We start from the raw sequence: 115,343 nt of genomic DNA on the forward strand, positions 1-115,343 counted from the left end.
ATAACATGGCCTTCGGAAGGAGCCAGCCGCCCGGCCATAATTTGCAGCAGCGTGGATTTCCCGGCGCCATTGTTGCCGATGAGGTTCACGTGCTGGCCGGTTTCAACGGAACAGTTAAGATGCTCAAAAAGCAGGGTTCCGTCATTATGATAGTAGGTAATATCGTGGAGGATAATACTCATGATAACAGGAGATTTAAGTAATAAAAAATGTAACCGGGGGCGAAGCGGCCCGAAGAGATCAGTATCCGTGATGGATCATTAAAAGATAAAACGCATGTTGACTAAGTTTATCCAGGCGCAAGCGCTCCTGGTGGGCTTTTTGTGCCCGTTATTCAAGAAGATGATGAATAAATTACTTAGTAAGTTTCACTGGAGTATTGTTTAAGTGAGGTGCAAAGATAAGAATTTCCTGAAATTGTACATACCTTTCCTTTATCCGGATACTGGAATTACCGGTCCCCGGGTTAGTTTTGTTTCCAACGCTGCCCGCTATGGAATATCCACAAGATACCATCGAAATGTTGCTGCAAAAGTTCAGGCCGGTGATGGGCCCGGACTATGAGAAATACCGGAATCACGTGTACCGCGTTTTCTCCAACTGCCTGTTACTGGACGAAGAAAAAACAAATGCGTTCAAATATTCGGTAGCGGCTGTTTTCCACGACATCGGCATCTGGACTGATCACACTTTCGACTACCGTTCCCCGTCCATCGCGCAGGTCCGTATCTACCTCGCTGAAACACCCAATCATGCACTGGCAGACGAAATCTCGGCAATGATCTACTGGCATCATAAAATAAGCCCGTACAAAGGCGATCATGAACAATGTGTGGAAGTATTCCGGAAAGCGGACTGGATGGACGTTTCGTTGGGTGTATTGTCTTTTGGCGCCGACCAGGCCCAGATGGCGGCAAACAGGAATAAATTCCCCAACCGGGGTTTTCATTTATTTCTTTTAAAACAATCGCTGAAGAACTTCGTCAGACATCCCCTCAACCCGCTTCCTATTTTTAAAAAATAATTACCGGCTTAAGTAATCCGCTGAAGAAAAGCATTCAGATCATCGTCTTTCTCCAGCCCCAGCTTCTGTTTGATCCTGTAGCGGCTCATCCGTACGCTTTTGGCTTCGATGTGCATCAGTTGTGCAATTTGGCGGGTATCCATCTTCAGGTAGAGGTACGCGCAGAGTTTGAGGTCCAGGAGGGTGAGCTTTCGTTGCGCCCTTTCGCTGACCAGGTAGAAAAAATCGGGGTGTACCTGTTGTATCTGTAATTTGGCGTGTTCGAAGTCGCTGTCCAGCACCATTTCTTCTTTTAGTATCTTCTGCATGTTCACGGGGTCGCCACCGGCCAATTTATCTTTGATGTTCAGCAGGGTCTGGTTTTTATGCTCCAGTTGCAACACATTGGCCATCACCTCTTTTTTCAGTTGTTGCTGTTGTGTTTCCAGCAGTTGTTGTTCTACCTTCAGCCTGGCTTGTTCTTCTTTTTCCAGTTTGATCTGCAATTCTGATTCCTGTCTTTCCAGTTGCAGCTGTTTCTCCCGCTGGGCGGCATAGCGGATCTTATAACGATAGGCGCGGATCATAAACAATAAGCCCAGCACCGCAGCCAGGGCGATAGATCCGTACAGGTAATTTTGCAGCCGGCGGCTCTTTTCCCGCTCCCTGAGTATCCGCATTTCGTTCGTATGTTTCTCCGTTTCATACTGGATCTCCAGCTTCTGTGCGTTGAGGGCCTGCTTATGGTTGAAGTTCTTGTTATTATATTCCGTTACTTCTTCCTGGTATTCCAGCGCTTTTCGGTAATCTCCTTTTTGCGCATAAAAATAGGACAGCGCCTGCACCACGTTGATCATCGTGTAATAATAGGGCGGGTCCTGCGTTTTCATCACTTCGTAAGCCTCCAGCAGATAATTCCCGGCCTGATCGCGGTTTCCCGCCCGGCTGGCATATTCGCTCAGGATGCCCAGGCTGCTGCCTACCACCTCCTGGCAGTTCGGCACTCCTTTTAATACTTCACTTGCTTTTGTTGCATACTGAATACCTTTTGCCTCGGCCGCCCGGTCCGTTTCGGGGTAATATTTCAGGTAGCTGCTCGCCAGGTTGATGCAGGTAATGGCGTAAGTGAAGCCTGCCACCTGCCCCGGGTATTGATGATAGAGCATTTCGGCCTTTTTGAGGTAAAACAGGATACTGTCTGGTGACCGTGAGCCCCTGGCGCTATTATAATTATAATCATGCGCTACGGACAGCGCCATGTAACAATTGCTCAACAGGTTATAATCTTTCGTGCGGAGGGCGTTTTCAGTGGCTTTCCGGGCGTAGTTGTTCACCCGGGCTTCGTTGTTCCAGTCAGAATACACCACGTAGAGCTGGTAATAGACCTTGGCAGCGAGATACGGGTCCTCCGCTTTTTCCAGTTCTTTGAGCGCCTGGTTGCAATACCTTACCACATCCTCCCCGTTGTCCAGCATTTTGAAAAGCAGCACCTGGGAATAATAACCATAGGCCATGGCAAGCGGGTCATTCGCCTGTTTGGCCAGCGCCAGGGCGGAATCGCTTACCGGCTTCAGGGAGCCGAACTCCTTTGCGGAGATCCGGATGTTCACCAGCAGGGTGTATGCTTTGGCAGCATAGGTATAATCCCGCCGCCCCAGGGCAATGGCCGCGCTTTGTGACGCCAGGGCCTCCGCCGCCTTGTAGTTTTTATTGATCCTGTAAATTTCCCCCAGCTGGTTCAATAAAGGGAGCTTTTCTTCCTCCGTCCGCCCACCATGATCGATCACCGCCTGCAAGCTGTCCGAAAGGGTCGTTTGACCGATACCGCGCAAAGGCATTGCCATCCAAATGCATATAACCAGGATACGGAGACTGGGCTTCATGCCGCCAAATTACAATAAATCAGCAGGATATCGTTTCATACTTGATTGATATACAACATGTATAATTATATTTAAAACAAGTGCTTCACAGAACCTGTAGACAGATTGTAGACGCCGTTTTGAAAAAAAGTAGATGCTCTGTAGGATACCTGTATTTGGAAACAACCGCCGGGCGGATGGAAATTTGTACAAATTCAGAACCCATGACCGAGTACACTTATTTCATCCCCGAAGGCGGCAAATTCCACCTCAAAACAAAATGGTCCACCGCGGCCATACGGGCAGTGTTCTGCCTGGCGATAGCCGCCGGCATATATGCCATTGTACCGCCTGAAAAGGAGATCGGGGCCTGGGGAGCCGGCTTTTTTGTGGTGTTTGCCCTAGTGAACCTGCTGAAAGCCACCAAAAAACTCACGATCGACCCGGCTGCCAGGACCGTCATCCACAAAAACAATGCGCTGAGCCCGGAAGTGACCTATCATTTTGATGATTTTGTACGGTTTTATGTGCTTACCGGCAGTTATGTTTTCAAATTCATCACCCTGGACAGTACCGCCTTCCTTGTATTCGACCAGGATGGCCGGGAAAAACAGGTGCCGGTGGTAGTCGGCCTGTTCAGCACCCGCCCCGCGCAAAACGCCGTGAATGAAGTAAGCGGGATCATGGGAATAGAAGCTGCCTGAAACCCCGGCCATGGAAAAATATCAACTGACCATAACACCCTCCGAACTGAGCATTCGGCCCTATTTCGGGTACCTGCCGAAAATAAGGCTGTTCGCCATCCTCTTTATCCTGACCTTCAGCGCCGCGCCTTTCCTCCGAAACCTGTTAATCTTAACCTCAGATGTTTTGAAAATCGTGTACGTCCTGGGCAGTATCCTGCTCTTGTACGCCGTGTACGACTACCTGTTCCACGCAAGCGTGCGGTTCCTGTTCGATAAAAGAACGAGGTCCATTTATAAGGTCAATGGGATTGCTTTTAAAAAACGATTGATGGCTTTTGATGAAATGACGGTGCTCACCGGTTCGGAATATGGCCTGAATACTTACGCCATCGGGCGGAAGAAAAAACAATTCGTAAAAAACTATTCCATCAGCGGCCCTTTCGGCAACAGTAAAAAAGACCGGGCCAGGGAAGAGGAATACGTTGAAAAAATATTGAACCCTATCCTTGAATTCATTAAAAGTTAAACGGAAACCATGAAAACACTACGTTACATCCCGGTTATGCTGCTGCTTGGCTTCATGACCATTCTTGCCTGCAAAATGCCCGCTTCGCCGGAAAAGTATTTTGATGCGGCAGCCCTGAATGCCAATGCCGTCGCGCATTTCGGCAGCGATTATTTTATTACCGCCCTGGGATACGGGAAAAGACCAGCAGGCACAGGGCCGGGGGAATTCAGTTACGAGCAGCAGGTAGGCTTCGCTATCCAACGGGTTCAAAAATACATGGAAAATGTAGAAGGCCTGATGGCAACCAACGACTCCAAAGCCTTGCTGGACGCGTCCAAAGATCTGTTCAGTTTTACGCTGGAAAGTTATAACAAGGACCATCTGCCCATCGCCCGGCTGATAGACCGCAAGGCGCCTGAGGAAGAAGTAGCCAAAGCCATGGAAGCGCTGGATAAAAAGTCGTACGAAACGTTCCTGGTCAAATACGACAAACTCTACAACATCGGGACACAGTACGCCAAAGAACACGGCATCCGGCTGGCGGAAGGGCCCAAATTTAACCCATAAACCACATCATATGTTTCGAGCACTTGGTTTATTCTGGGGGATCTACATGTTCTTTTTCGCCGTCCCCTTCCCGATGATCCTGTATTACAACATCAAAAGCGAATCGGACATCGCCGGGCTTGCTGACCAAAATCCCTGGTTGGCACTGGGCATCCTTGCGTTGTCCCTCGTTTTGTGGGGGATTGTGCTGACGGGCTTCTTCCGCACATGGGTATTATCCAGCTTTATAGCGAAAAGGAATGTAGATAGACTGCTGAAACATGGCATAGAAAGGGAGGCAAAGATCTTATCCGCGGAAAAGGTCTCCAAAGAAGGCGCCACGTACAGCACCTACCATCTCAGTCTTTCTTTTAAAAACCTTGTCAACACCGAGATCGTACAAAAAACCGCGGTGAACGACGCAAGGCCGCATGAGCACCGCTTCGAAGCAGGCAAAAGGGTGAACATCCTGATCGACGGGGACATGAAATCTATTCCTTACCTGATCTTTTCCGGCTCGGAAGCCGGCATCCACATACCTATCATCAGCCTGATCATACTCGGCTGGCTGGCGGTGGCCGCGGTCGTTGCCGGGTATTATGTTTTTTCTTATACCCTGGAAAGTTACGGGATGGGATGGCGGTTTATCGGTTTCCTGCATCCGCTGACGCTTTGCCCCCTCATCCTGCTGGGGTACCGGCTGCTGGGGAAACTCCTTTCCAATTTCACCGGGGAGCCGGAAGATGTGGCCCTTATCAAATTCAAAGGTGTAAGGACCAACGCAAAACTCCTCAGCGCCAACCAAACCGGGACATACATCAACGAACAGCCCATGGTCCGCTTTGAACTGGAGTTTACAGATGAGCGCCAGCAAAAACACAAAACCAGCCTGAAAAAGATCGTCGACCTGCTTCACCTGGATATCACGCGGCAGGAAACCATTGATATTTTTTACCTGAAAAACAATCCTCAGCAGGTTGCCTTCGCCCGCGACCTGGAGGATATAAGCTGATATGATGAAACAACTGACCGTTCTAATTTTTTGCAGTTGCCTGTTCCTTGCCTGCAACCAGGTATCGAGATCTGTGCAGGAAACCTTTCACCCTACGGACACGCCCGTCCTGGCCAAACCGGCCGTCACTACTATCCCTACGCCTATACAGTTCCCCACCAACCAGGCGCAGACGGTCACCAGCGCCACTATCACCATCGAAACACACACGAGCACTACCACGCATACCCACCGGCATACAGAGGGCAAAAATGTCCGTTTTCTCACTGATGGAAACAGGTTAAACAAAGCAGAGGAAGCCCTGAAAAAACTGCCGCAATACGCCGGCAAAGAGATATTCATTTATTCTTCCATCCACTTTTACAAGGACGGAAGTATCCACGCCCTGCTCCGGCACCCCGAAAACCCTGACTATATCGACAAATACATCTACCGGAACGGCGCCTGGTCCGCCCCGAAGCCCGAGCAGGTAACCAACAAAGACCGCATCCGTACCCGGCTGATCTCCCTCGACAGGATCCGCTTTAGCAATGCCGCCAAAGTAGCCCGGGCCCTGCAGGAAAAAACACGGGAAGTGGAAGGCGCCAAACCGGTGACGAGCGTCTATATCTCCATCTGGGATAATGGTATGCGCTGGTTCCCCTCCACGATCAACGGGAGCCGCGACCGGTATTCCCTGCAATTCAGCGAGGACGGGGAGTTAAAGAAGTTTGAGCTGGAATAAATGCCAATATTTGCCTGGAAATGCACCTTTTTGCCATGCTAACGATCCGGCAAAGCCGCTACCAGGCTCATTAAAGAAGCGACACTGATAGTATTTTGCCATCATAGATAAAAATAGCCCCGCAGTTGCTGCATCATACCGGGAACTCTATATGGTGGCTATAGGAGAGATACAGGGTAGGCGGAGTTGAGGTGGAGATGAGGCGGACTTGATCCGGAATTGATCCGGTTAATATTCTACCAGGAGCAGGCCAATCCCTTTACCCGCTTGAATTTCATATTGTAAGACCTCCCAGCCTTAATGATTGTTCCCTGCCAATAAAACAATTAGGATTATCCTTCCCGGTCGCGTTTCGCAAAATGGAGGGTGGATATGCGGTGAAGCTGGTCTTTGAAAAGTTGTTGGTGATGTTCGGCTTTCATTTCCTTCAGGCAGTTGCTGCAAAGGCAGTCTGCATAGCGAGCGGAAATATAATCGCGGTCTTCCTGGCTCAGGTTCACAGCTGTGCACTGGCATATCAGGATAGAGCCAACCTTACATTCAAACCCGGCATTACACCGGGGGCAATATTTCCGTTCGTGTTCGCACATATGATAACTAATTTACCAAGTAACCGGCAAATTGCCGCAAAAAATATTCTCCCGTTCGTAAGAATTTAATAGCGGGTAATATCACATACTCCTTGATACATCTTTCTGTAATGCGCCAAAATCACAGGCTGCTGCTTTAATATCTTATAGTGGGACAACATTGGATTCGGCGCCTGGTTTTGGTATAAATTGGCTGAAGTATTCCCTCAGCTCCGGATGGTACGCATATATATACACACCTTTAATCGCCCGGTGCATAACAATTCGATATATGTTAATTATGTATTCCTTTAATTCTTCCGGGTCAGTAACTCCTCTTTTACCTTCAGTATCACAGTAATTGTCCCTGATGATAACCATCTCATTCTTTTCCTTATCGTAAGTTATTTCTCTTCCAAAAATAATCCCTGCATAGTTCAGATCATAACCCTGTGTGGTATGAATACAACCTATTTCATCGGGGGCATTTTCAGAATTTATCCAGTCAGCTGTTATCGAATTCCATCTGTACCATTCATTCTCCAGGAAAATATCAAATAACTCCGGATTCTTCTTGGAACGCCATTCCCATGAATATCCCGCAACCATTCTCGACAACCCTGTTTCACTATCACGTTGCTGTATTTCTCTCCGCATTTGGGTTACAGAATCGAACAACAGACATTCATATTTCCTGGACCTATATTTTTCAGTTCCGGGAGGCAACGCGCAATCAAGCAGCATTGTTGAAAATTTGATGTATCGCTCTCCGCCCAAAACCCGCATTTGTTTTTTCAGGCTTTGCACCTCGGTACTTTCAATGGATTTAAGTTCTTTAAAATCGTTGGATCTCACATCGGAAGGTTTTATGGTCTGTTTCTCATCATAAAACATGATCAGTTTATCACTCTTCAATTTGACCCAATCCAACTCCGTATGTTTGTCTCTATCGAAGTTCAATACTCTACTGGTATTATTAAAAGCTCCAATATAAGAACCCAGGTTTCGCCCACGGCGCAACCTGTGGGCTTCATCCACAAGTATTATATCGTAGTGCACTTTTTTTACTTCCGCGGGGCTTATTACCATCGAAGGTCTTAAACCCTTCACTTTGCGGAAAACTTTCATGACCGTTTCGCGAAAAGAAGTCATCGGTATAACCAATGCCAGTTTCGGATTTTCATATTTGTTTTTAAGTGCGCGGACTAATTCAATAAACAAAGGCTCCTCATTACCAAAATAACGGTAATTAAATTCACCCATATCCGTCATCAATAACTTAAAAAGGTGAATAGCCAGTAAGGATTTACCAGTCCCTGCACCTCCTTCCGCAATGATTGTTTTTGTATTTGAATTTAACAGAGCCTCCATTATATGGAACAAGCCTCTGTACTGCTCACTGTTGAGGGACCTAAACGGGGAGTATTTAAATAAATCAGAATTGTCAATATAAGATATCGCTTGAAATGCAATCCGTCCGGGCTCCGGCTCAGATCTTAGTTTTTCCCAAATGTCATTGAATAGTTGCCAGTATATATCTGATTTCTGGTAATAGTTGTGCTTGGACAAGCCGATATTTGAATTAAGTAATTTCCAGCTTTTTGTTAATTCTTCTTCGCCAGCTGGGTATTCGTCAGCAGAGATATATTTAATAAGGTTGGATTCAATATCCAGCGTCGCTGATTTATTAAAACTGTCACTGAATATGATATGAATGGTTGACATCTCCTTTTTATCGGCCGTCCTGAGATGGGTCACCATTCTGGTATAAAAATCGGATGTCTCGCCCACATATAAACTTTTTTTTGCACTATTGCTTAGAATGTAAATGATTGGCCAATTGTCTTTCAGGTAATAGATGCTATCAATTGTGTCCAGCAATTGGTCATCAAAAGCATATCGGTGTATCGAAAATTTCAGACCCGGGCTCATAGGTCGTTATATTTTCGGGCCGTTCCCTTCGCCTTATCAACCGGGTATTTCTCTCCATTCTTTGATATCTTTTCCAGCATTATTTCCTTAATATCAAAACCATACTTATTGGCCATCAGAAAAGAGTAAGCCAGGACATCCGCCAACTCTTCTTTTACTTTCTCCAATTTTGCTTCTCCGGCTTCTTTCCAGAGAAATAATTCCAGCAGTTCCCCAGCTTCAACATTAATTGCCAGTGCCAAATCTTTGGGATTGTGAAATTGATCCCAATCACGATCATTCCTGAACTTTACCAGCTCATTTATTATTATATCAATATCGGACATAAGATGGATGTATGAATTATTAAAATGCCTGACCAGCTATTAAATTTATAATATTTTTATCATTTCCGGGGGAGAAAGCTCACAGCCAGGCATAGTATTTTGTCTGCTGTACATATACAACAGACAAAATGAAAACATTGATGTAGTGGAGGCGAAGAGTATTTTCTGTGCTGAATTTATATTAACAAACAAATTTGTATGCACAAAAAAAGAAAATCACGGACAGCTGGTATGTGATTGCCTTGCGCTATCATCTCCCCCAACTGATCTCCACCCGGATACCATCCGGGCTGTTATCGAATTGCAGGAAACAGGTTTTGGAAGAAACATCCCAGGAAACGGATGCGGGTGTTATTTTTTCGCCGCCCGGCCCGGTGAGTATCGTCTCGCGTGGCTCCGACGGCAGCAGGATGCGCATCGCATTTACCGTTCTTGCAGGACTTTTAACAACAAACCGGTAAGAGCCGGGTTTCCTTTCTTCTTCATAAACCCTTGAGGCAGCGGCCAGCACCTGCGGCACGGCCGGCTGTTTCACCCTTGCCACGTTCAGCAAAAGCGCCTGCCTTCCCGGCTCTACAGATTTACTGGCCAACACGGGCAGCGTGGGATCAAAAAGATCGATCACAGGACCCTTAACAACAAAAGGTTCCTTCTCCGCGCTTTCATCCATCACCGCCACCACATCGTACATGCCCCTTGAGACATGAAGACTGTTGCTGACCAGGAGTTTACCTGCTTTCGCATTTTCTTCATACGCTTTCCGGACCAGCTCCACATAAGCCTTTGCTCCGCCTTCGTTCATTACAAACTCTTTGGGATGCTGCCGTATGACATATACAAACCCTTTCCCCACACGCGACTCCGGTTGCGCAGGATTGATGCCTAACAGGCGGAACAGGTGCTCAGACGGCGCTTTAAAATGATTGCCTTTCGTATTCCACCACTCCTGTACGGTCTGGTACGGATCATCGTCCCGGCCGCAATAAATGAGCACACCACCGTTCTTCACCCAGGCGGCCAGGTGCTGGTGCACATCCGGCGACATCGGCTTCATGTTCGAGTAGCTCATCACCAGTACTTTGATGTCTTTCAGCGTTGCTTTATAGGACAGGTTTTCCATGTGTACGGTCTGCACAGGCACGCCCAGTTTTACAAGCGGCAGCGTCTGGCCATAGAAATTGGAAAACTGCGGATCTTCAAAACCCTGGTGCGTCGGGAAACGCTGAAACATCATGGAATTTCCCATCAGCACACCAATCCCGTTCACGCCGGACACCTTGTTTTCAGACACCGGCATACTGTTCAGCGCATTGACCATGATCTGCATCTGGGTAGAATAATATTTCGGGATCAGGATGCTGGAATCGCTGTTGGGCAATTTGTAGGGTCGCGTGTAGATCCGCTCCGGCCAGGGCATCACCTCATAATCCGCCACTGTCGGGTATAGCAGCTTGGCGGTGAAAGTAGCTTCGTAATTCCGTTTATAGTCACCCCAGTCGCGGGGCCAGTCTTCTATCGGGTCTGTAAGCAGGAATATCTTCCGGCCGGTGGGTGCCGTCATGGAAATCATGGAGCCGTATTCCAGGAATGCGTTCTCAAATACCCGTTCTTTCCGGAGGCCGTTGTAAAACGTAGGCTCACGGGAAGTGCCCGTCCATACCTGCGCAATATAGCCGTCGATGCTGGGAAGCGAAGCCAGGCTGGCCTCCGGGCTCACGATCTGCCAGGAGGAATAATTCACCAGCGAATGCGTGGGGATATACACCTTCACATCCATTCCTTTCTGCTTCCCATACGCCTTCGCGTACTCCGATACTTCCTTGATGGCGTTGTAATAAAGATGATACTTCAGTTTGCTGGACAGGTAAGTGTTTTCAGGCGAGGTGTGCTGCGGCCTCCAGGGAAAGCCGTAATAACGCTGCCATTCCTGTTTAAAAACCTCCCCGTATCCCGCCCGCATCCAAAACTCCGGCTCTTCCAGGTGGATGTAGCTGATGCCCGCATCGATCACTTTTTTCACAACGCCTTCCTTCATGTAGGCGATAAAGGTACTTTCCGGCACCACGTATGGCACGTTCCGGCCATGCCAGATGGTATCGCCGTCCCGCTCTACCTGGCCGATGCCGAAATGGTTCTTTCCATCCCATTTTCCGGTAAAGTAGTCCTCGTACGATCCCCACGCGATGCCGGTCATAAAGTGGGTCTGGTAGCCGCGGTCCCTCCACGATTGCACGCGCTGTCCGAACGTCATGCCGCGGCGGTCACCCGCTCCGTAAACAATAGCGATATCCGAACGGACATCAATTTCAGGGGTCCACGCACTGCTGGTCTGAAAGGCCGTCTTTTGCTGCGCCGTTGCGGCGCAGGTAAGGCTCAGGATGCAAACAATAGCTATAATCCTTTTCATCAGGGTATATTGATGGTTTTGATGGTGGTGTAGTTATAATATTTCAGGCCATAGTCCACCCGTGCACCCACCCGCAGGTAAAAGGCACGGGAACCGGGTATCCTGTCTTTTGTGGTGAGGGTAACGGTCTGTCCCAGCTGATCGTTCCCCGTGGTGCCATCGTAGTTCACCTGCGTGGAGTATTTGTTGTCATAATTGTTATTGCCAACGTAGGAAACAGGATTCACAAAAAGAAATACGTCCGTCACATTCGCATGGAACGCGGTATTGGCGGTGCCGCGGATAAACCGCGCCTGTACCGTAATAGTAGCATCGGTGCTGTTATACACCGGTTCTCCCACCCATTCCACTTTCAGGAAAGGCTCTACTTCAAAATCCACATTGGTGTTCCCCGAAATATCCATGGTCTTGCGGTTGTCCACCGTTACCTGGCCGGAACCATCATATTGCACGAGCGGCACAAAGGGGCCTTCCACGGAAACGCGGTAATTCCCTTTGAAGATCTTCGTATTACGGAAAGTCCCGTCCTGCATGGTGAAGAAATAATACGGCGTAGGCGTGCTGCTCCAGCTCAGCTCTTCCAGCACGAGGCGGATGCCCCTGTCCCCCGCTTCTGATTGCAGGTTGCTTTTTGTGCCTGCGTCTTTCACGTTACCGGCGAGCGTTTCAGACGGTTCTGGATAATCGTCGAATTCTTTGTTGCAGGCGCTGGCCAGCAGTATCAGTATAAATAAGCCTAAATAGCAGATCAACTTTTTCATGACATTGGTTTTTACAACATTAATAGCCTGGGTTCTGGATCAGGTTCTGGCTTTTGGATATTTCAGAACCGGGAATTTCCTGGTAATACCAGCGCGTATCGAACGTATAACGGGAGTTCCTTTCGTCCGGCCTGGCGTCAAAGAAATATTTACCGGCCTGGGCCGCATAGAATGGCATCAGTGTTCGGTAAATAGTGCCGTTCTGTTCCCTGTCAAGGATGCGCCATCTTTTGAGGTCCCACCATATTTTGTTTTCAAACCCCAGCTCTTTCCTTCTTTCATTGCGGACGATATTAATATTATTAAGCGCGGCCACGGATGCCAGCAGATCGGCGCCTGCTCTTTCGCGTATCCGGTTGATAAGGGTGAAAGCTTCCTGCTGGTAACCCGCCCCGGTTTGCCCTGCCGCATACAGTTCATAAGCGGCTTCTGCGCGGTTCAGCAACACTTCGGCATACCGCATTTCAATCCAGGTCTGATCCGAACGGTTCTCCAGCACTTCGGAAGTAGGCCTTTCGGGATCGAGGTATTTCCGTACCGAAAAGCCGGATACGGAACAGGTGCCATCCGCGGTAAAGACGCCGCTCAGTCCGGCGGGGTTTTTCTTCGACCCGTCAGGGAGCGTGTAAGGCGTTTGTTGTGCATTGGCTGAAGACACGATATTGGCGGAAGGATAAGGCGAGGTGGAACCTTCAGGCAATAAACGGCTGATACCGCCCGTTACACTGCCGGTATAAATACCACGGTATATTTCAATGCTCTGGTTTTTGAACATATCTCCCGGAACGATCACCGTAGCGCGCAACCGTGGCTCCGCGTTTGCGAAAAGGTCCAGCGTGTTGTCGTAAAGGATGTATTTACCGCCGGCATCCAGTGTCTGAAGCGTGCCATCGGGTTTCTTCGGGATACCGTCGAACAGCTCCACGAAATTCAGCGTGGGATTCACTTCCGCGGAATACCCATTCCCTCCCATCAGCTGGCGCGGAACGTTGTAGGCATCATAACCATGAACGGTTTCGGGGTATTGATAATCTTTCACCAATATATTCTCCGGGCTGGTTTCATCAAAAAACAGGTCGATGTAATTCTGCATCTGCGCCTGTTTATCGCTTGCCGCCCAGCTTTTCAGGTAGAGGCTGTAATGACCGTCCAGCAGACCGGCCGCATCGTAGGCTGCTTTAAAATAATCATTTGCCCTGGTAGCCGGGATGCCGCAAAGCCGGTTCTGACTACCGTCGAACAGTTGTACCTGGTTGTATTTCGCGATAGAGCCCGCATACAACATGGCGCGTGATTTAAATGCGGCGGCAGTGTATTTGTTTGCCCGCCCTATCTCGCTGGAAGGTTTCATGTTTTCGTATGCGAAATCAAGATCATCGGCGATAAAGTCGTACACTGCTTCTTCGGAGGCTCTCGGGATCTTCAGTTCGTCGATACTCTGGTCCGGGTAATTCAGCACTTTATCCACGATCGGCACACCGCCGTATCTTTTCGCGAGCGCCATGTAGGTCATTGCGCGGATGAAGCGGGCTTCTCCCAGCCAATGATTCACATCCGCCTCCGGGAAACTTCCGGCATAGGAAGGCATCGTTTGCAGGAAATAATTCGCCTCGCGGATCAGCGGGTAGGCACGCTCCCAGAAGTTGAACTGCTCCGCGGTAGCGCCGTTCAGATCGCGGCTCAGCGCCTCGCCGGTGTTCGCGGGGGTAGGATTGATGATCCAGAAGTGATTGGTGCCCCTGGTGGGTGAATAACGGAAATCTTCCATCGGCAACTCGCTGTAGCAGCGGGCCATATAGATCCTTATGCCGCCTTCCGTGGTAAATACGTCTTTGTCCTGGATCACGTTCATCGGCGGAATGTCCAGGTCGGTGCAGGAAACCTGGCCGATAATGCAGACAATGACTAACAGGAATATCTTGCGTTTCATAACATTAAAATTTAACGTTCAGGCCTACGGAAAAAGTCCGGTTGAGCGGATACAAATAGCTGTACAGGGTGGCCGGATGTTCCGGGTCCACGTATTTGATATCCGTGATCGTGATCAGGTTGTAGCCGTTTATAAAAGCTCTCACGCCATGCAGCCCGATCCTTTGCGCCAGTTTTTCAGGAAGCGAATACCCTATCTCGGCGCTTTTCAGGCGCACATACGAGGCATCTTGCACGTTGAAGCCGGAGTTCTCATCCGGTACGGTGCCGGTATAGCCGTACTTCCCGGGTATCCAGCGGATATTCGGATCGTAAGGATCAGCCTTCGGATCTTCCGGGTGCCACCTGTCCAGGAACAGGGCCAGGCCGCTGCCGCCGCCCCAGAGGGATTCGCGCAGCTGCTCGTTGTATCCTATGTTCACCAGGCTGGCGCCCTGTATAAGCAGGTTCAGGTCTATCCCCCTCCAGGAGCCGCCCAGCGTAAGACCGTAGTTGACCATCGGGATGCCGTTGTACGCAATGGGATGCACATCCAGGTCGCTGATCATGCCGTCGCCATTCCAGTCTTCGTAGGAATAATCGCCGGGAAGGGTGCCTCTTCCCACGAAGGTTTTGCTGCTGAGAATGTCATCCCAGGAACCGAAACGGCCGCCCGCACCAAGACCCCAGCGGGCATTGTTAAAACGGTTGTTGGAATTCTGCCGCCAGTTTTCATAAGAGTTGCCTGCGGCTGAACGTTCCACATAACGGTTGCGAGTGCGGGTATAAGAGTAAATCGCTTTGGCGTAGTATACGAATTCCCCGATCTTGTTCCCGTGGTTCACTTCCACTTCTATCCCCTGTGAGCGGTTGCTGTTGAGGTTTTCCTGCGGCAGGGCGGCCCCCACCACACCCGGCAGGCTTTGCGCGCGCGTGGTGAGCAGGCCGGTGCCATTGCGGCGGAATACATCCACCGTTACACCGAGCAATCCCCGCCATGCATCGATGTCTATACCGATGTTCGCCGTTTTGGCCACGAACCAGGTGATATACGGATTGGGAATGCCTTTGCTTTCCAGTGAGTTGATAAACTCCCGGTCGAAGATATGCCCGGGTGGCAACTCGTTGTTGTTGCCGGCGGCAGGATACAGATAACCGGTGATGAACTGGTAGGCGATAGCGCCATCGTCCCCCAGCTCTCCGTAGGAAGCGCGGATCTTCAGGTTGTTGATCATGCGCAGCGCCGGGGAATTTTTCCAGAAGCCCTCCTCCGAAATCCTCCAGCCCACAGACGCACCAGGGAAAAAACCGAAACGTTTATCTTCCGGGAACTTAGAGGATCCATCACGGCGGAAGCTGGCTTCCAGCAGGTATTTCGACTTGTATGCATAATTCAGCCTGCCCACCAGTGCGCGGTTTGCATTGCGGTACAGGTCATTCAGGGAGGAAGACATATTGCCTTGCTGGTTTGTGCTGTTACCGGCCATCAGCTGGTCTACCGCGAGGGAAAGCTCTCGCTGGGCGTAGAAGTTATCGCCGGAGCGCACGTAGTTTTCATACAATAGCAGCGCGCTTACATCATGCACGGAATTAAACTTATGGTCGTAAGTAGCGGACAGCTGGAAGAGCGTGTTCGGCCTTTCGAAATATTCCCGCCGCAGGTTGGACGGCGATTGCTGCGCCCTGGCGGTGTATACGTCTGAGGCCCCGTCGTAGGTATATTGATTGTATTGTTGTTGGTAAAGTTTATTCGTATAGCTGTTGTAATCATAACTATACATTCCTTTAAACTTCAGCCCGTTGAGGAACGGCGCCTGGTAGGTGGCCGATACTGAAGACTGGAACCAGCGGTTCATAAATACTTTATATCCTGAAATATTCTTGTCGGACATCGCTACCGGATTCGTTCCATCCACGGGCGTATGCGCGAGATATTCGGGGTTATTGTTCGCATACACCGGTTCCAGCGGATTCTGCCGCCAGAATGAGCGGATGATCCACCAGGAGTCCTGGTAGGGTTGGTTTTTCTGATCAAGAATACCGGTGACATTCAGCTCCACGGAAAGATCTTTGGTCACTTTGCCGGTGATGTTGGAGCGTACATTGTAACGTTTGTAATTCAGATCTCCCGTCCTGAGGAAACCCTGCTGCTCCATGTATCCGAGGCTCACGTAATAACTGATGTCTTCACTGCCGCCGGAAGCGTTGAGGTTGTGCTGCATTTGCGGCACCACGTTTTTGATCACGGGCGAATACCAGTCGGTGCTTTGTTTGGAGCCATTACGGTAAGCCTCAAAATCTGCGTCGGTGTATGCCAGGCGACCGCCGTTCACGTTATGCATCAGTTTTTCGTTCACGAGGGTCATGTAGCCGATGGCGTCCAGGGAGCGCGGCAGGCCGGAGGGCGTCTGCCAGGTATAGGTTCCGTTGTAGGTAAGCTGACGGCCTGTTTTTCCGCGCTTGGTGGTCACCAGCACCACGCCGTTCGCCGCACGCACGCCGTACACAGCCGCGGAGGCGTCTTTCAGCACGGAAATATTTTCAATATCGTTCGGATCGAGGCGGGCGATATTGTCACGCGGAATACCGTCTATGATCATGAGCGGCGCACCCAGCCCGCGGATATCGAAGTTGTTGTCAAAAGACCCGGGCTCGCTGCTGTTCTGCACGATGCGGAGGCCGGGCACTTTACCCGTCAGCATATTCAGCACGCTTTCATTTTTTGTGGTGTTGATCTCCGCACTGTTCACCGATGCCACGGAACCCGTAAGGGTCGCTTTTTTCTGTACACCATACCCCACCACCACGAGGGTGGTCAACGCTTTGTTTTCCACCGCCAGCTTCGCATCCACGGTGCTTCTTTTCTGGATAGGCACTTCCTGGCTGATATAGCCGATGAAAGAGAACACCAACGTTTCATCGCCAACGGGTACGGACAATACATAACTACCGTCGTCGCGCGTGGCAGTGCCCTTGGAAGTGCCTTTCACCGCGACGTTCACACCGGGCAGCGGTTCGTTGTTTTCCCCCACCACCTTTCCTTTCACCGTAAAAGCGCTTTGGACCGTACTGCTACGGGGCTTTATCACAATGGTATTTTCCCGGATGGTATAATCCAGCGGCTGGCCCGCGAAGCAGAGCTTCAGTACTTCTTCCACCGTGGCGTCTTTCACCGAAATGCTGACCGGCCGGGCCGCCGCCAGCTGTGCATCGTTGTACAGCAGCTTATAGCCGCCCTGTTTTTTTAATTCCTGCAACACTTCTTCAACCGAAGCGTCTTTGACCCTCAGCGTGATCAACTGTGCAAATGCCGATGCCTGCACCTGCAGAAATGCGATAATACATAACGCGAAAGTCAGTTTCCCATAAATGAGGAGTTTGAATGTGTGGAACCGTTGCATAGCATACGTTTTGGCTGTGTGGTTTACAATAAATGGTATATCTGTCAATGTTAGCGGGACACCTGGATGGTGCCATCTTTCAGTTCGAAACGAATACTTTCTGTCAGCTCAAGCATCTGGAGTACGCCGGATACATTGCTGTACCGGGATATGGTGCCGGAAAAAGTGGTGCCGGGCATGCCGGCCGCGTACACGGGTTTTACATCATACCAGCGGGAGAGCTTTCGCATGATGCCCTGGATGTCTTCATTGTCAAAAATAAAAAGGCCGTTTTTCCAGGCTACTGCTTCTTCCACGTTGGCCGTGCGGGTGGTGATGGTATTGCCGATGAGCGCCTGCATACCGGGCTTGAGAAGGTGCCGGCCAGACGGGTTGCTGACCGCTACGCTGCCTTCCAGGAGGGTCACTTTACTTTTTGTTTCATCAGGATACGCCATCACATTAAAATGCGTACCCAGTACTTCTACCGAATTGCCGTTAAAAGCAACCTTAAATGGCCGGGCTTTGTCCGGCGCCACTTCAAAATAAGCCTCACCGGTAATTTCCACCTGCCGGTCCTGCCCGGTGAATAACGAAGGGAATTTCAGGGAGCTGGCGGCATTGAGCCATACACCCGTGCCGTCGGAAAGGGTGATCCTGAATTGGCCTCCCACAGGGGTGGACAGCGTATGCATCTGCACCTCTTCCGGGCTGGAGCCGGTGCTGTAGGCCAGGGCGCTGCTATCCAGCTTCACGGCCTGTATGCCTCCCTGGCTGAAAAGTATGCCGTTCGCGCTGCTGTCCAGCACAATACGCTGGCCGTTGCCAAGCGTCAGCACAGCACGGTTGCCGCCGGGAGGCCGGTCGTTTTCATGTTGCGTTATAAAAGAAGGGGAAGGAACAGTTGAAGATGATCTTGCCAGCCACCATGCCAATGCGGCTATGAGCAGTACGGCGGCGGCAGCGGCGGCCACCCTGAGCATACGTATCCGCCCGGATTTCCTCCAGCCGATCTTCCGCTCAATGGCGTCCAGTATTTTTTTCTCGTGAAGATCGGCGCTTTCAGCCAGTGCCGGCGGCACTTCCAGCGGCAGCCCGTCATCATACGCCAGCCATGCAGCCAGTTCGGCGGACTCTTCAGGAGAGATCGTGCCTTGCAGCTGTTTTTGAGCCAGGTAGCGGTAACGTTCGTTCGTGGAATGATCTTGCATCAGCAAAGAGTTTCTGATACAAGGTCAATTGAAAGGAAGGTTTCCCTGAACGGGAATGAAAATATTTTTCCGGAATTTCAAAAGAAGGTCATCAGCATCCGGGAAATAAGTTGCCCGAGGCCGGTCCGTAAAACTCTAAGCGCGCGGCTGATATGGGTTTCCACTGTTTTTTCCGAAACGTTCATATACCGGGCGATCTCCCGCTGGCTGTAGCCTTCTCCACGGAGCCGGTAAGCGATCCGGCATTTTTCCGGGAGCCCGGCTACTATTTTCTCCAGCCATTCCCGCAGCTCTTCAAATCCAAGCCATTCTTCCGTGGAGCGGTCCGCGGCGGAGAGACTACGGGCGGTATCGCGAAGATAGATCTGAGCTTTTCTTTGCCTGGCAAGGAAATTCAGGATACGGTACCTGACGGCCACCACCAGGTAACCAGCCAGTTCCTGCCGTACCTCCAGCGTTTCACGGCGCTGCCACAGGTCCACAAATACGTCCTGCACAATGCTTTCGGCTTCGGAAAGGTCCTCCAGCTTTTTCCCCGCTATGTAAAGTAATTTATCCCAGTACCTTTTATAAATCTCCCGGAAGGCATGATCCTCCCCGTTCCGCAAAAGTTGCAACAGCTCTTCATCACCGTAGAATTGTAAATTGATGTTTGCCATCAACGTAAGTATTAGATTTCGGTTTAATGGAATTGAGCCAGGTTAAAGCTACCTTACCACAAACTTAGTGCTAAATCGTTGATGCAGGGATTAAATATTTTTTTGAGTGATACGGTTGAAACGGATCTTATTCATTTTCAGCTATGGTAGCCGCCGGATCCTGATATCCCTGAACCATACCTTATCGCCATGGTCCTGGAGTGATATATGTCCGGACCGGCGCTTCCCATATTGCGGCATAACGGCAAACTTGCTTTTACCGACCAGTTTTTGCCATTCGTCGCTGCCGATCTGGTAATCCTGTACCTTTTTCCCGTTCAGCCAGTGCTGTATGTGGCCGTTCTTTACTTTCAGCCTGAAGCTGTTCCATTCCCCAGCGGGTTTTACCGCATTGACCAGCGGCGCCATCAGGTCATAGTTTGCCCCGGCCTTGTGCGTCCCTTCCGCTCCTTTTTTTGCATCCGGGTGACGGTCATCGTCCAGTATCTGTACTTCCGGGCCGGTTTCGAATACGTTTTTGTACAATGAATCTTCCGAGACATGGAAAAGTACACCGCTGTTCCCTCCTTCTGTTATTTTCCAATCCAATCGCAGATCAAAGTTTTCGTATTCCTCTTTGGTCACGATGTAGCCGCCGCCTTTTTTCGTGAGCGCCAGCGCCCCGTCTTCGATCTTCCATTCTTCGGGGAAATAATCTTTTTTATAGCCGCGCCAGTGCGCCGTGGATGTTCCATCGAACAACCTGATCCATTTGTGCCCGGATGAAAAACTCCACAGCGGCACCAGCGTGGCTATAAAACATAATATTTTGAGCATCCGCATTTGTTATGATTTCAGATGTAAATGAACAGAGGCCTTTATTTCAGCTTCGTCTGTTATCTCCCCGTTTATCCGCAGCCAGTTGCCAAAATGGGCTACTTTGCAGAAATAATACCCGGGTTTGTCTATCACGGGAAAAGCAGCACCCTCCCTGATCCAGTTAATGCCATCCGGCGATATTTCCACGTACGCGTTTACTTTAGCGTCTTTACCGTTCAGCTCTTCCACGATCAGGAAAAAGATCGCTTCTCCTGCCCATCCCGCTTCCATCGGATGTGAACTGACTGTGCCTTTAAAATGTTTCCTGCGTTCTACCGCAGATGCCTGAAAATGTCTCATATCAACTATCGATCTCTTGTTAAAAATTATTCAGCGGAAATAACCACCGAGTCCGCATAAAAAAACACGCGCCTGTCCATATCGTTTTCCACCCACATGCTGGGGTTAAACAAACCTTTGATCCTTGCATACGGAGCCGTGAGCGTGGGTTTCGTACCCCTGAGGTCAAATATCCTGTCGCCGGACTGCAATTCCACATACTCTCTTTTTTCCGTATCTATCAATAACCGCAGGTAGCTCCAGTTGATCTTATCATCGCTTTCGTTGTAACACAGGTCCTGGTAACCGTTGGGAATCCATTCAAAACCGTCAGTGGAGCCGTCCGGGTGACGGTTGCCGTACCACATCGCATCGATGCCCATTTTGCACCAGTCGTCTTCCACACCATACGCCCATTGTACGTCAGTTACATCTTTTGCCTGGAATATCTGCCAGCGGCGGACCATTTCACCGTTCACCGCATTCACATAACGCGCACCGATAAAATACCGGTACTCGTCATCCTGGATATCGAAGAAGATCCCGAATGCGCGCATCGCCTGTTCGCTCAGGCCCTGACGGTCCTGCTCGGGCGTGTAAGCGTACCACATTTCGTATTGCCGCAGCCCCCTGGGGAGATGTGTGGTGAGCCGTTTGATGCCATGAGAGAGGCTGCCGGGGGCCGGCGCTTCCGTGTAGGGGTTGGCCACGGGGCGCGTGGACAATTTCAGGGAATAGATCCCATCCATGGAGCCGTGCGTGCCCGCCAGCCTGAAACTCGCGCTGCTGAGCATCAGCGGGCCCCATTGCGTTTTGTCCACGTGGCTGTACCGGAGTGTATTAAAATCCTTCCCCACATAATTAGGATGCAGATCCATCCATCCGTTCAGCCCACTGTCAAAATCATCATAACATATGATCTTCTTTAACGGCTGATATTTGCCTAAACCTGCGTCCAGCGCAATCACTTGTTCCATATATTTATTTTTCTTTTTCTTTTAGATGATCGTTGATGGAATAATACGTCAGCCCCTGAAGCCCTCTTCTGCCGGGGAATATGCAGCTGGCGATATAACCGATGATATAACAGCTCAGGAACCCGATAGCGCTGTACAGCCAGAAACTAAGCGGGGTCATCGTTTTCACCAGGTACAGTATCAGCCCGCTGCTGACCGCGCCTATCAGCGCGCCGGTGGCATTCGCTTTCCGGGTGAAAATGCCCAGCATAAACAAAGCGGTGGAAGCACCGATAAAGAGGCCGGTGATCTCCTGGAATACGTCCAGTATGGAATTGACATCCATAAACACCAATACCAATGAAAGCCCCGTGGCAAAAGCACCAAGAATCACCGTTGCGATTTTGGCAACCCTGGCCGTTTGTTTCTGGGTGATATTCTTTTTGAACCTGCCGTAAAAATCCGTTGTAAAAATGGTAGCCACACTATGTATGGAACCTTCCAGCGTGGACATAGACGCGGCAAAGATCGCCGCGATGATCAGCCCGCTAAGCCCTACGGGAGCACGTTGCGCGATGAACATCGGCAAAATCCCATCAGAAGCTATACCGGGGTTGAGCTGATCAGGATGCTGTTTGTAATAAATGTACAGCGCCGTACCCAGGCCGTACACGACCAGGGCCCAGGGGATCGAAACCGCTACATCCGCCCATACGCTGCGTTGCGCCTGTTTGAGGCTGCTGGTGGTCATATACCGTTGCACCACCGCCTGGTCGCTGGTGAGATTGCCCAAACGGATAAATATATTCCCGACAAGGATCACCAGCAGCGAAGAAGATGCAAAATCCCAGTTCGCCTCTCCCAGGCTGAATTTGTGATCAGCGATGCCTTGTGTGAAAAAATCGCCCAGCCCGCCTTTTAAACCGGCAATAGCCAACACAATACACACAATAGCGCCGCCAAACAACAATATAGCCTGCGCCACTTCTATCCAGATCACCGCTTCAATGCCGCCAACGACGGTATACGCGGTGCTCAGCACTCCCATGATCAGGATACAGGTGATAGTATCCAGCGGGGTAACCGCTGAAAGCGCCAGCGACGGCAGATAAAGCACCAGCCCCATACGCGCCAGCTGAAACAGTACAAACACCGATGCCGCAAATAGCCGCGCGCCGGAATTAAAACGTTCTTCGAGATAATGATAAGCACTCGCAACATTGATCTTCCTGATAAACGGGATGTATGCGCGCGTCACGACGGGTACCGCGATAAACCAGGTGAATACCCCGGCGAAATATGCCCAGTTCACGGCATACGCCTTTGCCGGAATACTCATAAATCCAATGGCGCTTACCTGTGTAGCCATAATGCTGATGCCCGCCGCCCAATATGGAATGTTTTTACTGCCAAGCAGATAATCGCCTGAGCTTTGTTTTTTCTTTGAAAAATAAAAACTCATCAGGCCCAGCCCCACGAGGTAAAGCACCAGCGTGCTGTAATCGATCCAGCCGAATTTGCTTTTCTGCTGGGAGGCTTGCAGCGTAGCAGCCTGTATCTGGCTGGTGCGTACGCCCGGGCGAAGTTCCCCACCGGCGAGCAGCAGCCGGCTGTTCCAGCGGACTACGGCAGCGCCCGCCACTCCCGCGGGCATGTGGCTGAATGTCGTCCAGGTATTGGTGATGGTGTGGTACGCCAGCACCTCTTTTGTCATGTGGTAATTTCCCTGCAGCTCAACAGCTCTCTCCGCATCGTGCCCGTCCGATCCACTGAAAAGAAGGATATGCGTTTGCCCGATCGGAATCAAAGAGCTATAAAATGCCGCTCTCGGCAATGCTTCGACAGGTTTCCATTTATTCCGCCGCGTATCGTAGGAGAAAGCGTCTTTCAGATATCCGGCCGCTCCTTTGCCACCGAAGAAATACAAGCAGTCGTACTCCCCGTTGCTCTGGGCGGTCATGGCCGCGCCGAATCTTGCAGCACCGGGCCATGCTGGCAGTGATTGCCATTGCCTGTTGCTTTCCGGCGAAAGATCCAGCCGCCAGAAAAGCTGCTGTGGATTATTATTTCCATCCTGGCCGCCCGCGATATAAATGTGATGGCCAATCCTCGCCGCAGACAGAGAAGCAAGTGCCATGGGAAGCCGGGGAAATATTGTGTCAATACCGACGCTGCCCGATGATGGAGTCCATTTCAGGAAAAACACCCTGTCCGATGTAGTTTTGCCATCTGTTCCGCCCAGTACCAGCAAACCGCCGTCCAGGCTCACTACCGCGGCATTAGCTACAGGTGCGGGCAATCGGCCTGCTTCTATCCATTCTTTTGTGTTTTCGTCTTTCGCTACATAAATACGGTCGTAGACAACCTTTTGCCCGCCTTCCAGGATAGGCCTGTCAAAATTATTGCCGCCGGCAATGATCAACGCCCCGTTGCTGACGCCCGCGATGGCGTGGCTAAGCCCTTCTTTTACCGGCAGATCGCCGGATTTGTCCCAGGATAACCCCTGCGCAGTTGCCTTTGCGGGGATTATCATACATGGGACCACACACAGGACTAATAAATATTTCTTCAGATATCTCTGCATATTACTTTGAATTTTCAAGCAGCCACTTTAAGCTGAACCGTACGAGTGAAACTGTGTCCGGCATGTGTTTTGCACCACCATGACCGTATAAACAGATGATGCTTTTATCCGGCAGCACAGCCAGGTCCGAATACGTGGCACTTCCTTCCTGGAGCAATTTGCTCACGGGCCAGGTCTCACCTTCATCTTTACTTAAACGGATAGTCAGGTCCCGCCTCTTGCCTGGATTGGCAGGTTGGGAAACAAGAATGATGTTTGGTTTTAATGAATAACGCGTCAGGCCGATATCGCAGACGGTGCCGGCAAGACCTTTGTCGTACACGATGGGAGACGACCAGCTGAGGCCTTTGTCTTTACTGATCACCCTCGCCTGGAACGAGCCGTTCTGCGAAGTATGCGTACGCCCGATCAGCATGATATCACCATTCTTTTTCTCTACGATCTGCGATTCATTAAATTCCCCGACAGGAGCATCTCCGCCCAGCTTCCACGTTTTCCCGTGATCATCGCTGTAAATGCAGTTCACACCGTACTTCCGCTCCGCCGCGGCAAAGGAAATGGATTTCCGGTGCCACACCGGAACAACCAGCCGTTTGTTTTTCAGCTGAATGCCATGACCCGGGCCTGGCAAATGAAATGTCCATCCGTGCTGATTCCCGTCGAAAAGGCGGGTGATCTCCGTAGCACCAGACCAGGATTCGCCATCGTCTTTACTGGTCATGTAAAAGACCTGTGTGCTGTCGTTCCGGTGGTTCAGGGCGTAAAAAAGAAACAGCTCGTTTGTTTTATTGTCCTGCACAATCGTCGGGTTGGTCCAGGACTGGCCGTTTTCACTTTTCATGAGGGTCTTTGAGGAGAAGGTATTACCGCCATCCGTACTGCGTTTTAGAGCAATATGATGGGCGCCGTCGTCCGCGCTTTCGGTGATCCGCGCTTCCGCAAATGCCAGTATCGTACCCTTCGTGGTGACTGCCAGGCCGTAAACGAAATGAGCCAGTATATTATCCTCATTTGCTTTCCACAGCACCGTCCTGCGCACGGAATCCTGTCCTTTTGCGAACAGTGCGCACAGCAGCAGGATTGTTGTGAGTATCTTTTTGATATTTACCATTCCGGGTTTTGTTTAATCTTTGGATTGAGTTTGACTTCATTGGCAGGTATAGGGAAAAGCAGGTGTTTATCGCTCACGGGGTACGTCGGATGGATCGCTTTGATAGTCTGTACCAAACGTTTTGTTCTCACCAGGTCAAACCAGCGATGTCCTTCAAATCCCAGCTCCAGCACTCTTTCATTCAGCACCGCATCGCGGAACGATTCTTTTGAGAGGCCTTCCAGGTCCGCGGGTATGGCCGATGGATTTACACCATCCCTGTTCCTCGCCCTTGCCCTGATAGCATTGATCATGGTATATGCATCGGCTGTGGGGCCGGAAATTTCATTCAATGCCTCCGCCCTCATCAGGTACACATCCGCCATTCTCAATACTACAAAATTGCCGGAGAAAGCAGCCGCATCGCGGGTGCTAGCGTTTTTATTGATGTACTTCCTCGCGGGGCTGGGATAAGGCACGGCAAGCTGCTGCCAGGTAATGGTGTTCCCGTTTTTATCCGGTCCGGATGTATAAAACGTACATTGTTTGCGGTAATCGCCGTCCGGGTATTTATTAAAATAATCCACTTCAGCAGCGATGGAGCCGCCATCGGATGCGGCCTGTCCGGGAACCACAAACATTCCTCTCGGTAATGAGAACGCACCCAAAATGCTGTGCTCTCCGGAAGAGATCAGTACGCGGTCACCCTGCCATTCGAACAAAGATTCCCTGTTAAATTCATCTTCCGCACCGGTCGCTTTTTCATAGTCCGGCAACAATGTATGCTGCGGCATAACAATCACCTCGCTGCACAGGTCCGCACATTTCTGGTAATCACCCGCCTGTGCCGCAACGGACGAAGCCCTTGTAAGATACACTTTAGCGAGCAACGCTTTGGCGGCGCCTTTCCTGGCGCGGCCGTTCTGGTTAGTTGGCGCAAGGCGCTCGGCAGCGTAGTTAAGGTCTTCAATGATCTGGCCATACACATCAGCAGCAGGCGATCTTGCAATGTCCACTTCGCTGAGAGAAGTCACCTCAATCGTAACCAGCGGCAGATCGCCCCACAACCTTACACCATAAAAATAATTCATTGCACGCAGGAACCGGGCTTCGGCCAGGTATTGCGACTTCAGGGAATCATTCATTGTTATCCCGGCTACACGGTTTATAACAATATTGGTGGCGTTGATCGCCGCATACATATTATTCCAGACCCTGGACACATCGTCGTTGTCCGACACGTAACTGAATTCATCCAACGGCTTCTGCGCGGTGAGCGTGGGGGCCAGCGCTTCGTCCGAGGCATACCAGGTGAGGTACTGAAGCCTTCTTGCAATAAAAGTTTCACTATTGCTGCCTAGCGCATCGTAAGCGCCTGTAAGGGCAATGAATGCGTCCTCCGCTGTTTTGTAATAGTTCTCAGGCGCCAGGAAGCTCTGTGGTTCCTCTTCCAGGAATTTACTACAGGATGTGAACAACACACCCGCCAGTATACAAAGAAAAATATGTTTCATGATTGGATCCGTTTTTTGTTTAAAACTTCAGGTTGACACCGAACATCAGCGTAGTAGCTGTAGGATAATCCCCGCCGCCGTCGGGGTCATACCCGATGTAATCCGTACTTGTCAAAAGATTCTGCCCGGACACATACACGCTCGACCCCGCCAGCTTCGGCAACAGCGAGGAAGGGAAAGTATAACTGAGCTGCACATTGCGCACTTTCAGGTAAGACGCGCTCATCAGCTGGTAAGTAGACGTGAGCACATTACTGTATCCCGCCCTCGGGATATTACTTTGCGTGTTTTTATCAGACCATCTGTCCTGGAGCTTCACGGATTTATTACCGGAATCTGAAGGATCGGTCAGACCGGTATTTTCCACCCTGTCCGCACCTGCCGCGCCCTGGAGGAATACTGTCAGGGAGAAATTTTTATATCCGAAGGAACTGTTGAACCCGTAAATGAATTCAGGGAGGGAATTACCCATCACGATCCTGTCATCCGCATTCAGAAAACCATCCTGGTTTACATCCCTGTATCTTGCATCTCCTGGTTTTACATTCGTCTGTGCGGTCTGCGCGTCGATTTCGGCCTGGTTGTGGAACACGCCTTCATACACATAACCCAGGTAATTGCCCGGAGGGTAACCTACGAACAAAGTAGTAGAGGTAGCGCGGCCCAGGGAGGTCACCTCCGCTTTGTTTCGCGCGAAATTCAGATCGGCCGTCCAGGTGAAATCACCGGTGAAAATATCTCCGCCAATGTTTGCCTCAAAACCTTTATTCTGCAACCCTCCCGTATTGTACAACGCACTGCTGTAACCGGAGTAAGCCGGCAGATCCACTGTGAACAACAGGTCGCGGGTATCTTTTTTATAATAATCCGCGGTCAGCCGCAAACGGTTATCAAAGAACGCAAGATCCAGCCCGATATCCCATTGCGCTGTTTTTTCCCACTTCAGTTCACCATTGGCCAGCCTCGTATGGCGGGCTGCGGGCACCAGTTTATTGTCGAAGATATAGGTATTGGAAGTGGTAAGCGTAGCAAGCGATTGGTAGCTGCCGATCTCCTGGTTACCCGTAAGTCCGTAGCTGCCCCTGATCTTCAGATCGGAAAGGAATTTCAGGTCTTTCATAAACGGCTCTTCAGACAAGCGGTACCCCGCAGCCACGGAGGGAAAATATCCCCATTTGTTTGCCGCGCCGAATTTTGAGGAACCGTCCGCCCGGAAGGATGCGGTAAGCAGGTATTTGTCATTGTACTGGTAATTCACCCTTCCGAGGAACGATGCCATAGCCCATTCGTTCGCCGAAGAGTTGATGATCGTGGAGCCGGTGGCGCTGCCGATGGAATTCACGCCGAGCCTGTCGTCCGCAAAGCCTGAAGGTTCCGTGGTAGTGCTGAAATCCTGTTCTTTTTGCCAGGAAAAACCGCCCAGTACTTCCAGGTTATGTTTTTCCCGGAAGACCTTTGTGTATCTCACCGTATTTTCATTCAGCACATTGGTCACTTTTCTTTCACCGATCATGCCCAACCCGTTCAGCAAACCGCCGATGTAGGTAGTGGCTTTGGGATAGTACTCCTGGTTGTTCCTGTTGATGAGATTGACGCCCAGCAATGATTTGAAAGTGAGATTTTCCAGCGGCTTATATTCCAGCGATACATTCCCGAGAAAATTATCGCCCTGCAGTTTGTTTTTGATGGTCATTAATGAAGCTACGGGACTTTCCGCCTTTGCGGCATTGTACCAGTAATCTACGTATTCCCCGTTTTCGTCAAACACGGGAACAGTGGGTGAAGTAGCATATATTTTTTCACCGACGGACCGCACATTCCCGCTGCCGGCACCGCTGGTCGGCACCGATTTATTGATGGTGCGGGAAAAAGAAAGTGATTGGGAAAATTTGACTTTTTCGCTGAGCCTGGCATCCGCGTTTACCCGGAAAGAATAACGTTTCAGGTTTGAATTGATCACGATACCGTCCTGGTTAAAATAGTTGCCGGAGACAAAATATTTCAGGTTGCCTTTTGCGCTTGACAGCGAAACCTGGTGATTCTGAATGGCGGCGGACCGGAACAGTTCATCCTGCCAGTCCGTGCCTTTACCAATGGCTGCGGGGTCCGCAAAAGGAGCAGGCAGGTTCCGCGTCCTTGCCCAGTCGTTCAGGTATTCCGCATGCTGCTGGCCGTCCATCAGGTCCAGTTTATTGGCAACGGTCTGTACGCCATAATATCCGTTGTAATCGACCGTCATTTTATTACCTGATCCCCGTTTGGTGGTAATGATAATCACGCCGTTCGAGCCTCTTGAGCCATAAATAGCCGTTGCAGAAGCGTCTTTCAGCACCTGTATGGATTCAATGTCATTCGGGTTGAGCGAGGCGAGCGCGTTGGTTGGGGTAAATGTCCCGTAGGAAGTGCCCGACGGGTCTTTGCTGTTGTTGTACACGGGCACATCGTCGATCACAAAAAGCGGCTCGTTGCCCGCGTTCAGCGAGCTGGCGCCCCTGATCCGGATGTTCAGCCTGCCCCCCGGCGCGCCTGAAGCCTGCGACACATCCACGCCCGCGGCCCTCCCCTGTATCAGCTGGTCTACGCTCACGGCCGGCTGGTTTTTGATCGTGGCCGCCGAAATGGAAGCGATAGAGCCGGTAATGTCTTTCCGCTGCTGTGTGCCGTATCCCACTACCACTACTTCCTGTACGGAAGATGATATGATATCCATCAGGATCTCTATTTCCGATCGTCCCCCGATGCTGATTTCCGTTGTTTTGTACCCGACGTAAGAAACGATCAGCGTACCGTTGGCATCTGAAACGCTGATCTTATAATTTCCCGCGGAATCCGATTTGGCGGCATTGCCTGTTCCTTTTTCGAGGAGGCTTGCCCCCGCGAGCTTTTCACCGTTTTGTGCGGCGATGGTGCCCGTGATAACCCGTTTTTTTTCCTGCGCGCCTGTGGAAAACGCGAGCAGTACGCAAAGCGTAAGTAACGTGGAGAAGATTCTCTTTTTCATGTCTTGATGTTTTTACTGTTGTGATCTGGCGGCCATCATTTTGTCTGTTTCCTGGAGGCTGAAGCGTGTGCTGACCACCGAATTTTTATTTTCTCCGGGGCGATATTTGATATAGGTGGTGGCTACAAACGTCTGGTCCGGCAGCAACTCGATGCCGCTGTATCCGCAATCCCAGGTTTTATAGCTGTGTAATAATTTGATGCGGTACTGGCCGGGTTGTTTGTTGATGATATCCTCGTATGTTCCAACCCAGGCCACATAGGCGTTTTTGGTGGGACTGTTTTTTCCCGTATCCCTGAAAACCACTACCAGTCTCCCATCCGCGCTATACTTCGCTTTATGACGGTCTCCCCATAATGCTTCCGGTAATGGCGCCGGCACAGACCAGGTGGCACCTTCATCGTTGCTCACCATGTAGAGGGATACTTTTTTTTCATTCTCTCTAATCATACACAGCAGCTGTTTCCCGGAGGGTGATCGGACAATCTCCGGCTCGCAGGGCTTCAGGCCGGCGGTATCCAGAATAGTGCGCATCGGCTCCCAGGTGAGGCCGCCGTCGCTGGAGACGCTTTGTGCGAGGATGCACGATTTTTGCTCCACCATTTCCCCGGGCCTTCTCCTATTGGTCATGCCCAGTAACTTTTTGCCGCCTTCAATGGGAATGATGGTGCAGAATGGCATCCCGACAGGCCCCAGCCCATTGCCTTTCATGGTGCTCCAGTTCCTGCCGTCAAAGATGGCCTGCTGCATATTTTTATCCGGGCCGCTGCCGGCAAATACGATGAGGTGCTGTTTCCCCGTGGGATCGGGCAGCAGGTAAATGGCGGGGCAATTCGCGGCGGTGATCCAGTTGGAGGGAACAGGCTGATTGTTCCAGGTGCGGCCGCCATCGTCGCTTCTTTTGAGCGGGCCGCATTTGCCGCCGTGGCCATAGGTCCATACGCAGTAGATGGTTTTCCCGTCCGGCATCAGTGCGGTGGTAGGCTGCCCGTTATAAATATCTTTTGTACCCTGCGCAACGATAACATGGCGGGCGGTATCAGCGGATAAATCCAGGACAGGCAAAAACTCCTTATCAATAAGTGAAGGCAATAGGAGTCTTGTAAGCAGTAAATACATGCTTATACTCATAACTGTGGAGGATTGAGTTGAATGAAGTGGAATTGTTATTTGTACTATATGTACTACATATAGACAAAATAAAAGAGAATTTTTAAGTTTTCCTAATTTTTGAGGAAAATTCTGGCAGGGAAAAGATAGAATGGCGGGACCCGAAGGTATTCAAACACGCGGGAAGGCAGGCCATGCCCATATTCACGGGGCGGACAGGCATGAAAACAAATGCTGAAAACCGCTGGTTATTATAACAGGCAGCGCTTATTAAGCAACAATTATATAACGGAATAAAACCTGTGTGATTATTTCAACCGGTCGAAGTGAGGTTTGAGATGTTCGTACATGCCTTTTTTGAAATCCTCTTTGGTGCCGTTCTTCAGGATATCCACCAGCCCGCGGTGGTCCACTTTGCCGCTATAGGGTTTATTCACAAGGGTGATAACGTAGGCGAATATCGGGAGCAGCATGATCTGGAACCGTTTGAGCGTACTATTGCCGGTCATTTCGTAGAGTTTGCCGTGAAAGGCAATTTCGTTCTTTACGAGGAAGGATTTGTCTTTATTGATCTCGCTGTTGGCGATCTTTTCCAGTTCATCTATATCCCCTTCGGTCATGCGGGCGTACAGAAGGTCCGCAAGCCCCATTTCCAGGACAAGGCGCAGTTCAAAAATATCCCGGAGGGTGATATCGTCGATCAGCAGCGGATCAAGCACGCGTTCGAAAGCCAGGAGGATATCCGGACTGGCAAGGACTGCTCCTTTCCGTTTACGGGTTTCGATCATTCCCAGCATCCGGAGCCGGCTAAGGGCTTCTCTTACCACATTGCGGCTAACCCCCAGCGCTTCCGCCAGATCTGTTTCTTTGGGCAGCGGGTCTCCAGGTTTGAGAGACATTTTTTTCAGATATTGCCTGAGCTTCACTTCCACATCGTCTGCCATCGTATTGGCCTTTACGCGCCCCAGGTTTTTGCTCAGATCATTTATAAACTCTTCATTCATCTTGCCCGATTAACTTTGCTATTATGTACTACAAATATAGTAAGGTTCTTTTGCTAAAATGATCAACAAGTATAAATAATTATAAATCAATAATATACATACATATTATACCTTCTCCCGCCGATATGTTACGCCAGGTAAGTTAAGAAAAGTAGCCGCAATCACGCTTTTTCTCCATTTTTGACCCTTTCTTAAACTATAAAGGCCTCCTTTCGGAAGCCTTTATATACGGATTAAATGCATCTATTTATTATAGGGAGTAACCAACAGTTTATATTTCCCATCCGTCAGCAACTTCTTTTGGAAGGAAATTTCCAATTGCTTTTTTTCTCCTTTAAATAAGGTGAAGTAGTTATCGTTCATGATCGCCGGCAATACACGCTCATTATTATCAGTCCTCACCAGTTGCACATGTATGGCAAATGCCGGGGAGGAAGCAGGGTTGGTAATAGAAGCCGTTATATAAGAACTGTCTCCGCGCTGCGCGATCGTCGATGTTACTTTCAAGCGGGCGGCGGGCAGTTTTTCAAGCGCGGTATAATCCGCCATGCGGCTGCTTCTCCAATAAAAATTCTCCGATTGCAGCGTGCCATTGGCATCTTTCAGTAGCAGGCGGATAAACTGCACATCGGACAATGCATTGCTCCGTTTACCATACACTTCAAAATCATATAGCGAATATCCCCATTCGGTGGCGCGTTTGCGCCCCAGCATACGCACGTAGCGGGCTGTTATCGGTTTGAAAGTGATGGTTTCAAGCCCGCCCTTGCCGGCATCACTTATATGTACATCCTTCCACGACAGCGCATCATCCGATACCTGAAGGTTGTAAGCGCGCGCATAGGCTGTCTCCCAATGCAGCAGTACACTGCTGATCTCCTGGCTGGCGCCAAGGTCCACATACACCCATTCATTGTCTGAATAACGGCTGCTCCAGCGTGATCCCGTGCTGCCATCCGCTACTGCCCCTGCCTCACCGCCTTCGGGTGAAAACGAAGAGGCAACCGCCTGTTTTTTAAACGCAAGGTTGTCAATATTAAAATTCAGGTCAAAACAACCGGTAGCCGTATTGGAAGCGGCACTCACCGTTACTTTTTTGCCAAAAGCCCTGGCAGGCGTTCCATCCAGTTTGTACACGACCGCTTCGGCCTGCAGCCCGCTAAGATCCCGCAACGTGGTATTGATCACCTTTACCGAGTTATCCGCGGCACTCCATTGTATATGCAGCGGCTCGCAGGCTTTTTTCACACCCCAGTAAGCGCCGGTGAGATCGTAATAATAATCGTAGGTCTGCCATACCAGGCTCGGATAAGCGGATTGGCTCATCCAGGTCATGATGCCGGATGCATCGTTCCACATGTGATGCAGCCAGCCTTCGTACATGGCCTGGTTGGTCTGGATGTTCACCAGCTGGGCTTTCCGGCAGTAGTCTTCAATGCCCGTTGCCGTACCGTAACTTTTATTGACCGCATCGTCATAGCGGTCCGGGCCGGCGTTAGCTGCGGAAGGGCCGAAGAAATGAAGGTCCCACATCTTGTTGCGCGGCCACCAGCTGCTGTCTGGTATGAATTTTTTGAAACTCTCAAAGGACGTGAACACGGCTGTGCCTATTTCTGTACGCAGCCCCCAGCCTGGCGTACCGCCAAAACCTCCGGGGTATTTTGTAAAATACCATGCGGGAACAAAGTTCGTCCAAGGGCCGCTGCCCGTTAATCCATCGGAATGCGAGTTCGCCTGGTAAAGACGGTCGTTGCCATCGTAGGTACTTACGTTTTCCTTCAGCCAGCCATTCAGCGGCGGCAGAGGATACCCTTCGTTGTCGCCGCACCATACGGCGATGCTGGGATGATTACGCAGTCGTTTGATCTTTTCCACCGCGTTCCGGTTAAACGCAAATACATCCTTCGGCAGGTTGGGATGGGAGTTCAGCCAGAAGTCATCCCATACGAGGATGCCGTATTTATCGCAGGCATTGTAAAACTCTTCGTCTGTGGTGCTGCCGATCCAGTTGCGGATCATGTTAAAGTTCATTTCCTTATGCAGCTTCAGCTTTGTATCATATTCGCTTCCGCGGCAGCGCAGCATGTATTCGGACATTCCCCAGTTACCGCCTTTGACGAAGATGCGTTTACCATTGATATGAATGTGCAGTACACCGCCCAGTGTATCGTAGCTGTATTGTTTTACACCAAAAGTGATCGTTTTGCTGTCTGATACATTTTCCCCGGAAACGAATTGCAGATCGCAGGTATACAACGGCTGACCGCCATAACCATTGGGCCACCACAGCTGCGGATGCTCGATTTCAGGATGGAACGAAACGTGTTCAGACTGCCCCGCGGCTATTTTTATTTTCTTCGTGAATTGGATATTCCCCGGCTGGATCGTACCGGATACAGTACCCTCCTTTGTTTCACCGGAATGATTATCCAGTTCCATGCTGATGCTCAGTTTTGCCCGCGAGGTATCCGGCAGCGCCGTACGTATCCAGGGATCGGTGATGGTCACCGGTCCGGAGCTGCCCAGGTACACGTCATCCGTAATCCCCATATTGAGGCCGGGCACATAGGGCATCCAATCCCAGCTGGCGCTTGAAATGTAAGTGGGGCTTGAATAATTCACGATCGGCGTACCAGGCCAGCTCACAAGCAGGGCCAGTACATTCGGTTTACCTTCCCGTAAAATACCGCTTACATCAAACTTGCCCCGGTCCATAAAACCATCCAGCAACCCAAGACGCTGGCCGTTCAGGAACACTTCGGCTTTGCGGTTCACGCCTTCAAAATTAAGCCATTGTTTTTCCCGCGTTTTACCGGCGGGTAGCGTAAACACTACCCTGTACCAGAAATCACGGTCGTATTTTGTTTTATCAACCTTGTAAATGTTATCGCCAAAATTGGGATCTTTCTCCTGTCCCGCTTCTACAAACGACCCGAACACCGTGCCCGGCACAATGCCTTTTACCCAGTTGCTATCGTCAAACCCCACATCATGCAACGCAGGTTGTGAATGTACTTCCGCTGCCGCCTTTATTTTCCAATGCACATCCTCATTGCTGCTGTTTAAACTGATCGTCCTGTCCTGCGCCTTTGCTGCCAGGCCTGTTATGATCAACAAACCCAGCAAACCTTTTCCTTTCTTTTTGAACATGTTTATTAATTATTTCCAGTTGAATACGCGTACAAAATACGGCCGGTAACGGTCTGCACTGCCGGGTTTGTTGAAGTTGCTGGCAAAATCCACGGGGTTGATGTTATAGGAAATCACCAGTTCCCCTTCCCTGCTCAGCGCATGATGCACGAATGCATTGTAGCTGATAAAATCGCCGCTGTACTTGTCGGGAATATGGTAGAGCGTGCGTTTGTTTGTCCACGGCCCTACCGGACTGTTCGCCTCCTGGATATAAATATCCAGCCCAAAGATGTTTTGTTGTGATACGAGATAATATTTCCCGTCCTTATAAAACACGTTCGGCTGTGTAATGTCATTGCAGACGTTATATTTCACCGGCGTGGCGCTCCATCCGTTCTCCCCGTAATATTCCCATGCCCCGTTCAGATCGTTGCCCGCCGCGCGGGCCACGTACATAAATGAAGTGAGATAACCGTTTTCGGTGCTGTACATATAAGTATACCCATCCGGCGCTTTCATGCTGCCCGCGCTATAGTTGCTGGACAGGTCCTTGTCTTTGACAAGCTGGCTGAGCTGCATGGACGGCAGGTCAAAAATGGCCAGGTCTGTGCTCACATGCGCAAAATCCCAGGTACCGTTGCCGGTTTTCCTGACATGGCTGAGCAGCATCTGGAACTTCCCATTATGCACCTGCCCGGCTCCGGGCCAGTACCAGTCCTGGTCTTCAGGTGCATTGCCATATTTGATCCAGGTTTCGCTTTGGTTTCCTGAACCGGGGTTCAGCTGGAAAAAACTTTGAAGGGAAGTATCCAGTTGCAGATGTGCGGCGTTGCGGCGCATCACGTTGTTCGTCCTGTTGCGGTCCGTGCTTACCTGCCCGAAAAAACTATCCTGGAATGACCATATGATGCGGCCGTCAGGCAGCAGTACGGAATAACAGCCGTCTCCGCCGTTCCAGTGCTGGTAACGGGTGAGGTAGTCATTATAATCCAGGTCGCTGTATACCGTCACGCGCGGGTCCCACCTGCCATTGCCCTGCAACAGTTCCAGGCGCGGGCCCGTAGCCAGTTCATTCCTTTTCAGTATACGCACGTACCAGTTCTTAACGATCCCGGCTTCGGACGTGACCCGGTAGGTATAACGGTTGCCTTTGGAGGCAAAATCAACTTTCACACCCCGCGCAGGTAATACGGTAGCCCCTTTGGAAACGGTTACCAACGGGCTGACGGCGCCCAGGTCCAGGTCGTCTTCCGCATATACCGTAATGGCAGCGGAGTCTGTACCGTTTACGATCTCTGTTTCCCCGGACTGGCCTTCGGCAAGCCTGAAGGAAATAATAGCGCGCTCCTGGCTCATGTAGCCGTCCAGCGGGTTCTTCATACAGGATGTGAGAATGCCGCCGGCTATCAATAACAATATCATTTTGTGCATGATGTCTATTTAAAACCGATCTGGATACCCAGGTTCACTACACGCTGGTTGATGTAGGCATCGCCCGCCGTGTTGCTACCCACTTCAGGGTCCTGCTGGTATTTATCGTAGTTGGTCCAGGTGAAAAGATTATACGCGCTCAGGTAAAGCCTCGCATTGTTGATACGTTTGGGCAGCCAGCGGCTCGGCATCTGGTAACCCATGTCCACCGTTTTCAGGCGTACATACCTTGCATCTATCAGCCAGAAGTCGGACATGTAGGTGCGCGCGCTGTTTACAGTGGTCGGGTTGCTGGTGAGTCGCGGAAATTGTGCGTTGGCTGCATTCTCCGGCGTCCATCTCTCCTGGTGAATGGGCTGGAACTGGCTCTGGAAGGTTTCGATACCCGTGCCCACTACGCTGAAGCTGTAACCAAAGGAACCCTGGAACAGCAGGTTGATGCTGAAACCTTTGTAATTGACTCCGAGCGTAAGCCCCAGTACAGTGCTTGCAAGGTTCGGTTTGCCGATCGGCCCCTGGTCGTTGTTGTCAATTACACCGTCGCCGTTGATGTCTTTGTATTTGAGATCGCCCGGCTGTATAGGATATTCGGTAAGCGGCGTGGCAGGTTTGTCATGCGCATTGGCCTGTATCTTCGCCACATCGTCCGGCGTGTAATAACCAAGGAAAGTGTAGCCGAACGGCTGATCGATCGGCAGGCCCGTTTGCCGCAGCCATGGATAGGCCGGCTGAGCTTCGTCCCTGAACAGCACTTTGTTCTTGAAGTACTGGAATACGAGGCTTGTATTGAAGTTCACACTGCGAATGCTTCCTCGGTAGTTCACCTGCCCGTCAAAACCGGTATTGCTGGTTTTTGCCACGTTGGTGGGACTGAAACCTACACCCAGCATATTGGGCACGGAACCTTTGCGCACCAGCTGATCATACCGGATATCATGAAAATAATCCACGGTAAAAGAGAGTTTATCCTTAAACAGGTTCACGTCGATCCCTACGTCCGCCTTTTTTGCTTTTTCCCATGTCACGTCCAGGTTTCCTAAATCGCCTTCGTAGATGGAACCATTCGAGGTGTGGCTTTCCCCGAAAGAATAACCGCCGCCGTTCTCATACTGCTGACGGAAAAGGTACCGGTTGCCCGAGGTCACATCCGAACCTACCACACCATACGAGCCACGCAGTTTCAACAGGCTCACGAAACTGACATTATCCTTAAAAAACGGCTCCTGCGATATACTCCAGCCGATGCCCACCGCGGGGAAAAATCCATTTCTTTTCTTCGCCTGGAATCGGTCTGAACCATTGTAGGCGCCGTTGAAGTCGATCAGGTATTTCTGTTTGAAATTATAACCGGCTTTGAAAGAAAAACCCCTGAAGTTCGCCGGGATGTCCGACTTGAAGGAATAACTCTGCCGGTTGTACAGCGCCAGCGCGTTCAGGGCATGATCACCGAAAGTGCGGTCGTAGCTCAGGAACGCCTGTGTGTTGATATTGCGGCTGTAAAGATCCGTATTCCCCGTTACACGATAGGATTGCAGGCGGTAATTTCCACGCGGGTCCAGCGTATACGACTGATCCACGGGATTATAATAAAATGAAGGCGGTTCCGCTTCGCGGAACAGATTTCTTGAATATTGCTCAATACCCGCATAGGCCACGCGCCCGGTCAGGGAAAGACCTTTGGTCAGAAAATCGAGTTGCTGCGTGGCGCCGAACAGTACGTTGAAGTCTGTTCTTTTGCTGCGGCTGTAACCGCCGTTGGCCAGCCTGGCGTTGAGCGTGGGCAGCGCGTCTTTTGTATCCGCGGCGTAGGCGTAGCTGCCATTCGGGTTCATCAGCGGCGCTGAGTAAGGATGTATCTTTTCAAAATTATATACTTCAGACACCACGTTGGCCGAGCGCGGCTGGTTGATATCGCCAAAGCGGGTGGTAAGGTCCAGCCGGAGCGTCAGCGTTTTGGTGGCGCGCATATCGAGGTTGGAGCGGAAGTTGTACCTGCGGAAAAAATAGTTGGTGTTCACCTCATTCCTCGGATCGGAAAAGTCTTTCACCAGGCCGTTTTGCGTAAGAAAACCGCCGGAAACAAAATATTTCACTGCTTCGGTACCCCCTGATATATCTACATTGCTATTGACCTGGTAGGCGTGTTTTTTAAATACGGCATCGTACCAGTTGATGTTCGGATGGCCGAAAGGGTCTTCCCCGTTCTGGAACAGCTCAAGATCGCGGTCTGTAAACCTCAGCGGCAATCCATCGTTTTTGTAGGCTTCGTTGACCAGCACCGCTGTGTTGTAAGAGTCGAGGAACTGCGGCGTTTTCACCGGCGACTGCTGGCCGGATTCCACGCGGAGGTTCACCTGCGGGCGTCCGCTTTTACCACGGCGGGTAGCCACTACCAATACGCCGTTCGCGCCTTTGATACCATAAATCGCCGTGGTGGAGGCATCTTTCAGGATGGAAATGCTTTCAATCTCATTCACGTTGATCTGCTGCAACTGATCGTAGGAATATTCGATATCGTCCACGATGATAAGCGGTCTGTTACCATCCACATTCAGCGAGCTCACACCGCGGATAAAGAAATCCGAAGCATCCCTTCCCGGCTGGCCGGACCGCTGCTGCGATACAAAGCCGGGGAGTTTGCCCATCAGCGCGTTCTGCACGTTAGCCGTTGGTACGTTCCTGATCTCCGCGCCGGTAATGGCGCTTACCGCACCTGTACTGGTAATACGTTTGGCCGCATTAAACCCTACGATCACCACTTCATCGAGGCCCTGTGTGGAGGCCTGCAACACCACGTCTATAGTAGATTGGCCGGCTACATCGATCTCCTGGCTGGTGAAGCCGATCAGTTTTACGATCACGGTATTGGAAGTGCCTTTCAGCGTCAGTTTAAACTTGCCGTCCGGATCGGCGATCACCCCGTTGGTGGGCAATCCTTTTTCCGAAATGGCAGCGCCGGGCAGCACACCGTTCAGGTCTTTTACAGTGCCGCTGATAATTTTTTGCTGGGCCGCCAACGATAAAGGCAGGGCGGCTATCAGCAGGAAGAACAGTATAATATTTTTCATCTTCTTCAGTTATAATTCATGAAAGGAATGAGGATCACCAGCCCGGGTTCTGGCGCATGTTATCGTTCTTCACCACTTCGTCGTACGGGATAGGATAGAAGTACATTTTTGGCGCTGAAAACACGGGTTTGAACACCTCTACTACATTATAGTTAAAAGCAGGTCCTTCCTTGATGATACTCATGCCGTGCAGTGCTCTGCCATACACCTGTTGCGCAATCTTCCAGCGGCGGATATCCCAGAAACGGTGTTCTTCAAAAGCCAGCTCTATCCTCCGTTCATTCCGGATAATGGCGCGCATTTCTTCCGGGGTCATGTTTTCCTTCAGACCATACATCCCGTCGGCTCCGGCTGCAATGCCCGCGCGGGCGCGCAGGTCTTTCAGCACCTGGAATACTTCGCCGGTGGCGCCGTTGTATTCGTTTTCGGCTTCGGCAAAATTGAGCAGCACTTCCGTGTAACGCAGGAAGATCCAGTCATGGCTGGTATTGCTGTACTGGGTGGCGTTTTCAAAGTTCCCCATGAACTTGCGCATGTAATACGAAGTTTTAGTGCCGGGCTCCGCGCCACCGGGCCTGTGCTGGCCACCTTCAAAGGTTTGCAATTCTACATTCAGCCAGCGCGCGCCATTGTAAAGGATACTCATGGTCAGGCGCGGATCGCGGCGGGCGTAGGGCTCATTGGAATTGTAGCCTGAAGCGGGATCGGTGATCGGCAGGCCTGTGTTGGTCGGGAAGGCGTCTACCAGTTCCTGCGTGGGATTGGTGCGGCCGCGCGCTACCTGGGCAAAACCTACCGGCCCGTTGGTGTTTTCAATATCCGTATTATTACCTCCCTGGCGGAAGAAGAGGATTTCACTATTGTTCTGGGTAATAAATACGTCCTTGAAATTGGGCATCAAAGAGAAAGTATGCTCGTCGATCAGTTCGCGCGCGGCGTCAGCGGCCAGTTTCCAGCGTTCTTTGTCATAACTGGCATAACCGGTAAGCGGATTATTTGCGTCGATATTCTGCCCGTTGTACAATGGACTGGCGGCATACAACAATACACGGGCTTTTAACGCCAGGGCAGACCCCCTCGTGGCGCGGTGGCTGTTCAGCTCCGGCGCTGCCACAGGATTGGGGCGCAGGCTGTCTTTGATCGCATCGCATTCCGCAACGATATAATTCACACAATCCGCGAAAGAACTACGGGGCACCTGCACGTCATCCCCCAATACCCTTACTTTATCGCCCATCAGCGGAATGCCGCCATATCGTTTCAGCAGCTCGAAATAAAACAGCGCCCTGATAAATCTCGCTTCGGATTTCCAGGCGTAACGGATGGAGCGGCCGTTGGGCAGTTTTTCTTTAACGGGTGATATATCGATGTTGGAAACAAAAATGCTGGCGGCGCGGATAGCTGCGTAGCTGTTGTTCCATGGCGTTTCGTCCCCCAGTGTGGCATAGGAGGTATATGCGCCGGTAGCCAGCTGCAATGCAACGGAAGTACCAACGAGGCCGGAGACTGCATCGTCGGACGCGGCATCCAGCAGGTCGCCGCCCACGCGGTTGTAGCCGCCCGGCAGCCTGGAATAAATGCCATTGAGGAATTTATTGGCGTACGTGCCCAGTGAATCATCCTGGTCAAATACATATTCTATCGTTACTTTTTCAAGCGGTATGACTTCGTAATCCTTTTTGCAGGCAACCATGGCAGCAAGGCAGCCGGCCACGAGGATCATTATGCGGAATTGCTTCATTGTGCTTTATTTAGATGGCTGACTAGAATTTAACATTGATACCGGTATTCAGCACCCGTTGAATGGGATATGCACCCACTCCCACTTCCGGATCCACGAAGTCGTAAGCGGCGTGTGTAAACAGGTTTTGCGCATTGGCGAATATTTTTACGCTGCCCAGCTTCACCCGGCGCGTCCAGCTGTAAGGGAGATTGTAGGCGAGGCTTACATTTTTCAGCCGGAAATAATTACCGTTGCGTACCCAAAAGGAAGAGCTTGCTTTGTTGTAACTATTGTTCGCATCGGCGGTCAACCGGGGATAAGTGGCCGTAGCGGCGGTCTCAGGCGTCCAGCGGCCGGTGATCTGTTCGTAGGCCTGGCCGTAGGTAAAGTTGAGGAACTGGAAACCGGCTTCAGTAGCGAAATTCGCCACGTAGTTCACCCTGTTTGCCACACCCTGCAACAATGCGCTCGCTTCAATGCCTTTCCATGCAAAACCGATATTGACGCCGTAATAAATCCGTGGCTTGTAGGTACCGATAGGCGCTTCGTCAAACTGGTTGATAGTGCCGTCGCCATTCAGGTCTTTATAGCGGATATCGCCGGGCAAAGGTTTATATCCCGCAATCGTTGCGCTGCCTTCGGCTTCTTCGGCCGACTGGAAAAAGCCGTCCGCGATGTAGCCAAAGGGCATACCTACCGGCTGACCGGTCCGTTTATTCCATTCATACTCCCGGCGCTGCTCGTCTCTGAAAATCGATTTGCTTTGTTCGATGCTGCCGTTCGCGGTAATGAAATAATTAAAATCATTCACCCGGCCCTGGTACGTCAGTGTAAGTTCGCCGCCTTCGTACTGGTTGATGCCAATATTCTCCGGGGGATAATTGGCACCGGACAATGCGATGCTTTTACCTCTTATCTGCAACAGGTTTTCATAGCGGTCGTGGTAATAGTCGCCGGTGATCTGTAATTGATTATTAAACAACGACACATCGATCCCCACATCCAGCTTGCGCGCGGTTTCCCAGGAGATATTCACATTGGCCAGGCCGTTTTCCTGGAAAGCCGATGCGGGCGAGCGGGCGATGCCCTGGGCGTACACCCCGCCGCCAATACCGTTATTCTCACTGAAGTCCTGGCGCCAGATGTAATAACCTGAATTATCGATACCATTGCCGGTATGGGCGTAGGTGCCTCTCAGCTTCAACTGGTCCATCCAACCTGCATTACCTTTAAGAAAATCTTCCTGCGCCAGGTCCCAGCCGATGCCTCCCGCGAAGAAGGTGCCGTACTGTTTGCCCGGCATATAACGGTTGTAGCCGCTCCTGTTGAGCGCGCCTTCAACAAAATATTTATTTGCATAGTTATAAGCGACCTTACCGGATATGTTCGTGGCTTTGCCAGGCAGGTCATAGTTAAAGATCGTCTGCCGGCTATCCGCCAGCACTACCGCGTTCAGGCCATGACGGCCGAATTGCCTGTCGTAGTTCAGCGATACCTGCCCGAAAAAATACTGGGCGTTAAAAACAGACATAAAATTATTCCGTTGCGCAACCGCGTCCCCGTATTTGCTGTACAGCGTATCTCCCTGCGTCACGCCCATCCTGTATACCAGCTCGCGTTTGCTGCGGTCGATGGCGTTGGCTGACTGTATGGACAGGTTGCCTTTTCCTTTTACGGATAGCCCCGGCAGCCAGTCGCCCAGGTCGTAGCGGATGTCCACATTGGCCATCACGTCTTTGCTGTTATCCTGGATGTAGCCGCTGTTGAGCGTCTGGGACAGCAGGTTCGTGTTAAGGTTGTTTGTACCGCCCCAGCTACCGTTGAGGTTGCGGATGGGATAGGCGGCATTGGGCGTTGCCAGTAATGCGCCCAATATATCGCTGGTGCCGGCGCCGGGCTGCGTTCCTTCCTGGAGGCGGCCAAAGAGCTGCATGCTTATATTCAGGCTTTCCGTTACATCAATACTCACGTCTGTGTTGATCAGGTAACGTTTCAGGCCGGCGTTGGTGTTGTAGTTGTTGGCAGGGGAAGTTCTGAAGATGCCTTGCTGGTCCGTATAGTTCAGCGACACGGAATATCGGGCCACGTTGCCGCCACCATTAATGTTCAGGTTATAGCGTGATAGCGGCGCATTGTCACGCAGGATGGCATCGTACCAGTTCACGTCCGGGTGAGTGTACGGACTGCTATAATCGCGGAATGCGATAAAGTCGGCTTCCTTGTACAGTGGTTCTTTCCCATCGTTCTGCAAGGCTTCATTCAGCAGGTACGCGTATTGCCAGGCGGGCAAAGGTTTTGGCAGGTTCAGTGATTGTTGTACGCCTGTCTGCGCGGTGAACGATACCCGTGGTTTCCCGGCGCGGGCGCGTTTGGTGGTCACCAGCAAAACGCCCCGTGAGCTGCGCTGACCGAGCAGGATCGTTGAAAGCCCGTCTTTCAGCACAGAGATGGATTCTATATTTTCAGGATCGATGGAAAACACGTCCCGTTGTACGCCGTCTACAATTGTTACCGGCACCTGCCCGCGCAGGATCAAACCCATTTCTGTATTGTCATTCGGCTCCAGTGCGCCCGGCCTGGGAATGTTGCCTACAAATATGTCCACATCAAAATTGTCGCCGGTAGCGGGATTGCGGAACCCGCTGCTTTGCTGGGTATACAGCCCCGCCAGACGGCCGGGTAATGCGTAGGCGTATAAAGTAGCCGGTGTGGTGGAAAGCTGGTTAGTATACACCGTGCCCACGGCGCCCACCATGCTTTTCGGGGAGGCCTCGCCATACAGCACAGGGATACGCTGCGGCGCTGGGATATACACTTCTTCCATGCGTAGCGTCAGTGGTTTGGTATCGCGTACTTTGTGCTCGATCGTATAATACCCGGGGTATTGAATGATCAGTGTATTGTTCACGGCCGCACGCACGGTAAATCTGCCCGCGGCATCGGTGCTGGTACTGTCATTTGTGCCTTTTACAAAAATGGCGGCCCCGGCAACGGGCTGGCCGTAGTTATCCGCCAGCAGACCGGCCACTGTGCCCGGTTGCTGCGCCCGCACGCTCCCGCACAACGCGAGCACCAGGCAGGCAAGCACTGAAATATATCGTGAAAAGTAGCTGTTAGCCATTGTATCAGTTTTTGGAACGGTAGAGGTTATTGGCATTTAAATGTGTAGACGAAAGGGTTGGCGGTATTGCTATACCCTACTTTTACGGTCCCGGAAACATCGGTAAAGAAATACTCGATCCGCTCCAGCGTCTGCCCTTCCTGCATGTTAAAGTAACCACGCGGCCAGAAGGTGATAGCGGATTTATTGCCGGTATATTTTTTCAGCTTCGTGACGTCTGTTTGCGCGCAGGCGTCCAGCACCTGCCCGTCGGTTGTATATCCTTTGGCGCATAGATAAATGCTGCCCACACCATTCAGCGCCGTAGGCACTACGTCCGGGTCAAAACTCAGGGTGAGGAAATCATTATCCGTAGCCATGCCCGGCGTAACGGCGGCTATCTGCGGATTACAGAAATCGATCACATCGCCGGGCCCGCCGGTTACGCTGAAGCAGTCTTTGAACTGGCATTTGTATACATTATTGGAGCCAAATACATCGCTCAGGCCTTCTGAACTGGTGCCCAGGAAATAACCTGTTTTGAACATCACGTTTTCCGGCCCTGCTTTGGTCACGATCTTTACATTGATGTTGTCTTTCACGCCCTGCGGCGCATTGTAGGTCTGCTCCGTCCAGAACACGACCCACTCCAGGTCGTCCGTCATAAAATTACCGCCCATGCCAAAGCGGGTTCTCAACGCCGCCGGCCAGTTCTGCCCCCCGTTTGCGATCACGGAAGCCGGCACCGGTACCATCCTGCCGTTACCATATGAAGTAGTCGTAAAAGTGATAGTGGAATTCGTGGAAGCCGACCAGCTTTTAGGCGCCAGGAAACCGATGATCAGCCTCACGTTGGAACGCCCCCCATCCGCCACATCAATGCGGGTGCGCATGGTGATGGTTATATCCTCCCCTGCCGTGGCAGACGTGGGCTGATCCACCCCTTCAAGGAATACGCAGCCCGCCAGCAGAAGCAGGATCAGGCATATGCCGTATGTATATTTTTTCATATCGTGCTGTGAGTTGTGTTGGATTAGGGATTCACTCTTTCAAGTGTGTACAGGTAAGTATTGGCGGCGCAGCCGGGACTGAAGGAAAAACTCATATTCCGTTTTCCGGCTACTACCGGGTAAGTAAAACTGGTACTCACCGGTGCGCCGGTGCCCGCCTGCCTGAAAGTGATCCGGAACGGGTATTTCGGGTCATCCAGCGCATAGCTGCCGTTTTTGCTGACAACGAAAGGCAAAGGGTTTTCTATGGTATATTGAAGATCGGTGGTGAACTTTATCCTGAACTGTGTAAAGTCAGTCAGCGTGGTAATATCCACCCCATTCCGCAACGCTTTGATCACGCGCCACTCGCCGGCGATATCTTTCGCCTGTTCGGGCACGAGTATTTCCTTTTGTTTGCAGGAGTTGATGACCAGCAATAGTGTTGTCATCAGTAAACATATCGGGAATCTGGATTTCATGATGTTGTTTTTTTACCAGGATGGATTTTGTTTTAACTCGGGCGATTTCGCCGTTTCGCTCTGCGGAATGGCCCACAGGTACATGGCCTCCCGGAAATTGTGTTTGCGTACGGGAAAGACAGTATAGGTTACGGCGCTGCCGTTTCGCCTGATCTCCATGCCGGTCATTTGTTTGTTTTCCGTTTGCGCGGCGATCTTCCATCTCCTTACATCCCAGAAGCGGTGGCCTTCAAAAGCCAGCTCCACCCTTCGTTCCGCACGGATGTTTTCCCGCATCTGTTCTTTTGTAAGCCCGTCGGGGAGCTCGTAAGGCAGCAGGCCCGCGCGTCTGCGCACCAGTTCCACGGCGTCGTATACTTCCTGTGACGGGCCGGAGTATTCGTTGGTGGCTTCGGCAAAATTGAGGAGCACTTCCGCGTAACGCATTAGTGGAAAGCAGCGTTGAGAGCCGTGTATAAAGTTGGCCGCGATGTTTTCGTCGAGCATTTTATTCGTGTAATAACCGGTAGGCGTGCCCGCGTGCACCGCATCCTGGCTCACGCCTTTGCCATCGGGGCCGAGATAGATGTTGACCGGTTCTTTCAGCCCGTTATTTTGTATCAACGGCATCTGGTCGCGGATCACGGAATAAGCCAGCCGTGGGTCGCGGTCCTTGTACGGGTCAGCCGCATTGTAGCCGGATGTGGGATCGGTGATGGGCTTACCGTTGGCCATCGTGAATGCATCCACAAATTCCTGGTAAGGAAACCCGCCCTTGGCGCCATTCCGCGACGGCGGCTGCCATGCGCTTTCCAATTCCCGGTTGCCATCCTGCATTTTGGCCATGATGTATTCAGGATTTACCCGCAGGGTAAATAATTTATAAAAACCATACCCCCGTGCGGTCGTATTGTCTTCGTAGAGCGAATAAGCGGCAGTGGTCATCACAGCGGTGGCGGCATCGGCGGCCAGTTTCCAGCGCTCCGGCACATTATCTGTATAACCGGTCACCGGGTTCTGCGGATCGATATTACCACCGTTGAACAACTGGCTGGCGGCATACAGCAATACCCTTGCCTTGAGCGCCATGGCAGCGCCGCCGCTGGCCCGGCCATAATCTTCCCGTATCCTTTCCAGGGGCAATGAAGCGGCTACGGCATCGCATTCGGAAACGATGTAGTCCACACATTCTTTGTAAGTATTCCGTACCGAAGGAATTTTGTCTTCTACCTTAAATACGGAATCACCCAGGAGCGGGATACCACCGTAATGTTTCAGCAAAACGGCATAATACCATGCCCTCAGAAAACGTGCTTCCGCGCTCATCGCATTGCGGATGTGAGAAGGGATCGGCGATCCGGGCAGGTGTTTCAGCAGCTGGTTCACCCGGCGGATGTTCGTGTAAGGCAGGTTCCAGGCATCGGCGGTGATGATGGAAGGATTGACGGTGCCCGTGGCGAATTGAATGGAAGTGGTCACCGTGGCCGACTTCTGCGGCTCCGCCTCGTCGCTTGCCGCGTCCAGGCCGCCGTTGCCAAAGCGGGTGGCGTTTTCGGCAAAACCGATGTCTATGTAAATGTTGGTGAGGAATGCCACCGTGCGGGCACTGTCTGAAAATACGGTTTCTTCGTTCAGGTTGGTGGTTTCCGTCTGGTCCAGGAAGTTCTTTTTACCACAGGAAAACAGGATAAACATTCCCAGGCACAGGCATGCAGGAGCAGCGAACGTGAATTTCTTTGTCATAACGTTAATACGTGGAAGCGTCCAGCTTTTGGTGATAAAATTTGCTAAGAAGGCATGACGGCGCCCGTTCGTAAAAGCTGCCTTTTACAGTATTGTAGCCGTAACGCGATTTTTCTGATCAGTTACTCATTGTCCCTATTAGTAATGACACTTTAAGAAAACGATACCGCCATCCCTTCTTTAATTTTTTATTGAATTCCAGCAATGTCCCGGTTGAGATCTTCTCGCAACCTGCCATTCGGCGGTCGGGTTCCTGATAGAATATTAACCGGATCAACTCCGGATCAAATCTTGTCTCATTTTGCCATTAGGCTGTAAAAAGGCCATTCTTCGACCCACTTTATGTAACCTTTATGTTGAAGTAGGCCCAAAGTGGCCATAGTACTGCCTTACGGTAGGGATAAAGCATAGATGTCCCATATATAAGGCATATATATCCCATAGATAAGGCATATCTATAAGATATGCCTTATCTATGCTTCAAGTATGCTTTAATAATGCTTCGATAATGGGATATCATAACGATACTTTAGCCCTGCGGCTACGTAAAGGTTATTGTATGGTAAAGGGGTAATAGGCAAAACACTATCATACGGGCACCTTCCAGGGAGGCTAAGCGGGTATAGACATTACTGAATCCCCCAACGCCGGTTCGGCTCCCTGCCCATTTCCAATACCAGCGTACCTCCGGCAGCGATATCCGCGTGATCGAGGTGACAGTAGGTATAGGGCTTCCCGTTCAGCCAGGCGCGCTGGATGTAACGGTTGGCGGGGGAATTGTTGCGGGTGCTGATGGTGAACTTTTTGCCTTTGGCATAGGCCGGGTCCAGGGCGAGGGCAACGGTATCGAATACCGGGCTGGTGATCTCGTAGCGGGTACTGCCGGGGCATACCGGGTGCAGGCCGCTGGCGGCGAGCACATACCAGGCGGACATCTGCCCTACATCCTCATTGCCCACCAGTCCTTCCACGGAATTATGATACGCGCGCGCGCAGATCTCCCGCGTCCATTTCTGCGTCAGCCAGGGTGCGCCCAGGCGGTTGAACAGGAAAGGAACGTGGTGAACAGGCTCGTTTGCATGATTGTAATAATCGTTCCACATCATGTTTTCCGGCACCTTATCGAAAAAAGCGGTCAGGTCGGCGAGTACCTTTTCTTTTCCACCCATGAGGGCCGTCATGCCGGGTACGTCCTGGGGTACAAACCAGCCTTGCTGGTAGGGGCTGCTTTCGATAGTGCCGTAACCTTGCCGCATACGGCCGTCTTCGGGCCAGGGTTGCCAGCTGCCGTCTTCATTGCGCGGGCGAAACCAGGCTTTGCCCGGATCAAACACATTACGGTAATTGCCGCCCCGCGCGGTATACGTTTTTTCATCTTCCCCCTTGCCCAGTGCGCCGGCCAGCCTGCCCAGGCACCAGTCGAAATAAGCATATTCCAGCGTGAGCGATACGCTCAGCCCGCCGGCAGAATATCCTTTGCCGCCGTTGCCAAACTTCTCTACAGAATTTTTAGCATAGGTATAGGCCTTTTCTACCTCAAAGCCACGTATCCCTTTGGCCCAGGCATCTGCAATAACCGATACGGCGGGGTTGCCGATCATGCAGCCGCTGTAGGCATTCAGAAATTCCCAGCGTTCGAGGTAATGGTTGCCGGTTTCATCCGCCAGCGTCACCAGCGAATTCACCATGTCATTTACCACAGCAGGGTTGATAATGGTCTGCAAAGGCATCTGGCTGCGGAATACATCCCAGCCGCTGAAGATGGTACGTTTGCTGAAGTTTTTCGCAGTGTGCGGTTTGCCATCGCCTCCCGGATACTTTCCGTCCACATCGGAAAAATTGCGCGGGTCTATCATGGTATGGTACAGTGCAGTGTAGAATACCGTCTTTTCTTCTTCGGTCCCGCCGGTGACGGCTATTTTCCCCAGTGCCTTATTCCACAGGTCCGTGGCCTGCCGCCTCACCGCTTCAAAATCCCAGTCTTTTATTTCCTGTTCCAGGTTGGCTTTCGCTCCATCGATGCTTACAAAGGAAATGCCTGCTTTCATCAGTACCTGCTCCTGGTCCGTGGTGGTGAACTCTGTATAAAAACCGAGGTGTTTGCCGGCCTTTTCTTTTACACCGGGCAACACGGCCGCTTTGCTTACCTGTTGCCGGTAACGGGCGCTTTCAATGTCTTCGCGTTTACGTGTCCATCCGTCCGGGATGTCCGCGCTCCAGACGCCATATTTCGAAAGCGGCTTGCTGAACTGCGCGTAGAAATACACCGTGTAATTGCCTTTCCCGTCTCCATTGCCCCAGCCGCCGCCGTCCGGCGTGCATTGCATGTACCCGGCAATAGTATAGTCATCTATTACTTTTACTTCCTGCCAGGTGGACGTACCGCCTACCCTCCGCGCAAGATCGATCTGTATGCGGGACTGCTGGTGCGCGGGAAAGGTAAACCGCATCATCCCGCTATGGGGAGCCGCCGCCATCTCCGCCCTGATGTTATGTTCGGTAAGCTGTACGGTATAATAACCCGCGGCCGTTTTTTCATCCTGTTTTGAGTAAGATGAACGGTAACCTTCTTCCGGATGTTGCTGGCTGCCGGCGGCGGTCTGCAAAGGACCGGTGGCGGGCATGACGAGAAAATTACCGAGATCGCCGTACCAGCCGATGCCGCTCATTTGTGTAAAAGCAAAACCTTCTATGGTTTTGTGCTCATAACTATACCCGGAGCCATTGTCGCCACCGGTGATGGTATTCGGGCTGAGCTGTACCATTCCGAAAGGCGTGGCCGCGCCGGGAAAGGTTTTGCCAAGACCGTGATAAATACCGGCGGCGCCTTCACTGGTACTTGCGCCGATAAAAGGGTTGACGTAGGAGGCCGGGCCCTGTGCCATTACTGTAGCGGGTAAGAAAAGGGCGGCGGCGAGGAATATCGTGATATTGGTTTTCACATCATTAGATTTTAACGATCTCAATTTTATGCGGAACGGGTTTGTTCATGGAATAGATCAGGTTCACGATCGTATCGATCTCCCGCAGCCAGATGTTGCGTAACTCTTTATACATGGCCGTTTCGTAATTCTCTTCGTGGTAACGCAGCATACCGTCTGTTTTGGCGTATTTGCGGATAGTGTCCAGTGCCGCGGCATTGTCGTGCATCCGTAAGTTCTTTTTGTCGAAGAAATTGCCCTGAACCCAGTAATACCGGCGCAGGCGTGCTTCCACTTCGGCACGGCGCAGATTGAGTTGCATGATGGACGTTGCCTGTTTGTACTGCGGCGTTTCCAGCGTGGCGAGATTGATGCCTTCGGCCAATGCCGATGCGGGCCATTTGCCCATGGCTTGCCCGTCTATGCGCAAGGTATAATCCCCGGCTTGTAAACCGGCTACCTGCAACATTTCACGGTTAAAGTCATCTGTAAAGGGTATCCATTTCAAAGCATCGGCTTGTTTCTGGTTATTGCCCCACATACGCGCCACTGTATCTACCGGGAAAGGCAATGATCCGGCGAGGTAACTAAAGCTGACTTTGTTCGCCGAGGTAGAAAGATTACTGATGTTACAATTCACCGCCTGCTGCAATTTGCCTGAGCCTGCGTTGATACGGATATCGGCCACCGGCTTGCCGTTTAGCCCCTGGCTCTTCAGGAACAGCGAAGCCATGACGAGATGCCCCGCATTACCGGGGTGAACCCTGTCCGGACCGATCGCCGTAAAGGCCGAATCATTTTGCTGGAAGCGGGTGTTCAGTTCCGTCATGGGGCGGAACAGGTCCGCGAAAGCCCAGTTATTCCTACGCGCGGCTTCTTCCTGGAATTTCACCACTTCCAGCATGGCCTTGTGTTTGCCATGAAATACGTTGCCGCCGATCTTTGCGGTTTCGTCGTATGGAGGAGAGGACATCAATATCTTCCGGATATTGGGCAATTGCAGCAGCCGTTGTTCTATCTGCTGGTAACTACGGCGGGAGGCTTCGATACGCTCCGCTGCGGTCTTGTCCGCATTATCCCAGTTAAACTCAAAATAACCCGTATCGTTCATCCCAAAGGTCAGGATCATTACGTTCGGTTTCTTGGCGAGGATGTCGTAGTCCAGGCGCCTGTAGATGTCGGAGGCTTTGTCGCCGCCGATGCCGCCATTCATGATCACCAGCTTCCTGCCGGGGAAATGGGTCATGTAATAAAGATAAATGTAGGACACGTAAGCACCGGCTTCAGTGATACTGTTGCCAACGAAGATCACGCGGTCATTTTGTTGAAAAGGTTTTACCTGGGCCTGCCCTGACAGCCATAAACAGGCCAGTGCGGCGGAAAACAATAGTTTTTTCATATTGTGGTTTAATGATTGACAATTACATTTTTCAGGCGGATGGTCCGGATGCCGAAACGGGGCATGGATAACCGGATGACCGTTTCCCCCGCAGCTTCCCTGGTTTGCAGGGTTCGTAAAGCCTGCCCGTTCAACTGTTCCAGGATGGCCTGTGTGGCCTTTCCGTTGAATGAGAACTCCTGCTCCCGGCTGTCACCCGCGGCATTGTATATCCTGATGAGGAGATCGTTCCCATCCATCAGCATCGCGGGTACCTGCAAGCGTTTATCCTGCAACGTAAGCAGGGAAAATTCCTTTCCGCCGTTTGCGGGCATTACCAGCAGCGGTTCACACCAGCGTGTTTCTTCTTCGCTGATGCCACCCTCGTCCCAGCTGTTATTATGCGGTACAATGGCATAATTCACTTCAGTAGGCCCGGTGACGTCATAATTACGTCCCCAGAGCCCACGGCCTATATATTGCAGCGTGAAACCCAGGGGATAATTTTTTCCATGTACATAACTGGTGGTGTGATCGGTAAACAGGGCCATGCCTTTATCCCCGCCTCTCACATCCGCCCAGTGAAGGATCACGTTATTTTTAATGCTGTCCCAGCTGCTGAAAAATGTATTCTCCAGGCGGCTTTCAGTTACGTCATACGGGGCGTCTTTGCTCAGTTGCTGCTGTGGCAGATTGAGCGGGAACAGTACCTGCAACTTAAAACTGTCGTTGTAAAATGCTTTGCGATAGGTTTCCGCCCTGTAGTGGTCCGCCTGTGAATAAGCCCCGATACCGGGATTGCCCTGCCAATCGATCTTTACCCGCATACCGATCCTGCGCTGCTCGCCGGTAAGCGAGATCATCTGCGTAAAAGGATGCCCCGCGATAAACCCTTTGATCTCCACCGTAAAGCCAGCCTTACCATCTTCCGTTACACGCACGGCAGCCGCGGTATCCATGCTTGAGCGCCAGGCCGATTCATTATAAAAATATCCCCTCAATTCATTGAAGCCACGGGCATTTTTTGTGTCCACCATTTCTTTCCGCCCGAGTTTTTTGGCAATGAGACTGGTGATCACACCGCCCCTGGCTGGATCTATTTCCAGCTGGTACAAGTCTGTTTCTATGCGGTAGCGGCCATTACGCAAATGCGCGGCAGATTTCGCAGCCGGTCCGCCCGCCGCTTCCCGCAAACGGTAAATACTGAATCCCATCGCGGGTACGCGGGCTTTGAAGTGGATCGTGCCATCCGCCCGCCGGGATACTATCACCTGTTTCCCCTTGTTATCTGTTACTTTCAGCCATCCCTCTTTTTTGTATGGCAACGTCACCCACTCTTCGCGGTCAAGCGCAGTGGTGTTCACTACCCGTACATATTCGCTTCCGTTGCCGCTCTGATGCAGGATGCTGTCGCTCACTGCCAGTGTCATATCTGTCCAGCGTTTTACTTTGTCTATCCAGGTATCGCCTTTACGCCCGTTGTAGGGAACGATCCAGCAGTCGTGATGCTGCGCCAGCAGCAACGATTTCCATGCCGTGTCCAGCGCCTGCCGCGGCCAGGGCCGTTGGTCGTACAGGGCACTGATAGCCGCATACTTTTCCGCCGCCGCGAGTTTGTTCTCCGCGCTTCTTACCTGTTGCGCAATCTGCTGCAACACCTGCGCGCCCCATACAAGGCTTACATTAATATCTTCCTGGCTCAGCTTCCACGGCTCTGCATTTTGTTTATCCGCGACGTTGCCGATGTAATTGCGCCATGTTTCATACCGCGCTTTTTGTTTTAACCAAGGGCCGTTACGCCAGCCCGCATCCTGGAGGCACATCCCCACAGGGTGCTTGATACCGGCCGCCAGTGCGGACCGGATGTATTCCCTGCCGTTGTTCCAGGCGGTGGTTTGCCAGGTGGAATTCGGCAGCAGTGCTTCGGAACTGTATCGCGGCACGGTCAGCACCTGGCTGCCATCCGGTCCCTGCCATTGCACCAGTTCTCCGCCAAAGGCTCTTGTATAGCCACCCCAGCAGGTATTGGGATTTTTCAGGGACGCGTATTTGAAGCCGAATGACAACAACACCTGCGGTAATGCACTCGTAAAACAAGGCTCTTCACTCGAATAGGTTGTAAACACCGCGCCCGGAAAATGTTCCTTTACTTTCTGTATGCCGTAGCTGAGCTGCCGTATCATGCTTTCGCCGGAGCCGGTATACAGGTAACTTTGGCCATAAGCCGGGTTCACATACTCGATGCGGCCGGCATCCGACTGGTCGGCAAATAGTTTTTTGAAAACGGCATAGGCTTCCGGCTCCCGTACCCTCACGGCGTCCCAGGTTTCCGGTTCTATCTCAAGGTTAATTTTCCAGTAAGGGTTTGACTGCAACTGGCTGGTCATAAATTGGGTGTACCATACGGGATAATGCCCGTATACGCCGCCGTGGTAGCCGTCGATAAAGTAATGCTCCTGAGCAAAAGATCCCTGTGCCGCAACGGTGAGCAACACCGCCAGGCAAATACATTTCAGTTTCATGCTGTTGTTAAAGGGCCAAGTCCGGGTTTTTCTGAACTTCAGCTAGTGGTAATGGAAATTGAAGGTCGCTCTCGGCAAATGCCCGCAGATGATTAGGTGCCTTGTAGCCTATCAGGCTGGTCATATTTCCGCGCTCCACATCAAAGGCTTTTCGTGTGCGCATCATATCGTACCAGGCCTGGAATTCAAAACAAAGCTCCCAATACCTTTCCTTCAGGATATCGTCTGTTGTTAATGTTACAGGTTTTGCCTCCGCCGGGAATGCCCGGTGGCGCACGGCGTAATAAGCGTCAATAGCCGTTGCGTCCGATGTAACGCCGCCATCGATGTTACTCTTTGCCTCCGCGCACAAAAGCAGTACATCGGCATAACGGATCAGCGGGAAGTTGGCGCCGGACCGGCCCGTCTTTTCCGCATCCGCATCCCAGAACTTAAAGATGTAAGGAGCGGGAAAAAAGATGGTTTCAGCCGGGTTGCCGTACCGCGCGTATTTCGTATAAAAAAATGCCTGTTCCTGTTTGCGGCCGTCGCTGTCGTTATATGAATCGTAAAACGCTTTTACCGGCGCCATCGCCCCGCCATAAGCGGGCTGTATGGACACGGGCTGATCCGGATAAGGCAGGTATGCGCCGTGTATATTGCTCACCGCCACGGTGGGGTGGCGCTGCAACATAAAAATATGTTCACGGGTATTCTGCACCGCTGGGTTCCGCAGGTCGCTGTACTGTTCGAACAGGGAAAACTGGTGACTATCGATCACCTCCATGGCTTTGTCGTACGCCTTCTGGTAATATGGATTCCCCTTCCGCAAAGGATATCCCGCCATCGTGATGTATACCTTTGCGAGCAACGACTTCACCGCCCCAAGGCTGATATGCCCGCTTTGATCCGTCCAGGGGAGGCCGCTGTTCTCGGCGGCCACAAGGTCTTTTACAATCTGCTCATACACCGCTTCTTTGGACGAACGGCGGATCCTCACATCATTCAGATCTTTTGTGGTAACCAGCTTCAGCGGTATGTCGCCAAACAGCCGCACCGCCTGAAAATAATACCATGCCCGCAGGAAATAAGCCTGGCCGAGATATCGTTGTTTTGTCACTTCATCCACCAATGTGGTCACGCTTACGCGTTCAATCACGCTGTTGCAGTTTTCCACTGAATAATAAGTAGCGTTCCACCATCCCTGTAATCTCGAATTCGCATCATCCAGCCTGTCCAGCCGCAGGAACTGATCGTCTTCAAAACCGGACGGGCGGGGCCGCCTGCTGTAACCGGTGATGTACTCCAGTGAATACACGGGGCTTACAGACACACCGATGTTCACCACAAAAGGCGTAGCAAGGCCTTCGTACGTACCATTCACCGCTGCGCTTACCTGTTCGGGCGTTTTATAATAATGCGTCAGGTTAAGCGAACCGGAGGGCTCCTCTTCCAGGAATTTATTGCAGGATGTAATGGCTGCTATGATCAGCAGCATAACCACTCGTTTCATATGTCAATCCCTTTAATCAGAATGTAACGTTTAGTGTGAACGCCAGTGTTTTCGCCTTCGGGTACTGGTAGAGGTCCACGCCCTGGTTAAAGTCACCGTCGAAGGAGGATGCTTCCGGGTCGTAGCCTTTATATTTTGTGAACAGGAAATAGTTCTCCGCGTTGATGCTGAGCATCGCGGACTTTATATGATACCGTTTCAGCCAGTCTTCCCGCAGGCGGTAACCAAACGTGATGTTGCGCACGCGCAGGAAGGTGCCTTTTTCTATATTGTAACTGTCCAGTTCGCTGTCAAATCCATCGCCGGGGAGGCGCAACTCCGCGTGCATACCGCCCTGCCGCTGTGGCGTCCATGCATCCAGCAGGCTGCGGTAACTATTCGTGGAAGGCGCGGGGCTTTCCATGATCAGCCGCGTGAAATTTGCCAGGCTGTGGCCATATATAGCCTGCAGATCCACCCCCAGCGAAAAATTCCTATACACGACGGTGTTCCCAAGGCTCGCTTCAAAATCAGGCATACCGTTGCCGAGCACCATGCGGTCATTCGCATCTTTTACTTTGTTATTATTCAGGTCCGCATATTTCAGGTCACCCGGTTTTCTGCCATAGACGGCGGCCTGCGCCGCTTCATCGGTGCTCCAGGTGCCCAGCCGCTGGTAGCCGTAAAACTCGTTTAGCGGGCGGCCTTCCATGATCCGGCCTCCCCAGGGATACATGATATCGCCGTTCAGCTCCAGTACGCGGGAGCGGTTCATGGAATAGATCATCGAAGTATTCCATGAAAAGTGCCCACGCCGGATATTGCTCGTCACCAGCGATAGTTCAATGCCCCTGTTGCGGATGGACCCGATATTGTCAAAAGCGCCTTCATAACCGGTGGTAGCCGGAAGAAGTTTGTAATACAACAGGTCTTTGGTTACGCGGTTATAAATATCGCCGGTAAATTGCAGCCTGCCGTCCAGCAGCGATGCGTCTATGCCCAGGTTCAACTGGTGCGCTTTTTCCCATTTCAGGTTCCTGTTGCCCAATGCTTCCAGTGTGGCCGATGGTTCCACCTGCCCGTTAAATACAGCCTGTCCGCTCCTGATTCTGTCCTGCGTTACATAATCCCCGATATCCGCGTTTCCCACGATGCCATAGCTGCCTCTCAGTTTCAGATCGGTGATACCAGGTACGCCCCGGAGAAAAGGTTCCGATGAAATGCGCCAGGCGCCGGAGAAACTCGGGAAATAACCGTACATATTATTGGCGCCGAAACGTGACGAACCATCCGCCCGGAATGAAAAACCGAACAGGTACCGGCTGTCGAAGTCATAGTTGAACCGCATGTAATACGAATTCATCGCCGTGTTGCTCATCCCCGATTGCGGCCGCTGCGGTACAAGGCCCGTCTGCAGGCTGTTGTATGAAAAAAAATCATCAAAAAAACCTTCACTGCCCGCCTGTGTGCTCATATTCGTGAAATAGTACCAGCTGGCGCCCGCCACGGCGGTGAGTTTATGTTTACCGAACTGGTCGTTCCAGGTCAGGTAATCTTCCGAAGTCCAGGAGCCGGAATTACCATGCCTGCGCGTAGCAACCCCCTGCTGTGTATCGGAATACCCCCGGATGTCGCGGCCTGAGTAATACAGGTTATAACTGGCGCCGGTCTGGCCGCTGAGGCCCGCCGTAAACTGCACTTTATTACCCAGGTAAAAAGTAGCCAGCAGGTTCCCCATCGTATACGTGCGGCCCGCGACAGATTTTACTTCCCGCATCAGCCTCACCGGGTTTTCGGAATCTTCCGCGCCGGGGTAATCGCCTTTACGTGTATATGAACCATCCGCATACTGTACCGGGAAAAAAGGCAGGAACTCGTATATCTGCCGCACTGCATTCAGCCCGAATGTATTGATGTCCACGTTGTTTTGTTTAAATGCCCCGCTGTTGATCACCGCCTGCACATGCAGCCATTTTTTCACATCCCAGCCGACATTCACAAAACCATTCACCTGGCGTGAATAACTGTTGATGAGGATGCCCTGCTGGTCGTTATACGAGAGGTTCACCAAAGCGGTGATCCCGTCCTTCCCGGCGGACAGTGACAGCGAATGTTCATGCGATACCGCGACGCGGCTTGCTTCTTCCTGCCAGTCGGTGTTGTATTTCGGCGTACCGTCCGCATTAAAAAGCTCGTCTTTGCGCAGGAACTGCCTTGCCGGATCGAGGTGCGGGGCCGTGCGGCCGGGCAGGTATTCATATTCGCGTTTGAACATTTCCAATGCTTCATCCGCATCCATCAGGTCCACTTTCCGGGCCAGGGAGCCGAAGCTGAGCGTGTTCCGGAATGAAATGCCCGGGCTGCTCTTCGTTCCTTTTTTGGTGGTGATCACGATCACGCCGTTGGAACCCCTTGAACCGTAAATTGCCGAGGCAGCGGCATCTTTCAGCACATCTACCGCGGCAACTATGTTAGGATCGATGATCATCGGGTCCGCCCCTACAATTCCGTCGATTACGTATAAAGGGCCGTTATAAGCGTTGATGGAGCCGGTCCCCCTGATCTTTACGATAGGGTTTCCCCCTGGTTTCCCTGAATTCATCATCACGCTCACCCCGGCTATTTTTCCTGCCAGGCCCTGCATGACGTTCATGGTAGTGGCGCGCTCTTTCAGCGTTTCCCCGTTTACGGTGCCCACTGAAGTAGTGAGTTTTTCCTTGCTGGAAGTACCGTAACCGATCACCACCACTTCTTTGAGGGAAGAATGTTTCGGCAGCAAAGTGATGTATAAAAGATCTACACTTTCCACCGGCACATCCTGTTCGCAAAAACCGATCAGGCTAAAACGGAGTGTATCCCCGGGGCCCGCGCGGATGCTGAATGCACCCGCTTGGTCTGTTGCTATCCGCGTCTGCGAGCTTTTCACGATCACATTCACGCCCGGAAGCGGGTTGGCTTTTGTATCCGTTACCCGGCCGGCCAGCATCCGCACACCCGCATCGCCCGATGAAGGCGGTTCTTTCCGCGTGATGAGGATGTTCCTGCCCCGTTGCTCATATTGCAGGCCGGGCGGCAGGAGTTTCAGCACCTGTTCCACGGAAATATTTTTTCTTGCGATCGTCACTTTGCCACTGCCGGCTATTTCCGAAGGGCTATACACAAACCTGAACCTGGTAGCCGCTTCGATCTGGTCAAATACTTTGTCCAGCGTCTGGTTCGAAACCTGTATGTTCACCACCGTGCGCCGTAATTCCTCTCCCGCCGTTTGCGCGGCCGCCTGCGGCATGTACAGGCAGCACAATGCCAGCACCAGGCAGACGAGCCACCCGGGCCTTATATGCAGGCGCACCACTGTTTTCTCTCCCATAACTTGAAATTATCACTCCACACGGATGACTCTATCCGGCTTATCTATTTTGGCTGACCATCGTACACCAGGTATTCATTTTTCCCGGGCTCCTGCCGGTAGCTGAACCCGTAAATATCACATAACATCTTCAGTATATCTCCAATCGGTACATTTTCATCGAACCGGGCCGTGAGCAGCGAGTTGGCAATATGCTCCCCGGCAAACCGGATGCGCACGTCATACCGGCGTTCCAGCTTTTGCGCGATATTGCGGAACATGGCTTTTTTAAATACCAGCTGCCCTTGTCTCCAGGCGCTGAAATCCGCAGCGGCGATATCGTTTTTCTCTATTTTCCCGGCTGCCGCCAGGTATACCGCCTGCTGGTTGGCCGCGAGCGTAGTACGGGCGGCCTGGTCGTTGCCCACCGCTACTTTACCGCTGGCAACCGTGACGGTCACCGTTTCGCCGGGTGTATAGGCGTCAATATTAAAACTGGTGCCCAGTACATTTACATCCAGCGTGCCCGCATGCACCAGGAAGGGCCGCCCTTGTTGCGGCGTTACTTCAAAATATCCTTCGCCTTCCAGCCAGACCTCGCGGCCTTGCCCTTCAGCATAACGTATTTTACTTTCAAAGTTCAGCCATACGGCGGTGCCGTCCGGCAATACGATCTTTTTGATGCCACCCCTGCCCGTTTGTTCTGTTAATGTTGCAACAGTAGCCGTTTCCGTCTGTGCCGAACGGTTGCGGGCGAAATAAAACCCACCGGCGGCCAGCAGCAGGACTACCGAAGCGGCCGCCCACCAATAACGGAGCGGCGCTTTGATGATCTTCACCGAAGGCGCAGCCTGCTCCACTTCCCGGCTGATGCGCAGGAAAAGCAGTTGCTCCAGGGCGCTGCGCTGTTCGGCGCTCAATTGCTCCGTCAGGCCGGGATCGCTTTCGAAAGACCCGTACCAGTCATCTACCTCCCGGATCTCAGCTGCCGTGGCGGTGCCTTCCAGGTATTTATCCAATAATTCTTTTAATCGGGTGTTGTTCATGTCCATAGTCTCTCTAACATTAGACACCTGAAAAAAGGCCGACCGCTACTGCGCGTCAAAATAGTTTGAAACCCGTTCAGCATATAATCATTAAAGTGACTAGGAACCAGAACACGGTAAAGTTGTATTCTTTAAGGCGCGAACGCAGTATTTTAAGCGCTTTTACCATGTGTTTTTCCACGGTGCTCACCGAAATACCCAGTTGCTCCGCAATATGCTGGTACGATAAATGTTTTTTCCGGCTGAGATAAAACACTTCACGGCATTTTTCGGGCATACTGGCGCAGGATTCGTCGATCTGCTGCTGCAGTTCTTTGAGTTGCAGGCTGCTGACCGCGTCCGGCTGATATGTTTCACCGCCTTTCAGGATATGTTGCTGGTAAGTATTACGCACCAGTTCGGAACGCACTGCATTCAGAATTTTATTTTTCAGCGATATGTGCAGGTAATTGCGAAGCGAGGTGTTGAGGGAAATGGTTTCCCGTTTGATATAAAGATTTACCAGCAGGCTTTGTACAAGCTCCATCGCCGTTTCCTGCACTTTTACGCGCCGGAAGGCCGCATCAAGCAATTCCTGCCAGAAACGTTTGTAGATTTCCTCAAACGCGTCTTTATGCCCCTGCTTTACCAGCAGGAACACCTCCTCATCGGTATACGTGGAAAAATCATGTCGCATTGGTGGAATTCGAACTGACAGCTAATTTAATCGTTTCAAAACGATTTTCTTAGCGTTGGCCCGATTTTATGCACGGCGCGCTTTTTACCCGTCTTTATTACGGCCTGCTTACCGAAAAAGGCTTGTCCGCATCCGCTATACCCCGGCTGGTAGCGGGTTTATTCCCCATTTCCAGCAGCAGGGTGCCGCCGCCCGCAATATCCGCGTGCCGCAGCCAGTTGTGCGGCCAGGGCCTGCCATTGAGGGTTGCCGACTGGATATACACGTTTTCCGGGCTGTTGTTTCGCGCTTCCACCACGAATTTTTTCCCGTCTTCGAGGGTAACGGTCACTTTAGGGAACAGTGGGCTGCCGATCACGTACTGGTCCGTACCGGGGCAGACGCTGTAAAAACCCAGCGCGCTCATCACGTACCAGGACGACATTTGCCCCTGGTCTTCATCACCCGGGTAACCGTTTTCGCTGGCGTTATACAATTTATTCATCACATTCCGGGCATGCGCCTGTGTTTTCCAGGGCTGGCCGGCGTAGTTGTAGAGGTAGATCATATGCTGTACGGGCTGATTGCCATGCGCGTACTGGCCCATATCCGCATTCACCATTTCAGTCATTTCATGGATCATTTGTTTGTAATAACCCACGTTCACCTTATTCGGCGCGCTGAATACGGAATCCAGCTTCGTGATAAAACGGTCGTCCCCGCCCATGATATCGATGAGGCCCTGTGTATCGTGGAAAACAGACCATTGCCAATGCCAGGCGTTGCCTTCGGTATAGGGGCCGCCCCATTCGTAGGAATCGAAGTTTTCCAGCCATTCCCCGTTCAGTTTGCGGCCGCGCATAAAGCCGGTGATGCTGTCGTACTGGTTTTTGTAGTTGAACATCGTGCGACTGAAGATATTTTGATAGAAGTCATTGCCGGTCAGCTTCGCCAGCTGGTAGCCGCAGAAGTCGTCGTATGCATATTCGAGTGTTTGCGAGGTACTGCCGTGGGATTCTGGGAAACTCACGTAACCGAGCTGGTAATATTCTTTCCAGCCCGCGCGGCCATTAGCACCGCCCCATGGGCCTTTGTTCATCGCTTCATGAAAATACGCGTCTAATGCTTTTTTCGGATCAAAGGTGCGGATGCCTTTCACCCATGCATCCGCCAGCAGGGAGATAGCATGATTGCCGAGCATACCGCCCGTTTCTCCCGGGAAAGACCAGGCCGGGAACCAGCCGCATTGCTGCTGCGCATCCAGCAGCGCCTGCATATAACGGCCTTCCATGGTGGGATGCAGGATGGTATTGAGCGGGAACTGCGCACGGAAAGTATCCCAGAAACCGTTGTCCGTATACATATAACCATTATGCACCTTGCCGTCGTAAGGGCTGAAATAATACGGCTCTCCTTTGCTGTTGTATTCAAAAAACTGGTGCGAAAAAAGATTAGCCCTGAAAAGACAGGAATAAAAAGTGGCTTTGTCCTTCTCCGATCCGCCTTCTACGAGCACCCTGTTAAAAAGCGTACTCCATATTTTGTTCGCCGCGTCCTTCGTCTATTCCAGTTTAGTGAAGCCGCCCAGCTCCTGCTTCCAGGTCTGCTCCGCCTGCTCGAGGCTAATGTATGAAGATGCGACCCTGGCCTGTACTTTCGCCCCGCTGCGGAAACGGATAAATGCCCCGGTGCCTTTGCCTTCGGCGGACAGGTTGCCGTGAGACACCTGGTTGTTCACATTTTCCCAGGTGCCGCTGGCCTCAAAGGGCTGATCAAATACGATCACAAAATAGTTTTTAAAGTCTTTCGGTATAAAACGCCCGTTGGTCACGTAGCCGGTGATCTTCCGTTCTTCGGGAATGATCTTCACGCCACTCAGCGCATTGTATCCATCCAGCACAATGTAGGCAGGGCTTTTGGCGGGGAAGGAAAAACGCAGGTGTGCGCCTCTTTCGGTGGGAGAGAGTTCTGTGGTCACCTTATTGGCAAAAGTCACTTTGTAATAGTCCGGCCGGGCTATTTCATCCGCATGACTGAAGGCTGTTGCCCGCTCCTCTTCATTTACTTTCAGCTCCCCGGATACGGGCATCAGGCTGAAAACCGCGTAGTCACCCACCCAGGGGCTGCATTGGTGCACCTGCTGGAAACCGCGGATGGTTTTGGCTTTGTATTGATATTTCCAGCCATCGCCGTTTTTGCCCGTCTGCGCGGACCAGGCATGCATACCGAAAGGCAGCGCGGTGGAAGGATGGGTGTTGCCGGCACTGAGCGAGAACTCCGAATTGGTGCCCTGCAGGGTATTGGCATATGCTACGATATCTTTTTGTTGTGCTGTTGCGTGGAAGGCGGTGCTGCAAACAATCGCTGCAATAAAGTTCCAGGCTTTCATTGTACGTGGTATTGGCATTGTTTCTTTTGATGTCTTTTAGATTAGACACCTGGGAGAAGGCATGCCGCTATAGGCGGCAGTGTTTTTTTAAATAAAAAAGCAGCGCGGCCCCGCATAAACCCTTTTACACCCCGTCCTGCGGCGGCCCGGTCCCTGGTAGGATATTAACCGGATCAACTCCTGATCAAGCGCACCTCATCTCCACTTCAACTCCACTTTAAGTCTGTCGGCATCCATAGCCTGAAGGCTTCGCTGATGAACCCGGTTAAAAGTCTGCGTAACGAATGATCCGGCTTACCATTTTGTTCGAATTCAGCCGGATTTGCATTAACTTCGGCCCAGAAGAAAACAACATATGAATTACGAAGACTTTGTAAAGAACCACGCCGGTGAAATGCTTCAGAAATTGCTGACGGAAGTGCTCGGCAAAGACGCTTTTGATATCCGGCATGATTACAACGATACCGAACAGTGGTCTGTGATCAGCATACATACCGAGGACGACAATGAGATTTCCCTGCGGGTATACGGCAGCGACAAATACTCCCTGTATTTCGGGTATTACGACGAAGACGATGATTTTCATGAGCTGCTGCAACCGCTTACAACGGAAGAGAAAAATACTATTCCGAAAGGATTGCAGAATGCCCTGGAGAAAGTGCTGGGGGATGAAAGGGGCCTGCGTTTGCCGGGGAATTTCCTTTCGAGGTCGTGATTCGTAAAAAATGTAGCTTATATTATTGAAACCTGCTCTTATGGGCAGGTTTTTTATTGGATATGCTCCAGCTCACAATTCCGGTTGTTTTAAACACAGTTTACCGGGCATTGGATCAATAGTTTTTTTTGCCCTATTTTTAGTAATGCATCGTTTCATTCGTCTGCTCATCATTCTATTGCCCATTGCCTTCCTCCATGGTTCTTTACCGGCTGCGGTATTACACACCGGCCACGGGCAACGATATGCGGACGTTTCCGGTGCCGCAAAAGCGGCGCGCCCAGGCGACACCATCCTGCTGCATAGCGGCACTTATTCCGGCAATCAATCATTACAGGGCCTGCAGGGCGCACCCGGTAAATGGATATACATCATCGCAGAAAAAAGCGGTGCCGTGCTGTTTAAAGGAGGAGCCGCAGCCTGGACCGGCAGCGATCTCGCATACCTGCACATCGAAGGGATCGTATTTTCCGGGCAAACCGGCAATGGTCTCAATATCGACGATGGCAGCAGCTATGCATCCCCGGCGCATCATATTGTATTACAACATTGTATATTTCGCGATATGGCCGCCACCGGCAATAATGACCTACTGAAGCTTTCAGGGGTGGATGATCTTACCATTCAGCAATGTACTTTCCTGAACGGCTCGCCGGGCGGCAGCGGCATCGATATGGTGGGTTGCCACAACAGTCTTATCCGCCAGTGCCGCTTTGAAAACATGGGGGCCAATGCCGTGCAAATGAAGGGCGGAAGCTGCAATATCCGCGTAGAAGCCTGCATATTCATAAATGCCGGCAGCAGAGCCATCAATCTCGGTGGTAGTACAGGCCAGGCTTTTTTCCGACCGGGCAATGCCACCTGGGAGGCGGCCGACTTAAAGGTCTATAGCAATGTATTTATCGGATCGGAAGTACCTGTGGCCTTCGTGGGCTGTACCCGGTCGGAAGTTGTCAACAATACTATCTACAAACCAGGCAGATGGGTCATCCGCATCCTGCAGGAAAACAAGGATACCGCCCGTTTTGTAAAATGCGGCAACAATACTTTTCGCAATAATCTTATTTATGTGGATGGTCAGCTACGCACCACATGTAGCATCGGTGCCGGTACGGCGCCGGAAAGTTTTACGTTTTCCAACAACCTCTGGTTCCATTCCGAGGATAACGCCTGGCAGGGGCCGCAATTGCCCGTGCGTGAAAAGGACGGGCTTACGGGCAAAGACCCGCTGTTCAGGAATGCGGGAAAGGAAGATTTTGTTATCCCGCTTCACAGTCCTGCCGCTCGCGCAGGGTACCCTATGGTACATCCGGAGAAGGACAATGCCGGTAATAAGTTTCTTCCCAAAAGAGCTATCGGCGCTTTTGAAGCGGCAACCTGAGTTAGATAACTACCTCCCACGCAATGATCAGCCGTACCGGTCCTAACAAACCTGCTTCCAGCAAGGGATCTTCCGGCTTATAATTATTCCAGGTGGCGAAGGTGATGCGCCGGCCCGGATTAGGTTTATTCTGCACGAACCACTCCGGCATTTTTGATATATAACGAGAAGGCGTAAAAACGTTTTCCACCGGCAGTTGTTCATCGCCGATCTGGCGATTTGGCCAGAGCGTTGCCACCTGTATGCTTAAGCTGTTCTCCCCGGGCTTGATGAACCGGGTAATATCCAGCCGGTAAGGTTCTTTCCAGCACAGCCCTGCTTCTTTTCCGTTGACGCTGACATCGGCAACGACCTCCACTCTGCCCAGATCAAGGAAGATCCGTTTGCCTTTCTGCAATGCCGCAGGTGAAATAATGATCCGTTTTTTATACGTCACCATGCCTGAAAAATGGCGTACGTTAAAGTCCCTGTGCCGATGCAGCGATATCAGTTCCGGCAGGCTGATGTTCGCCGGCGCTCCCCGCTCCGGCTCGAAATATAGTTGCCATGGGCCTTTCACCGTTTGCACGGTGCATTTATCTGTCACCTTAATTTCATGTTCATCTAAACGATAGGTGCCGTTTTGCCATACCAGCGCTTTAATACTGTTTCCCTGCCCGCTCAACGAAAGGCCTTCCGGCAACGCAGGCGCCGGTAGTTTTGCGGCGTACAATGCCGTTATTTCCTGGGGACTAAGCGCTTTGCGGTACAACTTCGGATCGGTAGCATTTCCTTCAAAAACGCTGGAATGCAGTTCACCGGTAGGTTTGGTGCCCAGGCCGGGAATCACTTTATTGTCACCTGCCGCGGCGCTGCCCGCCAGCTTTCCGTTGATGTACAATGCGGGCGCTCCTTCGTTATAGACCGCCACCACGTGCGTCCAGCCGGAAACGGGCTGATAGACGGCAACTACATCCTTCGAAGAATAAGCTGCTCCTCTTGTCCGCTCGCAGAGGCGGATCACATTTTGCCCCGCGGCAATACCGGCGGAGGTATATCCTTTACCATAAATCACCTCACCTTCCGCCGGAAACACGACGTATCCTTTTCCCGGCATGGCATAGGTATCTGGTTTGATCCATACTTCTATCGAAAAAGTCTGCCGCACCTGTGCCCAATAGGCCGCATCCGGTACGATGGCGGGAAGTGTGTCGCAAAGCAGCTGACCATCCTTTGTGAGCTTTTCAATACCCTTACCCGACAAAGGTTTACGGAACACCACCAGCCACGAGCCCGCAGGCGAAAACTCCATGGGCACGCTGATACCGCTTCCGGTAGACTGGTACATCACCGCTTCCGTTATGCTGCCGTCCTCCGCATTCCATAGCTCGGGCAACATTCCTTTCACACGGAATTCCGCCGTAATGCGTTCATTACGGCGCAGGCGGTTGCTCACAAAGTAAATATCCGCGCCCGCCGTGCGGCGGTGGGTAAAGCGGATGGCCGCATCGCGCCGTGACGCAGTATAGCTGAAATCAGGCGGCAGCTGTACGATCTCTGGCAGCAGCTTCCCCCTGAAAACGGTTCCTTTGCCCAGCCTGCGTTCCTTTACGTTTATACCGTCCAGGCCTCCCCACAGTTCATCAGCCAGTGCCAGCAGGGCGTCAGCATCGCCTCCCAGGCCCGGAGCGGCTTCCGGTTTTTCATTCACCACCAGCTGCATGCCGGCTTCCACCAGTGTCTTCAGCCTTTGTAATATTGGCGCCGATATATGCCGCAGCGCTATCATCACCATTACCTTGTACGTCATGCCATCAGGTAAAACGATCTGGTTGTTTTGGATGCGTATATCCTGCAGCAGTCCATCCGGCCCTATTACATCCGCACTGTAACCGGTCGGGTTAGGCGGCGTTACGTGATCGATATCCGGGATAAAAGCGGCCGGCTCTTCCCCTATAAAAAACACAAAATCGGCTGCATAATGCCCCTGCTGCAACATGTATTGTGTGCGGGCAAGATAACCGGTCCATCCGTGAGCAAAGGCCGCCCAGGTATTATTCCTGTCGAAGTGCGTACCGTAGGGGCCCATGGAGAAACCCGGCACGCCATATTTATAAGGCTGGTGCACCATTACATGGAGCATCAGCTGGTTTATGCCAAGTGAATAAAAATGATCTCCCTGTGCTTTAAGCGAATAAGGATAATCGGTCCAGCGTGAGGTTTCAGGCATTCCGGTGAATGCCTCCGCACCGATCACGCGTTTGCCGGAAGTATGGCCGGCCGAGAGCGCCACCCCGATGGTGTTCATACTCCCAGGGGCATACCGCGTCCAGAACTCGCCCATGGGCAGATCCAGCGCCTGGGAGATCTGCAGGCTGTCGAACATACCGTCGCCATAGGGCTCGCCCCACAGATGCCAGCCTTTGGCAACGCAATGCGCCTTAAAACCGGCATAATATTCTTTAGCCACCAGCGTGGCCTGCGTACGCCTGAAGTCGGACAGGAAAGCAATGGTAGCCGAGACGTCGCCCACGATGCGACCCGTTAATGCGGGCAGCCATTGGGTAATAGGGTAATGATGCTGTTCATGAAAAGCTTCGGGCATTCGCTGCGTCCAGTTTTGCACGCCCACCTCCCAGCTGTCGATCTCCAGGCCTCGGAAGGATGTATAGGGCAACAGGGCGTTGAACAGGTATTCGTCCATATGCCGGAACCAGTCATCCACCGCCTGCCGGCTGAATTTGTCCAGCTCCAGCCCTACGGCCGCGTCGGGCTGCGATGCGCCAGGCTGGCCGGTAGGTGTATGCCCAATGCGCAAAATTGTCCATTGGCCGGCCGGCGGGTTCCATTGCAGCGCACCGTTGAGTTGCAGCAGCCGGGTAAGATCCAGTACCTGGCTTTTGTCGATTCCTCCATCCGCATTTGCAGCGGGGGCGTTTTCGGCCACATGCTGGTAAAAATTGGCTTTGCCCGGCCAGTTACGCACGCCTGCATGGGCATGCCACTGCACCCCGGACAACCAGGTGCTGATGTTAGTATGTAAACGAAAGTATTTTGCTTTCACCGCTGGAAAAACCGCCGCGCCCGGCGCGTTCATCTTCCGCAATTGCGGCATCACAATGGTGCACACCCGGGAATAGTTCATACCATCAAGGGAACTTTCCAGTTGAAATATCGGCGGGCTGTCCGGTGTACCCGCGTATATGTCCGCGGGAATTTCAGGCTTGCGCCAGATGGTAACGGATTGAAAGGTGCCTTCTTCCGCGAATTCAAATATGATATCCCCTGTTTTTTCCAGCCGCAGGGCCGTTTCGGGATCCTGGTCTCCGCAGATGCGCTTGTCTTCTTCTTTTCCGTTCAGCCGCACTTTCAGCAGCTCTGGAACACGGGGTTCCGGAAAGGCCAGTACGGCAATATCACGATAGTAACCGAGTTTGGTGAAAGGCTGCGGAATGTGGTATTGATGCTGCCCCGGCATGGCCTGTACCGTACGCCAGACCAGCTGTTGCATACTTTGCGCGGGTTGTACAAATGAACCACCTGTGCCTGAAAAACCGGCGGAATTGTGTAATGCGATCTGCAACTGTAGCCGTTGCGCCTCCTTCAGGGTAAACAACACCATGCTGCGCCATTGCAAGCCTCCCATATCTACGGGCCCGCGCGGCACAGCGCCTTCAACATTAAACAACAAAGCGCCGCCAAGCCCCATCTGCCGCATCGCTTCCAGGTCTTTGCTGATGCCTTCTTCCGTTATGTGACCGTTGAGCCACATCCAAAGCACCTGTGGGCGGTACCCGGCCGGTGGGCGCAAAAAATTCAGCCCGTTCAGTTCCTCTTCCGGATTGCTTCCACGGCTTATCCCGGGCCATATTAAGATACCCGTGGCCGTGATCAGCGTATTCTTCAGAAAATCCCTTCTTTGCATAAAACCTGTCTTGTTGAAAGCTATAACAAGATAATGAATTTACGGCGAGCGGGCTGCTCAGGATAAATAGCTGCCGGTCCAAACAGAAGTAAATAAAACCTTCCCCAAAAGAATTCCTGATAAATACTTTGAAATACAAAGTACTTTTCATTAACTTTGGCATACAAAGCATTTTAAGCCTGAATTCACTGCCATGGACCCGGCAGGCGAAATCATTCATTCAATTCATAAAGCAGATCACTATGTCCCAGCAAAACAGTTCGTCAACAAAAGTCATCCATACCGCCTCATTAGTTAAACGTATACTGATCGCCGCGGCCATTGCATTAGTGCTGATCACCATTTTTCTGTTGCCTGTGGAGGGCAGACCGGAATGGGGGAATTTCTGGAAGGTAAGGCCGATGATAATAGTTCCGCTGGCCGGCGCAGCGGGTGGCGCGTGTTCTTATTTGCTGAAACACCTGCTGGGTGACGGCGGCCGGAGAAAGATCCTAATTGCGATACTGAGCATTGTAGTCTATGTAATCGGGCTGTGGATGGGGACTATCCTGGGGCTGGACGGAACACTGTGGGATTAGTATTCATCACCGCACAACCGGATCGACCTGCCCGCATTCTGTGCGGGTGCAAACATATTCACCGGCGCCACGGATTGTTCCCCGGAATCCGGTTTACTTTGTAAGCCGGATCACCAGCCCGCCCGTTGCCGGTATGACAAACTTTACAGTATCCGAATTCCTGATATTTTTCTCCTGTAATACAAACCCTTCTCCTCCGTCGCTCACCACAAGCGCTTTTTGGTTTTTACGTTTCAGGAAATCAGGCCGCAATATGAACTCCTTCGGTTGTTCCGTTCCGTTTATGACGGCCACATACCATTCGTTTCCTTTACGTTTCGCCAGCGCCGCCAGCTTTCCGATCTCGCTTCCTTCCAGCACGCGTGTTTCATCCCAGGTGACCGGCAGGGTCTGCAATAATGGAATGATCGGTGCATACAGCGGATCATTCACGATCGTAACAGGATTTTCCGCCATACATTGAAACGGGGAATTGAACAGGTACATCAATGCCAGTTGGTGGGTATAGGTGGTCGGGCCTTTGTTTGAGAAAAAACCCGGCGTATAATCTCCATGCCCGCATAAAAAACGCGTGAAAGGAAGCGCGGCATTATGCCACGCAGGTATCGGTTCGTTCATGTTATTCAGTTCCAGCCCCCTGATGCCTTCCCTTGTCATTTCATTGGGATAGGTTACACTTTCGCCTGTTGGAGCGTGGCATCCGTGAAAATTGACCATCAGCCTGCGTGCCGCAGTGGCTTTGAGAAACCCGATCTCGAAATCCACAAGCCCTTTCGCCTCGCTGTTCATGAAGTCAGTTTTAATACCGGCTACGCCGGAAAGCACCAGGCTGTCCAGGAAGGCGTCCCTTTGTTTTGGTTCATTAAGCCATTTGGAATCCCGCCATACCCAGACCTTTACGCGCTTTTCCGCGGCGTAGTCACAAATTTCTTTCAGCTGTTTCCATTTGTCGGGCCAGATTGTTTCCCAGCCCTCATCCAGCAGGGTATAATTAAATTTCAGCGTTGCTGCCGCATCAATGAATCGTTTTTCCTCATCCGGCTGCATGTAGTTTTTTTTCCTCGTGATCCAGCTCCAGACGGCTTTTCCGGGCTGAATATAAGAAACGTCATTGTAAAGGGATTTATCGGGACGGGGATTCAATTCCTCTATCATCCGGTTGTTCACCAGGCTGTTCAGATCACCGGCATACATCACCACACGCCAGGGCGTGAATTGTCCTCCCTGTACGTCAAAGCCCTGCTCCCCTTCCGTGAAATTCACCCGCACGGTCCGGTTCCCCGTAGCTTCCAGCCGCATACCGCTGTAGTCGTACAATGCAGCCTCGGTAATGACCATGTAACTTTTATCCGGCAGCTGCGTCACCAGCGGCTTTCCCTGTACCGGGCCGGATGAAGAAATGGCCGGCAGGCTGTCTACGGAAGTATGCGTCCACCATCCCGCGTATGACTTCAATTTCCAGGCGCTGTTCCGCTCAAAGAACCATACACGGGAAGATGCGGGTATCCTAAACGAAGTGAGCTCTTTTCTGAGCTTTTTTTTCCCTTCACCCGGGAGCCTGTACCGGAAAGCGCAACCGTCTTTAAACAAACGAAATTCCATTCCGTATGTATACTTCGCGCCTTCCACCGTCACTTCGTACAAGCAGCTATTGTTGATGATAGTTTGCCGCGAAAGGCTGATACTGCTGATAGCACCCGGTTCCATGTCCGACAGTGCCAGCCCCGCCGCGGAAGGCCCGACAAACATTTTCCCGCCAGCCGCGGCGGACCAGGTCAACTCGCCGTTGTTTACCGACAACTGCATGGATATTTTCCGGGAGGGATCCTGGAAATGAAGTGTGTTCTGAGGATAGACTTTTAAAAAGATAAGTTGCAGCACGAGGAGGTGCGTCACAAGGTGGAATTTATAGCCCATACTCAAATTTAAGATACCGGTCCGCAGATGGTTTTCCCTTGTATCAATAAATACATTGGGAACACTCCCATTTTACGGGAATGTTCCCAGGAGTAAGTTTATGGATGATTAACTTACTTTTCCAGTGAGGCCAAACGCGGTATACCAAACAGCAAAACCAAAAACGAATAACCATCCGCGGATGTATTTGAGCACCACTTCTACTTTGATAATTTAAACTGCCCGTTCTTATTTTCTTGAACTAGTTCAACCTCCTGATCCCCGTGCCGCCTCTACCTTTGTAAAGGGCTCAAAAACACCCAACCATCCATCATGACGAAACAAACAGCATTATTGATCATCGATATGCAGAACGATTATTTCGAACGAGGCGCTATGGAACTGGCAGGCGCAGGCGAGGCACTGGAAAATGCACAGGCGTTGTTACAGGCTTTCAGGGCCAAAGGGCTCCCCGTTGTGCATGTGCAGCACATCGCGCTTCAGGAGGAAGCGGATTTTTTCCGGCCGGATACCCCGGGAGCCGCTATTCATCCGCCACTCACACCGTTGCCGGGAGAAAAGGTGATGGTGAAAAATTTCCCCAACAGCTTCCGCGAAACCAGGCTACTGGAGGTGCTCCGGGAAAACCAGGTAACGAATCTGGTGATCTGCGGTATGATGACGGACGTTTGCGTTGCCGCAACGGTCAGGGCATCGATGGACCTGGGCTTTAAAAATACCCTGATCGGTGACGCCGTCGCCACCCGTGACCGTGAGCTGAACGGTGCGGTGGTAACCGCTGAGGAGATCAACCGCGCTTTCCTGGCAGGATTGGCTGCGCTGGGAGGTTTATATGCCACGGTGACATCGGGCGCTCAATTTTTACGACATTTACAGGATGAACAGGTACCCGGGATTCGATAAAAATGTAATAAGATGCGTGGAGCTGTCGGACGAGGAATTGACGCGGCTTACATCCTACTACACCCTGCAACGGTTCAAAAAGAATGAATATTTGTTGCGGGAAGGACAGGTATGCGATTTCGAGGCGTACGTGCTGGTGGGTTGTTTCAGGATCTATTATGAAGACGAGAACCTCCGCGAGCATATTCTTTATTTTGCCGTGGAAGACTGGTGGGTGCTGGACATTGGCAGCTTTATATCCGGTACGCCTTCCCGGCTGAATATCCAGGCGCTCGAAGATTCGGAAGTGCTGCGGATAGACCGGCCGCAAAAAGAACGATTGTACCGGGAAATGCCGCAGCTGGAGCAGCTTTTTCGTATCATGAATCAGAAAGCACTGGCTGCATTACAGATGCGCATGATCAGTATGTTATCCAAAAAGGCGGGCCAGCGGCTGGAGGATTTCACCGAGAAATATCCGACTCTATCGCAACGGATAGCCCAACACCATATCGCATCGTACCTGGGTATATCGCATGAGTTCCTGAGTAAAGTGCGAAAGAACATATTGCGTAAAAAGAAGTAGAGGACGACGGGCATTGTCTTTGGAAGGTTCTGTAGGCCCTTTGATCGCTCAAACAGCCAGCAGCTTCAGGTACTCCCTGGGAGTCATTCCTTTGATCTCTTTGAAGAAATGATTGAAATTAGACAGGCTGTTGTAGCCGGATTCGTATGCCAGACAGGATATCTGCGTTTCGCCGCCGGCCATCAGGCGGCAGGCGTGCCCAATACGTACTTCGTTCACAAAATTGATAAACGTTTTTTGCGTGCGGCTTTTGAAATACCGGCAAAAGGCCTGCTTGCTCATATTGACCAGCGATGCCATATCGTTCAATTGTATGTCCGATTTAAAATGGGTGAAAACGTATTTGAAAACACGGTCTATCCGGTCGTTGTCTTTTGCCTGATAGGTATTCACATAGCCGGTGCTCGCGAGTAATTCAAACTCCCTGGTACGGGTGAGCAGGTCCAGCATGCGAATGAACGTGACGAGCTGTTCAAATCCTTTCTGGCGGGTCATTTCCAGTAACATCTGCCGGAGCGAGGCTTTGGTTCTACCGGTAAATTTCATGCCCCTGGCTGCCTTTTTCAGCAAAGCTTCCACCGGCTTGGCGCTACCGAACAGTCCCATCGCTTCCTGCAGTTTTTCGGGGTCAAAAAACAGGGCTACCGAACGGGCATATGTTTCCCGCGTGTCCGTATCTTTCTCAAAATACCGTTTGTCGTTGTGCCATACGTGCGGAATATCCTGACCCAGCAGGATCAGTTCGTCGCTGCTGAAGTTCTCCACGCTGTCGCCGATAATGCGTTTGCCTTCGCTTTCCACCACGTACACCAGCTGGCACTCTTTATGAAAATGAAATTCGGTTGAAAAATAAGGAAGGTCTATCACCCGCACGGCGAATACTTCCATTTGCACATCTTCCTTTATTTTGGTGAATACCGGCTTCATAACAAGTGGGATTGTTGCCAGACCTGGCATGGCGAAAATAGTGCAACTGGCGCTAAAATCAATAGAATTGACCTGTTTTGAGGCAAATAATGCTAAAATACGCTCGGTTTTGGTCATTACCCATTTTGTTTTCCGGCTTTCCACCCGATAGATTTGCTGTAGTCAGACCACCAGACCGCCTGCCGGAAAAGGAGAGGAATACTTTAACTTTAGTGAACTTAACGTTACTGTAGTGTGTATCCTGTAAAAACAAAAAACGTGAAAATGCTGAAAGATAAAGTGATCCTCCTTACCGGCGGCGCCGATGGCATCGGCTGGGAATGTGCCATGGCTTACGCCCGCGCGGGCGCTTCGGTATGTGTTGCGGATATCGATCCCGCGGGTGAAGACAGGGTAGCCTCGCTTAGCGGTGACCATTCTTTTTTCCGCTGCAACGTAACCGACGAAACGGATGTGAGAGAAACTGTCGGGAAGCTAATGGAAAAATATGGAAGGCTGAACGGTATCCACAACAATGCTGGGCTTGCACAGCCTTCCCGCCCGCTGCACGAAACCAGTTCCGCCGAATGGGATGCATTGATGAACGTGAACCTGAAAAGCATTTACCTGATGGTAAAATACAGCATAGAGCACCTGAAAGCCGTAAAAGGCTGCATCGTGAGCACCAGCTCCCTGGTAGGCCGCATCGGGCAGGAAAACCACGCCGCCTACGTGGCCACAAAAGGCGCTGTAAATGCCCTGACGAAAGCAATGGCATTGGATTACGCACCGTCCGGCGTACGCGTGAACGCGGTTGCCCCCGCTGCTGTGAGCACTCCCATGTTGCAGGCCTGGAGCCGAGAACAGCCGAACTATGAAGCCATGCAACAATACCTGGACAGCCTGCAGCCGCTGGGACCAATGCCTTCGGGAGATGTGATCGCGGACGCATGTGTATTCCTGTTCAGTGATGCCGCGCGGTTTATCACAGGTTGCATACTTCCCGTTACCGGCGGCGCCGAATTGGGCTACAGGGCGCTGATATAAAAAAATCACAACTATTTCCGCATGATAAAGACTTTCAGGGTCGACGATAAAAGGTATCAATTAAAAAATGGCGCAGGCAGCGATGCTGTACATAAAGATCCGCTATACGCCTATGCGGCAGCCCGGCTTACAGATGAATCGGGCCTCACCGGCTCCGGACTGGCCTTTACGCTGGGGCAGGGAAACGACCTGGTATGCCGTGCGGCGGAGTTTTACGCAAATATGCTGGTAGGGAACGAAATAGAGGCATTGATGCATGATTTTGGGAAAACGTTCAAGGCAATGTCAGACGAGCAGCAGTTTCGCTGGCTGGGCCCGCATAAAGGCGTGGTCCACCTTGGGCTGGCTGCCGTTACCAACGCATGTTTCGACCTCTGGGCGAAAAAAAGAGGCGTGCCGCTCTGGAAATTATTGATCGATCTCAGCCCCGAACAAATTGTCAATACGCTCGACCTGTCGTATCTCGAAGACGTGCTTACGCGGGAAGAAGCCATTGCATTGCTGAAGCAGGAAGAAGCGGGCGCGGCCGCGCGGCGGGATATCCTGGCGAAGGGTTACCCGGGTTATGATACTTCCGTGGGCTGGTTCAACTACGACGATGAGCAGGTAAGGGAAAACTGCATCAGGGCGGTTGCCGGCGGTTTTACCGCTATGAAACTGAAAGTCGGTTCAGCCGATCCGCTGCGCGATATACGCCGGGCGAACATCGTCCGGGAAACGGTTGGGGACCATGTAAAGGTAATGCTGGACGCCAACCAGCAATGGACCTTGCCGCAGGCGATCTCCATTTGCGGGGAGCTAAAAAAAATGAATCCTTTCTGGGTGGAGGAGCCAACCCATCCGGACGATGTACTGGCCCATGTTACGCTCGCCAAAGCCGTGGCCCCTGTGAAGCTTGCCATCGGCGAACATGTGCCTAACCGCATCCTGTTCAAGAACTACCTGCAATCCGGCTGTACCGGCTTCATCCAGGTGGACGCAGTGAGAGTGGGCGGTGTAAGCGAGTTTATCACCATCAGCCTGCTGAGCAAAAAGTTCGGCGTACCGGTAGTGCCGCACGTGGGCGATATGGGCCAGCTCCACCAGCACCTGGTGCTTTTTAATCACATCACTGTCGGGCATGAGGCGCTGTTCCTCGAACATATCCCGCATCTGAAAGAACATTTTGTACATCCTGTCAGGATCGATAATGGCGTGTATATAACACCGCAGGAGCCTGGCAGCAGCTGCGATTTAAAATAACCACTATGACCGGCACCGCGGATATCATCATTACCATCGTTTATGTGCTTTTTATAGTAACTATCGGCTTGTGGGCGGGTACCCGGAAAAAAAATGCGAAGGGCGATGCTTCCGGCGAGTATTTTCTGGCCGGAAAAACGTTGCGCTGGCCCATGATAGGCCTGGCGCTGTTCGCTACGAACATATCCTGCCTCCACCTGGTAAGCCTTGCCCAAAGCGGGTTTGATTCAGGCTTGCTGAATGGGAATTTTGAATGGATGGCGGCGTTCACCCTCATTTTGCTCGCGCTTTTCTTCGTGCCTTTCTACATCCGCTCCGGCGTGCCCACGTTGCCCGATTTCCTGGAAAGAAGATATAACCGCGCCTGCCGTGACTGGCTGGCTTTTGTGTCCATCATATCCGCGGTGATCATACATATCGCGTTTTCTTTTCTGGCCGGCGGGATCGTACTGGAAACATTGTTTGGCATCGACATGTATACCAGCATTGTCGTTATTGCGGCCCTTACAGGGCTGTATACGATCATTGGCGGCCTGCGCGCCGTGGTGGTCACGGAATCTGTCCAGAGCATCGTACTCATTTCGGGTGCTGTGATCATTACTATCGCCGCATGGACGAAAATGGGCGGCTGGCAGCCGATGACGGCCGTTCTGCATAAACATGGCGCCCTTGAAAAACTCAGTATGCTGCGCCCCGCGGGTGATTCTTCCGGCATGTCGTGGATGGCTGTGTTTTTTGGATACCCTGTCCTGGGAATCTGGTACTGGTGCGCGGACCAAACTATCGTGCAACGGGTGCTGGGAGCAAAAGATGAGAATAACGCCCGCGTTGGGGCTTTGTTTTGCGGGTTCATCAAAATCCTACCCGTTTTTATTTTTGTATTGCCCGGCCTTTTCGCCTATGCGCTTTACCTCTCCGGCCGCCTTGACGTTAGCTCTTTGCAGCATGCGGGAACAGACGGTAAGATCGTTACAGACACCAAAGGCGTTTATACGTTGATGATCACCCAACTATTGCCCGGCGGGCTGAGGGGAGTTCTGGCCGCGGCCCTGATATCCGGCCTGATGAGCCAGATCGCCGGGGCGCTGAATTCCATTGCCACGCTGGCCAGCTTCGATCTGTATAAACGCTTCCGCCCGGAAGCTTCTGAAAAAAAATTGGTGCAGGTCGGCCGCTGGTCTTCAGTGATCGCCCTCCTGGCATCTATAGCGATGCTGCCCCTGCTAAATCGCTACCAGAGCCTTTTTGAAGGCATCAACGACGTGATCGCGCATATTGCCCCGCCTATCACCTGTGTGTTCCTGTTAGGTATATTCTGGGGAAAGGCCTCGGCAAAATCAGCACAATTCACGCTTTGGATCGGCTCGCTGCTGGGCGCGGCAGTATATGCCGCCAACAAGCTGTTTCCCGGCAATCCGCTGGGTGGCGTACCGTTCATGATGATGGCGTTCTACCTGTTCATGACATGTGTGCTGATGCAGGTCGCATTATCATACCTGTTCCCGGTTGTGCATACGCAACAAAGCAGCGCGCTGTTCTGGAAATCTGCCCGGGAGCCGCTGCAAACTAAAGGCTGGAATGGGATCGGGAATTATAAGACATTGTCTGCAGTACTGATCCTCGTAATGGCAGCATTGTACTGGTTCTTCCGATAACAGGCGTTGCTGAACCTGTTGTTCTGATAATTTGAAAGATCATCTTTCCATAAATCCTGTAATCTGACTTCCATGACAAAAAAACTCCTTATTCTGTTCATGCCGGCGCTTTTGCTGGCGGCTTGCGGACAACAGCGCGGTCCCGCTGTAAGATATGGCATGGCAACAGGCATCAGGCCGGAGAAGATCGCGTATTATAAAGAGTTGCATGCCGCTGTGTGGCCGGGAGTGAGGAAAACCATCAGGGAATGTAACATCCGTAATTATTCTATTTATTTGAAAGAAATAGAAGGCAAACATTATCTGTTCAGTTATTTTGAATACACCGGAAGTGATTTTGAAGCGGACATGAAAAAAATGGCGGCGGACACCGTCACGCAACGCTGGTGGAAAGAAACCGCGCCCGCACAGATCCCCCTGCCTGACGCCGCGGCCGCCGGGCAGACCTGGAGCGGGATGGAGGAGCTGATGCATCTGGAATAATAGAAAAAGTGGATGCCCTGCATCTTTACCTTTTCTCCAGTTTCAGTACCACGCTCGTTCTGTTGCCGGATACTACCGGGTTAAAACCAACGTTCATCAGGAATTCGCCGGAATACTGCCTGCTTTCATCGATCTTTGATTTTGTACCCGGGTAAAGACTGATCTCCTTCAAGCGGTACGTCGCCGCCGGGTCCAGGCCCTTTAAGCGAATGGGAGCGGTACTGCCTTCGTGATAACGGTTGCTGACGAGATAATTAAAGACAACGCCTTCGGAGCGGTCTTTACCGATGTAAGCCACGGAGGCCACCGCGCCTTTTCGAGGATCGGCCAGCCGGTACTGGTCGCCCTGCCAAACAAGCTGCTTAAAGGAATTGTATTCCCCGATCGCCTGCCGGCAATAAGCCAGGTCTTTTTCATCCAGCTGGCTCACTACGATATCGAATCCCAGCTTGCCCATCATCGCCACATCTGTCCTGAACTTAATGGGTTGCTTACCCCAGTCCGTTACATGATTGGCCGTTGCAATAGCGGGGTAGAAATAGGAATATTCCCATTGAATGAAGATCCTTTCCAACGGATCGGTATTATCGCTGGGCCAGTATTCGGTAAAATATTTCAGGGCCTCGTAGTCTACCCGGCCGCCGCCGCCCGAACAAAGCATCATCGGCACATCAGGGTATTTGGTACGGATACGTTTCAGCACATTGTACAGCCCGCGCATGTATTCAATGTAGAAATGGGACTGATTGTTGCCGAGATATGCGGAATGCGCATTAAATATCACCGCGTTGCAATCCCACTTAATGTAAGCCAGGCCCGGATTGCGGGTAAAAAGATCATCCACCGTGCCGTACACGAAATCCTGCACGGCTGGATTACTGAGATCGAGCACCAGCTGGTGGCGGAAATAATGTTCTTTGCGCGCAGGTTCTTTGATCACCCAGTCCGGGTGCTTTTCATACAATTCACTTTTAGGGCTCACCATTTCCGGTTCCAACCATATCCCGAACTTCACCTCATTCTTCGTGGCTTCCTTCACCAGGCTGGCGATTCCATTCGGCAGTTTGCTCTTGTTTTCCTGCCAGTCGCCGAGGCCGGCAGTGTCACTGTTGCGGGGATATTTGTTGGCAAACCATCCATCGTCCAGCAGGAAAAGGTCCACACCCAGTTTTTTGGCGTCGTGCAGGAGGCCTTTCAGTTTATTTTCAGAAAAATCGAAATAAGTAGCTTCCCAGTTGTTGAGCAGGCTGAGCCGGTTGCCCTTACCGTTCAGGATGCGGTAGTTCCTCGCCCAGTCGTGCAACTGACGGCTGGCGTATCCTTTGCCTTTGTCAGAAAGAATATATAAAAATGCCGGCGTCACAAATTCTTCCACGGGCCTGAGTGTATATGGCGACGCATAATTATTGATCCCGGAAACCAGCCGGAGGTTATCCTGGTAATCGAGCTCAATATCCGTCCTGAAATTGCCGCTGTATTCCAAAGCGCCATAGAGCACGGTTCCTTCATCTTCAGTAGCAGGTTTATCCAGCGATATCATGAACACCGAAGGCTGGAACAGATTGGCCCTGGTGCCCAGTTTTGAATCAAGCGTTTTAATGCCGTGCGTGATCTTTGATTCCTCAGGCTGCATTTCCCTTGCCCAGTCACCATGATACTGGTTCAGCCAGAAGCCCTGCGCTTTCAGGTACAGGTTGGCGGAAGCGAATTTCTCCAGCACCACATTCCCTTTTTCCCTGTGGCTGATCGATGACCATTGTTCGATCACATCCTGGCTGGGGTAGACTTTGTAATGCAGCACCACTTCAAAATCATACACCGGATCTTTGAGGGTTATTGAAAAGAGAGCGCTGCTGTCACCCAGCTGTTGCCGCTCATGTTTTACATACCGTAGGTCCAGGGAGCGGTTGCCATCGGCATGCACCACAGCGATCGCCGGTTCCAGCAGGTTGCGGGAGCCGGATGGCGTGTATGCTGCGTTCAGCACGTTGGTATAATCAGTGGTCTGTTTATATACGGTAGGCACCAATTTATATTCCTGTTCATTCGCCAGCTTCCTGCCGAAATAAATGACCGACAGGTCTTTATCCTTATCTGCCTCCAACACCAGCGCATTGTTCCGCGTTTCAATGGGAATGATGATATCCTGGGCATGCAGGCAATTGGCGCCTGCTCCGAAAAACGTCCATATGGCCCAACAAACCGATTGCCCGACCTTATACTTTCCTTTCCTCCTGCAATTCATATGTATTCTATTCTGTTATAAATATTGAGTGTGTTCAATTCTTCATCATTGTTGCTGCGGGCCATTATACCTATTATTGACGGTGATACCCGGCCAGCTGTCTGTTCTGAAAGGCCTGGCTGGCCAGCCTTCTTTATTGCAAAGGTTCGCATTGCCGGCATCGTCTGCCCAGGCATACCGCACCGCCACCGGCTTTGCCACCTGGCTGCACCGCACGGTAACCTGTGCGCCGTCAATGAACGCTTCCGCGGGATAAAACGTCCTGTCATCTCCTGCTATTTCAAAACCGCTCAGCACAGTTGACCCGCTTTGTATAGCCAGTCCCGCTCCCATTGAAGAAAAAAAGATACGAACGCGATCGCCTTCCGTTACGGATGATTGGTACACCGGGCCGGAAGCCATCACCATTTTACCGTAGGTATCCCGCAAGGCCAGCGCGGCAAGCCGCTCTCCCACGTCTTTTTTATTGCGTGGATGAATGTCTTTCGCATCGCCCACATCGATAGTAACGGCCATGCCGGTGTGGGAAACGCGCAGCGCGGCTGCCTGCGATTCCCGTATCTCGGCCCAGGCGCTGCCATTGTTGCTGTTACCGTTATTCGCGTTGAAGCTGGTGAGCTGCACGAAATAAAGGGGCATTTCCCCGTTTTTGAAGAGGTTTCTCCAATCATTGATCAGCAAAGGCAAGGCGTACCGGTATTCATACCCTGTGTTCGCATTGGCCTCCCCCTGGTACCATATCACGCCTTTGATGTTCAGGCGGCCGAAAGGATGCACCATCCCATTGTACAATACCGAAGGATAATCGTTAGGTCCTATCCCGTTCTTATTGTGCATCACTTCCTGTACAGAATATGCCCAATCGCCCGCCAGTGAGTACTGATGGCCGTTTACCGTCATGAACAATTCACTGCTGTCCCCCCATATGCCGCCGCCGCCGCCCGTATCTTCCACTCTCACGGCAATTACGTTCTTCCCTGCTTTTAATTGCCCCGCGCCCGCTGTATAGCGGCGGTCCACATTCCATCCCACCCCCGTTCCAATCGGCAGGCCATTCAGGAAAGTCTGGTCGTTGTCATCTATCTTTCCCAGTTGCAGTACAGCGGGCAAACCGGCGTCTTCCTCGCGGATGAAAATGGTTTTCCTGAACCATACCACGCCATCCAGCCTTGACAAGGAAGGCAGTTTTTCCCACAAGGCAGGCAGGCGCATTGCCGGCCATTTGCTGTGGTCATATTCAGCTGATCTCCACATTGCGCTGTCGGCAACATCAGGCTGATTCTTTTGCAGCTGCCGACGGTATTCATCTTCTTTTTGTTTCCTTGCGGCGGTGAGCTGCTCCATGCTCCGTTCGGGAATTGTTTGCATCAGTGTTTTATAGTGACTGTCCTGCTTCAGCGCGGCATAGCTGATCCACGATTCGATCTGTGTGCCGCCCCAGCTGGAATTGATGAGGCCTATGGGCACATTCAGTTCCTGTTGCAGGCGGCGTCCAAAGAAATAAGCGACGGCGGAAAAAGACGGTATGCTGGCGGGCGAACAGGTTCGCCAATTCGCTTCATTCGATTCCAGGGAAGGTAATGCAGCTACGTTTCCAGGCACTGTATACAATCTTATCTGCGGGTGCAAAGCCTGGCTGACCACTTCATCCGCATCCAATACACCGCTCCAGCCTTTCACGGGAAACTCCATGTTCGACTGGCCGGAGCAGAACCAGATATCGCCCAGCAGCACACCGGCGAGGATGATCGTTTTTTTTCCGGTAACAGCCAGGTTATAAGGCCCGCCGGCTTTTTCCGGGGCCAATGTCACCTGCCAGTTCCCGTTTTCACCTGCACGGGCACTCTTCTTCTGATGATGCAAACTCACCGTGACCTGCTCCCCGGGACTTGCCGTGCCCCAGATCCTGATCGGAACGTCGCGTTGCAACACCATGCTGTCTCCAAAGATATTTGGCAGCCTGGGTTGTGCATGCGCATCTGCTGCGGAGAGCAAACAATACAGCCAAACAATTATTATCTGCGGAATGAGTTTCATCGCTGGTCTCACTGTTGAATACCTGGTTTTATTTTTAATGATTATCTGCCGGGTTATGGCAAAGCTTTGTGCAAGAGCCGCGACGAAACAATCTCCCAATATTGGGTTTCCCCTATTCTATCAGGAGATTGCTTCGTCACCCCGCCCACATTAGCCTTGCTGCTCCTCGCAATGACGGATTGCCTTTCTTTTACCCACGTTACGATCTCCTTCAACTGTTACTTCCCGGTATTCACCGTTTTTAATTCCCCGTTTACTTTCAGTTTCACCTGTTTGCCCGTGGGCGATGAAATGTTGTAATGGGTCACCACGCCGTCTTTCCATTCAAAATCAACGGTGCAGTTACCCCTTGCCTTCAGTCCTTTCACTTTGCCCGCGGGTTTCCAAAGATCGGGAATAGCAGGCAACAGTTCTATATAGCCGGCATGGCTTTGCAGGAACATTTCCATGATCGCCGCAGCTGCGCCAAAGTTGCCATCTATCTGGAAAGGCGGGCCGGCAGAGAATAAATTGGGATATACGCCGCCACCCGCGCCGTAATTGATATCTGTGCGGAGCGTGGGTTTCAGCAGTTCCCGCAGGAGCTTAAAGGCGCGGTTGCCATCCAGCAGCCTGGCCCAGAAGAGTTGTTTATAGGCTATGGCCCAGCTGGGACCGTCGTCGCCCCTTACCTCCAAAGATTTTTTAGCGGCGGCCGCCAGGTCAGGCGTGCCGTTGACCGTGATCAGGTTGGCGGGATACAAGCCGTACAAATGGGAAATATGCCGGTGTTGCGGATCCGTTTCCTTGTAATCTTCCAGCCATTCCTGGATACGACCGTCACGGGAGATGATGCCGGCGGGAGGAAGTTGCTCCAGCTGCGCACGCAAATCGTCTGCAAATGCTTTATCCTGCTTCAGTTTCTGCGCGGCTTCGATCACGTTTGTGAATAGTTCGCGGATGATCTGGTTGTCGATCGTTGCGCCCACACAGATGCTGGCATGGTTGCCGTTCGGAAGCAGAAAGGAATTTTCAGGGGAAGAAGAAGGTGAAGTAACGAGCCATCCTGTTTTTTCATCTTTCACCAGGATGCTTTTATAAAATAGCGCCGAACCTTTCAGGATCGGGTAGATGCTTTTCAGGTAAGCAACATCGTCTGAATACACATAATGTTCCCATAAATTATTGCACAACCAGCCCGAGCCGGATTTCGTGACGCCCCAGGATGCGCTTTCGCCGGGCTCTGTAAAACCCCATACGTTGGTGATCACATGGGCCACCCACCCTTCCGCGTTATAGTAGGCTTTGGCAGTCCTTTCACCGGGCTTCACCAGGCCACGTACCAGTTCGGTGAGCGGGAGATTCAGTTCGGAAAGATTGGCCATTTCCACCGGCCAATGATTCATCTGCACGTTTACATCCAGATGGTAGTCGCCATTCCAGGGCGTGCGCACCTGGTTGGCCCAGAGCCCCTGCAGGTTGGGTGGCAGCAGGCCTACCCTCGTGCTGCTGATGCTTAGATACCTTCCGAATTGCAGGAAGAGCACCGGCAACGACCTGTCTTCTTCAGGATGTTTGTAATAGGCCGCCAGTCTTTTATCCGTGGTCAGGCTTTCTGCCGGCCCGCTCCCAATATCAACGGCAACGCGGCCGAACAACTTGCTGAAATTGCTGATGTGCAGCTGCTTTTGCAGGGCATATTTTTTTTGAAGGGCGGCATTCATATTTTTTTCTACCAGCGACTTATAATCCGCGCGACGAAAATCCGTTGCCGTGGAAACAAAGATCAGTGCTTCGTCCGCGCCTTCCACCACCAGTTCATTTCCCTTCGTAATTTGTTTTCCACCCGTATTCACAACCTTCACACGGGTGAGGTATTGCATGCCTTTCCCGTCCGTTCCATTATCGAGCCGGCCAGCTAACGTTAACGCCTGACCGCTAATAGAAGACACTCCTTTTTCCGGGCGGCTGATACCTACAGAAAAACTGATCTTTCCTTTTTCACTGGCGCTGAGCCGTATCACATCCACATCGTCGCCGAAGCTGGTGAAATACTCGCGCAGGTATTGAACGCCGTTGATGTTGAATGTGGTGCTTGCAAGGGCACTGTCCAGCGAAAGCCAGCGGCGGTAATCGCGATAAGCAGCGGCCCCTCGTTCGTAACGGTGGGTAACCGACAGGTCGGCCAGCATCTGGAAACATCCCCATTGGGGGCCTCCGGAGCCGGGACCCAGGCATACAAAGTTTTTATCGATCAGCTTTTGCGCTTCGTCGTTTTTTCCTTCAGACAGCAGCCGCCTTATTTCCGGGAGCTGCCGGTAGGCTTCGTAGTTATTGGCATCCTGCGGGCTGCCGGACCAGAGGGTAATATCGTTCAACACCACTTTTTCCTTCTCCACGCCGCCATCCGGCGTCATGCCCAGCCGTCCGTTCCCCAGGGGCAGGGTTTCTTCCCACTGTGCAGCGGGCTTATCGAACCAAAGCTGCAGGGGACGCCGCTGTGCGGACAGTGATAAAGAACATAGGAGCAGACAAAAACCGATCGTTACTTTCATTTGTATATTCTTCGTTTATTCAATTTCTGTTTCTTTTTGAATGATTATTCGCAATGACGGGCTGGATAATCATTACTTTTTGTACGCCGGCGTCAACTCGCTCAGGTTGCTGGACGAATTATCGCCGCTGGCCACTCTTTTTATCCTCATACGGATGTAGCGGATGCGGGGCGTTTCGGTAGAGAAATTCACCGTGTACGGACCTTTCCCGTCATCCGAGCGGGTCACTTCTTTCAGCAGGATCCAGCCTTTGGCCAAGGCGTCATCTTTCCAGCCGGCATCGTTTCCCGGTACAGAAGTGGCTGCATTGGTAATATCGGCAATTCCCCAGATTTCGTACTCCACCGGGTTGTGGCAGCAGTCCCGGCCGGTTACTTCCAATGTGCGGAGACTGTCGTATGCTTTCCCCATATCAAAAGTAAAATGATGGGGCAAAGAACTGTTGCCGTCGGAATGGAATATATTCGGGTAACCCTGTGGCCCGTTTGAGCCGTCCCAGAGTTTGGAAACGCTGGTCTGACCTTCATATGCCCCCACGTCATACGGCAGGTTCACTTCCCGGAAGAGGGATTTATCGCATTTCACGATCCCGAATTCTATATTCGGGAAGGTATCAACGAGGCCTACAGAAAACGTGTCCAGCGCAACGCGGTTCGGCGTGTAATACGACTGGTACGCCACGCTGGTGCCATATTTGTAATCGTTCAGCGTGATGGAATTCTGATCAGGCGGGAGAGATATCTCTTTCTGTTCATCAGCCGTACTAATGTAACGAATATACGTAATTGTATTTGTCGAATCCGCCGCCAGGAAATTAAGCGTGATCTCATTGCCATTATCATTCAGCAGTTTGTAAGGATCCGTCAGATTAAACGGCCGGTTCATCAGGCTATTCCGGTAAGTAGCGCCATACACTCTCGCATTCTGTATTTCGATCGGGATGGACCGGTTGCCGTTCTTGTCAAATGAATGGACAAAAAATGAATAGGTGTATTCCTGCAGGCCTTTGATGACCGTAAAAATGGTATCCGAGGGGCTGTGCGTTGAAGCGGCTACTTCCGTGGAATCCGCATAGTTGTTCCAGTATATCCGGTACTTTGTAACGGAAGGATCAGGACTGGGCGACCAGCCGATGCCGAGGCGGAGATTGCCCGGCCTGGTGAAGGTTTGCGTGATGGCGCCCGGGTATTTAAGCTCCTGCCCGTTGAGAAAGTCTTTGAAATCATCCGGCTTCTGCGTGCACGATGCCAGCAGGCAAACCAGGCCGGTGATCCAAAGAAGGGGCGAATTTTTTATAAACATATAAGCTTCTTTTATGGATTACCTGGGATCGCCCCAGAATGTCAGTTCGGCTACGTTAAAAAAGTTGTTGGTCAGCGATGCATTTTCCAGGCACTGAAAGCGGATGTATCTCACTTTCGGCAGGTCGAGCGAAAAGTTGAAGCTGAAGCCCGCGTTCCAGGTATCGAGGTCTGCATTCGTGTATTGAGGGTTGGGCAGGCCGGACGGTTTTTCCGGAAGGCGGAAGGTGCCGAGGTTGATCCACCCGTTGGGTGATGTTTCACCGACGCCCGGCGCGCCGGAACCGCTGGGCAATGTTTCATCCACAGGATCGGATATGCGCCCCCACATGGTCCAGGTAAGCGGGGCGCCGGCCTGCCAGAGCCAGTTGCCGCTTCCGTCTATCCCGCGGTTCCAGATCGTATACCGGCTCAGCTTGGCCCCCTGCCCCATGTCGAACGTGATAACGGCCGGCCATACCAGCGGCTGGATAGGCTGCTCCGTATGGTAACCCGGCGATCCGGTATTGCCGTTCCACAGGTTCTGTATTTCCCAGCCAAAGCCCGTACGGACGTCGGAAGGCAACACATAGCCGTTGAACTTAGACTTATCTATCTGCACTTCGTAGATCGGTTTTACCGTCGTGAAGAAGGTATCGGAAATATTCCCCCACTGGTCTGTAATATAAATACCGAACTCCTTGGGGATAGTGTCATAACCTCTCAGGCTATACGAAATAGTATCGCGGTTGGTATAGTTCTGGTTGATAATCTCCAGCTGATTGGTACGCGGGTCGCGGCTGATGGTAATGATACCCAGGTTGGCCTTGAAACGGTTCAGCACATTGATATTGATACCGCCGAAATCCGCCTTCGTCCCGATGGTGGGAAAAGCTTCCAGGTAAGCCGGCACGCCCGGATGCACGGTTACTTCCACTGGGTCAGACATCACGTTGGCCCGGCTCACAGCGTGCAACGTCACTTTGTAATCCTGGCTTTTTTCAAAGCCGCCTACGTGGATCGTATCGGTATAAAAGGACGATTTGGTTTGCCGGCTGGCATTATCATTGATCATGTAGCTGGCCTGCACGTACAGCACATTCTCAGAAGCCGGAAGGTCGTAGGTAATGATCGCGGAGCCGGCTTCATTCTTCACCTGTACATTGGTAACGGTTCCGGGCTTCGTTTTGTCGTCAGACACTACGCCTTTATAATCGGCCACCTTGCTGCAGGAAAACATCACCACCGCCATCAGTACCGGCAGCAGGCGCCACAACAATTTTTTATATCGGTTTGTCATAATCATATTTTGAACAATTCGCGAAGAGGTTTACCAGTATGGGGTTTGAACCAGGTTAGGATTGGTGATCAGGTCGTATTCCTGGATGGGGAATAAATAATCCCTCAACCCGAACGAAGGCTGGTACACGGTACTTAGCTGGTAATAACCCGCAACCGTCCTGTTGAATACGCTCCACCCCTGGAAGGGAGTAGACAGTACAACCTGCAGCTCTTTCCAGCGGCGAAGGTCCCAGCCGGCCTGGCCTTCGAATGCCAGCTCGATCCTTCTTTCCTGGTGTATGATCTGCCGCAGGCCTTCTTTGGTGGATGGTTTGGCGGGATTGCGCGAGTATTGCGACCAGGAAGCCAGCACACCTGGCAGCCCGGCTCTTTGCCTTACCTTATCGATCCAGGAATACGCTTCCGCATTCGGGCCGTTCACTTCATTCAGGCATTCGGCATACAGCAGCCACAGGCCGGAGAGCCGGATGAAAGGCCAGGGATAGGTATGCCATACGGTATTCTGACCGGGCACGGACTGGTAATGTACCAGCTTTTTAGGCCAGTAGCCGGTGGCGTTGTACCGCGTACGGTCGGGCGGGGAAGCATAACCGTTCACGGCATTCACGAAGTTGGGGTTGTTGTCGTTCGTATTGCCTGATCCGAACCAGGTAGCACCGTCGAAGGCAACGCTGGAATAGTAGCGCGGTTCGCGGCTGAAGTTACCCTTCACGGTCGTGTAATCCTGCTTGACATAATACCGGTGCGCCTCATCGCCGGTCTGCAACTGGTAACGGCCAATGTAATCCCAGGTTTTGTCTTCATTGATCGGCACACCGTTCTTCGTGTAGAATATTTCAGACTGCGAAACGGGCACGGAGAAATTCGAATAAACGGCGAATACGTTGGCCGCAGCTTCAGCCGTCACCCTGGGCATAGACATATACTGCCATCCGTAATGCGGGTTAAGCGTCCACACCTGTTCGGGATTCCAGCCATCTACAAACGCACCCTGCAATGTGAGCAACTGCCGGGTTTGATCGGACATGCTCACGATATTGCCCTGTACCCTCAGTTCATAAGGCTTCGCACCTGCCGCTACAGCCGCATCGATGGCCGCTTTGCAGGCATCGGCCGCCCGTTGCCATTTCGCGGGATCCGCGGCAGCGGGAAACAAACTTTGCCCTTCCTTGCCCTTGAACGACGCATAATCGGGATTGCCGTTGAAAAGCGGGCTGGCCTGTGTGGTTAACACTTCCGCTTTTACCGCCAGTGCAATGGTCGCCGTGATACGCCCTGCTTCGGCAGCCGCGTTCTGGATGGCCGGCGGCAGGTCCACTATCGCTTCATCCAGCGTTTTCACCACATAGTTGAAGCAGGAGTCGAGCTTTTGCTGTTTCTGCCGCACTTCCTCCGAGCTGGCGTTGATGGGAATAGCCCTGTCTGCAATGGGAATGGGCCCGTACATACGAAGCAGCCAGTAATGGTAATATGCTTTCAGGAATTTGGCTTCGGCAGACCACCTCTTCCTGTCGAACGGCTGCACGTCCAGCGGCAGGTGGATGTTGTCCAGGAAAATATTACACATGCGGATAGACTCCCAGAGTTTGAGGCCCATATTGTATCCATCCCAGTAATTATGCAGGGGATTGAGACTGTTCTGCAGCCCGCGCATCAGGCTGAAACCACCGTCACCGCCCTGGCCGCCAAGCGTGGTCTGGTCCTGCATATTAATAGGGAACAGCACTTCGCCGGAAGCAGTAAAGCCAGCGTTCCTTCTCACATCCGACAAGCTCTGCAGGTTGGAATAACAACCGAAGAGGTAGGCCTGCGCTTCGTTCGCATTGCTGAACGAGCTGGACAGGGTGGCCACATTATCGGGCGTCACATCGAGGTATTGTTTGCACCCGGGCAAAGCCGCCAGGGCACAACCAGCCAGGAATAATATTCTAATCAATATTTTCATATCCTCTTTTTTAGAATTCGAATTTTAAGCCGAGGTTATATACTTTCTGTATCGGGTAGGCAAAGCCATTGCCCGCAAGCTCCGGATCCCAGAGTTTGAATTTGCTGAAAGTGAGCAGGTTCAGCCCGCTGAAATAGATACGCATGCTGTTCATGTGTATCGGCCGGCCCCACTTTTTGGGGAGCGTGTAGCCGCCTTCCACAGACTTGAGGCGCAGGAAGCTGCCGTCGCGCAGCCACCAGGTACTGGTTTGCTGGTTATTGGGAATTTCGTAGGTGGACAGCCGGGGCCAGAGCGCATACAGGTTTTGATTTTCTTCAGACCAGTGGTCGTTGGCATAAGCTTCCAATATCTGTGCGTTGTTGGCGAAAGGCGCCGTACCGAATACACCATCGTCAAAATTGGTAGTGGCGGTGGGATTGATAAAGAAAGATGACCTGGCCGAGCCCTGGAAGAAAGCGCTGAGATCAAAATTCCTGTACCCGACAGAGAACCCGAAACCATAAATGATCTGCGGGGTAGACGGCAGGCCGATGGGCACCTGGTCGTCCTGGTCAATCACGCCATCCTGGTTGATGTCGCGGTATTTGATATCGCCGCCCAGCGGCAGGTAGTTACCGAATACCTGCCTGGGTGAATTGAGTGCTTCCTTATCGTCCACGAAAAGCCGTTCCGCGATGAACCCGAAGGGCTGGTTGATCATCCTTCCGGTGCGGAAGCTCCAGGCATTGGGATATTCAGGCTCTTCCAAATGGATCACTTTGTTGCGGGTAAGAGTGAGGTTGCCCAGTGCGGAAGCCCACAAACCCGAATTGAAATCCTTACGGTAATTGAGGTTCAAATCGATCCCTTCAGAAAGGGCCTTACCCAGATTGGAGCGGAGATTGCCCGTAGCCGAGCTTTCTATTCCTACAGTAATGGGAATATACCCACGCTGTATCAGGATATTATACCTGTTCTCACGGTACACTTCTGCAACGATGTTCAGGTTATCAAAGAACGTGATCTCCGCTGCCAGATTTGTTTTGCGGGAAGTTTCCCAGGTTACGTCGGGGTTGGGATAAGCATAGATCACCGTTCCTTTCATGGTTACCGAATTATTGGTACCGAAAGAAGCGCTGCCGCCTTCATTCGGCGCTACGTTTGACAGGTAGAAGAAACGCTGCGTCCTGGGGTCGCCGATGGCGTCGTTGCCCACCAGGCCAATGCTTCCGCGCAGCTTAAACCGCGTGACCACATTTTTTACCCAGCCGCTCCAGAAATCTTCATTCGACACTACCCATCCCGCACCGATCGTGGGAAAGAAACCAAAGCGGTGCGTGGGCGCAAATTTCTCTGAACCGTTGTAGCCAAAATTGAATTCCGCAAAATACCTGCTGGCATAAGAATAACTCGCCCTGCCTGAAAGGCCGAGGTTGCGGTTGGGCAACGATGCCTGGAGGTTCCCGGCATTGCCGTTCAGCGTTTGCTGGCGTGTACCTATGATAGACGCACCAACAGTATGCCGGCCGATAGCGCGGCTGTAATCGATCCTGCCGAGCATGTACAAATAAGTGTTCAGGTACTTAGGCCCTTCGTTGTATCCAAGATATTCCCTGGCAGCGCCGGGCTGCGGGTTGAGCCAGCGGAGCTTATAATCGCCGCTCTGTTCATCGTAGCTCTGTACGTCGTAATAAAAAGGAAGATAGTTACGGCTCACATCGAAATAAGAATAGCGGTTGGTACTGAACAGGCCGAAGAAAGTTAAACCCGGCGTAATGAATTTCAGGTTTTGGTTCACTTCGAACTGTGCGGACATACGCGATTCAGAAAAACTCTTATACCCGTACATCAGCGAAGCATAGGGATTCGCCTGAAGATTCCCCGTCTGGTTGATCGCATTGCCGAAAAGGATGTGCTGGGTATTCCGGTTGGTACTGTCCGGTTCATAAAAAGCCGGGAAGGCAACGGGGTTGGAATGCAGCGCCTGCGAATACAGGTCCGTGGCAAAACCGCCGCCCTGGTTGCTAATGGGGCCGGTATATTCATTAAAATTACCCCAGAGGCGCACACCCACTTCCGTGGTGGCGGTTGCTTTAATACTGGTGTTAGCCCTCAGCTGGTAGTTTTCAAAACGCATGCCTGAGTTGAAGTTGTTCACGGGGTTCACGCGCAGGATGCCGTTATCCCTCGAATAAGAACCCGCGACATAATATTTTGCAAGATCGTTACCGCCGCTCACGCTGAAATTCGCGCGAGACGTGTTGGTACGCTCTTTAAAAATTTCGTCTATCCAGTCCACAGCGGGGTAGATATAAGGATAGAGCCCCCCTTCGCCGTTTAGTGTTTTCTGTGTGCCGATGATCTTATTCGGGCTGTAGAATGGCGTGGCCAGCGGATCTCTTGTTGTCAGCGCTTCATTGTACGTGCGCATATAGGTAATGGGATCTGCGAGCTTAATGCTTTGGGTAGGGGCAGAGATCGCGGATTCAACACGAAGCTCCACCTTGGCTTTGCCCGCCTTCCCTTCTTTGGTAGTAACGAGTATCACGCCGTTAGCCCCCCTGGCGCCGTACAGCGCGGCGGCGCTGGCATCTTTCAGGATGGAAAAGCTCGCGATATCGTCTACCTGCAGCCTGGCGAGGTCGCTGGCCGTCAGCTCGATGTTATCCACGAGAATGAGCGGGCTGTTGCTGTAACCGAGCGTGGTAACACCGCGGATGAAAAAGGAAGAGTTGTCCAGCCCGGGCTGCCCTCCCCGCTGGAAGGCAATCACGCCGGCCACTTTTCCCGCCAGGGCATTGGTGAGGTTGCTGGCAGGGATCTTCAGCTCCCCCGGCTGAATGGAGGTAACAGAGCCCACCACGGCCTCACGCCTTTCGCGGCGGCCGAATGCGGTTACCACCACTGCGCCCACGGTGTCTACCGCCAGGGACAGGTAAACCGTAACGGGCCTCCCTTTTTGCACTACCAGTTCCCTGGATTGGTAGCCGACACAGGAAAATTCAAGAAGGGCCTGGTTGCCGGAAATATCCAGCGCAAAGGCGCCCGACCGGTCTGTACTGGTCCCCTGCCTGGTTCCTTTAATGACCACCGACGCGCGGTCGATCGGGAGCCGCGTCAGGCTGTCCACCACATGACCGTTGATGTTGCCTGCATTTTGTTGCGCGGAAGAATTCGATGAAAAGGTAAGCAGGGAGATGAGCAGGAGCAGCAATGCCGGCATGCGGCAACGCAAATACTCCCGGCTGTTAAAGCAAGAAGATCTGATGTTCATATTCTGGCGATTGTAAATTGATTGGCACCTGCTATGCTAAAGCCTCTAATACATAGCGGTTGAATCCATTGGCTGATACATAACGTGCATAACGTGCTGACGTATAACGTGGTAAAGGCAGTTTTCCGCTGCCTGGCATTTGTACTGTAACGTAGCGCATTGTGCTATACTATACTATACTACAGCACTAAGTTATTACAATATTCCGATCTTCCAAAAAAAACGCGGGTTAAACGCAAATAAGTTTTCAAGTGAGCTTCATGCGGAATCATCAAACGGTTATTTTTCACGGATAATTTCGAAAATACATGCATCCGCAGGCGGTACCGGGAGCTGCTTTTGCCCGTCCAGCCAATGGGTATCGCCGGAGAAAAGTTCTTTTATTTTCCAACGGGTATTTTTCCCGCCACCCAGCAATTCCGCGGGGATATTCATGGTTTGCGCAGCGTTGCCGTAATTGAATAAAGCGATATAAAGCCTGCCGTCATCCTGCCGGAAGAGCTGCTCCACTCCCTTGTTGCCTGTGTTGCCCAGCAAGGGACGGAAACTTTTCCCATTGGCAGCCAGCATCAGCAGGTCGCGGTTCTGCAATAGTTTCCGGGCAACCTGCGTCCATTTGCCTGTAGCGGAAAAATCATCGCCTGTAAAAACGGACCCCGTGACCAATGCGGCAGCCAGCCTGGCCCTGTTCACGCCGTCGTTTTCGCTGGCAAATACGATATGGTCGGCATCCACATAATCGTACAGGTACGACTGCCACCATCCGTAACCGCTGCTGTTCATGGTATACTCGGTATTATCCAGGGCGCTGAAAGCATCGCAGGCAATGCGGCGCACGTGCACATAGCGGGCGGTGGCGAGATTTGGAGAGATAGCCGCATACACCAGCATCCTGTTGTCCAGCACACTGTCCAGGAAATGCATGCCTTTTTTGAATGCCTGCATGCCGGTGGTAACAGCGGGGTCAAAGAAACGGTCTGATTCCAGCGCGCCATGGCCGAGGAAATCTATTTTGATCATTTCAAAACCCAGTGATTTCATACGGTTTATGGTATGAACGATCCGCTGCAGTGTGGCCGGATGAGTTGGGTCCATCGCCCTTCCGCCGTCTATATCCAGCATGCGCCCGTTTTGCGTGGTCCATGTTTCTTTGTAGGAATAACCGTTGGAACCTTCTACGTTGCGGTCGGATTTCCCCCAATCGGCAAAAGGCGTCCAGTATATGCCGGGTTTTAATCCTTTTTGTTTGCAATGAGCAACAAATTCACTGAGCTTGCTCACGTCGCCGTCGATGCCGCCGGGCGTCATGTTGTCCCAGAATGCATCAAGGTCTATGAACAGCGTATGGTCCGCCGTTCTGAAATCTTTGAGGCTGTCGGCGAAAAAGTCCACTACTTTCATCGCCTGGTCGAACCGGATCTTTTCCCTGAGTACGCCCCAGCTGTTCCAGCCCATTGGTGTAGGGCCTTTCCAATCAGCGATGGACCGGGGGTGCAGCTGATTGTTCTGTTTCGCGAATGTTTCCATTCCTTCCCGCCAGTCTGCAAAAAATCCGATCATTATTTTCGGGGAAGATACCCAGCCGTCAACAGGCAGTACTTTGCCATGTGATACTACGTCATGTGTAACGGTACTGTCTGTAAAGCCCGCCAGCAGTGATATGCCCGCCGTTCTGCCGCTCCCGTTCCCCTTCAGCAGAAATCCTGTTTTCCAGTCATCCTGCTCCAGCGAGCCCATCACCAGGCCTGAGTTATCTTCCACATTGTATACCGCACCCACTTCGCTCCCCTTGAAAGCAGCCCCGGCAAAGGGCATAGCATTGTATCTTACCCACATGTCATTGTCAAAAGGTACAAACAGCGCACGGTTGTCACCCGGCTTGTTCCACAACAGGCTGTCTGTAACCAGCGGCGTCATGGAAACCGCAGCGCCTGCGCGCTGCAATCGTAACTGCGTAATAAAACTGTTATTGTTGCGGAATGTATAGAACAGTTGCTGCAGCGACGCATCGCCGGCAAAAGAGATGGTATACAACCTGGCCTTTCCGAGGCTGGTCTGCACATCACTCACCTTGCAACTGGCCTTGCCCGCTTTCCGGCTGTCACCCGGCTTTTCCGCCTGGTAAGCTGCATACGCTTCTTTGATCATCATTTTCCCGTTCCAGGTAATATTGTACTGTCCCTTGTTCAAATCATACACGATCCTGCTTTTATCCCCCAGCGGGATGATCAGTTCGGCCTGCTGCGCCATGACAGGTGGAGCGTACAATAAGCCGCATGAAAATACCGTTGCAATCAGATTCTTGTAAGACATAACGTTGAATTAAAAAAATGATCAAATATGCTTTATTGTTTTCCCGCGATCCCTGCCGGAGAAAAAAGGATGAACATTCCCACCATGATGATCAGCAGGAATCCATAATACAGATAGCGGTTCCTCCACGGCACAATGTTCACCGTGGCCTGGCGGGGAAGCGTATATACTTTGTTCAAAGGCCTCAGCCGGCCGATCAGCAGCATCATAGCCGATACGGCCACGAATAGTATGGCCAGCACGTGCAGGTAATGCAGCCCCGTATCGAACAGGAATTGCGTAGCGGTATACACGGTTACAAAAAATATGATCCCGATCTTGGCGGCAAGGGGCGGCACTCTTTTGGTCAGCAATCCCACTACCATGATCGTGAAAACGGGTACGCTGAAGAAGCTGCTCACCTTTTGCAGGTAATTATAAAAACCACCATCAAAATACATGATGTAAGGAGAAAAAATGATCGCCACGATGGTAACGCCGGTTTGCATGATCTTCCCGTCGCGCAGCAGCCGGCGCTCATCAGCGGGTTCGCCGTTTCGCTCCAGCCAGGGCTTATACAGGTTCATGGTAAACAAAGTGCCGGTGCTGTTGAGCCCTGCATTGAAAGTGCTGAGCGCCCCGCCAAAAACCACCGCCGCTACCAGACCGATGAAAACCGGCGGCAGGATGTCGCTTACCAGTCGCGGGAAAGCCGTGGCCGTGTTTTCCAGGTTGGGATACAGGTGTACGGCTATCAGCCCCGGCACATTCAGCAAAAGCGGGGCGAACAATTTTCCCACACAGGCAAGGGCAATACCTTTCTGGCTTTCTTTCAGGTTTTTGGAAGCCAGCGCTTCCTGTACGATGTACTGCTCCATCCCCCAGTAATAGATATTTATCAGCAGCATGCCGGTGAAGATCGTTCCGAATGGCAGCACATCACCCGGCCCTCCAATCGCATTAAGGTGTTCGCGATGAGAGAGGGTAAGGGTTTCAACGCCGTGCCAGATGTCGCCGTCGCCCAGGTAACGGAACCCGTAATACACGATCATTGCCCCTCCTATCAGCATGCCTACGCCCTGCACCACGTCGGTGATGGTAATGGCCCGCAGGCCGCCGAGCACGTTGTACAGGCAGCCTATCGTGCCTACCAGGAGTACGATCAGGCGGATGGCGGAAAAATAGCTGATGCCCAGCCATTGATCGATATGGAAGATGCCGTTAACCGCTACCGCGCAGCCATATAATACAGTTGGAATAAGGTTGACAAAATAACCCAGGAGAAAAACGACAGACACGATCCGCTGCGTTTGCGCATCGAACCGTTTGGCTAAAAAGTCGGGCGTGGTAACCGCTCCGATCCTCAGGTACATCGGCATCAGGAACTCCGCTACCACCAGCATGGCCAGCACAGAGCTCATACCCCATGCCATCACGGACATATTGGTGGTGTATACAAATTCGTTCTCGCCGATGAACTGGTTGGCGCTCATGTTTGTAAGGAACATGGAACTGCCGATCATCCAGAAGCCCAGGCTGCGGTTGCCCAGGTAAAAGCTGACAGGCGTTTGCTGCTTTTTTTTACGCGTGGCGTAAAACGACACGCCGGCAGCCACCACCGTTACAAAAAGGAAGCTCAGAAGTATAGTCGGACTCATAAAAAAGTAATCAAAGTGACCCCCTGCGCAGTAGAATAGTCGGTATTACTTCCTGTATTTTTTCTCGTTTCAGTACAAATTCAGCTGCCTTCTCGGCCATTATGGAAAAATCCGTGGAATAGGTGGTGATGCCGTCGAAAATGATCTCTTTCACCACTTCGTCATTATGTGAAAGGATGCCCACATCTTTGCCGAGCCGGAAACTTTTTGCCTTCGCATCCTTCAGCATCTGCCAAAGCTCGGCGTTGTTGATGGTAAAATAGACATATCCTTTTTCGATGGAACCGGGAATATATTCGGTGCGTATCAGGCTTTTGATCTTAAAGTCCTTCACGAACTTCTTATACGCCTGAATGATCTCTATCGGGGTGTCCGACGCGGGCCTGTGATAATGGATCATCCCCCGGAATTTACGGATCGCGGGCGCCAGTTTTGAAAAAGCGGCGTAAGATGACTTCCCGAACTCCTGCACGACATAGGAAAAATCGCCGTCCAGCGCCTGGTAGCGGTCGATCATCAGGAATTTGTTCAATGGCAGCGTGGCCAGAATGTCCGCCGTACGTTTATGCGGGATGGGCGCCACCACGTACATGCCGTAGCGGCCCCTGACGTTGGCAATGATACTTTCCAGTACGTCGATATTGTTATGATGAAAATAAATATCAATGGTTGCAGGAGTACCCAGGCTGTCGCGGAAGGTTTTGAAGAACACTTCCTGGAAACTGTCGAATGCAAAAAAGACCAGCGCGATCCGCAGGTTTTTTTCGGTGTTTTCCCCCTTCACATAAAATCCTATCCGGTTCTTCGATTCCACGATCCCGAGGTTGACCAGTTCCTTGTAACCCTTTGCAATGGTCTCCCGCGCAAAGCCCAGTTCTTTGTTCAGGTTGTTCACCGAAGGAAGCATATCCCCTCTCTGAATAAGCTTATCGTTGATGGCATTGATAATACCCTGTACCAACTGTTCGTGTTTGGACAATCCCTGGATGTTCTCCAGCTCCCTGATCTGTTCGTATATATCCTGCATTGCAAATAATTGATGGACAGCCATTTAATACTGTACTATTCTATCCTACAATGTAAATATATTTCAACAGCTTTGAAAAATCAAATTTCTGCTGCGCGGGGCATGGAGATATTGGGATCGTTCCCATTCCACGGGATGATCTCGGAATGAGTGATTTCTTTCGTACCAACTATATTATGAATGGCTACTTCTGCATTTTGTAGTACATAATAACAATCAATAGATTAGAGGACATTTGAAACCTCCATTCCTGATTAATTGAATAATCTTCTATCATATATTCATAGTCCTTTTAGCTTCTGCGATATCTATAATACACCGGAATTATTTTTCCTGAAAAATTAGGAAAATAGGGAAATAATAATTCTATTTGTTCCATATGTAGTACATAATGGACAAGTAAACCAAGTAGCAAACTCAACCACGATAAATTTAAACTCCACAGTATGAAAATAATAAGCATTGCTATTTTGCTTACAGGACTTCTTATGCTATCCCCTGGCCTATACCTGGATGCGCAGCAGAAAAAAACGATCGTTTCCGGCAGTATAAGTACTTCAACAGAAAAGCTGCCCTACGCAAGCATACTTGAAAAAGGAAAGGGTAATGCCGTTAAATCCGATACCAGCGGCAATTTTCAGATCGCTGTTTCCTCCCCTGATGCAATACTGGTTATTTCTTATATAGGATATAAAACCAGGGAGATCAACGTCAATGGACGTACTAAAATAGAGGTGGTCCTGGAGCAGGAATCCGCATCAATGAATGAGGTAATCATCGTGGGCTATGGATCTGTCGCGAAAAAAGATCTGACAGGTTCAGTTGCATCGGTAAACCTGTCTGACCTGAGCAAAGCGCCTGTTGCCTCTTTTCAGCAAGCCCTTGCAGGCCGCGTCGCGGGAGTGCAGGTGTCATCTATTGACGGACAGCCGGGAGAAGGTTTAAATATCGTCATCCGGGGCAGTAACTCTTTAACAGGTAGTAACGCTCCTCTTTATGTTATAGATGGTTTTCCGATGGAAGATTTTAATAGCAACTCACTGAATATAGCAGAAATCGAGTCTATTGATATTCTAAAAGACGCATCGGCAACAGCCATCTACGGAGCCAGGGGCGCCAATGGCGTAGTGATGATCACCACTAAAAAAGGTAAAGCAGGAGCGGCACGTGTAACTTACACAGGCAGCGCCGGTTATTCTGATGTGGGCAAGGCCAACCTCGATGTATTACGCCCTTATGATTTTATTAAGCTGCAACAGGAGATAGACCCGCAGAGGGCCGCAGCATTATATTTCAGGGACAGTGACCCTGCGACCCCGGATCTGACAATAGAAGATTTCAGAGATGCAAAAGGCATCGATTGGTTTGACAGGATTGTAAGCACTGGCTCTTTTCAAAACCACAGCGTAGGCGTAAACGGTGGCACCGACAAAACGAAATACGCTTTGTCCCTATCCTATCTGAACCAGGATGGAGTGGTTATGCGAAGTGGCTTTGACCGTCTACAAGGGCGGTTTAACATAGATCAGGCGGTTGGCAGTAAAATCAAGGTCGGCCTCAATGTAAATTTTGCGGATTCAAAGGTTCGCGGCATAAAGCCGAGGGAACAAACCTCAAAAGCTGTGGGTTCGGGCAATTCCAATGTGCAGAATTTGTTTTATAACCTGTGGACCTACCGGCCGATTTCCGGCCGTGAAACAGACCTGGAGGATGAAGGTGTAGACCCCGCCGCCGAAACATTCTTATTCAACCCGTTGAAATCAGCACAAAATGAATATGATGTTGATAAGATCAGGAACATCACGATAAATGGCTACCTGGAATATGACCTGTCGAAAAGCCTTAAGCTGAGGTTTACAGGAAGCGCAGACCTGGCTGCTACAAGATCGGAGTTGTTTAATAATTCCAATACACGGAGTGGCAGTCCCCTGACTGGCGTTGGCAGAACAAACGGCGTCAACGGAGGTCTGTGGCAGGACGATGTGGTTAACCTGTCCAATGAAAACAGCCTGACCTATACCAGGAAATTCAACAAAAATCACCAGTTAACTGCTGTGGGCGTGGTTTCCGTTCAAAGCAGGAAAGCCAGCAGATTTGGCTACAGGGCCAACCTGATACCGAACGAGGCATTGGGCATAGACGGCCTGGATGAGGGTGTTATATTTGACAAAGAGTCGTCCAGCACTTACTGGGGACTGGTTTCTTTTACCAGCAGGGTCAATTACAACCTGTTTCAAAAATATCTATTTACCGCAACGTTCAGGGCAGACGGATCCTCAAAATTCCCCGCAGATAGCAAATGGGGCTACTTTCCCTCCGGTGCCTTTGCATGGAGGCTGAGCGATGAGCCGTTTATGAAAGACCTCTCATTTATATCCAATGCCAAGTTAAGGACCAGTTTTGGCGTAACCGGCAACAACAGGGTGTCTGACTTCGGTTATCTGCCGAATATTATCCTGGGTACTTATTATCCTATCGGCGCTTCTTCATTGCCTGCCTATTATCAGGGCCGTTTAGGGAATGAAAAACTGAAATGGGAGAGTACAAGGCAGTTTGATGCGGGGATAGAGCTGGGCTTTTTAAGGAACAGGCTGGAACTGGAGATGGACTATTACCATAAGCATACCTATGATCTGCTACTGAGTTCCCAAATCGCCTCCAGCACGGGTTATGGTTCCGCAACCGTAAATATTGGTGAAACACGGAACAGGGGATTTGAACTGACCTTAAATTCAAAGAACATCACGACCGGGAACTTTAACTGGAATTCCAATATCAATATCTCCTTTAATCAAAACAGGCTAGTAGCATTGAGTGCAGGCGAAGACCTGAGAATGACCTCAATCCCCGATTTTTCAACCAACTTCCCAAGCCCGGCCTGGATTAGCCGGGTAGGCAACCAGCTGGTACATTATTACGGTTTTGTGTACGAAGGAGTATATCAGTATGATGATTTTAATAAGATACCCGGCGGGTATGAATTAAAAAATGAACTGCCTGCAACGGCCGGTCTTTTGGGCACAAACGCAAGGCAGCCCGGAGATGCCAAATATAAAGACCTCAACAATGACGGCATTGTGGATGACAATGATCAAACCCTCATCGGAACTCCCTATCCCAAACATACAGGCGGGTTTAACAATAATTTTACGTATAAGAATTTTGACCTGAACGTGTTCTTTCAATGGTCCTATGGCAATGAAGTATTGAATGCCAATAATATTTTCATGGAAGGATTAAACGGGGCTATACTGGGCAGGAACGTCAAAGCAACCTACGTGAACCGATGGACTCCTGAAAACCAGAGCACAACTATTCCCAGGAGCGGGTCCAACGGTATTTCCGGGGTTTTATCGACCCGCTATATTGAGAACGCTTCCTTCCTCCGATTAAAAACCATCTCCCTGGGATACAACTTCAGAAAAAACTTTATCAAAGGACTGGAATCTGCCAGGGTCTATGTCTCCGCGCAAAATTTATATACCTGGACTAATTATTCCGGGCCGGATCCTGAAGTTTCTACCAAAGGCTTCGGCCTGTCTCCCGGTCTTGATTTCTCTGCCTATCCCATCGCTCAAACAATTGTTTTTGGTTTAAATATCGCCCTTTAAAGGTGAACAAAAGCATACTGATATGATAAAAAGATTCCTATTTCTGACAATAGTTTCCGCGGCCTTAATTGTATCCCTTCCATCCTGCAAAAAGCTTTTGGAAACGAGCCCATCAGATTTTATAAGCCCTGATGAATTCTTTTCCAGCAAGGAAAATTTAAACGCCGCATTGACAGGCGCATACAGCATACTTAAGAACAACACGCTGTATGGCGACAATTACCAACACCTGATAACGGCTACGACCGATGAACTGGTTTATGCTACTTCCGGTAACGTACCAAAGATACCCTGGTATAATGCCACCTCGGCCGATGCGCAGGTGGCGAGTGTCTGGGCCACGCTCTATACCGGGATTGACCGGGCGAATGTGGTACTGGCCAATCTGAATACACCAACAAAGATTACAGCAGACGAAAAAAGACATATTGAAGGAGAAGCAAAATTCTTACGGGCCTATTATTACTTCATGCTTACGCAGTGGTACGGAGATGTGCCTTTGAGGCTCAATCCTACCCAGGATCCGGGAGAAACCAATATGCCTTTTACCTCTTCAAAAGCAGTCTATGACTGGGTGATTGATGAAATGATCACCGCTGAGGGTTTACTCAATGATCAAAAAGCAACTGCATTCGATTATACAGAAAGAGTAACGCAAACGGCCGTTCAGGCGGTACTGGCAAGGGTATGCCTGTATGCCGCCGGCGCGCCGGTAAACGATAGCAGGCGATATACTGATGCCGCTAAATGGGCCAGAGAAGTCATCAATTCCGATCTACATAGATTGAATCCTGACTACACACAGGTGTTCAGGCTGCAATGTAAAGACCAATACGATGCCGCTTATAAAGAAAGTATATGGGAAGTGGGATTCCAGGTGAATTCGGCTACACCCGAACAGAGCTCCCCCGGCCAGGTACGCGTTGGCATACCGACGGCCAGCGACGTTGCCGGCAAAAATGACGGACGGCTTTTTGTTTACCCGCGTTTGTACCGCACCTACGAATCTTTTGCCTTTACCACAGCCACCAATGCGGCATCAGATGCTTCGCCCGATCAGCGGCGGGACTGGTGTGTAGCGCCTTTCAAATATTCCGGGGGAGATGCAACGACGGCACCCGCACAAAATGCGGTCGCATATAATCTGTATTACACGCGTTATCCCGGGAAATGGAGACGCAGTGAAGAAAACGCGCCACGCATTGCCACACAAAGTCCGACTAACTATCCTGTGGTCCGTTATGCAGATGTGTTGCTGATGCTGGCCGAAGCAGAAAATGAATTGAACGGCGGTCCAACGCCGGAAGCCATCGACCTGGTGAACCAGGTGAGGGCAAGAGCCTACGGAAAGCTTAACGGAAGCAGGATAATAACCGGGATAACGGTAACAAACCAGGGAACGGGGTACGCCACACCGCCAGCGGTGACCATTACAGGCACAGGCGGCTCAGGAGCCACCGCTCTTGCTGTAATTTCAGGAGGGAGCGTGACAAGCATCAGGATAACGAATCCCGGCGTGGGATATCCTGCCAATACAACAGTAACAATAGCAGGCGCCGGCGGGGCATCTGCAAGCGTAATTTTAAATGGCGACGGGGAGCTGACCGTTGCTCAAACCGCGGGCAAAGAAGTTTTTTTAAAGACCATCCAGGATGAGCGGCTGATGGAACTGAATGGTGAGTTTCTACGGAGGCAGGATCTAAAGCGCTGGGGAATCCTCCAATCTACCATAAGACAAATGGGCATCGAGGTTATTGCCGGCAGCAGCGACCTGAAGCCGGACGGCACCCCGGTTGTGCCCGCGGCCAAAACACCGTTTGCACCTTCAAATGTAACCGTAACCCACTATACAAATCCCGCAAACAATATTTCGGACAAAGATTACAGGTTAGCCATTCCGCAAAAGGAGCTGTTGTATAACGATCAGGCTAAACAAAATCAAGGTTACTGATGCGATATCCATCTATGAAATTTAAAGATGACGTTATGAACAAAACAACATTTATATTATCTGTTTTAGGTTTATCTCTTGCAGCCTGTTCGGAGAAGGAGATACAGGCGCCAAATGATTTTGAGGTTTCTGTAACAACAGCCAAATACAAACTGAGCGATAGCGTTCAGTTTAATATATCGGGAAACCCCGACAACATTACCTTCTATTCCGGTGAACCGGGGCGGGAATACGATAAACGCGATCTCTTCTCGTCTGACGAAGGCTCACTGACCCTGCAATTTAACAGTCAGACCCGCGCGGGTGCAACCTTACCCAGAAATATTTCCGTATTGATCTCCACCGATTTTAATGGAGAATATAATAAAGAAGGTGTAAAGGCCGCCAAATGGACTGATATCACCAGCAGGGCCGTACTGCCTGCGAATACCGCGTCCAATGCCGATGTAGTCTCAGGAGAAATTAACCTGGATGATTTAAAGGTGAAAGGCAGCCCGATGTATGTGGCTTTCAGGTACGTTTCAGAAAACCCCGCCGGCACTGCACAACGGTATTGGAATATGGGCCGCATGTTTTTGATCAACAAAGTTCCCGGAAATATTGATTTTGAAATTACCCCCACTATCGAAAATGGATTGTTCCAGGTGGTTGAATTTCAGGGTACGGACAATAAGTGGACAATTAACACAGGAACGGCTACCTCTCACAGGTTGATCCACACCGCAAATGCCATCAATACACAACCGGATGACGATTGGGTTATCAGCCGGGGATTCCAGGTGTTTCAAACCTTCGGGCATAAAAAGAATGCGGTGAATGTGAAATCCATTTCGGGCGGCACGCCTGAAACTTTCGCCTGGTTATATTCAGTTCCCGGCACCTATAAAGCAACCTTTATAGCACTAAATGCCGATAGAGACATACAAAAAGAAGTAATTAAAGAAGTATGGGTTACTATAGAACAATGATCGCTAACATAAAACCGATTTTTGCAATAGCGTTAGTTGCTGTTGTTATGGATCTGCAGGCACAGGAAATAATTCCTAAACCATTTGTGTTTGGTCACAACGGCGATATCCCTCTGGCAGCATCGGTAATAGGAGCCTCCGATTTTCTCTTTATGGACTGGGATGGTGACGGTGACAACGATATGATGACCACAAGCGGCGGTTCTGTTAAACTTATAGAAAATATCGGCAGCAAAAAGAAACCGCGGTTCAACAATGTATTTATACATAACCAGGTTGTGCTTAAAGACTCGCGTGTAGGCAGGTTTTTTTCCATGATCCTGCATTCGGGCGTAAAGGCTCAGCAAGGCTTCCCGTCTTTCATTGCTTTTGAACGCCATAATCAGATCAGTGACCCTGGTAAAAAACAGCTGGCGCTTCATATGTTTATCCCCCTGCGGCTGCAAGGCAAAACAGAATGGAAGGTGATGCAGGCATTTGGCCCGGACGGGAAACCTGTTCAAAACTTCCTGGACTGCTGGGTAAGTCCGACAATAGATATCGCTGATCTGAACGGAGACGGTAAAGACGATCTCATTGTTGGTAGCTCACATCCGCGGGCAGCCCAGCCTTCACTGAAATTTGCCGCCGGTTATAACAACCCGCAGGAATCGTGGAATCCTTATGCCAGCCGTCTTTACATTATGTACAACAGGTCAACTGCCGACAGCCTGATCTTTGACAACCCGCTCCTTATTGAAGCCGATGGCTCGCCGGTTTCACCATTTGGTTTTCCCTACCCCATTGCATTTGATATGGATAAAGACGGATTGACCGACCTGGTGGTAGGTCAGCATAAACCCGGCCTGATGTATTTCCGGAATGCGGGAACTAAAACACAGCCGAAATTCACTAATGCGGGACTGATTGCTGACGCACACAAAAAACCCATATCAAGTATCCTGGCCATCCATCCGCGCTTTGCGGATTTGGACGGAGACGGCCGTCAGGAACTGCTTGCAAGCACCTATTTTGGCTGCGTGGACAATATACTCCGGTTTAAACCAAAGAACGGTGGCTGGGAAGAGCAGGGACCATTAATGATGGCCAGTGATAAAAACACGCCCTTGATGCCGCAAGGCATTGGCACGATAGAACCTATAGACTGGGATGGAGATGGCGACACAGACCTGGTGGTTGGTTCAGAACCAGCCGCGCCCAAAGTGATCATCAATAAGGGAAACAATGCTCACCCGGTTTGGGAGGTGCCCGCACCTTTGAAATTTACAGACGGCAGTAAACTGGAATATTATAGCATCGACTACGGGCTTGGTTCAGTATGGGGGCCCATGGAATGGTATATGGAGCGTGTGCTTCCCCGGCTCGCAGACTGGGACGGGGACGGTATCCGGGATATGTTGACGGGCTCCATGGGGTTAAGGCAACTGTTCCTGAAAGGGCGGATGATTAAAGGAGAACTTCGTTTCGAAAAGCCGGTAGTGTTTAAAGTGGAAGAGAAGCCATTGGCCGCCGGTCAGCGGGTGCAACCCGCGGTTCTGGATCTTAATACAGACGGACATCCCGATCTGATCGCCCTGGATGACCAAAATATACTTACATGCTGGCCGGGAAAAGGAACAGATGAGCTGGGGCAGCCACAGGTATTTCTTGGGCATGATGGAAAACCGCTTCAGATCAAAACCCGCATCCTCGATATCGGTCATGGCCGCAGTTCATTCACCATGACCGATTGGGGCCTGGACGGCAAGCCTGATCTTCTTATATATTATGCCTTTGACCGGAAACGCGGCGGAATCTTCTATTACAGGGCATCAGGCAAACCGATGCAATTTGAAAAGCCCGTAAAATTCTCAAACCTGCTCTCTTTCCATAATGGCGGTATTGCTTTATCTGACTGGGATGGCGACGGATACCTGGATATATTCACCGGCGGCGATGGCGGTCATCTTGGCAGATCTGCCGTACCAAGGGGCAAACTATTCCTGTTTTCCGGGAAAGAGCTGCCCATACCACCCGCGGCCCGCAAATCGGGACCTATGACCGTGAAAAAATAATTAAATCCATAACAACTATATAGAAATGAATAAAATTACCGGGCTAGTTGCAGCAACATTTGCAGCATACCATGAAGATGGTAAAATAAACCTTGATATCATCCCTGCAATTGTCGATAAAATGATAGCGGATGGACTTACTGGCATATTTATTTGCGGTACCAATGGAGAGGGACCGAACTTAAAGACAGAAGAACGAATGGCAATTGCAGAGGCTTATGTCAAGGCCGCACAAAAACGGATACTGATATTGGTACACGTAGGGCACAGTTCAATTGCAGAGTGCCGTAAGCTCGCGGCACATGCCGAACAAATAGGCGCAGATGCGATTTCATCCGTTGCTGCATTTTATTTTAAGCCAACTACGGTTAGCGGTTTGGTTAAATGCATGGCGAAGATTGCATCCGCGGCACCCAATACCCCGTTTTATTATTATAACATACCAACCCTCACGGGAGTTGCATTAGATATGGTCAGTTTTTTAACGCTGGCTGAAGAGGCAATCCCAACACTGGCAGGTATTAAATATACAGCATCTACCCTGCACGAATACCAGGCCTGCCTGAACTATAAGGACGGTAAGTTTGATATTTTGTTCGGTTATGATGAAATGCTGCTTTCGGCGCTTGCAGTTGGCGCCAAAGGCGCGATTGGCAGCACTTATACTTTTGCCGCACCCATATATCACCAGGTTATCAAACTACATAATGAAGGGAAGCGGGAGCTGGCCGCAAAATGGCAACTTCATTCGGTAAATATGGTACGTTGTTTAGTGAAGTATCCGCCAATACCGGCGCAACGGGCAATCATGCAGATCAAAGGACTGGAACTGGGGGATTGCAGGTTACCGCTTGAACCTCTTTCGGCTGGTGACACGCTGGCTTTTAAGGCGGAATTAACCGAAATCGGCTTTTTTGAACTTATAACCTGACTTTAGTCTGGATAACAGTTTACAACTATAATAACCTGGGAAATGAGAATTCTAATTAAAACAAAGCTTTTTACAATACTGGCATTGACGATGTGTTTGCAACTGAATGCCCGACAGGCTGGAAAGACCTTAAGGATATTGATGATCGGCAATAGTTTTTCACAGAATGCCTCGCGTTACCTGCCTCAAATGGCGGAAGAAGTGAATGTAGATCTTGTTTTAGGCAGGGCGGAAATGGGAGGTTGTTCTCTAAAAAGGCATTGGGACTCGGTGTTGATAAATAATATAGATACCAGCAGGGGCAAAGCTTACAAAGGCAAATCATTAAGACAACTATTATCATCGCAAAAATGGGATATAGTTACCATGCAGCAATATTCTCTATTGTCTGGTGATGAATCAACGTACCAGCCTTTTGCTAAAAATATTTATGACCTGGTTAAAAGTTACCAGCCCGAAGCCAGGATATTTATTCATCAAACATGGGCATACCGCGCGGATGCAGTGAATTGGGGAAAGATAGACGGGGAAAAGAGAGCAAAGAATAATAAAGAAATGTGGGAAAGATCAAGAGCGGCCTATCACCACCTGGCGAAGAGCCTTGGTAATTTGCCGGTCATCCCGTCGGGCGATGCTTTCTACCAGGTTGCGACAGACAAAAAATGGGGCTTTAAAAAAGATACTGCATTTGATTATACCAACGCAATTTATCCGGCATTGCCGGCGGAAAGAAATTCCATCAATGTAGGATATAGCTGGGGGACAGACAAAAAGTTAAAGTTTGATCCCAATCATGCAAATGAAGCGGGATGTTACCTGGCAGGATTGGTGTGGTACAGCCATTTGTTTAACGGAGACCCCACTCAACTAAAGTTCAAACCCCAATCGGTATCTGATGAATTTGCGAAGTTTATGAAAGAAACCGCGTTGACAACAGTAAAGACAAATCCACGATAACCAATTATAAATCCACCCCGATATGAAAAAAACCAATTTCTCCAGAACGAAAACACATTTATGCAACAAGTTTGCGCTGCTGTTTTCCTTTATCTTGTTAACTGCGGCAGCTTGCAAAAAAACAAGCTTACCTCAGGACGCAGCATCTGCGCCGGAAGAACAGCTGGAATCCCGATCATCAGCTACCGGCGATTTCACCACATTTGCCTTCAATGAACCTATAAAACTATTTGACGGAGGCAGCGGCGTTTATCACTCTTATCGTATCCCATCGATTATCAGGACAAAAAAAGGGACTTTGATCGCATTTTGCGAAGGCCGGGTAAACAACAACCGCGACTATGGGAACATCAACCTGATCTGCAGGAGATCAACAACCAACGGCAGTGGCTGGGGGCCTGAGATCCTGGTAAAAAGCAGCGATGGTACCTGGGGCAATCCTACCGCGGTTGTCAATCAAAGCGATGGGAAGATCTGGCTGTTCATGTCCTATAATGACGCCGGTTTAAGTCAGACCGGTGAAAATGGAACGACAAAGATCACCCAGCCAGGTCAGCGAAAAACTTTTGTTTGTTTCAGCACCTATGACCAGGATGGAAATGACTGGTCCAATCCTGTTGACATTACCAGTATCGTTAAACCCCCAAATATGGTATGGGATGCGGTTGGCCCGGGAATCGGGATCCAAAAGAGGTTTGGCAGCACTGCCGGCCGCCTGATCATCCCCGCCATCAACCGGAATATATATAGTGACGATAATGGCAGTACATGGCAATACAACTCCATGCCGGGCGGCACTTCCGAAGGCACTATAGTAGAACGGTTGAGTGGTGTACTGATGAGGAACGATCGCGGCGTTGGCTCCACTGAACTCTACCGCTACAAATCTGTCGGTGGGATCGGCACCAGCTGGGATAATTTTGAAAAAGTTACTGCTTTGCCAGACCCGCATTGCGAGGGCTCTATCTTAAGGTATACTGATTCCCCCAGCAGGATACTTTTCCTGAATTCGGCAAGCCAGACCACGAGAACTGCCATGAGGATAAGGATATCCAATGATGAAGGTGTTACCTGGCCTGTCAGCAAGGCCATTCCACAGAATGGTACGGGAAATGCAAAGCTGGGAGGCTACAGCAGCCTGGTAAAGACACCGGATAACCTGATTGGCGCATTGATAGAATTTAATGAAAATACATCTGATAGCGACAATAGCCACCGCAGCATTTATTTTCATAAATTCAACCTGGCCTGGATCAACGAATGATCCCGATTAACATACGTTAATTTCATGCTAAAAAAATAGTTATAAGAAAGAGGCGCAAAATTGCGCCTCTTTCTTATAACTGCTAAATTTTACGTTTCTGAACATGCCCTTCCCTAACAGCTGATGATCAATTAAACAGTTAATAATCAATAAGTTTAGCACCAGACTACCCACTACAGTCTCTTGCGATCCAACCACTGTAAATCAGGCATATATCCCCAAATTTTGCGGTCGTAAAATATTTCAGCCTGTCGTTCGTCCTCTATATAAACTTACTCGTTATATGGCAAGACGGCTTTTGCTGATGTTATTGATCTTTGTGGTGAGCGATATTTATTTCTATCAGGCGATTGTTACCCTTACAGGGAGCCCGCTGATCCACTTAGTTTATTGGTTGATTGACATTTCGTTGTTTGCAGGTATCCTGTTCATCGTATTTGTTCGCAGGACAGGTAGTAATGCACAACGCTTTATTGCAATTTTGATGTCAGCCATGTTGCTGATGTTCATTCCAAAAGTATTTTCTTCACTGGTCTTGCTGGCGGAAGATATAGTGCGCGTGTTTGAGGGCTTCCCTCCGAGAAGTATTTATGTAAGTGAAGCAGCGGCGGTACTCGCCGGAATATTTTTCCTGATCATCCTCTTTGGTTTAACTCGCGGCCGGCACTTCTATAAAGTAAAAAAGGAAACCTTGTATTTCCCGGACCTACCCGAAGCATTTGACGGCTTCACCATCACACAGTTATCCGATGTGCATTCCGGTAGTCTCAGTGATGTCAAAGGCGTGCAGAAAGGCCTTGACATGGCAGATGCGCAAAATAGTGACCTGCTCTTATTCACAGGTGATCTTGTGAACAACATGGCCTCTGAAATGACACCCTGGATACCTTTGTTTGCGAAGCTCAAAGCGCCTTATGGCAAATACTCGGTTTTAGGGAACCATGATTATGGCGACTATATCAGGTGGGAAAGTAAAACAGCTAAAGATGCCAATCTCAACCACCTGAAAGAAATCCATTCGGAGATTGGCTTCAAACTATTACTGAACGAATCGGTTACGATCAGCAAACATGGGCAGAGCATTGCGCTTATTGGTGTGGAGAACTGGGGTAAAGGTGGCTTTCACAAATACGGTGATCTGAAAAGAGCAACCGCGGGCGTACCGGATAACGCTTTCAAAATATTGATGTCGCATGATCCTTCCCATTGGGATGAAGTGACAGTAGACCATGATCAGCATGTTCATCTTACACTGGCCGGGCATACACATGGGATGCAGTTTGGTATTGAACTTTTCGGGTTTAAATGGAGCCCTGTAAAGTACGTATATAAACAGTGGGCAGGCCTATATCAACAGGGCGGGAAGTATCTTTATGTGAACAGGGGCTTCGGTTATCACGGTCTGAAGGGAAGAGTGGGCATATGGCCTGAGATCACTGTGCTTACGCTAAAGCGGGGGGATGGTGAATACTAAATACTACTTTTCAATAATTGCCCTGCATAAAAGATAAGGGCGCCTCCACAAGAGAGGCGCCCTTTTACATTTGCTAAATTTCTTTTACTTTGTAGAATCGATGCCCCTGCTTTTATCAGCTCCCGGAGATACAGATAGTACTGGAGATTATCTGCCGAATCCTTATAGGTTAATCAAGTTCCACAAAATGTGCTACTTAGGGGGCTATAGCGGCTCTTATTCTGATCCCAAGAGGAACTGACAAAGTCCCAATACCCAATTTTAGATTTGAGGTCCATGAGACCCACGTAAAAACTTCAGAAGGTTCTACTAATTCATCTATTCCGCCTACGTCGGTTATGCTAATACAATTTAATGGATTAAGCCCCGAAGCACCTACAGTATGTCCATTTGATTTCAAACTTCCACTATTTTCGCTATCTGCCAGGTTGTACCTAATTAAATAATCAAAAAAAGGATTTAGTGTTTTAACTATTGCTTCAACTTTATACTCCCTGGGAGGCCCTGCACGTAAAGCTTCTACGCTATAATTGTCTCCCCCCGATTCATAGTATGGACTGAGCGCTTCATAGCCACCATTTCCATCTTCAGTACATTCAGTTGAGGATGTTCTCGATGTATTCATTTTTTCTAAATCAGGTATACTAATTTTCTCTATGTAAATCTTCTTAGAAAAATTCTCAGGCAACTTAGCAATCAGTTTTTCGACATCAGCGAAGTGTCGAAATCGAAACTTACTCACATCGGAATTATTAACTGATGTAAACTGAGACGATTTGGATAACACCAATGACATTGAATCGGCGTCATTTTGTAACCTTACATTATAGGGAACTTGTTCCTTTTCACTACAGAATGTTAGGAAAACGCAAATAACTGGAATAAAATAATGGGTTTTCTTCATGCGGGTTGGGTTTTATTAATGTTTATTTCAAGGGACGCAATTCTATATTTATTGGTTGCCCCCCAATTTTACGGGTCACATTATTTATAATTGCGGTATCGCGCATCAATTTCCTAATATTTTCGTCTGTAAACCACGAACTATCCTTTGTTATAGCAGACATAAAATGGGCGCCAGCCTTTGAAACTGCAATTACATCGTCTATTGTAAGATCGTCTGCCGCTTTTAGCTTTTCTTTTTGAACCTCATCTAATTCCCATTTAAATACATGTGACGTATCAAGTACGAAGTCCATGATCTTCATGGAGTCCTTTTTCGAGCTTACCACTTTATAATAAATTACTACTGGAAATTTTTTTACCAATTTCAAAGAATCTACCTTCGATAACAAAAGTGATTTTGACTGGGTAATAATAATGCTTGTATCAATGCTATCCGGTTTACGTTTCGCTTCCGCTTTGTTATTAGAATAACAGGAAATTGCTACTGTGCACGTCAAAATTAAGTACACCCAATACTTCATGGCTAATAATAATTTACTCTTTTAAGTTTCTGTTTTGATCTTGCTCTTGAAAGCATTAACGGAATGCCGTATAAACGATCATCGACATTTTGATTACTAAATATTATACATCCCGATTTTACCTGTTCGGAGCTAAAAGTTATCGATAAACATTTTACTCCACCCGGATCTATTTTCTACAGTTAATCAAAGCAGATTAAACTTAAATAAAAAAACTAAATTAATTTTAAAAATAATGCATTTCTTAATTTATAATTAAACTTAAAGTATGGAATTATAGAAAAGTACACGCAATTGTAAGAAAGCCCTACTTCCCAGCACAAAATGTGCAAATAGTTGTTCTTCAACGACTTTCTCTCAAAAAGATACAACCAGGAACATTCTTAGCCCAAATAGGGCTGAAGTCGCTTCAGTAAAACAACTCAATATTCACCATTAATATCATTCCTTTCACACCCACAATTGTAGGATAGCTGTAATAGCCGACCGGCGAATGGTTTTCAAACATTACTTCAGGATTAATCCTCCAATTGCTTTTTGGGGAAAATCAGAGAAAAAACTGAACCCTTGCTAGGGTCAGATTCAACAATTATAAACCCTTTATGTTTCTTCATAATCCTTTTTGACTGTGACAAACCCATCCCAATGCCATCAGACATCCCCTTCGAATTAAGTTTTGAAAACAAATCAAAAATCTGCTCAAAATGGGCTTTTTGAATGCCTATGCCGTTATCTTCAACACAGATTTTACAATAGAAGCCTGCTTCTCCAGGTAAATCCATCAGGTTTCTAAATTCATTCTCTTCAACTTCTTTAGAATATACCTGGATTATTGGAGCAATATCATCCCTGTGATAACTCAGCGCATTGTCCAACAGGTAATAAAACAGCCGAACAATCTCACCAGGCAAAGCCTGGATCCCAGGTAGAAAACTACTTTCAATGATGGCCTTTTTATCTGCTATTTTCAACTGCAATCTGGTGATAGCCTGTTTTAAAGCTAAGTTTAGGTCAACAAACTCGTACGCTGCGAACAAACTATTTTTATCGGAGAAATCTGTCAATTCTTTTATCATCAGCAAAAATTCTCCCGCGAGTAAATTTATCTTCTTTGCGATTGCTTTCCCATTATTGTTACTGCTTATGGACTTATCCTCAATGAGAAGATCCGAGTAAAGTCTGAGCTTTCTAAGCGGTTCCTGCAGCGTATGACGGCTGATGTGTGAATACTGTCGGATGTTATCGAGCGACTCTGTCAATTTCATTTCGGTCATCTCAAGCAACGACTCCTTTTCTTCAAGTTTGTCAATATTATAAAGGTGGAAGGATATCAGATCTGCAAATAAATTAAACATCGTAACCATATTCGATGCTTTTAAATTAAACGGCCGCGGGTCGATTGCACATAACGTTCCAAAGAAAGTTCCGTCTTTTAAAAAGATGGGTATTGAGATATAACTTTGGAATCCATACATTTTGGGAGTATGGTGATCTTTAAAATGATTATCGCAACTTACTTCATCGATTACAACCGGCTGTCCATGCTCCCTGATCTCGTTACAAATAGTTGTTTCGAGTTCTAATTCTCCACCTGGTTTTAATCCGAAATTAATTTCGTCTTTCACCGCGCAGGCAATCCATTTATTTTCCGTCACACGGGCAACTGCGGAAAAACCCATTCCCGTAGTCCGGCAGATAAGCTCCAATATCGACGGGACAATTTCCAATGACTGTACTTTTTGTACATCTCTTTGAAGCCGCTCTTCCAGATTGCTCATACAAAAAAAATTTAGTTTATCCAACCAGCCAAAGATAAAGTCAATTATCGATATAAGGTAGAAAGGCCGATACCAGTTATGGAGATTCTTCCAGGCATGAGGTTGGTACCGTTGGAAAGCTCGAACACCTTTGTATTAAACTCCGGTTCAAATCCTGCCAGAGAAGCAGAAAGGTATGATTTCTATCAATTCAGTTTATTTTTTTGGCCCGAAATAGGGATATAGTTCTATTTCCGCTCCTCCTCCATTCCGGCGCGGATCCTTTGTGTCCAGCATCCACGAATCCACTTTTTCCCTTAGCGCCGCCAGGGCAGCCGCATAATTTTTATCTGCTGCTACATTTTTCAACTGGTGCGGGTCGTAGCGCAGATCATACAATTCTTCTGCCGGACGTTTATGAAGCGCCAACGTTGTAAACGGCTCCGGCTGCTGTTTAACCAGAAATGCTTTGGATGGCCCCTTGTCAATATCACCATAAATCCCTTGGATGGATTCAGCATCGGGATTGCCAGCGGGCCAGCGATCCGGTTTAAGGTTACGGACATAAAGAAACTCTTTTGTGCGCACTGCTCTTACAGGATAGCCGATGTTACCTGCCCGCGCACGCGCATGGCGCTCCCGCTCAATAAAGACCTCGCTCCGGTGCGAGGTAGCTACACGTGTAAGCACCGGCAGCAGGCTTTTGCCATCCATTACGGCAGGAGGCTCAATGCCGGCCGCATCCAGGAAAGTGGCAGCGATATCTACCAGGTTTACAAAGCCGTCGAATACGTGGTCTCCCTTGATCCTAC

The 115,343-nt window shown here is 50.7% G+C and carries 76 protein-coding genes and 1 pseudogene (2 of these 77 only partly in view); 23 read left to right on the plus strand and 54 right to left on the minus strand.

Features of this window, described 5'->3' with window-relative positions:
* Positions 1-182, minus strand: the beginning of a protein-coding gene (locus tag EG028_RS10860; RefSeq protein ID WP_120516499.1) for an ABC-F family ATP-binding cassette domain-containing protein. It extends 1,399 nt beyond the left edge of the window; the window shows 182 of its 1,581 coding nt (coding positions 1-182); its start codon is at positions 180-182; its stop codon lies off the left edge, out of view.
* Between the two features lie 311 nt (positions 183-493).
* Here EG028_RS10860 and EG028_RS10865 point away from each other — a divergent pair, with 311 nt between their 5' ends.
* On the plus strand, positions 494-1,024 hold the full coding sequence (locus EG028_RS10865; RefSeq protein WP_120516498.1) for an HD domain-containing protein: 531 nt from the start codon (positions 494-496) through the stop codon (positions 1,022-1,024).
* A gap of 8 nt (positions 1,025-1,032) precedes the next feature.
* Here the strand turns inward: EG028_RS10865 and EG028_RS10870 are convergent, their stop codons facing one another.
* Positions 1,033-2,847, minus strand: a complete 1,815-nt coding sequence (locus EG028_RS10870) for a helix-turn-helix transcriptional regulator (protein WP_120516654.1) — start codon at positions 2,845-2,847, stop codon at positions 1,033-1,035.
* A gap of 242 nt (positions 2,848-3,089) precedes the next feature.
* Between EG028_RS10870 and EG028_RS10875 the strand changes: the two genes are divergently transcribed.
* From EG028_RS10875 to EG028_RS10895, 5 genes are read left to right on the plus strand one after another with little or no spacing between them, the layout of a single operon-like run.
* Positions 3,090-3,569, plus strand: coding sequence for a hypothetical protein (locus EG028_RS10875; protein ID WP_120516497.1), 480 nt, complete (start codon positions 3,090-3,092; stop codon positions 3,567-3,569).
* A gap of 10 nt (positions 3,570-3,579) precedes the next feature.
* Positions 3,580-4,077, plus strand: coding sequence for a hypothetical protein (locus EG028_RS10880; protein WP_120516496.1), 498 nt, complete (start codon positions 3,580-3,582; stop codon positions 4,075-4,077).
* Positions 4,078-4,086: 9 nt separating this feature from the next.
* Positions 4,087-4,626, plus strand: coding sequence for a hypothetical protein (locus tag EG028_RS10885; RefSeq protein ID WP_120516495.1), 540 nt, complete (start codon positions 4,087-4,089; stop codon positions 4,624-4,626).
* A 10-nt stretch (positions 4,627-4,636) separates the two neighbouring features.
* The gene (locus EG028_RS10890; RefSeq protein ID WP_120516494.1) at positions 4,637-5,617 is read left to right on the plus strand and encodes a hypothetical protein; all 981 of its coding nucleotides are present in this window, start codon (positions 4,637-4,639) and stop codon (positions 5,615-5,617) included.
* 1 nt (position 5,618) lies between these two features.
* Positions 5,619-6,341, plus strand: coding sequence for a hypothetical protein (locus tag EG028_RS10895; protein ID WP_206614433.1), 723 nt, complete (start codon positions 5,619-5,621; stop codon positions 6,339-6,341).
* 332 nt (positions 6,342-6,673) lie between these two features.
* On the opposite strand, the gene EG028_RS10900 is transcribed toward EG028_RS10895, so the two are convergent.
* The 35 genes and pseudogenes from EG028_RS10900 to EG028_RS27890 form a co-directional block, all read right to left on the minus strand.
* Positions 6,674-6,931: a cysteine-rich CWC family protein gene (locus EG028_RS10900; protein ID WP_120516493.1), complete on the minus strand. Its 258-nt coding sequence runs from the start codon at positions 6,929-6,931 to the stop codon at positions 6,674-6,676.
* A gap of 144 nt (positions 6,932-7,075) precedes the next feature.
* On the minus strand, positions 7,076-8,842 hold the full coding sequence (locus EG028_RS10905; protein WP_120516492.1) for a DUF2075 domain-containing protein: 1,767 nt from the start codon (positions 8,840-8,842) through the stop codon (positions 7,076-7,078).
* On the minus strand, positions 8,839-9,168 hold the full coding sequence (locus EG028_RS10910; protein WP_120516491.1) for a nucleotide pyrophosphohydrolase: 330 nt from the start codon (positions 9,166-9,168) through the stop codon (positions 8,839-8,841). Before EG028_RS10910 ends, EG028_RS10905 begins: the two co-directional genes overlap by 4 nt.
* A 250-nt stretch (positions 9,169-9,418) precedes the next feature.
* Positions 9,419-11,575 (minus strand): hypothetical protein, encoded by a 2,157-nt coding sequence (locus EG028_RS10915; protein ID WP_120516490.1) that lies wholly within the window; start codon positions 11,573-11,575, stop codon positions 9,419-9,421.
* Positions 11,575-12,336: a DUF3823 domain-containing protein gene (locus tag EG028_RS10920; RefSeq protein WP_120516489.1), complete on the minus strand. Its 762-nt coding sequence runs from the start codon at positions 12,334-12,336 to the stop codon at positions 11,575-11,577. Before EG028_RS10920 ends, EG028_RS10915 begins: the two co-directional genes overlap by 1 nt.
* Positions 12,337-12,355: 19 nt before the next feature.
* Complete coding sequence (locus EG028_RS10925) at positions 12,356-14,266, minus strand: RagB/SusD family nutrient uptake outer membrane protein (protein ID WP_120516488.1); 1,911 nt, start codon at positions 14,264-14,266, stop codon at positions 12,356-12,358.
* A 4-nt stretch (positions 14,267-14,270) separates the two neighbouring features.
* A complete protein-coding gene (locus EG028_RS10930) occupies positions 14,271-17,645 on the minus strand; it encodes a TonB-dependent receptor (RefSeq protein ID WP_120516487.1) in 3,375 nt (1,124 codons plus the stop codon).
* A 50-nt stretch (positions 17,646-17,695) separates the two neighbouring features.
* Positions 17,696-18,835: a FecR family protein gene (locus EG028_RS10935; protein WP_120516486.1), complete on the minus strand. Its 1,140-nt coding sequence runs from the start codon at positions 18,833-18,835 to the stop codon at positions 17,696-17,698.
* Between the two features lie 77 nt (positions 18,836-18,912).
* Positions 18,913-19,494: an RNA polymerase sigma-70 factor gene (locus EG028_RS10940; RefSeq protein ID WP_120516485.1), complete on the minus strand. Its 582-nt coding sequence runs from the start codon at positions 19,492-19,494 to the stop codon at positions 18,913-18,915.
* A 141-nt stretch (positions 19,495-19,635) separates the two neighbouring features.
* Positions 19,636-20,310, minus strand: a complete 675-nt coding sequence (locus EG028_RS10945) for a 3-keto-disaccharide hydrolase (RefSeq protein WP_162946449.1) — start codon at positions 20,308-20,310, stop codon at positions 19,636-19,638.
* 9 nt (positions 20,311-20,319) lie between these two features.
* Positions 20,320-20,652, minus strand: a complete 333-nt coding sequence (locus tag EG028_RS10950; RefSeq protein ID WP_120516483.1) for a hypothetical protein — start codon at positions 20,650-20,652, stop codon at positions 20,320-20,322.
* Positions 20,653-20,678: 26 nt separating this feature from the next.
* Complete coding sequence (locus tag EG028_RS10955) at positions 20,679-21,608, minus strand: DUF6772 family protein (RefSeq protein ID WP_120516482.1); 930 nt, start codon at positions 21,606-21,608, stop codon at positions 20,679-20,681.
* A 4-nt stretch (positions 21,609-21,612) separates the two neighbouring features.
* The gene (locus tag EG028_RS10960) at positions 21,613-24,120 is read right to left on the minus strand and encodes a sodium:solute symporter family transporter (protein WP_162946447.1); all 2,508 of its coding nucleotides are present in this window, start codon (positions 24,118-24,120) and stop codon (positions 21,613-21,615) included.
* Between the two features lie 52 nt (positions 24,121-24,172).
* The gene (locus EG028_RS10965; RefSeq protein ID WP_120516480.1) at positions 24,173-25,282 is read right to left on the minus strand and encodes a sialidase family protein; all 1,110 of its coding nucleotides are present in this window, start codon (positions 25,280-25,282) and stop codon (positions 24,173-24,175) included.
* Positions 25,276-26,775 carry a RagB/SusD family nutrient uptake outer membrane protein gene (locus EG028_RS10970; RefSeq protein WP_120516479.1) on the minus strand — a complete coding sequence of 500 codons (1,500 nt, stop codon included), beginning with the start codon at positions 26,773-26,775 and terminating at the stop codon, positions 25,276-25,278. The genes EG028_RS10965 and EG028_RS10970 overlap by 7 nt, the downstream gene beginning before the upstream one ends.
* Before the next feature lie 19 nt (positions 26,776-26,794).
* Entirely contained in the window at positions 26,795-29,776 is a 2,982-nt protein-coding gene (locus EG028_RS10975; RefSeq protein WP_120516478.1) for a SusC/RagA family TonB-linked outer membrane protein, read from the minus strand.
* A 12-nt stretch (positions 29,777-29,788) separates the two neighbouring features.
* Entirely contained in the window at positions 29,789-30,907 is a 1,119-nt protein-coding gene (locus EG028_RS10980) for a sialidase family protein (RefSeq protein WP_123864634.1), read from the minus strand.
* Positions 30,908-31,194: 287 nt separating this feature from the next.
* Complete coding sequence (locus EG028_RS10985; protein ID WP_120516476.1) at positions 31,195-31,890, minus strand: FadR/GntR family transcriptional regulator; 696 nt, start codon at positions 31,888-31,890, stop codon at positions 31,195-31,197.
* A gap of 243 nt (positions 31,891-32,133) precedes the next feature.
* Positions 32,134-35,040, minus strand: coding sequence for a discoidin domain-containing protein (locus EG028_RS10990; protein ID WP_120516475.1), 2,907 nt, complete (start codon positions 35,038-35,040; stop codon positions 32,134-32,136).
* A gap of 9 nt (positions 35,041-35,049) precedes the next feature.
* The gene (locus EG028_RS10995) at positions 35,050-36,453 is read right to left on the minus strand and encodes a DUF5005 domain-containing protein (RefSeq protein WP_120516474.1); all 1,404 of its coding nucleotides are present in this window, start codon (positions 36,451-36,453) and stop codon (positions 35,050-35,052) included.
* A gap of 5 nt (positions 36,454-36,458) precedes the next feature.
* The gene (locus EG028_RS11000; protein WP_120516473.1) at positions 36,459-39,521 is read right to left on the minus strand and encodes a SusC/RagA family TonB-linked outer membrane protein; all 3,063 of its coding nucleotides are present in this window, start codon (positions 39,519-39,521) and stop codon (positions 36,459-36,461) included.
* A 34-nt stretch (positions 39,522-39,555) separates the two neighbouring features.
* On the minus strand, positions 39,556-41,262 hold the full coding sequence (locus EG028_RS11005; protein ID WP_120516472.1) for a RagB/SusD family nutrient uptake outer membrane protein: 1,707 nt from the start codon (positions 41,260-41,262) through the stop codon (positions 39,556-39,558).
* A 22-nt stretch (positions 41,263-41,284) separates the two neighbouring features.
* On the minus strand, positions 41,285-44,365 hold the full coding sequence (locus tag EG028_RS11010) for a SusC/RagA family TonB-linked outer membrane protein (protein WP_120516471.1): 3,081 nt from the start codon (positions 44,363-44,365) through the stop codon (positions 41,285-41,287).
* Between the two features lie 26 nt (positions 44,366-44,391).
* Positions 44,392-45,354 carry a DUF4961 domain-containing protein gene (locus EG028_RS11015; protein ID WP_120516470.1) on the minus strand — a complete coding sequence of 321 codons (963 nt, stop codon included), beginning with the start codon at positions 45,352-45,354 and terminating at the stop codon, positions 44,392-44,394.
* Between the two features lie 23 nt (positions 45,355-45,377).
* Positions 45,378-45,815: a DUF5004 domain-containing protein gene (locus EG028_RS11020; protein ID WP_120516469.1), complete on the minus strand. Its 438-nt coding sequence runs from the start codon at positions 45,813-45,815 to the stop codon at positions 45,378-45,380.
* A gap of 12 nt (positions 45,816-45,827) precedes the next feature.
* Complete coding sequence (locus tag EG028_RS11025) at positions 45,828-47,537, minus strand: RagB/SusD family nutrient uptake outer membrane protein (RefSeq protein WP_120516468.1); 1,710 nt, start codon at positions 47,535-47,537, stop codon at positions 45,828-45,830.
* Positions 47,538-48,166: 629 nt separating this feature from the next.
* Complete coding sequence (locus EG028_RS11030; RefSeq protein ID WP_241559106.1) at positions 48,167-50,479, minus strand: GH92 family glycosyl hydrolase; 2,313 nt, start codon at positions 50,477-50,479, stop codon at positions 48,167-48,169.
* Positions 50,480-50,483: 4 nt separating this feature from the next.
* Positions 50,484-51,857 carry an SGNH/GDSL hydrolase family protein gene (locus EG028_RS11035; RefSeq protein WP_120516467.1) on the minus strand — a complete coding sequence of 458 codons (1,374 nt, stop codon included), beginning with the start codon at positions 51,855-51,857 and terminating at the stop codon, positions 50,484-50,486.
* Positions 51,858-51,865: 8 nt separating this feature from the next.
* Positions 51,866-54,358: a glycoside hydrolase family 38 C-terminal domain-containing protein gene (locus EG028_RS11040; RefSeq protein ID WP_120516466.1), complete on the minus strand. Its 2,493-nt coding sequence runs from the start codon at positions 54,356-54,358 to the stop codon at positions 51,866-51,868.
* 7 nt (positions 54,359-54,365) lie between these two features.
* Positions 54,366-55,850 carry a RagB/SusD family nutrient uptake outer membrane protein gene (locus tag EG028_RS11045; protein WP_120516465.1) on the minus strand — a complete coding sequence of 495 codons (1,485 nt, stop codon included), beginning with the start codon at positions 55,848-55,850 and terminating at the stop codon, positions 54,366-54,368.
* Between the two features lie 16 nt (positions 55,851-55,866).
* Positions 55,867-59,196 (minus strand): TonB-dependent receptor, encoded by a 3,330-nt coding sequence (locus EG028_RS11050; RefSeq protein WP_120516464.1) that lies wholly within the window; start codon positions 59,194-59,196, stop codon positions 55,867-55,869.
* Positions 59,197-59,240: 44 nt separating this feature from the next.
* Positions 59,241-60,221, minus strand: a complete 981-nt coding sequence (locus EG028_RS11055; protein ID WP_162946445.1) for a FecR family protein — start codon at positions 60,219-60,221, stop codon at positions 59,241-59,243.
* Between the two features lie 76 nt (positions 60,222-60,297).
* Positions 60,298-60,897 carry an RNA polymerase sigma-70 factor gene (locus EG028_RS11060; RefSeq protein WP_120516462.1) on the minus strand — a complete coding sequence of 200 codons (600 nt, stop codon included), beginning with the start codon at positions 60,895-60,897 and terminating at the stop codon, positions 60,298-60,300.
* Positions 60,898-60,994: 97 nt separating this feature from the next.
* A pseudogene (locus EG028_RS27885) lies at positions 60,995-62,422 on the minus strand (GH92 family glycosyl hydrolase); the annotation flags it as partial.
* 15 nt (positions 62,423-62,437) lie between these two features.
* Positions 62,438-63,265: a hypothetical protein gene (locus EG028_RS27890; protein ID WP_241559104.1), complete on the minus strand. Its 828-nt coding sequence runs from the start codon at positions 63,263-63,265 to the stop codon at positions 62,438-62,440.
* Positions 63,266-63,620: 355 nt separating this feature from the next.
* Between EG028_RS27890 and EG028_RS11070 the strand changes: the two genes are divergently transcribed.
* On the plus strand, positions 63,621-63,980 hold the full coding sequence (locus EG028_RS11070) for a hypothetical protein (RefSeq protein ID WP_120516461.1): 360 nt from the start codon (positions 63,621-63,623) through the stop codon (positions 63,978-63,980).
* Positions 63,981-64,125: 145 nt separating this feature from the next.
* A complete protein-coding gene (locus EG028_RS11075) occupies positions 64,126-65,361 on the plus strand; it encodes a right-handed parallel beta-helix repeat-containing protein (protein ID WP_162946443.1) in 1,236 nt (411 codons plus the stop codon).
* Between the two features lies 1 nt (position 65,362).
* On the opposite strand, the gene EG028_RS11080 is transcribed toward EG028_RS11075, so the two are convergent.
* Positions 65,363-69,265, minus strand: coding sequence for a glycosyl hydrolase (locus EG028_RS11080; RefSeq protein ID WP_120516459.1), 3,903 nt, complete (start codon positions 69,263-69,265; stop codon positions 65,363-65,365).
* 242 nt (positions 69,266-69,507) lie between these two features.
* Between EG028_RS11080 and EG028_RS11085 the strand changes: the two genes are divergently transcribed.
* The gene (locus tag EG028_RS11085) at positions 69,508-69,843 is read left to right on the plus strand and encodes a potassium transporter KefB (RefSeq protein ID WP_123864635.1); all 336 of its coding nucleotides are present in this window, start codon (positions 69,508-69,510) and stop codon (positions 69,841-69,843) included.
* 93 nt (positions 69,844-69,936) lie between these two features.
* Here the strand turns inward: EG028_RS11085 and EG028_RS11090 are convergent, their stop codons facing one another.
* Positions 69,937-71,760: a glycoside hydrolase family 97 protein gene (locus tag EG028_RS11090; RefSeq protein ID WP_120516457.1), complete on the minus strand. Its 1,824-nt coding sequence runs from the start codon at positions 71,758-71,760 to the stop codon at positions 69,937-69,939.
* A gap of 312 nt (positions 71,761-72,072) precedes the next feature.
* On the opposite strand from EG028_RS11090, the gene EG028_RS11095 reads away from it, so the two are divergent.
* Positions 72,073-72,663 carry a cysteine hydrolase family protein gene (locus EG028_RS11095; protein ID WP_120516456.1) on the plus strand — a complete coding sequence of 197 codons (591 nt, stop codon included), beginning with the start codon at positions 72,073-72,075 and terminating at the stop codon, positions 72,661-72,663.
* 16 nt (positions 72,664-72,679) lie between these two features.
* Positions 72,680-73,228, plus strand: a complete 549-nt coding sequence (locus EG028_RS11100; protein WP_206614432.1) for a Crp/Fnr family transcriptional regulator — start codon at positions 72,680-72,682, stop codon at positions 73,226-73,228.
* Between the two features lie 48 nt (positions 73,229-73,276).
* Here EG028_RS11100 and EG028_RS11105 read toward each other — a convergent pair whose 3' ends face one another.
* Positions 73,277-74,155, minus strand: a complete 879-nt coding sequence (locus EG028_RS11105; RefSeq protein WP_162946441.1) for an AraC family transcriptional regulator — start codon at positions 74,153-74,155, stop codon at positions 73,277-73,279.
* A gap of 264 nt (positions 74,156-74,419) precedes the next feature.
* Here EG028_RS11105 and EG028_RS11110 point away from each other — a divergent pair, with 264 nt between their 5' ends.
* The 4 genes from EG028_RS11110 (at position 74,420) to EG028_RS11125 (ending at position 78,561) form a co-directional block, all read left to right on the plus strand.
* Positions 74,420-75,181: an SDR family NAD(P)-dependent oxidoreductase gene (locus tag EG028_RS11110; RefSeq protein WP_241559103.1), complete on the plus strand. Its 762-nt coding sequence runs from the start codon at positions 74,420-74,422 to the stop codon at positions 75,179-75,181.
* A gap of 21 nt (positions 75,182-75,202) precedes the next feature.
* The gene (locus tag EG028_RS11115; protein WP_120516453.1) at positions 75,203-76,423 is read left to right on the plus strand and encodes an enolase C-terminal domain-like protein; all 1,221 of its coding nucleotides are present in this window, start codon (positions 75,203-75,205) and stop codon (positions 76,421-76,423) included.
* Positions 76,424-76,428: 5 nt separating this feature from the next.
* A complete protein-coding gene (locus EG028_RS11120; protein ID WP_120516452.1) occupies positions 76,429-78,078 on the plus strand; it encodes a sodium:solute symporter in 1,650 nt (549 codons plus the stop codon).
* A 72-nt stretch (positions 78,079-78,150) separates the two neighbouring features.
* Complete coding sequence (locus tag EG028_RS11125; RefSeq protein WP_120516451.1) at positions 78,151-78,561, plus strand: L-rhamnose mutarotase; 411 nt, start codon at positions 78,151-78,153, stop codon at positions 78,559-78,561.
* Positions 78,562-78,586: 25 nt separating this feature from the next.
* On the opposite strand, the gene EG028_RS11130 is transcribed toward EG028_RS11125, so the two are convergent.
* The 10 genes from EG028_RS11130 to EG028_RS11175 all read right to left on the minus strand — a co-directional run bounded on the left by EG028_RS11130 (position 78,587) and on the right by EG028_RS11175 (position 98,137).
* Positions 78,587-80,806 (minus strand): alpha-galactosidase, encoded by a 2,220-nt coding sequence (locus EG028_RS11130; protein ID WP_120516450.1) that lies wholly within the window; start codon positions 80,804-80,806, stop codon positions 78,587-78,589.
* Between the two features lie 45 nt (positions 80,807-80,851).
* A complete protein-coding gene (locus EG028_RS11135) occupies positions 80,852-82,843 on the minus strand; it encodes a sialate O-acetylesterase (RefSeq protein ID WP_120516449.1) in 1,992 nt (663 codons plus the stop codon).
* Positions 82,844-83,061: 218 nt separating this feature from the next.
* The gene (locus EG028_RS11140) at positions 83,062-85,377 is read right to left on the minus strand and encodes a glycoside hydrolase family 95 protein (protein WP_120516448.1); all 2,316 of its coding nucleotides are present in this window, start codon (positions 85,375-85,377) and stop codon (positions 83,062-83,064) included.
* Between the two features lie 72 nt (positions 85,378-85,449).
* Positions 85,450-86,679 (minus strand): DUF4998 domain-containing protein, encoded by a 1,230-nt coding sequence (locus EG028_RS11145; RefSeq protein WP_120516447.1) that lies wholly within the window; start codon positions 86,677-86,679, stop codon positions 85,450-85,452.
* An 18-nt stretch (positions 86,680-86,697) separates the two neighbouring features.
* Entirely contained in the window at positions 86,698-87,957 is a 1,260-nt protein-coding gene (locus EG028_RS11150) for a DUF4959 domain-containing protein (protein WP_162946439.1), read from the minus strand.
* A 30-nt stretch (positions 87,958-87,987) separates the two neighbouring features.
* Entirely contained in the window at positions 87,988-89,904 is a 1,917-nt protein-coding gene (locus EG028_RS11155; RefSeq protein ID WP_120516445.1) for a RagB/SusD family nutrient uptake outer membrane protein, read from the minus strand.
* A gap of 10 nt (positions 89,905-89,914) precedes the next feature.
* Positions 89,915-93,109, minus strand: coding sequence for a SusC/RagA family TonB-linked outer membrane protein (locus EG028_RS11160; protein ID WP_120516444.1), 3,195 nt, complete (start codon positions 93,107-93,109; stop codon positions 89,915-89,917).
* A gap of 330 nt (positions 93,110-93,439) precedes the next feature.
* Entirely contained in the window at positions 93,440-95,473 is a 2,034-nt protein-coding gene (locus EG028_RS11165; RefSeq protein WP_123864637.1) for an alpha-galactosidase, read from the minus strand.
* A gap of 32 nt (positions 95,474-95,505) precedes the next feature.
* The gene (locus EG028_RS11170) at positions 95,506-97,110 is read right to left on the minus strand and encodes a solute:sodium symporter family transporter (protein ID WP_120516442.1); all 1,605 of its coding nucleotides are present in this window, start codon (positions 97,108-97,110) and stop codon (positions 95,506-95,508) included.
* Between the two features lie 10 nt (positions 97,111-97,120).
* A complete protein-coding gene (locus tag EG028_RS11175) occupies positions 97,121-98,137 on the minus strand; it encodes a GntR family transcriptional regulator (RefSeq protein ID WP_120516441.1) in 1,017 nt (338 codons plus the stop codon).
* A gap of 488 nt (positions 98,138-98,625) precedes the next feature.
* Between EG028_RS11175 and EG028_RS11180 the strand changes: the two genes are divergently transcribed.
* From EG028_RS11180 to EG028_RS11215, 8 genes are all read left to right on the plus strand, one after another.
* Positions 98,626-101,748 carry a SusC/RagA family TonB-linked outer membrane protein gene (locus EG028_RS11180; protein ID WP_162946437.1) on the plus strand — a complete coding sequence of 1,041 codons (3,123 nt, stop codon included), beginning with the start codon at positions 98,626-98,628 and terminating at the stop codon, positions 101,746-101,748.
* 22 nt (positions 101,749-101,770) lie between these two features.
* The gene (locus EG028_RS11185) at positions 101,771-103,699 is read left to right on the plus strand and encodes a RagB/SusD family nutrient uptake outer membrane protein (protein ID WP_120516439.1); all 1,929 of its coding nucleotides are present in this window, start codon (positions 101,771-101,773) and stop codon (positions 103,697-103,699) included.
* A gap of 35 nt (positions 103,700-103,734) precedes the next feature.
* Complete coding sequence (locus EG028_RS11190; protein ID WP_162946433.1) at positions 103,735-104,667, plus strand: DUF5017 domain-containing protein; 933 nt, start codon at positions 103,735-103,737, stop codon at positions 104,665-104,667.
* 47 nt (positions 104,668-104,714) lie between these two features.
* Positions 104,715-106,721 carry an FG-GAP repeat domain-containing protein gene (locus EG028_RS11195; protein ID WP_162946432.1) on the plus strand — a complete coding sequence of 669 codons (2,007 nt, stop codon included), beginning with the start codon at positions 104,715-104,717 and terminating at the stop codon, positions 106,719-106,721.
* Positions 106,722-106,746: 25 nt separating this feature from the next.
* Entirely contained in the window at positions 106,747-107,652 is a 906-nt protein-coding gene (locus EG028_RS11200; RefSeq protein ID WP_120516436.1) for a dihydrodipicolinate synthase family protein, read from the plus strand.
* Positions 107,653-107,694: 42 nt separating this feature from the next.
* On the plus strand, positions 107,695-108,609 hold the full coding sequence (locus tag EG028_RS11205) for a DUF4886 domain-containing protein (protein ID WP_120516435.1): 915 nt from the start codon (positions 107,695-107,697) through the stop codon (positions 108,607-108,609).
* Positions 108,610-108,631: 22 nt separating this feature from the next.
* Entirely contained in the window at positions 108,632-109,873 is a 1,242-nt protein-coding gene (locus EG028_RS11210) for a sialidase family protein (RefSeq protein WP_120516434.1), read from the plus strand.
* 283 nt (positions 109,874-110,156) lie between these two features.
* On the plus strand, positions 110,157-111,347 hold the full coding sequence (locus tag EG028_RS11215; protein WP_120516433.1) for a metallophosphoesterase: 1,191 nt from the start codon (positions 110,157-110,159) through the stop codon (positions 111,345-111,347).
* 196 nt (positions 111,348-111,543) lie between these two features.
* Here EG028_RS11215 and EG028_RS11220 read toward each other — a convergent pair whose 3' ends face one another.
* From EG028_RS11220 to EG028_RS11235, 4 genes are all read right to left on the minus strand, one after another.
* Complete coding sequence (locus EG028_RS11220; RefSeq protein WP_123864638.1) at positions 111,544-112,251, minus strand: hypothetical protein; 708 nt, start codon at positions 112,249-112,251, stop codon at positions 111,544-111,546.
* A gap of 22 nt (positions 112,252-112,273) precedes the next feature.
* On the minus strand, positions 112,274-112,555 hold the full coding sequence (locus EG028_RS27830) for a hypothetical protein (protein ID WP_221198102.1): 282 nt from the start codon (positions 112,553-112,555) through the stop codon (positions 112,274-112,276).
* 737 nt (positions 112,556-113,292) lie between these two features.
* Positions 113,293-114,552, minus strand: a complete 1,260-nt coding sequence (locus EG028_RS11230; protein ID WP_120516431.1) for a GAF domain-containing sensor histidine kinase — start codon at positions 114,550-114,552, stop codon at positions 113,293-113,295.
* Between the two features lie 195 nt (positions 114,553-114,747).
* Positions 114,748-115,343, minus strand: partial view of a sulfatase family protein gene (locus EG028_RS11235; RefSeq protein WP_120516430.1) — the final stretch only. It continues 805 nt past the right edge of the window; 596 of the gene's 1,401 nt are visible here — the last part of the coding sequence; its start codon lies beyond the right edge, outside the window — the gene reads right to left on this strand; it ends in the stop codon at positions 114,748-114,750.

The sequence above is a fragment of the Chitinophaga barathri genome, assembly GCF_003807585.1.
Lineage (GTDB): Bacteria > Bacteroidota > Bacteroidia > Chitinophagales > Chitinophagaceae > Chitinophaga > Chitinophaga barathri.

Excerpts from the sequence above, each read along its gene's own strand:
- EG028_RS10865 (WP_120516498.1), top strand. The coding sequence starts at position 494 with ATGGAATATCCACAAGATACCATCGAAATGTTGCTGCAAAAGTTCAGG.
- EG028_RS10870 (WP_120516654.1), bottom strand. The coding sequence starts at position 2,847 with ATGGCAATGCCTTTGCGCGGTATCGGTCAAACGACCCTTTCGGACAGC.
- EG028_RS10875 (WP_120516497.1), top strand. The coding sequence starts at position 3,090 with ATGACCGAGTACACTTATTTCATCCCCGAAGGCGGCAAATTCCACCTC.
- EG028_RS10880 (WP_120516496.1), top strand. The coding sequence starts at position 3,580 with ATGGAAAAATATCAACTGACCATAACACCCTCCGAACTGAGCATTCGG.
- EG028_RS10885 (WP_120516495.1), top strand. The coding sequence starts at position 4,087 with ATGAAAACACTACGTTACATCCCGGTTATGCTGCTGCTTGGCTTCATG.
- EG028_RS10890 (WP_120516494.1), top strand. The coding sequence starts at position 4,637 with ATGTTTCGAGCACTTGGTTTATTCTGGGGGATCTACATGTTCTTTTTC.
- EG028_RS10895 (WP_206614433.1), top strand. The coding sequence starts at position 5,619 with ATGATGAAACAACTGACCGTTCTAATTTTTTGCAGTTGCCTGTTCCTT.
- EG028_RS10900 (WP_120516493.1), bottom strand. The coding sequence starts at position 6,931 with ATGTGCGAACACGAACGGAAATATTGCCCCCGGTGTAATGCCGGGTTT.
- EG028_RS10905 (WP_120516492.1), bottom strand. The coding sequence starts at position 8,842 with ATGAGCCCGGGTCTGAAATTTTCGATACACCGATATGCTTTTGATGAC.
- EG028_RS10910 (WP_120516491.1), bottom strand. The coding sequence starts at position 9,168 with ATGTCCGATATTGATATAATAATAAATGAGCTGGTAAAGTTCAGGAAT.
- EG028_RS10915 (WP_120516490.1), bottom strand. The coding sequence starts at position 11,575 with ATGAAAAGGATTATAGCTATTGTTTGCATCCTGAGCCTTACCTGCGCC.
- EG028_RS10920 (WP_120516489.1), bottom strand. The coding sequence starts at position 12,336 with ATGAAAAAGTTGATCTGCTATTTAGGCTTATTTATACTGATACTGCTG.
- EG028_RS10925 (WP_120516488.1), bottom strand. The coding sequence starts at position 14,266 with ATGAAACGCAAGATATTCCTGTTAGTCATTGTCTGCATTATCGGCCAG.
- EG028_RS10930 (WP_120516487.1), bottom strand. The coding sequence starts at position 17,645 with ATGCAACGGTTCCACACATTCAAACTCCTCATTTATGGGAAACTGACT.
- EG028_RS10935 (WP_120516486.1), bottom strand. The coding sequence starts at position 18,835 with ATGCAAGATCATTCCACGAACGAACGTTACCGCTACCTGGCTCAAAAA.
- EG028_RS10940 (WP_120516485.1), bottom strand. The coding sequence starts at position 19,494 with ATGGCAAACATCAATTTACAATTCTACGGTGATGAAGAGCTGTTGCAA.
- EG028_RS10945 (WP_162946449.1), bottom strand. The coding sequence starts at position 20,310 with ATGCTCAAAATATTATGTTTTATAGCCACGCTGGTGCCGCTGTGGAGT.
- EG028_RS10950 (WP_120516483.1), bottom strand. The coding sequence starts at position 20,652 with ATGAGACATTTTCAGGCATCTGCGGTAGAACGCAGGAAACATTTTAAA.
- EG028_RS10955 (WP_120516482.1), bottom strand. The coding sequence starts at position 21,608 with ATGGAACAAGTGATTGCGCTGGACGCAGGTTTAGGCAAATATCAGCCG.
- EG028_RS10960 (WP_162946447.1), bottom strand. The coding sequence starts at position 24,120 with ATGATAATCCCCGCAAAGGCAACTGCGCAGGGGTTATCCTGGGACAAA.
- EG028_RS10965 (WP_120516480.1), bottom strand. The coding sequence starts at position 25,282 with ATGGTAAATATCAAAAAGATACTCACAACAATCCTGCTGCTGTGCGCA.
- EG028_RS10970 (WP_120516479.1), bottom strand. The coding sequence starts at position 26,775 with ATGAAACATATTTTTCTTTGTATACTGGCGGGTGTGTTGTTCACATCC.
- EG028_RS10975 (WP_120516478.1), bottom strand. The coding sequence starts at position 29,776 with ATGAAAAAGAGAATCTTCTCCACGTTACTTACGCTTTGCGTACTGCTC.
- EG028_RS10980 (WP_123864634.1), bottom strand. The coding sequence starts at position 30,907 with ATGAGTATAAGCATGTATTTACTGCTTACAAGACTCCTATTGCCTTCA.
- EG028_RS10985 (WP_120516476.1), bottom strand. The coding sequence starts at position 31,890 with ATGAATGAAGAGTTTATAAATGATCTGAGCAAAAACCTGGGGCGCGTA.
- EG028_RS10990 (WP_120516475.1), bottom strand. The coding sequence starts at position 35,040 with ATGTTCAAAAAGAAAGGAAAAGGTTTGCTGGGTTTGTTGATCATAACA.
- EG028_RS10995 (WP_120516474.1), bottom strand. The coding sequence starts at position 36,453 with ATGCACAAAATGATATTGTTATTGATAGCCGGCGGCATTCTCACATCC.
- EG028_RS11000 (WP_120516473.1), bottom strand. The coding sequence starts at position 39,521 with ATGAAAAATATTATACTGTTCTTCCTGCTGATAGCCGCCCTGCCTTTA.
- EG028_RS11005 (WP_120516472.1), bottom strand. The coding sequence starts at position 41,262 with ATGAAGCAATTCCGCATAATGATCCTCGTGGCCGGCTGCCTTGCTGCC.
- EG028_RS11010 (WP_120516471.1), bottom strand. The coding sequence starts at position 44,365 with ATGGCTAACAGCTACTTTTCACGATATATTTCAGTGCTTGCCTGCCTG.
- EG028_RS11015 (WP_120516470.1), bottom strand. The coding sequence starts at position 45,354 with ATGAAAAAATATACATACGGCATATGCCTGATCCTGCTTCTGCTGGCG.
- EG028_RS11020 (WP_120516469.1), bottom strand. The coding sequence starts at position 45,815 with ATGAAATCCAGATTCCCGATATGTTTACTGATGACAACACTATTGCTG.
- EG028_RS11025 (WP_120516468.1), bottom strand. The coding sequence starts at position 47,537 with ATGACAAAGAAATTCACGTTCGCTGCTCCTGCATGCCTGTGCCTGGGA.
- EG028_RS11035 (WP_120516467.1), bottom strand. The coding sequence starts at position 51,857 with ATGAAAAAACTATTGTTTTCCGCCGCACTGGCCTGTTTATGGCTGTCA.
- EG028_RS11040 (WP_120516466.1), bottom strand. The coding sequence starts at position 54,358 with ATGAAACTGAAATGTATTTGCCTGGCGGTGTTGCTCACCGTTGCGGCA.
- EG028_RS11045 (WP_120516465.1), bottom strand. The coding sequence starts at position 55,850 with ATGAAACGAGTGGTTATGCTGCTGATCATAGCAGCCATTACATCCTGC.
- EG028_RS11050 (WP_120516464.1), bottom strand. The coding sequence starts at position 59,196 with ATGGGAGAGAAAACAGTGGTGCGCCTGCATATAAGGCCCGGGTGGCTC.
- EG028_RS11055 (WP_162946445.1), bottom strand. The coding sequence starts at position 60,221 with ATGAACAACACCCGATTAAAAGAATTATTGGATAAATACCTGGAAGGC.
- EG028_RS11060 (WP_120516462.1), bottom strand. The coding sequence starts at position 60,897 with ATGCGACATGATTTTTCCACGTATACCGATGAGGAGGTGTTCCTGCTG.
- EG028_RS27890 (WP_241559104.1), bottom strand. The coding sequence starts at position 63,265 with ATGAAAGCCTGGAACTTTATTGCAGCGATTGTTTGCAGCACCGCCTTC.
- EG028_RS11070 (WP_120516461.1), top strand. The coding sequence starts at position 63,621 with ATGAATTACGAAGACTTTGTAAAGAACCACGCCGGTGAAATGCTTCAG.
- EG028_RS11075 (WP_162946443.1), top strand. The coding sequence starts at position 64,126 with ATGCATCGTTTCATTCGTCTGCTCATCATTCTATTGCCCATTGCCTTC.
- EG028_RS11080 (WP_120516459.1), bottom strand. The coding sequence starts at position 69,265 with ATGCAAAGAAGGGATTTTCTGAAGAATACGCTGATCACGGCCACGGGT.
- EG028_RS11085 (WP_123864635.1), top strand. The coding sequence starts at position 69,508 with ATGTCCCAGCAAAACAGTTCGTCAACAAAAGTCATCCATACCGCCTCA.
- EG028_RS11090 (WP_120516457.1), bottom strand. The coding sequence starts at position 71,760 with ATGGGCTATAAATTCCACCTTGTGACGCACCTCCTCGTGCTGCAACTT.
- EG028_RS11095 (WP_120516456.1), top strand. The coding sequence starts at position 72,073 with ATGACGAAACAAACAGCATTATTGATCATCGATATGCAGAACGATTAT.
- EG028_RS11105 (WP_162946441.1), bottom strand. The coding sequence starts at position 74,155 with ATGAAGCCGGTATTCACCAAAATAAAGGAAGATGTGCAAATGGAAGTA.
- EG028_RS11110 (WP_241559103.1), top strand. The coding sequence starts at position 74,420 with ATGCTGAAAGATAAAGTGATCCTCCTTACCGGCGGCGCCGATGGCATC.
- EG028_RS11115 (WP_120516453.1), top strand. The coding sequence starts at position 75,203 with ATGATAAAGACTTTCAGGGTCGACGATAAAAGGTATCAATTAAAAAAT.
- EG028_RS11120 (WP_120516452.1), top strand. The coding sequence starts at position 76,429 with ATGACCGGCACCGCGGATATCATCATTACCATCGTTTATGTGCTTTTT.
- EG028_RS11125 (WP_120516451.1), top strand. The coding sequence starts at position 78,151 with ATGACAAAAAAACTCCTTATTCTGTTCATGCCGGCGCTTTTGCTGGCG.
- EG028_RS11130 (WP_120516450.1), bottom strand. The coding sequence starts at position 80,806 with ATGAATTGCAGGAGGAAAGGAAAGTATAAGGTCGGGCAATCGGTTTGT.
- EG028_RS11135 (WP_120516449.1), bottom strand. The coding sequence starts at position 82,843 with ATGAAACTCATTCCGCAGATAATAATTGTTTGGCTGTATTGTTTGCTC.
- EG028_RS11140 (WP_120516448.1), bottom strand. The coding sequence starts at position 85,377 with ATGAAAGTAACGATCGGTTTTTGTCTGCTCCTATGTTCTTTATCACTG.
- EG028_RS11145 (WP_120516447.1), bottom strand. The coding sequence starts at position 86,679 with ATGTTTATAAAAAATTCGCCCCTTCTTTGGATCACCGGCCTGGTTTGC.
- EG028_RS11150 (WP_162946439.1), bottom strand. The coding sequence starts at position 87,957 with ATGACAAACCGATATAAAAAATTGTTGTGGCGCCTGCTGCCGGTACTG.
- EG028_RS11155 (WP_120516445.1), bottom strand. The coding sequence starts at position 89,904 with ATGAAAATATTGATTAGAATATTATTCCTGGCTGGTTGTGCCCTGGCG.
- EG028_RS11160 (WP_120516444.1), bottom strand. The coding sequence starts at position 93,109 with ATGCCGGCATTGCTGCTCCTGCTCATCTCCCTGCTTACCTTTTCATCG.
- EG028_RS11165 (WP_123864637.1), bottom strand. The coding sequence starts at position 95,473 with ATGTCTTACAAGAATCTGATTGCAACGGTATTTTCATGCGGCTTATTG.
- EG028_RS11170 (WP_120516442.1), bottom strand. The coding sequence starts at position 97,110 with ATGAGTCCGACTATACTTCTGAGCTTCCTTTTTGTAACGGTGGTGGCT.
- EG028_RS11175 (WP_120516441.1), bottom strand. The coding sequence starts at position 98,137 with ATGCAGGATATATACGAACAGATCAGGGAGCTGGAGAACATCCAGGGA.
- EG028_RS11180 (WP_162946437.1), top strand. The coding sequence starts at position 98,626 with ATGCTATCCCCTGGCCTATACCTGGATGCGCAGCAGAAAAAAACGATC.
- EG028_RS11185 (WP_120516439.1), top strand. The coding sequence starts at position 101,771 with ATGATAAAAAGATTCCTATTTCTGACAATAGTTTCCGCGGCCTTAATT.
- EG028_RS11190 (WP_162946433.1), top strand. The coding sequence starts at position 103,735 with ATGAACAAAACAACATTTATATTATCTGTTTTAGGTTTATCTCTTGCA.
- EG028_RS11195 (WP_162946432.1), top strand. The coding sequence starts at position 104,715 with ATGGATCTGCAGGCACAGGAAATAATTCCTAAACCATTTGTGTTTGGT.
- EG028_RS11200 (WP_120516436.1), top strand. The coding sequence starts at position 106,747 with ATGAATAAAATTACCGGGCTAGTTGCAGCAACATTTGCAGCATACCAT.
- EG028_RS11205 (WP_120516435.1), top strand. The coding sequence starts at position 107,695 with ATGAGAATTCTAATTAAAACAAAGCTTTTTACAATACTGGCATTGACG.
- EG028_RS11210 (WP_120516434.1), top strand. The coding sequence starts at position 108,632 with ATGAAAAAAACCAATTTCTCCAGAACGAAAACACATTTATGCAACAAG.
- EG028_RS11215 (WP_120516433.1), top strand. The coding sequence starts at position 110,157 with ATGGCAAGACGGCTTTTGCTGATGTTATTGATCTTTGTGGTGAGCGAT.
- EG028_RS11220 (WP_123864638.1), bottom strand. The coding sequence starts at position 112,251 with ATGAAGAAAACCCATTATTTTATTCCAGTTATTTGCGTTTTCCTAACA.
- EG028_RS27830 (WP_221198102.1), bottom strand. The coding sequence starts at position 112,555 with ATGAAGATCATGGACTTCGTACTTGATACGTCACATGTATTTAAATGG.
- EG028_RS11230 (WP_120516431.1), bottom strand. The coding sequence starts at position 114,552 with ATGAGCAATCTGGAAGAGCGGCTTCAAAGAGATGTACAAAAAGTACAG.